Here is a 115,343-nt window from a genome sequence, read left to right on the forward strand (position 1 = left end):
CAACGTTGATAGGTCAGGTGTGGAAGCGTGGTAACACGTGGAGCTAACTGATACTAATAAGCCGTGCGGCTTATCCACTTCTTTTGATTAAATATAACTACTACTACCCTACTATTCAGTTATCGAACATTTTTGAATATTCGTCAGTATCTCTTAATTGATACGAACGTTCAGCAGCGCTCAATATTTTTACTAGCAGACCGGTTGGCTATACAACCAGGTATGCCGAGCGGGCTGATCGTCAAAAGATTGAGTGCTGATGAAGGTTCGCCGAATTTTTCGGCGGTCATAGCGAAGAGGCTCCACCCGTTCCCATTCCGAACACGGAAGTTAAGCTCTTCAGCGCCGATGGTACTGCATGGGAGACTGTGTGGGAGAGTAGGTCGCCGCCGATTCTTTATACAAAAGCTCCGATCAGATTATTTCTGGTCGGGGCTTTTTGTTTTTCATACACCCTTCTTCTAAGGTCCAACTTTACTATCCCCTCTCCTCTGTCTCTACACCGCCCAATAATTTTTTCGACAGTCATAGCGAAGAGTCTCTCCCCTTTCCCATCACAACTTCGAAGTCACACGAAGGTCGCTTATCTTACCGCCGATGGTACTGCATGGGAGATTATATAGGACCAGGTCGCCGCCGATTCGTTATGCAAAAGCCCCAATCAGATTATTTCTGATCGAGGCTTTTCACTTTTCCCACTTCCAACATCCAACATCCAACTTCAAACCCCAAAAATACTGTTTATCCCGCTGCGTCTTAACGACAATCGATCTCGATCCGTAAAAATTTCGGAACCAGCTCTCGAAGTCTCACTTCGTTCGCTTATCTCAGCGCCAGTGGCACTTATTGGAAACCCTGTGGCGAGACGATCGCATCTGTTTTTTTTATACTAAAATCCCATTCTGATAATTTCCAATCCAGATTTTTTATGACCATCGCTCCTTTACCCTGACATATTCGTTCCCTGTTGACAGAAAAACCTTTTAATTTTTGCTCGACTCAGAGAAATATGGTCATCTCAGCTAAGCCAAAAAAATTGCATGATTTTTTCTGAATAATCTATTACATACGCATATTGTTTCGAAATTTTATATATACAGATTTGATCCATTCAAGCGACGTCCGACCAGTCTCACATTGAGACATGGCCGCTTTATGGGCCTTAATGCCCGATATTTAACGCATCTTGAGGAGGATACATGGAATTCATCGCAGCTTTAGACGCACTCGTGGGGAAAGTTAACTCTTTCGCATGGGGCCCACCTATGCTTATTCTGCTTGTTGGTACAGGCTTTTGGCTAACATTTGCACTTCGTGGTCTGCAGTTCACCAAGCTTGGCCACGCCCTATGGCTGGCACTTATCAAACGCAAAGAAGATACTGATGAACCTGGAGATATCACCCACTTTCAGGCCCTGATGACAGCCCTTTCCGCTACTGTCGGTACCGGTAATATTGCCGGTGTTGCAACTGCGATCGCTATTGGTGGACCAGGCGCCCTCTTCTGGATGTGGATCACCGGCCTCGTAGGTATGGCAACCAAATATTCCGAGGCTATTCTTGCTGTTAAGTATCGTGTAAAAGATGAAAACGGCGAGATGGCCGGTGGACCGATGTATTACATCTCCAAAGGGTTGAACATGCCATGGCTTGGTGCGGTATTTGCCGTATTCGCCTCCGTGGCAGCTTTTGGTATCGGTAATATGGTTCAGTCCAACTCCGTTGCTGACGCAGTTCAGGCGACTTTCAACGTACCGCCTATGTATACTGGTATTGCTCTGATGATTTTAACTGCTGCAGTTGTTATTGGCGGTATTAAGTCTATCGGTCGCGTAACCTCTGTACTTGTTCCGATAATGATCGTATTTTACGTCATCGGTGCTATGTACATTATTCTGACCCACATCTCCGAAGTTCCAGGTGCACTGGTATTCATCGTACAGCAAGCCTTCAATCCAACTGCTGCTACTGGTGGTTTCGCTGGCGCTTCCATTATGCTCGCCATCCGTATGGGTGTTGCTCGTGGTGTCTTCTCAAATGAGTCCGGTCTCGGTTCCGCTCCTATCGCAGCTGCTGCCGCACAAACCAAATCTCCTGCAACACAGGCCTTGGTTTCAATGACCCAGACTTTTATCGATACCATCATTGTTTGTACCATGACCGGTCTGGTCCTCATCCTTACCGGCCTCTGGTCCAGTGGCGACACCGGTGCGGAACTTACCACCAAGGCTTTCGCTGCAGGTATGCCTGGTGGTGCGTATATAGTTACCCTCGGTATCATCCTGTTTGCGTATTCAACTATGCTTGGTTGGTGCTACTACGGTGAGAAATCCATCGAGTATCTGTTTGGTGTGAAATCTATCATGCCATACCGTATCGTATTCATTATCTTTATCGGTCTTGGCGCCATTGCCAAGCTGAGCTTCGTATGGAACCTCTCCGATACTCTTAATGGTTTGATGGCAGTTCCAAACCTTATAGGTTTGCTGCTACTTACTCCTGTCATTATCTCTGAAACAAAGAAATATTTCGGTAACGACAAGTAAGGGTTATCAGTAAATCTTGTAATTATTAAAGCCCCAGCAGAAATTGCCACAAACATTTTGGCAATTATTGCTGGGGCTTTTTTTCTATAACATAGGCAGCCATTATAACCTTGCATTTGCCACAGTAATTCATTATACAACCGTCAACACTATGTTATACTGCACTAACATCCGTTTCCTCGTCGGAAATTGATCGTTTTTTCATAATTGAGTTATTGATTCTCCAGAGGAGAAAAGTTTGAATTCTGTTGATTTGGTGACAGACACGACAGCCCTGACGGTTCGTGATCTACATAAAAGCTTTGGGAAAAATGAAGTATTGAAAGGCGTCTCTTTTACAGCCAATAAAGGAGACGTTATCGCTGTGCTTGGTTCAAGCGGTTCAGGAAAAAGCACTATGCTTCGTTGTGTTAACCTTCTTGAGACTCCAAACAGCGGGCTTATTACCGTATGCGGTGAACCTATTCGGATGACCACAAACCGCAGAGGTGAACCTGTTCCAGTTGACAGAAAACAAGTCGAGCGTCTGCGTTCTAAGCTGACCATGGTATTCCAGCAGTTCAATCTCTGGTCTCATATGACAATTCTGGAGAATGTCATTGAGGCACCCGTCCACGTTTTAAAGGTTCCAAAAAAAATAGCCATTGAGCGCGCCAAACACTACCTGGACAAGGTTGGTATTCACGACAAGATAGATGCCTACCCCGCCCATCTTTCCGGCGGCCAGCAGCAGCGCGCTGCTATAGCCCGGGCACTTGCCATGGAGCCTGAGGTGATGCTTTTTGACGAGCCCACTTCAGCACTTGATCCTGAGCTGGTCGGAGAGGTTCTTCAGGTTATGCGCAACCTGGCGGAAGAAGGGAGAACCATGGTTGTGGTAACTCACGAAATGGGATTTGCCCGTGAGGTTTCCACCGAGGTGATTTATCTTTCGGAAGGACTCATTGAAGAGCAGGGGCCGCCCTCAGAGGTTTTTGTTCGACCGAAATCTGAAAGGTTTTCTCAATTTTTAAATACTGTGCTGTAACTTGGCGCTAACAGTCAATTTATCCATAAACATTATCAGGAGGGAAGCATGAAGAGGATTTTAACTTTGGTAGCCATAGCTTTACTGCTCAGCACCGGAATTGCCCAGGCAAAAGAGTGGACAAAAGTACGTGTCGCAATTGAAGGCGCATACCCCCCATTCAGCCAGGTATCCCCCGAAGGTGAACTGGTTGGCTTTGATGTAGATATTGCCAAGGCACTTTGTGAGGCTATGGGAGCGGAAGCCGTGCTTGTTGCACAGGATTGGGATGGCATGATTCCTGGTCTCATGGCGCGTAAGTACGACACTATCATCGCTTCCATGTCCATTACCGAGGAACGTCTGAAGAAAGTTGACTTCACCAACAAGTATTACCAGACCCCAGCCAAGTTCATGGTAAAGAAAGGGCTCATCCCCGAGTTCTCCCCTGAGGCCCTGAAAGGTAAGGTGGTTGGTGTTCAGCGTGAGACTATTCACGATAAATATCTCACCGAAACCTACGGCAAGGATGTTGATATCAAGCGCTACGGTTCACTCGATGAGGCGTACCTGGATGTTGAAGCAGGACGTATTGATATCGTAATGGCTGACTCTGTTGCCCTGATGGAAGGTTTCCTTGATCAGGAAAAGGGTAAAGAGTACGAATTCGTTGGCCCTGACATGGTTGATCCGAAATTCTTCGGCCCAGGAATCGGCGCTGCAGTACGCAAGCAGGACAGTGACCTGAAAGACAAGCTGAACAAGGCTATCGAAACCATTCGTGCCAACGGTACCTACGAGAAAATCCAGAACAAGTACTTCAACTTCAACGTATACGGCGAATAAGCAGCTGTCTGCGTAATAATCTGTACCGCCGGGACATCTGATTATCTGGATGTCCCGGCTCTTTTTGTCTATAATTATGATCGACCTGCAAGGATACGGACCCAGCATTGCCCATGGCACCCTGCTGACCATCAATGTTTCCCTCACCTCGCTTGCCCTGGCAACGTTACTCGGGGTATTGGGTGCGCTTTCCAAACTCTCTAAATCTCGTTTACTGCGTTTTGTTGCGGATGTTTATACAACCGTAATTCGCGGCGTACCTGATCTTGTATTGATGCTGCTTGTCTTCTACGGAGGCCAGATGCTTGTTAATCAGGTTGCATACGTAGTCGGCTACGAGGGGTACGTCGATATCAATCCGTATATTGCAGGAGTGTTGACCATTGGCTTTATCTTCGGAGCTTATATGGCGGAAACGTTTCGCGGTGCCATCATGGCTGTTCCCGCCGGCCAGCTCGAAGCAGGAGCCGCCTACGGAATGAGCAGCATGCAAATCGTATTGCGAATTCTTCTGCCGCAAATGGTTCGTCACGCCATACCGGGCTACGGCAACAACTGGCTGGTTCTCACGAAAGCAACCGCCCTGGTATCAATTATCGGCCTTGATGACATGGTACGAAAGGCGTCGCTTGCCGCAGGTGCTACTCGTATGCCGTTTACCTTCTATGCCGTTGTTGCCATCAACTACCTGATCATAACCACAGTATCCATCTATCTTTTGCAGTGGCTGGAGAAAAAATACAGTTTGGGAGTGAGAAAAGACTGATATGAATTTCTCCGTAATCTTCGAAAATATTGATATCTACCTCGAGGGCCTCTGGGTCACCCTTGAGTTAGTCAGCTTATCCCTGCTGTTCGGGTTTCTCCTTGCTGTTCCACTTGCGGTGATTCTTACTGCGAGCAAGAATCCCGTTATAACCTTACCGGTCAGAGCCTTTATTTACTTCTTCCGGGGTACACCGCTTTTGATCCAGATGTTTCTGGTTTACTATGGTATGGGCCAGTTTGATGCGCTTAAAGAGACCTTTCTCTGGGATTACTTCAAGGAAGCACACTTTTGCGCCCTGTTCACTTTTGCCCTGAATACCGGTGCTTATACGGCCGAAATATTCCGAGGCGCAATAGCCAACACCCCTTCTGGTGAGATTGAAGCCGCCAAAGCTGCCGGTATGTCAAAACCGCTGATGTTCAGGAGAATAATTCTGCCGAGTGCGTTCAGGCGTGCCCTGCCCGCTTATGGTAATGAAATGATCTTCATGCTCCATGGCACTGCTCTTGCCAGCGTTATCACCATTGTCGATATAACTGGCGCCGCACGTATCATCAACTCTCGCTTTTACAGTCCCTACGAGGCGTTCATTACTGCAGCAGCCTTTTACATGGCAATAACTTTCACCCTGGTCTGGATACTAAAAAAAGTTGAATACAGATGCCTGGCCCATTTGCGTCGTGACGGTTAGAGAATTTGACCGAAATAGTCAAATTAGGATATTGTCGGCAGCGCTCAGGGGTTGCCGACTTATGACAGGATTAGGGAGCGGATTTGCCAGCTGACTAGCACGGATCAACTTGCTCTACAGCCGCAAATGCCCTGATAGGCGACCCATCACCGGCCGCAATGGATAGAGGTAATCCGGTAAAATTGCATAATGTGGCAGGAATCCTGATGAGATTTTTTAAATTTTCAAATATCAGTATATTCTGCTGTAACAGCGCAAAATGCACTACCAGTTCAGCTGCGTCGACCGGGTCTGCCGAAATAACATCAAGCCCGACCCCTTTGAGCTTGAATTGTTCCAGCCAGTGCACAGCCTCGAGAGATAATACTGGAAAGTTTCTAAAGTATTTGTCCTCCCCCCAATACCTGTCCCAGCCTGTAGCGATCAACAAAAAGTCGGCAGCCTTGAGTTCTGTATCTATTGTTCTTAAATGGTTTACTTCAATAGTTTTAGCATCAGATTTGTGAGTATATACTGCCGCTTTCCCCTGGAAAGAATCAATCGGAAAGTCATCAAGAGTCCTTCCGCCTTTGAACACATGAGCAGGAGCATCGACATGAGTACCGGTATGTGAATAGAATGAAATTTTCTTCTCACGGAAGCCATGCTGATCAATACTGTTTGCTTCGACTATATCCGGAGGCTCAGTACCCGGATAAACCGGCATAGTCTCTACAATTGAATGGGTCAGATCTATAAATTCCATGTCTGATCTCTGACTGACATTACTCGAAAAGGGCAGCAGTTCGATGCTGCCCTTTTCGAGTATTCGTTCCGAATTACTCTTCGACGAAATCTTCTTCGCCCTCGTCATCAACTATTGGGCCACCAACAGTATCAACAATGACAGTGTGGCAATCTATATCACACCACTCGTTGAAAAGTTCCATGGTGATATTTTTCGGCCACAAAGCAGGGTCTGCGTACCAATCTTCAAGTTCACATTCAAACACCTGCATGAAATTCAGAGCGAGCCACTCTTCAACGTGATCAGCCTCCGAATCATCAATAAGATAAACGGTTCTATCTTCATTGGCCTCTTCAAAGGTAATGGCCGAACGATTATCAAGAGGGTCTGCGTCATTTATCCACTGAATAAACGGTTCTTTCAAACGAACGATCAGGGCTGCGCGATTAATCATCTTAAGGGTGCTCCAAATTAAAGTGATCGTAACTGTTGTTACTACGATTCAGGAAATTCTTTCCAGCTTGTTGCCGATTGTTTTTTCGTTATTTCTGAAGGGTAATACTCTTTTGAACGTGTTCGAGCAAACCTTTTCTTTTATCTGTTGCGCTGTGGTCTGAATTGTTCTTTTGCCTTTGAAGGCGGGATGAGCGATGAACCGCTGATCGCCCCTCTTTTTCTGCATTGAGGATTAAAAGAATACGGTGTGGAATAACGCTCTGAATTCGACCAGACAAGCTCTTTCTCACCAGCCCAGGGAAGACATTTTTTTCAAGCCGTGCTCTACTTACTATATTGAGCTTTGGTCAGAAAACTGTGGCAGTTTGCCTTGCCGAGCTAGAGGATCATTGACCCTTTTCCATCTCTTGCAGCAATTCCCCAAACTCATTGTTGCTCATTGGCGGAGGAGCAACAAGCGTGTCACCTGTCATCAAAGTAAGCAATCAAAGCATTGCGTCTATAGAGAAAACCATTCGCACCATCGTTATTCACGTCAGGATGAGTTACCGATGCTTCTTGCATCGTCAGAGCACTCCATGAGTCCATATACCGCAAGACCAATCACTGTTTGCAATGGGCTTGAGGGGGGATGTGGCAAATGCTCACATTACTGTCGATGCCGGCGTAAATCGTCGCACCGTTGCTGATACTGAGCAAATTGATATCACGTTTCTCTCCTCGATGCAGGGTATCACCATTGCCGTCAGGTACAAACACCGGAAAGCCAAACTTCGCGCAGCTTTACCACGTTCACATTAAAAGCAAGCAACCATTCCAGAAACGGAAATACTGGAAAAGCGACATCTACCAGAATAGTCATAAAATCTTTACGATAGTCAAACAGATTTGCAGGATTCAGCAGACCGCTTTCCCCTAATAACGTACTCACCTGATTATATGTGTAATTCGAGCCTGGTACAAAAGGGACCACAGCGTCGATACACTTGCCCTGCAATACAGCAATTACTACCTTGGCCAACCCTCTGGTAATTGTGGTATTGAGTGGAAGGACATTTATATCATGCCTGCCTGATACTAAAATCCCCCGTACCAGTTCACCAAGACTGACAGACACCTCCGACAACAACCGGACTTTTGATCTAAATTATCAATGAGGTATACCGTAAAATCTTCTCGCTTACCCCATGCGGCGGATTAATCGATCTGCAGTGTACTATCTGCTATTTCGCTGAGTGCTGTATTCACCACATTTCGCATTTCAGCGGAAATCTTTGAAATCCAGCATGTTACGGCAACAGTCACTATCAATTATTTCATACGATGAGACATGATTCTCTCCTCGACACATACTACTAATATCCACTCCGATAGCGGTCTCACTTTTATTCTAACCTATCTCGAATCAATACCTACCCCTGCCTGACACCTTGCAGTCCCCAGTTATTACGCCCAATCACATCCCATCTATTTGTAGGTGAATTTCAACTGATTTTCCAGGCGCTTTGCTATTTTTACAATTGTTAATTATTATCAATTAGATAGTTTGCTTGGTTGCCTATTTCCTTACTGAGAGGGGGATCATCATGAAAGCTCAACTCCTGGGCATTTCCGGCAGTCCAATACCCAGTTCGAACGCTGACAGATTAATCGAAGTTGCATTGACCATTAGCGGCCTCAACACAGAAATTGTCAAACTCCCCAGCATAAAGGTCAAATCCTGCATAACCTGCCTGGGATGTACCAACAACATTATTTCTATGGTGATGCGATGAAATGCCAGGCATATCTACTGTTCAGATATATCAGCTACATTTTTGTTATTTTTATCGTTAGCTTAATGAGTTCCTGCAGCCTGCACCATACCAATGTGCCAGAATCTAATCTTCTCAGTTACGATGTTGATGGTGATAGTCTCCTGGCCCAAAATGCTCCCACCTTTGTCATTGAGCGACCAGGAGACGACTGGAACAGAATTGCCTCTCCTGTCATCCAGGAAAATCACCGGGAACGTAAAATCACCTTGGACAGCGATACGGCAACCATCTATGCCGAAACTCGCCGCTGGAAAGGTGCCAGAGACGTCTATACCAACCTGATCTACAGAGTACATTTCACCAAAATCCCCTTCAGGCTTATACCTTTCAATTTAACTGCAGGGAAAAATGTAGGGCTGATGGTAATTATCACCATCAATAGCCGAAAAGAGCCTGTACTGGTGACAACGGTTCATACTTGCGGTTGCTACCTCGCCTTTATTCCAACATCCCATCTGGATCAGCATAGCTGGCCTGAAAATTGGAAAAGTGAACGTCAGAGAATTTATGGTGAAATCCTGCCAGGGATGCTGACAATTGAGCAGGGATTTGAGGAATCTCCGCTCGTTCTGCTGTTGCGCGAGTCAACCCATAGGGTCAAAGATGTTCACCTGCATTCTGACTCTGAGCCCCAGCTGCACCTGCAGGCTCACCTGGCACCAATGCAAAGTCTCAGTGACATTGAGGATGGCGACCAAGGCATCACTCATTCCTTTTTCGAAACTGAAGGAAGCCGAAAAGACTACGTAATCGATTCTCATAAAATCTGGGAGAGATTGTTCATAAGCTGGTGGGCATTAGATTGGAGGGTTGGCGAGGACAAGAGGCTGGGGCAAGACACATCAGATGGAATCGTATTTTATACCAGCCTCAAGCCGTGGGCGCGCAGCGAATCAGATTTACGGGATTTTGCCAATTTTCTTCAATACTGGGGATGGAATCTCTAGGTTTGCATATATCCCGCGTATCCTCTGCTTGCACAGGCATTGCGCCACAACCTGTAAGCATTGGTCCAGGCGCAATATTCTCCTGAGCAAAGGAAAAACCATGATTAGCTTTTGCAAGCCAGCCCATATCCCTTTCGCATTTGCCGTTTAGTCAACCAGACACCCGCCCGTATCAATGCCCCACCCACGGCAATCTCAAGTTTACCTATTAATCGAATAAAGATTGAGTTACTTCGACCGCCAGGTCCGGCCTGCAGTGACTTTTCATATTCCCGAATATGTCGCAATCTCTCCGCCTCCTGCAACATATCCTGCCTCTTTTCCTTCAAGACTGTTTCAATAACATAATGATTCATAGCTGTTCTCCGCTGTCCGCGAACTATTCTAAGACCAGACTTCAAAAAGAATGAAAAAGGCCTAAACAACAGCCTGTCTCCATTACCTAAAAGCGTAAAACTACATTCTCACGACCAGAAACATCGAAGATGCCCCCGTCTGGACTGACGATAGTCACAGGTTAATTCAACAATTTCTGCATCCAGATGGTGTCAAATCTTCTGCCGTTCTTTTCTCCCACGGCATAAAATCGCCCACACTGCTGAAACCCGTGTTTTTCATGAAAGACAAGGCTACGATCATTGAGTGATGAGATACTGGCAAGTATATTGGTAATACCAGCCTTTTTTGCTTCACTCTCAAGTCGGGTGAGAATAGCACCCCCCATTCCAATTCCCAAATTCCCGGGATGTAGAAAACAGGTGAATTCAGCCGTGTGGGAAAATTCGACGATATCCTTATGGGCTGACAGAAATCCAAAGCCCATAACACTTTTATCTTCAGCCTGTGCCACATATGCCGGATATTTTTCCGTTAACTTTAAAAAGCGATCAAAAGCTTCCAGCGGCAACATCTCCTGCCTGTAGGCCGCCATCGAGTTTTCGATATAATAGTTAAAAATGTTCATCACAGCTTCGCGATGTTCAGATGTCATGATGTGTAAGGTGTATTTCATCATTCGCTCACTGATAATATGTCGTATAAATTTTCAGGAAATTTCACTGGAACCCACCCAAACCGCTCAGACCTGTTTCAAATGACGGTGACTGAATACATTCTTCTATTGTGTCGGCCAGTAACTCGATACCTTCCTTGATTTCATTTTCGTCTACCCAGGCTACTGAAATGCGAAGACAATTTACATAGCGCTGATCTATATCAAAGAGCGGCGCAGGCAGAAAGGAAACCCCCTTATCTATTGCCGACAACAGCAAGGCCACGCTGGAGTAGCCTTTGGGCAATTCAAGCAAAAGTGAAAAACCTCCAGCCGGCTGAGACCAGCGAACCCCATCCGGCATCATTCGTTTTAGAGATTGCAGCAATACCTCCATCCGATGCCGGTACACACCTCGCATCTTCAACACATGGTCATCAAATCTGCCAGAGCTGAGAATATGCAAACCCATCCCCTGGGTGATAGCCGGAGTCGAATGGTCCATAAGGCGTTTTAATTGTGTGAGCTCCTGAATTCTGCGAACTGAAGAAATGATCCAGCCCAGTCGCAAGCCCGGCATAACGGACTTGGAAAGTGAGCTGACTACAATTGCCCGCTCAGGCCCCAACTCTTTCAACAGGCTAGGCTGCTGATTCTCTTCAAAGCCTAACTCGCGGAATATCTCATCGGCGATAATGATGCTGTTGGTTCTTTTCGCCCATTCAACCAGCTCATCATATCTTTCGGCGCTCAGGTCGGTACCCATGGGGTTATGAACATATGGGCAGAGATAGAGCAGATGAGAATTATATTTACTAAACCGCTCAAGTTGAGACATCACAGGCCCCTCTTCATCACGCTGTACACTGTCCACCCAGTGCCCCATTGCTGTGAATGAGTTCGGCATACCCTGAAAACAGGGGGTCTCACATATGACATGGTTCCGTTCTTCCGTTGTCGCCTCAGCTACCAGCGTAATCGCCTGAGAAACACCGTTGGTGATAAGAACCATCTCCGGCGTTACCACTGAGCCATCCAGACTTGCCCGTCTGGCTATCTCTTTTCTCAGCTCATAATTTCCACCCGGATCAGTTGCCGCGGCATACTGCATGCCCCCGCCAGCTAGAATGCTGGTGCAGACATCTTCCATAAAATCGGCAGGTAACTGATTAATATCCGGCACTCCCCTGGTTAAAGCAATAATTCCCTCACGGTGAGCCAAGGGCATAATGTCGTAGAGGGCCTTACTTATCCCTGTTCGCAACATCCTCGCTGCACGCTCTTTGGGCCGAAAACCATGACCGGAGCTGCCTGACAGGCCCTCTTTGCCCTGATCACGAACGTTTTGACCATCTTCGCCCGTCTTTTCAGTGTCTTCAGGGTCACGAACAAATGTGCCTCTGCCGACATGGCAGGTGGTGTATCCAGCTGCCCCAAGATCTTTCAACGCTCTACGAATAGTCGCCTGGGTGACTCCTATCTCCTTGGCCAGAACCGTAACCGGCGGAAGCCGGTCCCCCTTTTTCAACTCACCCCGCAATATTGCCTGCTCAACAGAGTTACGAATCTGAATATAGAGCGGCTGGTCAAGATCTCGGTCAATTGTATACATATCACTCCCCATATTGAAACGGTATTAATACGGTATTGTTACACTTCGAATTTTTCTTAGTCAAGAGCTTTTTTTGTTAGATACATTTTTTATATCAAAGCTATTAATATGTATTTAATAGATATTTATAAATAGACTGAATCACATAAGGAGTAGAATCTCATACCCCAAAAGCTATACCATCTTCCAGCACTCTTTGAACGAACAGAACGCCGCCTGCTCCACACCCTATTTGACGATGAGTATAGATCGGTTCGGTAGAATTCCCACATTGAGACTCTTGATTCCACCACAACGTCATTCTATCTGGGATTTGCTCTGCAACCAGAATTGAACAGTGATTTTTACCAGACATTGCTCGAATCCACTCTTGCTATCCTCTGGCAGCTTAGTTGGCCAACCAGGGCATTTACCAATAGAACGCTCATGACAGAACCGTTGCTCTGCTGGCCCAGCAAATCCCTTTTAAAATTCAAGAGTTGAAAGATATGTGATCGGAACTATTGAAGTTGCCATAATGATTTCAACACTTGTGGAGCCACCCCGGTTACTCTTGAAAAGGGCAGATGCTCTGCTATATAAGGCAAAAGCAAAAGGCAGAAAATGTTTCGAATATTAAGCTCACTACACCGGAGTCTGGTTGAAATTACAATAATTTCAAGTAACAGCCGCTACCGTAATCCACCAGAAGATATCGCTGTTAACCATCTCTTCAACCTGCAATGCAGTTCAATGCCATTTGAGCTAACAGCTTCAAAACGATAGGCAGCATGCCCAGCAATCCGACAAAAAGGCCCGCCCTGTTGCCGGGTACGATATCCACATAGCCAACCCTGTTTCGAAAAAAGTGCTGCTTGAAGCAATTCACTCCCCAACCAGCCACCAGCCTGCCAATAAATTATCAGGAAAAGCTGACCTCTCGTCAATGATCTCAACTGCCAACTATTATGCCCAGTTCTATCTTTCTATATAGATAATCTCACGAAACAACAGATGATATTTTTGAGAGAATAATCCTAAAAATGCTTTTTATCATCTTTACTTACATTATCGGGAGAGTCTGAAAGAACACAAATAACCCAGCCACTACAGTTGAATTTTTCTAGCCGTCCACGCATACTTGCAAAGAGATAATAATCAGATTCGTCAACTGAATTTTCCTGCTCGGGAGAAATGCAACATGAAACGAGTCCTCATTGTTGATGACAGCGGGAATCACAGGAATCAATTGACGATTATCCTGAAAAAACATGGCTACGAGCTGATTGAAGCAGAAAATGGTGAACAAGCAATCGAAATTGCGCCTAAAATGCACGTCGATTTCATTCTGCTGGACGTGATCATGCCTGTTATAGATGGCTACCAGACCTGCGAGATACGTAAATACCAGGAACCAACCCAGGCCGTGCTTATCAATTTCCTTTCAGCCAAGAATGAAATATCTCATCGAACGTTTGGATAAATACTTTACCACCGTTTATGACCTGCTCAATACCAGGACTGGTGACCTGCGTTATGCGAACTCGGCACATCCAACACCTAGTCTTGATCCTTAAATCCGGCAATCTCGATCAACTCGAAGCCGGAGGGTCCCAGGCTACCGGTATGGGCAACATCGTTCCATTCGAGCCGGGAGAGACTGTGCCTGAACCCGATAACATGCTCTACCTCTATACCGATGGAATTATAGAATATGCATTCCAGTCATATTCTTGTCAGCAATTCCGCTTATACGGTAAAACGCGAACCTTAACCTCAAGGAGCAGCTATGCAAACAACGCGGAAACAGCCCTTACCGGCCGGTAAAAAATCGGTCACCGACGTTGCTGCCTTCAGAGAAAAAATATTGTATTACCTTAAGTTCACCTGCGGTAAATCACAACAGGAAGCGTCCAGCAAGGATCTCGCCCATGCCCTCTCGCTGGCAATTCGCGAAGATCTCATCAACGGTATGATCGATACCAGCGATCGATACCACCAGAAAAAAGCCAAACGGTTATACTATCTCTCCATGGAATTCCTGGTAGGCCGTTCACTCGGTAACAACCTGTTCAACCTTGAGGTATTCGACCTTGCCGAGAACGCCCTGAAGCAGATGGGGGTTGATCTCGAAGAAATCCGGGAACATGAAACGGACGCTGCCCTCGGCAATGGTGGCCTGGGCAGACTTGCAGCCTGTTTTCTCGACTCACTGGCCACAATGGACATGCCCGGTTACGGCTATGGCCTCAATTATGAGTTCGGACTTTTCAGGCAGGAAATAGCAAACGGCTACCAGCGCGAAAAACCTGGCAGGTGGGATGGGGAAAACAGCCCGTGGCTGATTACCAGATCCAGCGAGTTCTGTATGATACCGGTCTACGGCAAAATCGATCATAGTCTCCACACCGGAGAAGACTACAACCCGATGTGGCTCGATTGGCAATTGATAGTCGGTGTCCCCCACGACATGCCTATCGTCGGCTACGGTGGGAAAACCATAAACTACCTGCGACTCTTCTCCGCCAGAGCCTCAGATGAATTTGATATCCGGATCTTCAACGACGGGGACTACTTCCAGGCCGTCAGTCAGAAAATATCCAGTGAAACCGTCTCTAAAGTGCTCTACCCATCTGATTCGGTTATTCAGGGCAAGGAGTCGAGACTGGTACAGGAGTTTTTTCTGGTCGCCTGCTCTGTGCAGGATATCATCAGAAAGTTCCAGAAAGACCACAGGGATTTCAAAAAGCTACCAGAAAAGGTCGCCCTCCACATGAATGATACCCACCCTGCGCTGGCTGTGGCTGAGTTGATGCGTGTGCTGATTGACGAGCACTCCCTTGAATGGGAGACAGCTTGGGATATCACCCGAAAGACCTGTGCCTACACCAACCACACCCTGCTGCCCGAAGCTTTGGAGAAGTGGCCGGTATCGCTCTTTGAGCGGGTCCTCCCCAGGCATCTGCAGATAATTTATGAGATCAATCACCGCTTTCTTGAAGAAGTTAAGGTGAATTTTCCCCACGACGAAAATATCCCAACCCGCATGTCACTTATCGAAGAACAAAGTGGCAAGCAGGTAAACATGGCGCATCTGGCCATAGTTGGTAGCCATTCTATTAACGGTGTCGCCGCCCTGCATAGCAATCTGGTTAGAACCTCGCTGTTTCCTGATTTTGCGACAATGTGGCCCGATCGCTTCAACAACAAGACCAACGGTGTTACCCAGCGCCGCTGGCTGCTTAAAGCCAATCCGGCACTGTCGAACCTCATCACCGAAACCATTGGGGACGAATGGATTACCAACCTCAATGTTCTGAAACGTCTCGCCGATTTCGCAACTGACCCAAAATTTCAAAAGAAATTTATGGAGGTCAAGTCTGAGAACAAGAAGCAACTTGCCAAGATTATTCAGGACAAAGCCAGAGTCAAGGTCAAGCCTGAATCACTTTTTGATATCCAGATAAAGAGAATCCATGAGTATAAAAGGCAATTACTCAACGTCCTCTGCATTATCCACTCTTATCTCAACATCATAGAAGATAAGGCACCCCTAGAGGTACCGCGCACCCATATTTTTGCAGGCAAGGCTGCGCCCGGCTATGCCATGGCGAAGCTGATTATTAAGTTGATTAATAGTGTCGGCCAGGTAGTCAATAACGATAAGCGGGCGCAAAAATATCTTAAAGTTGTGATGCTGCCTGATTATTGTGTATCCCTTGCCGAGAAAATCATTCCGGCAGCGGATCTCAGTGAGCAAATCTCTATTGCCGGTATGGAAGCTTCCGGGACTGGCAACATGAAACTCACCCTGAATGGCGCTCTCACCATTGGCACCCTGGACGGTGCGAATATCGAAATCATGGAAGAAGTTGGCCGGGACAACATTTTTATTTTCGGCCTTGAGGTCGAAGACATAGAAAAAATGCGTAGTGAAAACAGCTACAATCCGTGGGACTACTATGCAAACAATCCGAATATCAGGCGGGTAATGGACGCATTGAGCAGTGATATGTTCAGCCAGGAGAGGCCAGGCCTGTTCAATGACATCTACAACTCGATTATGTATGGCGGTGACTTCTATTGCCACTTGGCCGACCTTCAAAGTTATATATTCACCCAGCAACAGGTGAGTGAACTCTACGCAAAGCCACAGCAATGGGCTGAAAAAGCCATTCTGAATGTGGCCAGGGTTGGTAAATTCTCATCAGATCGAACAGTTGAGGAATATGCCAGAGAAATCTGGAATCTCAAATCTATAACAAAATAGGCTATTACCATCTCAGGCAAGAGAGTACAGGAGGCGGCTTTTCCCGCTTCCTGTAATTTTCAATTTCTGGTTACCATATAAACTCAGCAAAAACTCGCCAAGAGTTAGGCTGCGGGCATATAGGCTGTGTACGCGGCTTGCAACCTCGAAAGCCGGCACATATTTCGTAATTCGCCACTTCTTTGCCTCTCCCCCAAAAACCTGCTCAAGAGATGGGAACTCATCGCTGTCGATCCTGCGAATTCAGTCACCAATCGTGCATGGTCGCTGTATTCCCGTACAAGTGATACCTCGTTCAAATTTCTCCATCAGTCCAGGCAGAGACTCTTCTTTAATACCACTGGTCATAATCTGATTGAGAATAGCCCCAATCCGTTTGATTTCTTCATCGCCTGACATGGAGCTTTGAACACGAATTACCAGACAGCCCCGGAACATGTACTGTTCTAAGCCTTTCACAAGATGAGGTTTTTTTAATACTCAGAAGAAAATTATAGTATTGGAACTACGGCTGGAGTCTTATGGAAAGGAACCACACTCATATAATATGCGTGTACTATCTTATACCAACGGCCCAGAGAGATATGTGAAAATCGCGAAACGTCCCTCAGGCTGGTGTGAGCAAGAGGATAGGAAAGATGCCTGAACAACAGCATCACTATTTAACGCCTGCTCTTATTTTTTTATGGTATTTCCTGCAAATTAAGCACGTTCACTTTTCCCAGATTGTCGCCAGCACGGCTACAATAATGAGGGCGGCACCCATATAACCAACAATTGAGAAGTACTCACCAAAGAAGATGAAGGCGGTCACTGCAGCGACTACAGGTTCCAAAGTGGCAACGATAGATGCCCTGCCCGCCTCCAGATAGCGAATGCCCTGGTAATAAAAAATATTTGCAATAAAGGTTGAAACAACAGCAAGACCAACCAGAGCCAACCATGCCTCAGTCGTCTTCGGGACAAATTCAACAAAAGGCAAAATCCCCATGGCTCCAATCGGCAGAAGATACATGAACAGATTGGCAGATGTATACTTACCAGAAAAGTGCTTACCGATGGTATAGTACAGCGAGTAGCAAAAGCCGGAAGCAAGACCAGAGATTAAGGCAACAAAACCGATAGAAACCGAACCTCCCCCGGTGCCGCCAGACTTGGAGATCAAAAATACTCCAGAGATTACCAGTGCCACAGCTGTAAGTTTGATCGTAGTCAGCTTTTCACGATAAAAGAAGTATGAACAGATCACTACCCAGGCTGGGGCTGTATAGAGCAACACCGATGCAAGCGCGACACCGCCCGTCTTAACCGCATACTGGTAAGAAATATAGAATAGTGAAATACCCAACAGGGCGAATATTGAAAGTAGCGGCAGATCTTTAGGGTCTATACGCATCTGCCGTAAGCAGAGAGCCTGAAAAGTAAAGCAGCCCCAGGCAATAACAGCGCGCCAAAAAGCCACTTCCATTGGCTGGATGCCCTGGGAAAACGCCAAACCCGAAAAAACACCAATCAGCCCCCAGCAAATGGCAGCTGCAATAATAAAAAAATATCCCGTAATCATCGCCACATCTTTACCACACAACGGACGGTCAGCAAGAAAAATCTTTCCTCTGCCTTTTTCAGGTTCTTTTCTCCCTTATTTAAATAACCAAGATGATTTTGTTACTAATTTTTAGTATCGATCAAAAACCGCAATCAAAGAAACCTTGTTTCCTCACCCTGCCTGAATTGAAAGCTTTTTCGGCCAATGTGCTTTCTGTAACATCCTGATTGTACGTCAGCAACAATCCGCCTGAAAATTTTCAGACCATTTCCCAACACTAGCACACGCATATTTTTTCATATTGAATCAGCACATTACAGAAATGTAATACTACTCAATTCATCTCTCATCACCCTTTTTTACCGTGTTTTACGTTTCACAAAACCGCAATACTCGAGCACGTTTCTTACATGTTAACGTGAACATTTTTATTGACCTTAACAAAGTCTTAAGGTAACAATGGGCTAATGTTCACGTGAACATTTTGAAACAACAGCCGCTTCCTACTTTCGGCCAGAAAAATAAACCTTGGTTTCAAAAATGCTCACAGATAAGAAGTAGTACCATTTAACCAAATTGAAGGACACTACAGTGAAAGGAATAATTACAGCAGGTTTCACATTTTGGGATGCTAATGGCGTACTTGATGCTGAGGCAACAAAGGCATACTGCGATTTTCAGGTAAAAGCCGGAGTAGACGGCCTTTTCATCATTGGCTCAACTGGTGAATTCGCGACTATGGATGTTGCAACCAGAAAACAGGCTGCCGAAATGTACAAGAAAGCGCTCGATAGTCGCCTGCCTCTTATAATACACACCGGTGCTCTCCTGCCTGAAGAGGCTTTTGAACTCACGGAGCACGCTGCTGCTCTCGGTGCTGATGCCGTTGCAGCAGTTCCCCCATTTTATTACCCATACGATCGGGATGCGCTTTTTGCATACTTCTCTCAGCTTGCGGTAAAAGCCGGTGACACTCCGGTTTATCTTTACAACTTCCCTGCTGCCGCAAAGAACGATCTGCCACCTGTGCTGGTTAAGCGCCTCATGGACGCCCACAGCAACATAGTCGGCGTAAAAGATACCTCTCAGGACTACACCAGATACGTTGACTACACTGACATTCTCGGCAAAAACGCTACGGTATTCATGGGTTCTGACGCCATGCTCCTTGCCGCTCTGGTAATGGGCGGAGCCGGTTGCGTTACTGCAACCGCGGCCTGCTTCCCTGAGGTAATGGTTGACATCAAGAAAGAGTATGAAGCAGGCAACCTCGAACGTGCCCGCGAACTCCAGTTGCTGGCAAGCCGGTTACGCCTGCTTTTCGGAAAAGCGCCCGGATTGCCGATCCGTAAAGCTGGTCTTGTAATGCGAGGTTTCAATTCTCCTCTCGTACACTTCCCTATGAGGCAGCTCAAGGGAAGCGAATTCGAACAGTTTGCCATCGCAGTCAGGGCTCTTGAGAAGGAATTTTCATACACTCTTACTGCCCCAATCAACGAGTAATCTACAGAAAAAACTGTCAATTGATCTTCATGGTGGCCCCACCCCCTTTGTTTTACATTCCCCCCTGGGTCACCATGAAGATTATTGTTGAGATAAACCCTGTTATTACCCGGAGTAAACACAATGGATTTTATATATAAAGACCCTAAATACCGCAGTGCCGCTGTCGTCAATGGTATCACCATGGGTGGTCCCAGAGCTCACCTTAAAGGCATGGGCGCAGATACTGACGATTTGGGCAAACCTTTCATTGGCATCGTAAATTCGTTCAATGAGATGCACCCCGGCCACATCCACTTCCGCCGTCTCGTAGACAGAATTCGAGACGGTGTCCACCAGGCCGGGGGCATCCCATTCGAATTTGGCTGTTTAGCCCTTTGTGATAGCTTTTCCCAGGGCAACGAAGGGATGTGTTATGTACTGCCAAGCCGTGAACATATCGCTGACTCCATAGAAATCACCGCCGAGGCTCAGCGACTTGACGGGCTTGTATTTGTTGCCGGTTGCGATAAAATCGTACCTGCAATGCTGATGGCCATGATGCGGCTGAACTTGCCAAGTGTTATGGTAACCGGTGGCCCAATGCTGCCTGGCCGTCACGACGGACGCCTCTGTGCTACCTACGAGTTGAAGGAAGCGGCGGGACGTCTGAAAAAAGGCGAAATCGACAAAGATGAGTTTCTGCTGAGGGAGGACCGTCTCTCTCCCGGTCCTGGCTCCTGTGCAATGATGGGCACCGCGAACTCCATGTCTGTTGCAGCGGAAGCCCTTGGCGTCACCCTGCCTGGCACCGCCACCGTTCATGCGGTAATGGGCCAGAAGCTCCGGGACGCAAAAACAAGCGGAAAGCTTGTTGTCAAACTGGTCGAAGAAGATACCAAACCCCTCGATTTCGTTACCAAGGAATCATTCGATAACTGTCTCAAAACCCTTCTTGCAGTTGGCGGGTCTACCAACCTGACCTTGCACATGCCTGCCATCGCCCATGAGGCCGGGATGAACCTGACTCTCGAAGAGATTGACAGAATCAGTAGCGAAACACCATACCTCGCCAAAGTCAAACCTTCAGGCTCACATACCCTGTTGGATCTCGACGATGCCGGAGGTATTCAGGCGGTGATGAAAGAGTTGGGAAGCAAACTCAATACCGGGGTCAAAGATGTTCTGGGCCAGACCCTGGCAGAGAGATTTGCCAAAGCAATCAACAGCAACAGTGAAGTAATTCGTTCTATTGATCGCGCGTACTCCCCACAAGGCAGCCTGGCAGTACTGAAAGGCAACCTGGCACCACTGGGTAGTGTTGTGAAGCAAAGCGGTGTAGCCGAGTCCATGATGGTGCACTCTGGCCCGGCCCGCTGTTTTACTTCAGAAGAGGAAACCATCGAAGCAATTCTATCAGGTCAGATCACCCCCGGCGATGTTATCGTTATCCGCTACGAGGGTCCGAAAGGCGGCCCTGGCATGCGCGAAATGCTTACCGCTACCGGTGCCCTGGTCGGCGTCGGCCTGAGTGATTCTGTCGCTCTTGTTACCGATGGTCGCTTTTCCGGAGCAACACGCGGCCCATGCATTGGACACATTTCACCAGAAGCTGCCGCAGATGGCCCCATTGCAGCAATTGTCGATGGTGACATGATTCACATAGATATTCCCAAACGCACCCTTAATGTTGACCTGACTCCTGAGCAGATTGAAGAACGTCTCAAGGCTTGTGTGGCTCCACCACTCAAGGTCCAAAATGCGGAAAAAGGTGTGTTGGGCAGATACGCCCGTAATGTAGGTTCTGCTCATCTTGGAGCTATCCTGCGCTAGAAGCCATTTCGAGGTAACTATTTTATTTCATTTTTTTTTGATGATTAGAGAAAATGGTTATTCTTCTAAAAACTCATTGTGTAAAGCTATTACAATCCAAAGAGGACAAAATGAAATTGAGTAAAAATCTTTTTTCCGCCCTCCTTGCAGTACTCCTGGTGGCCGTGTTCAGTACCGCTCACGCCTACCCTAAGCGCACCATCACCATGGTGGTTCCATTTGGCGCTGGCGGCGGCACTGACACTCTCGCCCGTGGTTTCGCCGAGCTCCTGAGCCAGGAACTCGACCAGACCATTATGATCAGAAACACCTCCGGTGCTTCCGGCACTGTTGGCACTGCCCAGGTTGCAAATGCCAGAAAAGACGGTTACACCATCGGCCTTATCCCGATCGGCCCGATGGCTACCCAGCCGCACTTGAACAAGCTTCCATACGGACTTGATTCCTGGGAGTACATCGCCAATATTTACCTCACCCCGCTGGTATTCCTGGTAGATGAAAAGGCACCTTGGAACTCCATCGCTGATATCGCCGAAGATGGTAAGAGCAACCCGAACAAGTATGTATACGGTTCCTCCGGACCAGGCACCACTCCACATATTGCCCAGGTTGCGACCATGCAGGCACTCGGGATTGAAGCTCGTCACATCCCTGACAGCGGTACCGGGCCAGCTATGAAATCTCTTGCTGGTGGCGTTATCCATTTTTTCAGCGACACCCCACCACTGCTTGAGCGTTACGCAGTAAAAGGCCTCGGTGTCTACTCTGACGAACGCCTTCAGGCGTATCCTGAACTCCCTACCATGAAAGAGCAGGGCGTTGATCTGAAGTTCCACGTCTGGGGTGGTCTCGTTGCTCCGAAGGGAACTCCGCAGGAAGTTGTCGATGTACTCGCAGCAGCTACCAAGAAAGTCAGCGAGAGCGCTGAGTTCCAGAAGTTCATGGACAATCTCAAAACAGATATCCGCTACATGGACTCCCAGGAGTTCAAGGCATTCGTCGAGAGCGAATCCGAGGTAATTGGCGGTATCCTCGAGTCTGCTGGCCTGAAGAAATAAAATTATGCCAGGCTGAGATCCTACGATGCATAACCCGGCCGCAAGCCGGGTTATGCATGTCAGCTGGGCATATATGAGGTGACAGATGAAACAACATAAACAAACTGCACTCGGGGTAGTTCTTCTTGTAATGGGAAGTTTCCTGCTCTGGCACACATATGATGCGCAGTATGCACTTGGACAGATAGATATTAAATACGGGATGATGTTTTACCCGAGGATTCTACTGGTCGGCTGGTGCCTGTTGTCCATCGGACTTATCGTCGAGGGTATCCTGCAAAGTCCTAAGAGAGAAAGCGATGAAGTCTTCAATACAAAAACTGTACTCGCTTTTGGCGGCTTAACAGCCGCAGGCATACTTATGCTGGATTACGCCGGTTTCGTTCTGACAGCGATCCCGTTCTTTTTGCTCACAAGTCTGCTCCTTGGATGGCGCAAACCTGTGTCACTCATGATAACAGGAATTCTTTTCCCGCTGGGAACCTGGTATGTGTTTGAAGGAATCATGCGCCTGCCACTTCCCCGCTCAATCTGGTTTACTTGGATCTAAGCATGGACTTCTCATTTATACAACAAGCTGCTGTAGAGGCTTTGAGCTGGCAAAATATGGCCGCTGTGCTCATGGGGTTGATGTGGGGAGTCGTGGTGGGCGCGCTGCCCGGTCTCGGCTCGGTACTGGCTATTACAATGCTGTTACCATTTACCTTCGCCATGGACCAGATCCCTGCGATCAGCATGCTACTCGCCACCTATGCGGGCTCCGTTTACGGTGGTTCCCTTTCAGCAATCATTATTAACACTCCAGGTACACCGCAATCCGCTGCTACCTGCCTTGACGGATATCCGATGGCTCGTCAGGGCAAAGCCGATCTCGCACTCGGCTGGGTCACCATGGCTTCGGTTATTGGCGGTCTTATTGCCTGTGTAATTCTTATTCTGGCAACGCCACAACTGGCAGCTTTTGCGATACGTTTTGGCCCAATTGAAACTTTTGCCCTGATCACTCTAGGACTTGCCTGCGTATCGAGTATTTCCCGAGGAAGCATGATCAAGGGTATGTTCGCTGCTATTCTCGGTCTTATGATTGCCACAGTCGGCCCGGACCCAATCGTTCCTGGCAGCAGATTCACCTTTGGGTTTTTCCAGATCGCCGGCGGCTTCGACCTTATTCCGATTGTTGTCGGTATCTTTGCCCTCTCCGAAGTATTCAACAGAATATACAAAATGGGCAAAGCTGGTGGTGGCGGCGTCGTCATGAACAAAGGCCTCCGCTATCCGAAATGGGCAGACATTAAAATTCGGCTGGGACTGATTGTGAAATCGGCCCTCATGGGGACCGGTATCGGAATTCTTCCCGGTACAGGGGCTGCAACCGCTGCATTTTTAAGTTATGCAGAAGCAAAGCGAAGCTCTCCCCGTAAAGAGAACATGGGGAAAGGTGAGCCTGATGGAATCGTAGCCGCTGAGTCATCAAACAACGCCGTGACCGGTGGTGCGCTTATACCGAGTCTTGCGCTTGGTATTCCAGGTGATGCAGTTACCGCAGTAATGCTGGCAACCCTTACTATTAAGGGAATCACTCCCGGTGTTCGGTTAATGGCCGAAAACCCGGTAACAGTATACTGTGCATTCATCGCCCTCATTATGGCAAATCTCATGCTGCCGCTCGCAGGTTGGGCGAGTGCGAAAGGCTTCTCCAGACTGTTACGAACTCCTGAAGCTCTCTTGCTCGCATGTGTTTCGCTGTTCTGCATTGTCGGTACCTATACCGTGAACTCAATGGTGATTGACCTCTGGGTAATGCTCGGAGCCGGCATTCTCGGATTTTTCATGAGAATCTTCGGTATTCCTGTTGCTGCCCTGGTCATCGGCCTTGTTCTCGGACCACAATTCGAGCTCAGTCTCCGACAGGGGTTGATCGTAACCAACGACAACTTCGCTACATTCTTCAGTTTCAATCATCCGATCGCCTTGTTCTTTTTTGGCCTCACAGCTCTCATGCTGTTCTGGCCGCTGATCAGAAAAGTACGAGAACAGAGAACAGCTTCAGACGCTTAATCGCCTGGAAGAATAACATCCCCCAGGCGGTCTGTCCCCACCATATAAACAGACCACCTATCTTCCAGCTCTCTGAGATCAAAAATAAAAAAGCCACCAATCAGAAATTTCTGATTGGTGGCTTTTTTATTTTCAAGACAGATCTGCGTTGAGAAACACTCATTGTCAGGTTCTAGCCCGAATTTCTCATCAAGAAAGTTTTTCGCAGATCAAGACACTAGCCGTGGAGCTGTAATAAGTTACCGCCCATGGCCTGTAACGAAGGCTCTGCGACTCTCTTGACCCACAGGGTGACCTTTTTTGACTTGAAACGAAAAGCACTCTGATTTTTAAACGATTCAAGCGATTCAGTGTTGCCAACCATTTGAGCTTCAATTTTAAAAGGTCATGGGAAAGGTGGGTTAATCAGGCACTCCCGCCATCTATGATGGTAAAACCCACATCCTCATGCACAGCTACAGGTTTACGGCCAATCTGGGTCATCAGTAACTCGGCGGCACGTTTTCCCATATAGCCAAATCGTGCTTCTACCGTAGTGAGTTTCGGATAAATTGCCTTGGCGATTTCAAGTCCACCAAAACCACTGACACCGATATCATCACCAAATATCAATCCCCTGGATTGGATTTCCATCATGGCGCCAACTGCGAGTATATCGCTGGCTGCGTAAATGATATCGACCTTGTCGCCTTTAGCCAGTGCCTGCTCGGCGAGCGCCCTTCCTACTGCATAGCTTGTTCTTTCCTGTCCACCGGAAATGAGTACAGGTTCGCCTACCCCCATCTCTTTTACAGCTTTCTGCATCCCTTCCAGACGCATCCGCGCCCGGAGATCATGTTCCAGCCTGGTTCCGGCAAAGGCAAACTTTCTGTAACCTTTTTTGATAAGATGACAGGCGAGCTCATAGCCCGCCTGTCTATGATCGCAATCTACTGCGATATTGATAGGCTTATCCTGCTGACCGATGACCTGAGCCACAGGAATATTAGCACTCGTCAGCCATTCCCTTGCCTGTTCCGACAAGCTCGCTCCGGCGAGGATCATACCGGCTGGGGACCAGCCGAGAAAGGTATGAATCAGCTTGTCCTCCTGATCCTGGCTGTAAAATGTACTCCCCAGAAGTACCTGATAACCGTTTGCGCCAAGTGTATCAGTAATTTCGTGAATAAGATCGCTGAAAACAGCATTGCCAAGTTGCGGCATTATCACCGGCACAATTGGCGTATACGATGAAACCAGTGCACCGGCTATGATATTCGGTTGATAATCAAGCGCACGCATCGCGGCATGTACCCGTTCCGTAAGTGTATTAGACACTTTATTGGGGCTCCGGATGACCCTTGATACAGTGGTATGGCTTACACCAGCCTTCTTCGCCACATCTAGAATAGTGGCACGATTTAACTTTGTTGTCACAATCTCAACTCAAGTTGAATAATACGATCTCTAGTTTTGAATTACCTTGCTCTGCAACCTGATCACAGCTCCCGGCCAGCACCAAAGAGCACATTGTGCGTCTTTTGTCGTATGGGGTTTACTCTGATTTATGCAGAAAATCAACTTATCGGAAATATAGGACATTTTACAGGCTCGAAAAACTTGCCCCTGTAGGAGAGACTTAACCTCTGCAACCGCCGGTGGAACGATGTGCACCCATACAACTGCTTTCATCAGGTATTGATGAACTCTTTTTTTCACCGCGCTCAATCTGGCGAATGATGGATGATGCCAGATAGCCTGCACCAAAGCCATTGTCGATGTTTACGACACCTATACCGCTGGCACAACTGTTCAACATGGCAAGCAACGACGCCAACCCATCAAAATGGGCACCATAGCCGATTGAGGTTGGCACGGCGATAACAGGACAATCGACAAGACCGCCAACCACACTTGGCAAGGCCCCTTCCATTCCGGCCACCGCAATTATTACACTTGCCTCATCAAGCAAGGTTCGTCTGGCAAGTAGACGGTGTATACCGGCTACTCCCACGTCATACAGGCGAATTACCTGGCAACCGAGAACTTCCGCTGTGAGCGCAGCCTCTTCGGCAACGGGCACATCAGAGGTGCCGCCTGTGGCAATCAGCAATTTTGACTTTGACTTTTGATAAGGTTGCTGTCTGTAGATGAGTACTCTGGCTGATTCACTGTAAATTACATCATCATGAAGAGAGGCTGTCGCCTCATACATTTCACTGGTTACCCTGGTTGCGAGAACATTTACGCCTTTTGACAAAAGCACTTTTACAATAGCCTCGAACTGTTCAATCGTTTTCCCCTGGCCATAAATCACCTCAGGATAGCCCGTACGTAAATGCCGATGATGATCTATGTTGGCGAACCCAAGATCTTCGTAAGGAAGATGTTTAAGTTCCCCCATAGCGGCATCAATCTCTATAGTGCCGTTCTGAACTTTTTTAAGAATATCCTGAATTGTTTTTTCGTACATATCGTGGGTAATTCCCCTCTTTTTCACCGACAAACCTTTGCCAGATATATCAAACCTGAGAAGTGTAAGGGTGGCGTAATCATACTCGTCAACCAGGAAGCTCGGAAAAAACTTTTCTAACCTGGAACGTCCCGTTACCGGAAAACAAAATCTCCCCAGAGTGTAATCATTATCTTAGGGAAATGGGCTGTTTTTTTCATATATTACCCCGATCCTTGTTGTTGCAAACGAAAAAATCCCGACAGAAGCGATATTCTTCTGCCGGGATTAAAAACTCTAGTGAAATCATTTGAATCAACCGCCGCCAATCGCAGGCATGAACGTTACCCTGTCACCATCAGCTAACTCCTGCTCAAAGGTGCTACTTCGCCTATTCACATATATACCTTCAACTTCATGATCCTTAATTTCAATCAGCGCCAGTAGCGATTGAATATTAGCCGGCTCCTCCAATGAAAGAGTCTTCTCATGAAACCGATTGTTCTGCAGAATGGAAATCAGACAAACGTCAACTTGTATCACAGCTACCTCCTGTGTACCGATAAAGACCCGATTACTTCATAAAACAAGGTAATTGCTTCAATAGTATTGAGCGCATTATGCATTACTCAAAAGGAGCAGCTCAATCTGCATTAAATTGCGACTCTTATTGAGAGGAATTCTTTTACTCATTTGCCCGAAGTAAGAAATAATACAACCGAATACTCCAACTGAACAGAATGACAATATACTCAATTGATCTGCTATATGGCAATAGATTATCGCCAGGATTATTCTATATTTTTATCAATTTAATATCGTGGGAACCGTGTCGTTAAAGGGATTCGAGATGATTTGAAAACAAGAAGAAAATCGGGATAAGTTAAAACACTTTCAGCCGACCCGTCAAGAACAGACGGACCGGCTGAAAGAAGAGAGGTGTAAGCGTAATACTATCTCTACTTATGCAGACTCGTAGAGCTTGGTCATGATGAACTCACGATGACCCAGAGCCTCGGCAGCGGTCAGACGACCGTTTGCGGTGCGAACCATCATGTCGAGAAGCTTGTCGCCGGCCTCGTCCATGTTCATCTCGCGGCGAACAATGCCGGATACGTCCACATCAAAGTGCTCTTCCATGGTTCTGAGGGTACGTGGGTTGGAGCACAGCTTGATTACAGGAATCAGCGGGTTACCAATGATGTTACCCTGACCGGTAGGGAAGAAGTGTACTACGAAACCGGAAGCAGCACAGAGGGTTACCATCTCTGCTGCTGCAGAAGAGGAATCCTGGAACCAGAGACCTGGGCCGGTAGGAGCTTCTGCTTTGTCGAGACAACCAACTACTGGAGCCTTGGTACCGATCTTCTGGATGTTACCGAGCGCCTTCTCCTCGATGGTGGTGAGACCACCCTCGATGTTACCCTTGGTAGGCTGAGAGTCGGACAGATCGGAGGTCTTGTTGTCATCGACCACCTTCTGGTACTTGTCGAACATTGCCATGAAGTCTGCACGTACTTCGTCGTTTATACAACGTGCAGCTACCAGGTGCTCGCCACCGGTAAGCTCAGTGGTTTCACCGAAGAGAAGAGTGTTGCCCATCTCGTACAGTTTATCGTAAGCGTTACCAACGGTTGGGTTGGTTGCGATACCGGAGGTGGTATCGGACTCACCACATTTGGTGGATATCCAGAGCTCACTGATGTCACACTCTTCACGCTGAATCTCAGAAGCTGCCTGGAGGAAGTTCTTCGCTTCACGGGAAGCTGCACAAATGGTATTCAGGTCGCCGTTCTTCTCAATTGCAAAACCTGCAACCGGTTTACCGGTCTTGGCAATACCATCTACCACCAGATTCGTCCACTCTGGCTCGATACCGATAACGATTACAGCAGCAACGTTCGGGTTGGAACCTGCACCGATCAGGGTACGGAAATGAAGCTCGAGATCTTTACCGAACTGAAGACGACCGTATGCATGAGGAATTGCAAGGGTGCCCTTTACATTGTTTTCTACTGCTTTTGATGCTGCGTTGGAGAGATCATCCAAAGGGAGGATGATTACGTGGTTACGAACACCAACACGACCATTTTCACGACGATATCCTAAAAATTTAGTTTCCATTTTCTACCACCTCTTGGTTTTAACGTTGTGAACGTGTGTGTGCTCGCCTTTCTTGATTGGAGCTACAACCTTGCCGATATCGGTGTTGTACTTGATTACGGTATCGCCTACTTCCATATCTTTCATAGCGACTTTGTGTCCGATCGGAATATCGCTCAGAATCTTAATGGTGACGGTCTCATCTTCCTTCATGACCCAACCAGTGATCTCCTGGCCAGCCTTCAGACCCTCAACAACTACGACACCTACCACGTCAGCGGCTTCGTGTACTAAAAAATCGATAGCCATGTTAGTCTCCTACAATGGTTTATTTACGAATCGTCTGTTGCGGCTATACCAGCCACAACAATTTCAACCATAATCGGTTTCGATTCACCTCAAGAAAAGTGCTGTCTGGAATAGAATATTCTCAGGATCAGCGATAATTTCATCATCGGCTCAAACATCTGCCGAATGATTCTATTGTGATGCTATCAGTAAGATCTTGACCTGTGTGTGTGATAGCCAATCGGCCTGCCACAGCTCACTGATCGTAGAAGTAGAGAGTATTGGCATCCAGTATTACCCCCACTTTCGGAGTACCTGGAAAACCATCCACCCACTCCTGTATTACCCCGGTCGGAGCAGCAGCGCGTAAATGACACTTCTGCAATATGGCCGGATCTAACTCACTGGTAATCGCTACATCAAACTGATTCAATGTACGCCCGAACACATATGCCGTATGAGCGCCCATGTTTCTTCCCTGCATTTTGAAAGCGGCAAGAATTTCTTCGGGAGTAGTATCCTGGGAGACATAATCAAAAAAGATATCATCTCCAATTCCCTGGGAGGACTTAGCTAACAACAGGATATTACCGCCCTCTTTTACTGCTCTTGACGCCAGGTTTAAGCCTTTCTGGGCCTGGCAGAGACAAATATCGCGCGGATACCCTCCGCAACTTGCAATAACGATATCGAACTTGTCTTTTATGCCGACCCCATAGACTTCCGCACAAACCTTGGCGCCAGCCTTAAGTGTCTTATCCGGTTCTCCGGCAAGAACAGTTACCACCTCACGCTCCGGCGAGAGAATAAAGTTGACAGCTAAGTCAATCCCTACCATCTCCCCTGCTTCTGCGAGATCTTCATGCACCGGGTTTCCATCAAGCACACCTACGTTGACCTGCTCATCAAACATCAGGCTATGATTGTGTGCCCTGGTTGCCTCGCCTCCACAGCCGATCACAGCGCCTTTTGCAGCTCCGGTAAATCCGACAAACTGGTGGGGATCGATCTGTCCGACCACGATCTTATAATCCGCAGATGCAAATAACGCGTTGATATGAACCGGAGTTCCCCGTTTAGTGTAACCGTAGCTCACTATCGGGCTGCTTGTTGCGTCATGGGTAATAACCCTGCAACCACATGCCATCTCGACCGAGATCAATTGTTCAGGAGTTTCACTTCCCTGAAGCGGTTGAACTCCGCCTATTACTATGATCACCTGTTCTGGGTTAAGATCAGGTGCTTTTGCAAACAACCATTTCAGCAATTGAGGCAGCACCGTCTTTAAAGGCAACGGTCTCGCCTCGTCAGGTACTGCGATTGCTACGGTTCGACTTTTTTCAAGGCCACTGAAAAATTCTGCATCACCCTTTTCTGGCTCAAGAAGAGCGTGTTTCAGTGAATCTGTTACAGATTGAACCGGCGCTATTTTTTTTGGCTCTAAAACGTGTATCTCTGCAGTATCCGGAATCCGTACTTCTACGAACCCCTCACCGTACTTCAATTCAAGCTTCATCGATCACCTCTTGCGTCATGCGTAATACATAAAGCAAACAGCGGGCCACTTTACAAAAAAACCACATTCACCTGTTTTTACGTCATATTTCAAAAAACACATACATTGCCGACACGATTCCCCTGCCCAATACCTGGCACCTCGCCCAATTATGGGCGCCGGATTTTCGGCACCCCACATTGTAGCATTCGAGTTTTCCATAGAGAACTGGTTACTTACGCCTGCCAACTTCCTGGATCTGCGCCCGTGCCCGAAGGTCGGATTGCACATAAAAATCGTGTCAGTCTCGGTCAGCACCCATTTCCTGAAACTCAGTTTTCTATTTTTATTTGCTTTTTCGAAATCTTATCTTGTTGCGTCTTCAACGATCTGCCACTGAAAAAGCCCCCTCCCATATTTCATGGGAGGGGGCTTTTTCAGTTATCTTCTAAAAAGGTGCTACTAAATGAAATTTGGATCATTTATCTTAACCAGAGACAAGCCACCCTGTACGTTAAAGGTATTCTCTATGCCTTTAGACCTCAGGACTATCTGCCCTTCGTATGAACGGGTACCGGTATCACAAACAATGAATACTTTCTTGTCCTGCGGAACTTCACCAAAGCGCATGCCCAATTCGGACTGTGGAATGTGCAGCCAACGCTCACCATATTTTTCAAGGTATGGTTCAGCCTGAACAGCATCACGTACATCAAGGATCATTGAATCCGGGTTACCGTTCCATTCTTCAAGGAACTGAACAGGTTCGGTTACAATGTTACGACCATCGAGAATATTGTCGAGAACGTTACCAACATTATTCACAACATCCATAGCAGATGCGTACGGAGGCGCGTAACCACCCTCGATCTTAGAAATATCATCGACATCTACACCAAAGCGAAGAACTGAAGCAACAGCATCAACGCGGGCCTTCACAGCGTCACCCATGGCACCAACACACTCGATACCGAGTACCTGGCGGGAGTTACGATCTGCGATCAATGCTGCGTACATCGCCTTGGATGTCGGGTAGAAGTGAGCTCTGTCAGCCTGAGTAATTAAAGACATGGCAGGATTGAAACCAGCAGCCTTTGCCTGGTTGAAGGTGAGGCCTGATGTGGCAACACCCATATCGAATACTTTGATGCAGAACGTTCCTACAGTACCTCTGAACAAGGCATGACCGCCGTTAATGTTATCGGCGATAACCCGGCCTTGACGATTCGCAAGAGACCCGAGGGGCATCATCTGGTTATTACCGCTCAACAGGTTACGTACCTCGACGCAGTCGCCGCCTGCATAGATGTTTGGATCGTTGGTTCTGAGGCGCCTGTCGACAATCAGGCCGCCAAACTGGCCAATAGCCAGACCAGCTTCAGAAGCAAACTGGGTATTGGGCCGAATGCCGGTTGAGAGAACGACCATGTCGCATTCAATCTCTTCGTTGCCAAGCACAACAACTGTGGTACCGTTTTCCTTGTTCTCCTTGATCTCTGTAACCCGCTCGGAAACTAATACACGTACGCCGTGCTCCTCCATCTGTTTCTGGACAACCGCAGCCATATTCCTGCCAAGAGCAGCAGGCAGAACCTGATCAGCCATCTCCACCAGGGTAGTCTCAATTCCCCAAAGGTCGGTCATGGCCTCAGCCATTTCGATACCAATTGCACCAGCACCGATAACTACAGCTTTACCGACCTGGCCTTTGGTCATACGACCCTTGATCTCTTCAGCGTGGTGCAGGTTTGAAACGATGTTTACGGTTGGCAGATCGATACCGGGGATTGGCGGCTTGATTGGTGTTGCACCGGTCGCAATTACCAGTTTGTCGTAATCCAGTACCTTTTCTACACCAGTGTCAAGATTCTTCACTGTGAGTTTCTTGCCGCGACGGTCAATCTCAGTTGCCTCTACACGGGTTAGGACATCAACACCCTTAACTGCTTTGAAAAAATGAGCGTCACGAATTGTGTGTGACTGAGTAGACTGTAGCCCCTCGATATCGTTTACGTCACCACCAATATAATAAGGGATACCACAACCACCATACGAAATATGGCTGTCCCTGTCGATTACGGTAATTTTCACATCCGGATTAATACGTCTGAGACGGCATGCGACTTTAGGACCAAGAGCTACGGCTCCAATAATAATTACATGTTTATCCACTTCTTACATCCTCAACAAATAATTGAAAAATAGCATCCGCCCTCCCACTTCGGGCATGCGGATACAAAACAGTCACCCTCCTGTTAAGCAAGGACGAGATATCTTATTCCCGTAAACAGACGGTGCTGTGTTACGGAATAATACAATTTTCTTTTATTTTTAATATAGCCTGAGAAGAGTACTGCTTTTGAATTCTACGATTTGCAGAAAGGTTGAATACTATAGAGATGCTTTCAAAATCAACGTGAGTATAAATCACCAACTAATCTTTATTCTTTATAGAGCCGAGCCGACTACTTATATACTAGACATAAAAAAAATTAACAATAAAAACCCGTCAACCAAGGAGATATTGAGTTTGTTTTTAGAAAGCTTGTTCCAAAAAAGAATACATGACTATGCCCACAGCAACAATCAAACACTCATAGCTCTGATTTTATTATATATAATCCTGTCAACGAAATCCGCAAGCCAGTCTGTGAAATTCAACTACCAAGGTTATATTCGTTATTTCGATTAGTTACTAAAACACTCAATAAAATATAACTTCCTAAACAGTAAGTGTTATTTTACACACTTACGTTTTACTTCATTTCGGTAATATATTGCTATTTACGTTTAGTATCATTTCCTTACCCGATTGGCCATTGACCAGTCGAATTTTCATTATTTATTTTTATTGTGAAGAAACTTCAGAAACCTGTGTATCCAAATAAATAAACCTAACAAAAAGCCTGTGCGGCATTCCGCACAGGCTTTTTAAAATAACAGCATAACTCTTGTCTGACTCGATTTGCAGCTACTGATTTTAAATCAGACCATAGCCGAGGAATCTAGGCAGCCAGGTACTGAGTGCCGGCACGAAGAGCAGCAGCAGTACGCAAAGAGTAATCGCGATAATATATGGAAATACATTGATCGAAAGTCTTTCCAAAGAAACGCCGGATAGTTTCGATGCCACGAATAGATTTACACCGAGCGGCGGCGTCAGGAAGGCAATTTCGTTGGTTACAACAAAGATTACACCGAAGTGGATCGGATCGATTCCCAGTGAGACAACCACCGGAAGCAGAATCGGTGTAAGGATAATGATAGTTGAAAGTGTCTCCATGAACATTCCCAGAACATAGAAAACGCCGACCAGGAGCAGCATGACCACGAATTTATTTTCTGAAATGGAAGTGATGAGACTTGCCAACTTGACCGGAACCTGCTCGAGAGTCAATAACTGACCGAACATGGTGGAGGTACCTACGATTACAAGCACAGTACCACCGATCATTACACCATCAACGAGTGCGGTCATAATTTTCGGACCACTCAGTTCACGGTAAATGAGGCCGCCAACCAAAAGACCCCAGAAAACTGCCACTACGGAAGCCTCTACCGGGGTAAAGATGCCGGAATAGATACCACCAAGAATAACCAGGGGTGTTGCCAGAGACCATTTTGCATCCCAGCACTCTTTTCCAAACACTTTCCACTCGAAGGTACCAGCTTCACCTTTGAAACCCTTTTTACGGGCGATATACCAGGCGACGAGACACTGGGAGACGCCGATGATCAAACCAGGGATCATACCGGCCATAAACATGCCGGTTACAGAAACGTTGGCGATAACCGCGTAAATGATCATCGGGTTACTGGGTGGAATGAGAATTCCCAGCGAACCGCCTGAAGATGATACAGCGCCAGCGTATTCTTTACTATAACCCTGCTTGATCATAGCAGGAATCAACAGTGAGCCAACCGCGGCAACAGTACCGGGCCCGGAACCGGAAATAGCGGAAAAGAACATGCAGGCGAGAATAGTCGCGATACCAAGTCCGCCATACAAATTCGCAGCAGGACGCTTCACCACATTAATAATGTGACGGGTGATACCACCATGCTCCATCAGTGAGCCAGCCACGATAAAACATGGAATCGCCAATAGCGGGAAATTATCGACACCACTGTACAGAGTCTGTGGAATCATTGATAATGGAAAACCGGAAACCATCAGCGAGCCAAAAGTGGCAATTGCCAATGACATGAAAATCGGCATTCCCAAAACAAGGCTGGCAATAAGAGTCACCAGCAAAAGCGTAAGTGTATTCATGATCAGTGTCCTCCCAGCTGCACTACTTCATGCAGGGCTTTGCGTTTAATGAGCTTGATATAGTTCTCAACTATACGCCAGCTCATCAGGAGAAAACCAAAAGGAATGATCATGTAGATGTAGGCTGCAACCCATTCAAGAGTTGGAGTTCTTTCAACAAATTGAAAGGAATTCTGTACCATCTGAATGCCCAACCAGGCAAAGATCATGTTGAACACAAGCCAGCAAACATCAACGAGAATCCACATTACCAACCGAACTTGCTTCGGCATGATAAGATACAAAGCGGTAACCCTTACATGCTGCATACGTTTCGCAGCAAGAGCGATACCGACATAAATCGTCCAAATAAAACAGATACGGCTCAACTCTTCACTCCATGAGAGTGAAGTATGAAACACATAGCGAAGAAACACCTGAACTCCAAGGCAGAGTATCAAGGTTGCCATCAGGCTCGCCGAAAAATACTCTTCAAAGTTGTCATACAGATGTTTGACAAATCCTTTCATTACGCCCCCTAAACACCATCGTAAATCTAATTGTCAGCAAGGCCCGCTACGTTAAGCGGCGGGCCTTTTGATACTGCGACTTAGTTGTTCATGATAGAGAGTGCCTGGTCGACATACTCTTTACCACCAACTTTGTCATAAAACTGAGGCCAGATGGATTTAGCCTTTTCGATCCAAAGCTCTTCATCTTCAAGCTTTGCGAATTCCATTCCCATCTCCTGGCATTTTGCCAGTGCGCCAGCTTCTTTGTCAGCAACCCACTGCCACTGATACTCAGCCGCATCCTGTGCAGCTTTTTTCACGAGTTCCTGCTTGTCGGCGGGAAGTTTCTTGTACCAAACCTCGCTCACGATGATTGGACCAGTCCAGAGCATGTAGTGAAGGTCAGTGATATACTTCTGAACTTCCCAGAATTTCTGGTCGACATTTACGAGGTGCGGGTTGTCCTGGCCGTCGATAACGCCCTGCTGCAAGCCGTTGAATACCTCAGTCCAAGCCATTGGGTGTCCTTCAATACCCCATGATTTGTAGGCCGCAAGCATGGTCTGAACTTTAGGTACACGTACCTTTACACCCTGGAGATCTTCGATCTTGGTGATAGACTGCTTGGAGTTGGTAAGTACGCGGTAACCGCCTACAAGCCATGCCATTGGACGAACGTTACCTTCTTTGGCGATATCATCAGCCATTTCATCCATGAAGTCTGAACGAAACAGGGTGTATGCATCTTCGATATCAGGGAAGATGTATGGCAGGGTCAGAAGACCTACCTTCGGGCTAAAAGGGGAAACATTACCAGAGGCCATAACCGCAACCTGAAGAAGGCCGGAACCAACCTGTTTAACGTTCTCCTGCTCGGAACCCATCTGACCACCAAGGTACAGTTGAACAGTCATCTCTCCATTTGACCGCTCTTCAATGAGTTCCTTGAATTTTTCCAGTCCTGCCGCGTGCAGGCTACCTGGGGGATTTGCTGTTGCTGCACGAATAACGGTTTTTGCCATTACCGCACTGCTGGACATAAGTAACGATACTACAAGCACTGCTATAAAACGCTTCATTCTGATTCCCTCCTTAGAAACCGCAACCCTGACCGGGGTTGCGGCTCATTTGACAGTTTCAGTCGCTCTATGAACTGCTATGCGACCCAAACATTTCGGCTGTTTGGATACTACGTTACAACGTGAAATGTTTGATTAGATTGCCTTGTACACTGCGTTACAGTCTTCCTTACCATGACCTTCGGCAGAAGCCTTCTTAAGCATCTCAAGAGAAGCTTCCATTGCTTTCAGATTGAGATCCCAGGCACGTGCCATCTCGCAACCGAGACGAACATCTTTGAGGGCCAGATCAAGACCAAAACGGTTTTCGAAGTCCCCTTCAGCAATCCATGGACCACGAACATCCATCTGGAAGCTTCTTGCACCGGTATCCTGCAACAGCTCGATAAGCAATTTTTTATCGATGCCGGCTTTCTCTCCAGCGCGAACACCTTCTGCTAAGACAACGAGGTTGGACATACCGACCATGTTGCTGATCAATTTGATCGCACAGCTCGCTTCCACACCACCCATGTAGTATGCAGGAGCACCGATGATCGGCCACAGATCCTCAAGCTTTTCGAATAACTCCTTATCACCTCCAATGAACATTGGTTCTTCAGCTTTTTCAGTGTGGGCAGGGGTTTTGCCAAGAGTACACTGCAAGAAGCCGATGTTTTTCTCTTTCGCAGCATCTCTCAATTGAACAGAGGACTGCGGATCGATGGTGCTGAGTTCGATGTGAATAGCGCCTTCTTTCATCTTGGCGAGGAGACCGTCCTCACCAAGCATTACGCCTTGAACATGCTGAGGCAGCGGCAAACTGGTAAATACGATGTCACAATCTGCGAGATCCTCAACGGACTTGGCAGCTTTTCCGGTAGTTCCTGCTGCAATAGTTCTGTTGATAGCTTCTTCACTCAGGTCAAAAACCAGAACTTCCTTTCCTGCGCGGATAAGGTTACGGCAAAGTGGTCCACCCATGAGGCCTGCGCCAATGAATCCGATAGACATAGGTATTCTCCTATTTATGCTTTGGTATTGATTGGCGGCACACAGATTCAGCATACCGCCGTGTGATATACATACTCAATGATGGGAAACCGGCTGATACCGGTTTCCCGAGTGGGGTAGAACTATTTTTATTCAGCTTCCGGCAACCAGAAGAGACCAAGCTCTGCAAGCTTACCTCTGGTCGGACGACCTTCTTTGTCCCAACCGGACATCTCGTAGTAGAGCTGAATGCACTCAGCAAACGAGTCTCTATCGAAGGCAACATCCTTGAGCGGACCAGCAGGCATCTTCTCATACCATCTTTCGATGAGCTTGTCGTCTGCGGGGGTGAATCCGCATCTGTTGTTGAAAATACGGGCCATAACGTTACCACGCTCAACAGCAGTGACAATCTCGAAAAGACTGCTCTCCCAGCCGGTGATTGCCTCAACCGCTTCAACAAGACGCGGAAAAGTCATTGCATGGATCGGCACAGAACAGAAGTTGCAAAGACCAAGGAGGTTATTGATACCCCATGCTTTCTGACCGATATAAAAGAAACGCACCTTAGCAGCATCAGTCTTCAGCGGCTCAACCGGATCGAGTAAACCGAGCGGGAAGAGCTTTGCCACACCGTCGCCCATAAATGCGTGATCATGCGGAGTCTCGATATGATCTGCACCGGTAGGAGAAAGTGCGAAGCCCATAGCCATACCGGACTTACCACGACCATCGTGGAAGGCAGGCTCCTGACCCTTGACATGCATTGCATACTTCTCCGCACCATTACCAATCTTCTCGGCAGCACGCTTAACACCAAGGCTCAAGGTCTCACCGATCCCCTCACGGGCAGCGATTTTTTCGATCAGCCAGAGCATACCGTCTGCATCACCAAAACCGATTGAGCGTCCCTCGAAATCCTCAGCGGTGAGGATGCCGTTTTCAAAACACTCCATGGCGAAGGCAACAACAGCACCGGTGGAAACAACGTCGAGACCGAGAAGGTTACAGAGCTGGTGACCACGTGCAACCGCAGCGATGTCGGCAATAGCGCACATGGAACCGAGGGCTCCGATCGACTCAAACTCAGGACCACCGAATTTTTTATTCAGCGGGTAAGGACTATCGGCCTCTACGCGACGCTTACAGGCAACTGAACACATCCAGCAGGTACCGCGACCGGCAAAGATGGTCTCGTGGTAGTGCTCTGCTGCAAGGGTCTTCCAACCCTCGAACTGACCTTCTTTCCAGTTACGGGTCGGCAGGAAACCTCCGGCGTTAACGCCCTCAGTCAATCCTGGAGTGCCGTACTTGGTAAGGCCGACGTTGGGCGGATGTACCTTAACCTTCTCGCGGTGCCACTGGGCGATCTCTTTTACTTTGTCCGGATTTGCGAATTCGAGTTTTCCGGTACCACGTACGGCGATGGCTTTGAGCTTCTTGGAGCCCATAACCGCACCCATACCGGTACGTCCATTGAAGTGCTCGATATCATTCTGCAGAGCTGCATAGGATACAAGATTCTCACCGGCTGGACCGATACCGCATACACGTACCTTCTTGTCGGTCGCTTCCTCGAGAGCAGTCAGAGTCTCTGCGTTATCCATGCCCCAGAGATCTGCAGCATCACGGATCTCCACCTCACCATCGTTAATCCAGAGGTAAACGGGTGCATCTGCAGCACCTTTAATGATTACTGCGTCAAAACCTGCAAACTTCAGTTCAGGTCCGAAGTAACCGGCCGCCTCAGATTCGGCAAAACCACCGGTAAGGGGCGACTTCGCACCTACAGAAAAACGGTTGAACCCGGAAATCGGTGCACCGGTTACAACGCTGGTAGTGAATACCATTACGTTTTCAGGCCCGAGAGGATCAATATCCGGTTTAATTTCTTTTAATAAAGTCTCACCGATGATTCCGGTACCACCCATATAGGTTCTGTACCACTTCTCACCAGGCTCTTTAATTTCAATTTTTTTATGGGTCAAATCCACATAAAGGATCTTTCCGTTATAACCAAATGGCATTTTTATCCTCCACAAACATGCAAAAGCTTGTGCATTTACAGTCGTCCAAATTTTCTTACGAAAAATTGGCCATACATCTCATCTGCACTGGTATTAAATTCCGTTGCTTTCCAAACTAAAATTCAACAGAAAATCACTATGCATCCTTCCCTTCCAACCGCTTTTCGCCAGACATCCAGACCGTTCCCTCAGGGAAACCCGGTTTTTTGTCTTGCCGGCAACTTTTCCTGCATTTTCAGTTTATTATGAAAATCTCATGGTCAAATAGAAGATTCAGCAATAGATATCTGTTTGAAATTACCTTTCGAATCTTTTTTACCAAAATACGTACTATACCTACCGCCCAACCCCACCTGCTGACTGGGTGCCTGCAGGCGGGTGCGGTGTAAGCGTAATACTACTTATGCTTATGCAGATTCGTAGAGCTTGGTCATGATGAACTCACGATGACCCAGAGCCTCGGCAGCGGTCAGACGACCGTTTGCGGTGCGAACCATCATGTCGAGAAGCTTGTCGCCGGCCTCGTCCATGTTCATCTCGCGGCGAACAATGCCGGATACGTCCACATCAAAGTGCTCTTCCATGGTTCTGAGGGTACGTGGGTTGGAGCACAGCTTGATTACAGGAATCAGCGGGTTACCAATGATGTTACCCTGACCGGTAGGGAAGAAGTGTACTACGAAACCGGAAGCAGCACAGAGGGTTACCATCTCTGCTGCTGCAGAAGAGGAATCCTGGAACCAGAGACCTGGGCCGGTAGGAGCTTCTGCTTTGTCGAGACAACCAACTACTGGAGCCTTGGTACCGATCTTCTGGATGTTACCGAGCGCCTTCTCCTCGATGGTGGTGAGACCACCCTCGATGTTACCCTTGGTAGGCTGAGAGTCGGACAGATCGGAGGTCTTGTTGTCATCGACCACCTTCTGGTACTTGTCGAACATTGCCATGAAGTCTGCACGTACTTCGTCGTTTATACAACGTGCAGCTACCAGGTGCTCGCCACCGGTAAGCTCAGTGGTTTCACCGAAGAGAAGAGTATTGCCCATCTCGTACAGTTTATCGTAAGCGTTACCAACGGTTGGGTTGGTTGCGATACCGGAGGTGGTATCGGACTCACCACACTTGGTGGATATCCAGAGCTCGCTGATGTCACACTCTTCACGCTGAATCTCAGAAGCTGCCTGGAGGAAGTTCTTCGCTTCACGGGAAGCTGCACAAATGGTATTCAGGTCGCCGTTCTTTTCAATTGCAAAACCTGCAACCGGTTTACCGGTCTTGGCAATACCATCTACCACCAGGTTCGTCCACTCTGGCTCGATACCGATAACGATTACAGCAGCAACGTTCGGGTTGGAACCTGCACCGATCAGGGTGCGGAAATGAAGCTCGAGATCTTTACCGAACTGAAGACGACCGTATGCATGAGGAATTGCAAGGGTGCCCTTTACATTGTTTTCTACTGCTTTTGATGCTGCGTTGGAAAGATCATCCAAAGGGAGGATGATTACGTGGTTACGAACACCAACACGACCATTTTCACGACGATATCCTAAAAATTTAGTTTCCATTTTCTACCACCTCTTGGTTTTAACGTTGTGAACGTGTGTGTGCTCGCCTTTCTTGATTGGAGCTACAACCTTGCCGATATCGGTGTTGTACTTGATTACGGTATCGCCTACTTCCATATCTTTCATAGCGACTTTGTGTCCGATCGGAATATCGCTCAGAATCTTAATGGTGACGGTCTCATCTTCCTTCATGACCCAACCAGTGATCTCCTGGCCAGCCTTCAGACCCTCAACAACTACGACACCTACCACGTCAGCGGCTTCGTGTACTAAAAAATCGATTGCCATGTTAGTCTCCTGCAATGGTTTCTGTGTGAATCGAGAGAGTTGGTGGGTTAACCCTCTTCTGTTTTTCGGTTTACCGGTTTTCGATTCACTTCTATTTTAGGCCGCCCCTCTATGTTGCTGGCGGCGTACTTATAATCCAGGTTTCAAACGCTTCAGCTACGAGCTCAACAAGCACCCCTGAAATTCAGCGGGTCATTGAAAGGGGCTCTACTTCTCTTTCTCGTAGTAGTACATGGTATTTGCATTCATGATTATGCCAATACGGGGAGTTCCCTCGAATCCGTCCAGCCACTCGCTTAGAGCCTCTTCCGGACGTGCTGCACGCAGCTGGCACTGCTTCAGAATGGCCGGATCGAGTTCGGATGTAACCGCTACATCAAACTGATCGAGAGTACGGCCAAAAAGAAATGCTTTGTGGGCGCCCATCTTGAAACCTTTCGCCCTAAAATCGCTTACAACTTGCTGTGGGGTTTCAAACTTGGAAACGTAATTGAGGTATACATCGTCGCCTACTCCCTGGGGAGAAGCTGCAAGCAGCAGGATCTTACCGCCTGGCTTAACCGCCTGTGATGCGAGGTTCAAACCCTTTTGTGCCTGATAAAGACAGATGTCTTTCGGGTAACCACCACAACTGGCGATGACAATGTCAAACTTTTCATCAATACCTACGCCGTAGAGAGCGGCACAGCTTTTGGTACCCTCAGACAAGGTATCGAGGGGCTTACCGACCATAATCTTGATAACGTCTTTGTTCGGTGCCATTACCATATTCACGGCGAGGTTAACGCCGACCAGCTCACCAGCCTCATTGAGATCCTGACGAACCGGGTTCTCTTCGAGCACACCCACACGTGCCTGCTCATTGAACATGAGGCCGTGGTTATGCTCGATGGTTTTTTCGCTGCCGCAACCGATAATCACACCTTTCGCACCACCGGTAAATCCTACGAACTGGTGGGGATCGATCTGACCGATCACTATTTTATAATCAGCCTCACCATAGACCGCGTTCACCTGTACAGGGGAACCACTGCTGGTGGTACCGAAATCTTTTATTGGGCTATTGACCGCATCATGGGAAATTCGTGCACAGCCTGGCGCCACCTCGGCTGGAACCAACCTGTCGAGATCATCCTGCTCCAGCGGCGGATGAAGCCCACCCCCGACAATGACGGTCACATTCTCCGGCTTCAGTGCAGGCGCATGTTCATACAGCCATTTCAAAACGATTGGCAGCACCTTCTTGACAGGCAAAGGTCTGGTTTCATCAGGCACTGCGATGGCAACCTTCTGCCCTTCTTTCAAATCAGGCAGCAGACTCGCATCTTTTTCTCCGGCATTTACCAGAGCCTCGATTAGCGCCTGCTCAACTGATGGCACCGCTGCAATCTTGTTTGGCTCCAACACTGTTACATCGGCTGAATCCGGAACTTCAACTTCAATAGTTCCTTCACCATATTTTAATTCAAACTTCATATTTCACCTCTTTAAATAACATACTGAGTGTTATGCAAAAGACGGGCCACAGCCTTTTTTTAAATACATTTTTGTCGATATTCAGCAGGAACTAGCTACATACCGATCGAAACGCTACTCCAGCCCATTGAAAAGTAGCAGTGATTGCTTACGAAATCATGCCCAATATCCGGCATCGCGACGAATATTGGGCTTGTTTTTTCGGCACTCTTTAGTATTATTGGGCACTCAACACATAATCGTTATCCTCTATTGGTGCCCAATGAAGTGGAATACAGATACCCGATATAAACTGTTGCTCGACATTAACAACGCCATTGCTACAGAGAAAAACAGTGAGAGTTTGTTCCAGGCCCTATCCAAGGAACTTCATAAACATTTTGAACATGACCGGCTGGCAATCATTCTCTATGATCAGGAGAATGGGTCGATCAACTACTTCGCCGCCGCAGACGGTGTACAACCCGGTGGAGTTGTTGCCAATAATTCCCGGCCACTGGCCAATGGCGCAATTGCTAAAATCGCCATCCGCTCAGGCCAGCCCGCAGTTTTCGACGATCTCAGTCAATACAAGGATCTTAGTTCGGTAGGTGACCTGATCAAGGCAGGCCTTACCTCAACCATGGTTTTCCCGATGATCGTCCGGGACAAAACCATCGGAACAATCAACTTCAGCTACCGACAAAAGCCAAATTATATCAGTGAGCTTACAGAACTCCTGAAATCGGTAACCCAACAGATAGCTATCGCCGTCGACAACATGCTGGCCTACAGTTCGCTTGAGCATAAAAATAAACACCTCAAAGAGAAAAACAAATACCTGCTCTCAAACACCCAGGATTATAAAGCTGACGGCTTTTTCTATGCATCCGATTGCATGAGAGAGGTAATAGAGCTCCTCGACAAAGTCGCCAGAACTGATGAAACAATCCTGCTCACCGGCGAGACCGGAACAGGAAAAGATTTTCTGGCCCGGCTCATTCACGAGCGCAGCCATCGCAGCAATCATCTTTTTGTAAAGACGAATTGCCCCGGTCTTACCTCATCGCTCTTTGAGAGTGAACTTTTCGGCCACTCCAAAGGTGCTTTTACAGGTGCTGACAATAACCGACTGGGCCGATTTGAACTGGCGAACAAGGGCACCATCTTCCTCGACGAGATTGGTGAATTGCCTATTGCCATGCAATCCAAACTGCTCCAGGTCCTGCAGGAAAAACAGTTCGAACGCGTGGGTGAAAGTTCTTCCACTCCGGTTGATGTTCGTATTATTGCAGCCACCAATGTCGATCTGCTCGAGAATGTGCAAAACGGTGAATTCCGGCAGGATCTCTACTATCGCCTGGAAACTGTCACCATCGAAGTACCTCCTCTCAGGAAACGGCCCGAGGATATTCCTCTCCTTATCACCAACATCAACGCCAGCGAATCTGAGCGTATGAACCGGCCGGCGCCGATATACACCGAACAGGTACTGGACACACTCTCCGGGTATACCTGGCCCGGTAATATCCGTGAACTCCGCAATCTGGTCCGGCGCCTGATCATTCTTCACCCTGGTGAGAGAATCGGCTCTGACGAAATTGAAAAAACCTTTTCACTGAAAGCTACAACCCAGGAAAAACCTGATAATTTCCAGACTCTTCAGCAGGCGGAACGTGATCACATCATCGATGCGCTCAGCTCCTGCAAAGGAATTATCGGTGGTAAAAAAGGCGCCGCCCATCTGCTCGGTATTCCCCGTTCTACCTTGCAGTATCGCATTAAAAAGCTTGGCATTAACCCTGCCGAAATCTAGCCATCATCGAGGTCTGGTCAATTGGCCCTGCCCAGGCCTCATCAACTTAATGTATCGGCAAACTACACCTGGGGTTTTCCGCCAGGGATATTTGCTGAAGTCGATAAAGCTTAACAGTTCAACTCACGGCTAACCGTTAAAGATCCAATCAATTTACCCTATACTTCAGCTGTCGATTCCATCATGGATATTGATGCCACGCACATCCTGCTTGAAAGTTTTGAAGTAAAAAAGGCTATGGCTTCAGAGTATCCAGTCATCCGAAATAGCTGTCAATTATGACTAATATGCTTAAAGTCTATTGCTGAGAAAATCGCCTACACCATTAACAACAGTATTTCGACACCCCACAGTAAGGATGGTACCATTCCGATGACAGACCACGATAAACTCACCGACCTGAAAGCATATTTTGAAAAGCTCGGCACCATAGCCGTGGCATTCTCCGGTGGTGTGGACAGCACCTTTGTAGCCTGCCTTGCCGAACGTGTACTTGGTGACAAGGCAATCGCAATTACAGTCGATTCCCCCTATATACCCCGCTGGGAGATTGACGAGGCCAAAGAACTTGCCGCTTCTATAGGTATTCGTCACGAACTGGTCACAGTAGAAATCCCCGAAGAAATAGCCAGCAATCCCTTCAACCGCTGTTACCTATGCAAAACAGCCCTGTTTACACTTATTCAGGAGAAAGCCAGAGATTTGGGGTTTACCAACGTGGCAGATGGCTCCAACTTCGATGACACCAAAGATTATCGGCCCGGCCTGAAAGCACTGTCTGAACTCCGGGTGAAAAGTCCGCTGATGGAAAACCAGTGGACCAAAGACGAGATACGCGCTGCCTCAAAAGAGCTGGGCCTCGCAACCCATGACAAACCTGCCTACGCCTGTCTGCTGACCAGAATTCCCTATGACACCCGGATCAGTCTCTCTGATCTGGTGAAAATTGAAAGGTCCGAAACCTACTTGATGTCACTTGGCTTCCGTGCAGTACGGGTTCGCTGCCATGGCGATCTGGCACGTATCGAAGTTAACCGCAACGACCGAAGCAAACTCTTTAACGAAGAGCTGCTTGATTCGATATCCGAACGACTCAAAAGTTATGGATTCAAATATGTCGCCATAGAAGCTGCCGGTTATTCAATGGGCAGTCTCAACAAGGCGATTCCCGCCCCATAAACCCATTGTTTTTTCACCAATAACATCCCGGGTAATCATTCTTTTCTTATTCATTTCCTGGATTGCAAGGATTGCAACATTCGGCTAGGATTCAACCTGTCTATATCTGCCCGAATATTTCATCAACATCATGAAACCTTCGGGTCAACCTGCTGCACATTCATTTGAAGTTGAACGAAGTCACCTTCCACTCTTTTCTTTTTCAGTAAAGGAGATGAATATGCGAGAGTTTACCCTGTATGATCTGTTCGTTCGTAATGCCAGAAACAATCACGACAGTACAGCGCTGATCTCAGAGATCGCCGGCCATGAAAACCTCAGTTTCGGCCAGCTCCTGAGCCGGTGCGATCGACTCGCAGCAAGCCTGCATAACCAGGGAATTAAAAGCGGTGATCGCATTGCTCTTTTGTCGATGAATCATCCAGGCTTTTATATCCTGGTTGGCGCCCTCGCCAAGATAGGCGCTATCCTCGTTCCATTGAACTGGCGGCTGGCTAATGATGAACTGTCCTATATCCTTGCTGACTGCAGGCCGATTCAATTTTTTGCAGATGACACCCAGCTGGGTAAGGCACGCGAATTGGCAGAACCTGCCAATATCCCGGTGGTAAAGATTGAACAGGCCCTGACGGCTTCAGATACAACTCCACTCCCCGCGATATCCCTTGAACCAGATCATCCCGCCTGCATCATCTACACCGCTGCCGTTGAGGGCAAGCCACGGGGAGCCACCCTGAGCCATAACAATCTGTTGAGTGCAAACCTGCAGGTTATAACATCCATGGGCCTGAACTCAGACGACGTAAACCTTGCCATGCTGCCGCTGTTCCACATTACCGGGATGAATCTCGCCCTGGCAGTCATGCAGATGGGCGGCAAAAACGTTGTTATGGAAAAGTTTGATCTAGAACGGACAATTGCAATCACTGGCCGTGAACAGGTAACTATCATGGGCAGTTTTCCACCGATCCTTGCCCGGATAACCGACGCCATGACAGAAACGGGCACGTCACTTCCCAGCCTCAAATATGTTGTGGGCTTAGACGGGCCGGATAACATAAAACGGTTTGAAGATGTTTCGGCAGCCAAATTCTGGATACTTTACGGCCAGGCTGAAACCTCTGGTTTCGTTACTTTTTCACAGGCTTCAGATAAACCTGGTACTGCCGGCAAGCAGGGACTTCTCAGTAACTTCATGTTGGTAGATGAAAACGACGTGCCTGTCAAGCAAGGGGAAACGGGTGAAATAGTCGTCCGCGGTCCGCTGGTATTCAATGGGTACTGGAAACAGCCTGAGGCAAACGACTTCACTTTCCGTAACGGTTGGCACCATACTGGAGATCTCGGCGCATTGGACGAAGGCGGATACCTTCTCTACAAAGGAAGAAAACCCGAAAAAGAGTTGATTAAACCCGGTGGGGAAAATGTCTATCCCGCAGAAGTTGAGGCGGTAATACTGCAGCATCAAGAGGTGGAAGCCGTTAGTGTAATCGGCGTGCCAGACTCCAGGTTTGGCGAAGGCGTCAAAGCTGTCTGCGTTACCACTCATGGCAGCACCTTAGATGCTAAGAGTCTCATCGAGTTTGTCGGGGCCAGAATCGCCCGCTACAAAAAGCCGGGCTATGTGCAGTTTGTCGAGAGTCTTCCCACACTAGGTGAGGATGGGCCAATTGACAGGAATAAGGTGAAGGAGCTTTACGGATAACCTGAAGTTTTCATAAAAACATCCGAGCAGAGTTGTTACCCCTTTGACCTATTGGGACTTTGCCTGAAATAAATGCGCCTTATCGCAAGACACAGTTCTCACCAATTTTCGGGCGCTGGCGAAATTCGTACAAAAAGGCCGTATGCTACCGAATTATGTAGCATACAGCCTTCTCATTTCACGACCGGGCCGATTTCAATCGGCTTACAGACCTCAGCAGGTTGAGTGAAACAACCCACCTACCGGGACTTTCTTCTCAGCATATTCGTTATAGAGCTTCACGCCTTTCTTGGTTGAGGTCACTATCACCTCAACATCGTTATCTTCAATGAAATTAAGAGTTCTATCGGGAACTTTCAGGCGCATCAATACTCCGCGGGTCAGGATAACCACTTTTGCACCATGGGATAGTATCTCCTTGACATCGTCAATCTGGATACCTCTGGCGTGACCGGTACCATTTTCAGCCCAGTCCCACTCTCTGCCTCCACCCGGCCAGAGCTTGAAGTCCCTGCCGCTGCCGAGCTGCTCAACTTCTATCTTTCCCCATTGGCTTGACAAAATCCTTGGTGATCCATTCCCGTCTTTGTGCATTTATCCACCCCTTTCATCTATTAAAGCGTGAACCTACCCTGCCGCTGCCCCAGCCCCCTTTGAATACCTGCTCAATATAAAAATGGAGTGAAATACTCCAGAGCTTGACTGCTCTCATATAACAAGGAAGAATTACACCAATTATACAAAAAAAACCAGAATATCATGTTACATTTTAGTAGCAACCCAATGGGCCGTAGCGATTCAGGGTTTCAACCTTATTCCTTCTACAGCCCTGGTACAATGTATCAGCCTCTACAATAACGAGCCAGGAAACTGCGTAGTAACAAGACGCTCTACATTTTCACAGTGAGTTCTGCCATGATGATCTCTGAGCAATTACAGGCAATATTTTTTGATTTCGATGGTGTACTGGTCGACTCCACTGAATTGAAAACTCAGGCTTTTTACACTCTCTTCAAGGAATATCCACTTCAAGCCGTTGAGGAAGTCGTTGCCTATCATCGACAACATGGTGGTGTAAGCCGGGTACTGAAGATCCGCTACGCATTTGAGTCCATCCTCAAACTGCCGCTTAAAGAGGCTCATTTGAGAGAGCTGGCAAAGCGATATGAGGATCTGGTAATACAGCAGGTTATCTCAGCTCCCTGGATTTCCGGGGCCAGAGAAACCCTCGGAACGCTTACTGGTAAATACCCTCTTTTCCTTATATCAGGCACGCCGCAACCTGAACTGCGACATATTATCGACAACCGAAACATGTCTCATTACTTCAGAGAAGTGTTGGGTTCCCCCACAACTAAGATAGAACATTTACGAAGATTACTTTCTGAATATTCCCTGGAGCCACAGAGATGCATCTTTGTGGGTGATGCCCATACCGATATGTGTGCTGCTGAGACGCACACTATTCCCTTCATTGGCATCAGAAGTGAATATCAGTTCCCTGACGGGATAACTACGCTGCCGGATTGCCGGAAACTTCCAGAACTTCTGGAGCAAATTGGTGGACACTCAGCGATTGAGAAATAATCGGCAATTAACGAAAAGCCGGTCAGCGCCATTGAATGAGGGCGCGACCGGCTTTTGTATCTTTCAGCCAGAGTGCGTTCGGGTCAATAGCGGATATTCAGCTCGAACTCACGTAGACGTTTATGAATTGAGCGAAGCTCAGTAATGGTGGTCCAGTTAGCAATAAAGATAGAAAAGGACTCACGTACCTTACTGAATGCATTCGAGACCTGGACGAGAACGCCCAGCGTAATAAGGCCGGTGAAAAGTCCTGGGCCCATAATAATGTAGGGCACTATGACCATCAACTGCTCGAAAAAATTGATCCAGACATCGAAATACCCATAGTGCATGAACAGCCTGTTATAGTTGAACCTCAGGCCAGTGAAGAGTTCGACCAATGTTGCAGTCTGCCCATAGTTGACCTTGTCGTCCTCGGCGTAGACCAATTCTTTACGAAAGGCAGCTTCAACTTTCTGGTTATTATATTCAAGCCCCGGCAGCTTTATACCCACAAACCAGGAAATCACCAGTCCACCGACTGATACCAGCAAAGCCACCCAGACAAGGCTGCCATTGAAATCCCGGATAATCGGCAGGTCCACACCACTGCTGAGGCCCCAGAGAATAGGGAGGAAGGCCACAAGCGTCATGATAGCCCGCACAACCTGTAACCCGAGGCTCTCGATGATTTTGGCAAAACGGTAGATATCCTCCTGAATACGCTGACTTGATCCTTCAACCTCTTCCTCAACCTTCTGCCATTTCTCAACATAAGAAAATGTCATGGCTTCCCGCCACTTAAAGGCATAAATTCTGGCAAAATAGGAGGTAACTGTCGCAATAAAAACATATGGCAGAGCGATATACATAAAATCCAGCAAACCTGCCCAGAACTCGTCCACAGAATGTTCTGTAGCTTTCTGGAGCATATTGTAAAACGCGCCGTACCATTTGTTGATTTTTACAGTTAATTGTACCTGGCAATAGAGGGAGAAAAGAAGTACCGCCATCCCCCCCCAAGCCCAGACAAACCACTCCCTGCTTTTAAAAAATGCACGAAACATACAGACGTACCAACGTTATTTGAGTAAGAAATTGCGCCCATTAAGAGCGCACGTATATGCCTTTGAATATGAAATTAAAGGAAAATCACTCTAGCATGTTCTGAGCAGTGTCGCCAGAAAGAACAGGAGGAGAGACTGGCAGCTGGTAACAGCTCCAGACCAGTTACGCAGGAAGTGACGATTCAAGGCCCCATGGTTGGAACTCTTATCGCTTCATGACTCTTTTTTTCTAGGCTCATCAAATGATTTCAGATCCAGGACAAACCTTTTCAAAGCCCCTTCAACTCTCGCATTGATTGACTTAAAAGGATATGAGCCGCTCGGCAGGCGATTGCCGGCCGGTATCCCGGTCAGCACTTCTATGGCATCATCGACACTTTCTACTGACCAGATAGTAAACGTACCGTCTTCGATTGCCTGAACAACTTCGTCTTTCAGCATAAGATGGGCCGTATTGGAAGCGGGAATTATTACTCCCTGATCGCCGGTCAGCCCACGGCTAAGACAGAGGTCAAAAAAACCTTCTACCTTCTCGTTGACCCCACCAATAGCCTGCACCTCGCCCTGCTGACTGACTGAACCGGTAATCGCCACGCCCTGCCTGATTGGCGCTTCGGCCAGTGATGAAAGCAGCGCACAGAGTTCTGCACATGAGGCACTATCGCCCTCGACTCCGCCATAGGATTGCTCAAACACCAGGCTTGCCCGCAAGCCTATCGGCATCTTACGCAAATACCGCGAACGCAGAAATGATTCGAGGATAAGTACCCCTTTGGAGTGGATCGGACCACCCAATTCAACCTGCTTTTCAATATCTATCACTTCATTGTCAGAGCCTGGCCTGGTAAGAGCTGTAATTCTGGTTGGCAAGCCAAAATAGGTCGTTCCTAAGCCTATCACTGAAAGGCCGTTGATCTGCCCTATCTTCTCACCATCTGTTTCAATATGGCGAATACCCTTTTCTATCGCCTCGAACATCCTGTCCCGGATACGACCGGAACGACGCTGGGCCGCATCAAGTGCTGCCTGCACATCATCACGTACGATTACATCCCCTTGGCGCTTTCGCGCCAGATGATCCGCTTCCTGAATTATTGCCAGCAACTCTTCAAGATACAGACTCAGCTTTTCTCCATCACCCGACAAACGGCTGCTATGTTCAATTACCCGCGCCATGCCACCTCTATCCATCGGCAGCAACTCTTCATTCTCGAGCATGCCTGCAACCAGGGCGATGTACTGCTCGATATTTAACTCGCTACGATCCATGGCGTGCTCGAAATCCACCTGTACCTTAAAGAGCGAATCAAACTCCGGATCATAATATTTCAATAAATAGTAGAGGTACATTTCTCCGATCAGCAGCACCTTGGCCCGCAATGGAATCGGCTGCGGCTCCAGGCTCACGGTATTGATCAGTCCAAGTAGTCGCTCCAGGGACTCAATCCTGATCTGACCTGAGCGCAGGGTACGCTTCAGCCCCTCGTAGGCATATGGCTGCATCAGGAGACGCCGGGCATCAATGATGATATACCCGCCATTGGCCATATGCAGCGAACCGGGTTTGATGAGAGTAAAGTGAGTGGTGAGCATACCCATCCTGGCCCAGTTCTCAATTCTGCCGTGGAGGTTCTGGTAGGTTGGCAAATCTTCATAAACCACCGGCGCCGAGTTGCTATCGTTACCCACCAGGACATTCACTTCATACCGGTCAAACGATGGCGTCCCTGCCATCATGACCATAAAATGCTCCCTGGCATCTTCTGCATGCTGCAAAAAATCATCGGAATGTTCAACTATATCATTCTCGACTTCCTGCAAATAGTTCCCCAGATCTTCCCGATCCCTATATTTAGTCTTCAAAGTACTGATAAGGCTGGACACCGCCTGACCGGCAGTTCTGCGCTTGAAGTTCAGTTTCAAGGCTTCCGCCTCGCGCTTGAGCTGAGTTATTCGCTGCATGCCTTCCTGCAACTCGACCTGATACTTTTCAATAAGCTCATCAATTCTCTGCCGTGTTGCCGCCGGCAGCTTTAAGAATTGTTCTGTATCCAGGATGTTGCCTTCTCCATCCATGGGCGCGACCATTATACCCTGATCACTCTTGACCACAGCAATAGATTCCCTTTTGGCATTCTCCTCTATCTCGCGATATATCCTGTCGACTTTGCGCTTAAGATCCTCCTGGACCGCCTTCATCTGCGCCTTTACTGCTTCACTCTCAAAAACGGTGCTGAGCGTCACCTTCATCATACTGATCAGGTCGCTCATCTCTTTTTTGAAGATCGCAGCCTTTCCGTTTTGAAACTCAAGCGCCAGAGGCTTGTGCGGTAACTTGAAATTATGGACATAGCACCAGTCGCTGGGGGCTGCTATGGTGAGCGCTTTCTGATCAATAAACGAACGAATAACCGTGTGCCGCCCGGTCCCTTGTGGGCCTACGACAAATAAATTAAACCCCTTATGTTCAATGCCTATTCCAAACTCAACCGCCTCCAGAGCTCTCTCCTGCCCTACAATCTGCAGGGTGTCCTTGAGCTCACTGGTACGCTCAAATGGCAGAGAAGCAGGATCACATCTCACAACAGCCTTTGAAGCCGGCACTGGTCGAATGGTCATTCTTCACCTCATTTTGGTCGATACAATATACTTTTGGCTGAAGGTTACGCTTCACTAATATGATAGCATGCACCGACAATTCACGACAATTGAGGTGAGAGTTTATTCTGGAAAAAACGGAGATTTTTGCTCACTCATCTCCGACCTCCTTGCGATTTCAGCACAAATCAGCGATAAATGATCTTTGGCTGATTGCGTGGTGGGATACGCTTATAGGTAAACTTTGGTACCCCAACCATAGCTACACCATGAAGAATATGATCTTCAGGCAGACCTATGAACTCTTTCAACGGTTCCCACTGGCTAGCGGCAAACATTACATAGCCGGCCCAACAACTGCCAGCGCCAAGCGAAGGGAGAATCAATTCCATATAAGCGAGCGCAGTGTGACAGTCTACGGTAGCTATACCAAACTCTTTTGAAGCATGTGTGATAACCAGATGTGGCGCATCCCTGCAGATTCGGTCAATCCCCTCGTCCCAGTCAGCAATAATCCGCTCCATATTGTAGGAAGCTGCAACCTCTGGATTATGCTTAGAAACGACCCGCATCCAATCAATTACCTGAGCCGCTATGGTCTTCACATCTTCCCTGTCAAAAATCACCAACCACTCAACCGGCTGCTTGTTACTGCCTGTCGGCGCCTTACTGGCGATAGAGATAGCCTTGTCAAGAATTTCACGGTCCATTGGTTGCCGGCGATACGTTCTGATTGAACGACGCGAACTGAGAAACAATTCTGCCTGCCCTTCATCGGGAAGCAAAGTGCTTTCGATCTCGCGACAACTCTCAGGGGTAATTCCGTCAATCGAAATAGCCGCTTCGGGGCAGATAGCGACACAGTGGCCGCAGCGAATGCACAGCTCCTCACCACCTTCAACCAGTATCGGTCCCGCGTCTTCGAGTTTTAATATGCGTGCAGGACATTCAAGAATACAGAGTGAGTCGCGCAAACATTTTTCGTTATCAACAGTCAGGAACATTTTTCCTCCTTTAAATTATTTAATTACCCCTGAAGCTCGGTGAAAACTGGTCATAAGTCAGGCGTAAGGTGGGTGGCCGGCGTACAGGCAGATTAGATTAAGTTAACGTGCTCAATAACATATTTGACAGAGACTACATCCCGAAAAAGTGTAATAGAAAACCGGCTGTGGTACAATTTCACACCTCGTCCCCTCACAAATCTCTATATCGATTTCCCATTACCACGACACAGAAGTGCGGTTTCGGAAAAAGCCGCCAGTCAGTTTTTGTGGGGCATCCAACGCCAGCCAAATAATGGTATCGGCCCCCTCCTCCGCTGAATTAGGTGCATTTTCACCGCCCAGTTCGGTTCTCACCCAACCGGGGTCGGCTGCATTGACAGCAATTCCGTCATCTGCCAGATCCGCTGCCAGACTTATGGTCAGCATATTCAGGCCGTTTTTTGACAAACTGTAGGCGGGAGTTTCTCCAGTTAGATTTTCGATGGAACCTGCCCCGCTGGAGACGTTTATAATACGACTATTCTCTCTAGCCTTCAGCAACGGGATAAAATTATTACACATCCTCCACGGCCCAAGGAGGTTGACATCCATGGTGTATTCCACTTCTGCCATGGCTACTTTAGACACCCGCTGCCAGTTGTCATAATTCACCGCCGCGTTATTGATCAGAATGTCGAGATATCCATACTTCGTTGTCACATAGTGGACCAATGTCTCGACACTTTGGTTCTCACTCAGTTCCAGGGGGTGAAAGTCAAGCAGTCTTGCATGGGTAGCCATCTCCATCATCGCCAACTGCCCATCATGGGGGTTACGACAAGTAAAAAGTGTTCGGACACCACGCTCACACAAGCCTCTGACCACCGCATTGCCGATACCCCTGTTGCCACCAGTAACCAATGCCAATTTCTGATTATCCATTCAACGCCTCTTTACTCATTCTTTCTCCACCTTGCTGGCTATGGAGTACTTTAGGCTATCTGGTACATACAGTCTGACGATTTCCCCCGAACTGTTCGGCCCAGGTCAACCAAAACAATAGCACAGGATAACTGAGAAGAGAGTATTTTTCTATTATCTGAAAAAAGTTGTCCAGGCCTGCGGCAGATACAGGCCTAGACAGAGGAGAGAATAGTGAGGTCTCACTTTGAAGAAGGTGCTATGGGATTTGTGCATGGTGCTTCAGGAGATCATTCATTTCACCCTGCGATTCGACCAAAGGCTTGTCATTTCCGCACATCGTTTATTCTGCACGCCTCTATTTCGTTTCACAATTGAACGTACCCCTTGTACAACCGCATTAGACACAACCTATGTGAGAGAACCGGCAGAAATTGATTAGCTTTAAGTTATAATAATTCTGTGTTTTGCCGAAAACATAACAACAGGTGTACATCATGTTTGCCTGACACAATCATTTTCCATCAGCCAGAAGAATCAGCTTGCCTTTTGAACGACAAGTGACTAAAAAAATCATCTGTGTCTTCAGCTTTTACACCGCATACTGCACGGTTTTTATTAATTTCTTCAAACGCTTCTCATGGCACCTTGCTCGAAGCAACCACGGCAGCACGCGTAATTATTGTTCATCAACACCAAGGAACATAATGGTTCATACTGTCAAAAATACTACTATTCTTCCCCATGGCTATCTCGACCTGCTCTCGCAGATGGAAGCTCACCGCTTACTGACTGCCAGTCAGGGGAAAATCCATGAACTTTTCCGTAACTGCTCACTCGCAGTTCTCAATTGCGGCGATGATCTCGACGATAGCAGAAAATTGTACGAGCGCTACCCCGACTTTGATATCGCTGTCATTCGTGAGAATGGTGGTATCGCCCTGGAACTGCAAAACGCTCCCGCCAGCGCCTTTGTAGGCGATAAAGTTATTCAGGGTATCCGTGAACATCTTTTTGCAGTTCTCCGGGATATTGTTTTCGCCGAGGATACCTTATACTTAAACCCGGCCCTCAATCTCACCACCAGCCGGGGTATCACCAATGCGGTATACCATCTGCTTCGCAATGCCGGGGTGCTCAACCCCAATTTGGAATCAGGCTTGATAGTCTGCTGGGGTGGGCATTCCATTTCACGGGAAGAGTACGATTACACCAAGGAAGTTGGCTATCAACTTGGCCTGCGTAGCCTCAACATATGCACCGGCTGCGGAGCAGGAGCCATGAAAGGACCAATGAAAGGTGCCACCATAGGTCATTTCAAGCAGCGTTTTACCGAAGGACAGTACCTGGGTATCACCGAACCGGGCATTATCGCCTCCGAATCCCCAAACCCCATCGTCAACGATCTGGTCATCATGCCCGATATTGAAAAGAGGCTTGAGACCTTTGTTCGCCTGGGCCACGGGGTTGTTGTCTTTCCTGGTGGCGTCGGAACAGCCGAGGAGATTCTCTACCTGCTCTCCATCCTGTTAGATCCAGCCAATCAGGACATCCCCTTTCCATTTGTTCTCTCAGGCCCCTCTTCAGCCAGGAACTATTTTGCTGAGATAGACCAATTTATCGGCCTTACCCTCGGAGAGGAAGCTCGCAGCAAATATGACATTATTATTGATGATCCTGAGCGAGTAGCCCAGGTTATGGAAAGAGGTGTACAGAAAGTCAGTGAATACCGTATGCAGAGCGATGACACAATGTTCTTCAACTGGTCATTGAACATCGATTACGATTCACAGATTCCATTCGAACCAACCCACGAGAACATGCTCACTCTTGACCTGAGCCTTGACCGTCCAGCCAGAGAACTTGCTGTGGATCTGCGTCGGGCATTTTCCGGAATCGTGGCAGGCAACGTAAAGCCAGCTGGCATTCAAGCGATTGAAGACCATGGTCTGTTCCAGCTTCGAGGCCAAAGCGAGATAATGGACTCGCTTGACAGTATGCTCAAGGGGTTTATCTCCCAAAATCGCATGAAAATCCCCAGCGATCAGGAGTACCTCCCCTGCTACTCCATCGTCCAGGATGAGGCATTGGCCGAACTCAAAAACTAGGAGTCTGATATAGCCCAACGGACCGACCTTCTACGCCCCGTGTGCCAGGGTATTTTCCATCGTGAATATCCTGGCCCTCTCGTATCAGTATGCTAGTACATTTTTTATTGAAATTACCGTCAAATTCCGTATTCTAGATCATTCGACTTCACTGTATCGGAGTCGTTATTTCTACTATTGAAATAACAGCGAAGAAAAGAGGCTACCCGGCTACATTTTGGCCGACAATTGGCTTGCTCAATCACCACTGCTGACCCGGATCATTGTGAAATAAACAAAGGGTTCATGAATATACGGTCTAATCTCAGGAATGTATTAAAAAATCAAGGAGTAAAGAAATGAGCACAGATATAAAGTCTATCGAAATGCCTGACAAAAATGGCTGGTTCGGCGAGTATGGAGGCAGCTTTATTCCACCACAACTTGAAAAGATTTTAGGTGAAATCAATGAGGCATATCTTGAAATCACCCAAGACCCTGCGTTTCATGAAGAACTGAACATGCTCTACCGCGACTTCGTCGGTCGGCCAAGCCCTATTTTTCATCTGAAAAATCTTTCCACCAAAGTAGGTGGCGCCCAGATATATCTCAAACGCGAAGACCTCAACCACACTGGGGCCCATAAGATTAATCACTGTCTTGGCGAGGCCCTGCTGTGCAAGAAAATGGGCAAAAAGAAAATTATCGCAGAAACCGGTGCGGGCCAACATGGCGTCGCGCTTGCCACCGCTGCAGTCCTGGTCGGGCTTGAGTGCGACATCTATATGGGTGTAATTGATATAGCTAAAGAGCACCCCAATGTCGTGCGTATGAAGATCCTTGGTGCCAATGTCATCCCGGTTGATCGCGGAACACAAACTTTGAAAGATGCCGTCGATGCTGCATTTGAAGCGTATCTTGAAGACCCGGTCAACCAACTCTACGCCATCGGCTCGGTAGTAGGTCCACACCCGTTTCCGATGATGGTTCGCGACTTTCAGGCCGTGGTGGGCAATGAAGCAAGAGTACAGTTTCAGGACAAATATGATAAACTGCCAGACAATCTCGTCGCGTGTGTAGGTGGCGGCTCAAACGCCATGGGACTTTTCAGCGCCTTTCTTGATGACAAAGATGTAAAGATCTGGGGTGTCGAACCATCAGGCCGAGGTTTCAAGGATGGAGATCATGCCGCAACGTTGACCAAAGGCAGCCCCGGAGTACTGCACGGTTTTAAATCATATGTACTCCAGGACGACAAAGGCGAACCGCTACCCGTCTACTCAGTTGCCAGTGGTCTCGACTATCCCGGTGTCGGACCACAACATAGCCTCTTGAAAGATATCGGTCGTGCGCAGTATGTTACAGCCAGCGACTCAGAAGCAATCGATGCGCTTTTCGAGCTTTCCAGAACCGAAGGCATCATTCCCGCAATCGAAAGTGCCCACGCAGTCGCTTTTGCAATTAAGCTCGCCAAGGATCTGAAGGAAGACGAAACCATATTGGTGAATCTTTCCGGCCGCGGCGACAAGGATATCGACTTCGTCGTCGAGAATTATGGTAAAAACTACGGCGTATAAACCACCACCGCCCTCTCCTCTATTTAGGAGTGAGAATAGGCCTTATGCTTGGTCATTGCGTCGGAAAGTAAGAGTGGGCATGCCACTCTTACAGGAGACAGACAGGATTATGTTGGAAATAACTGAAGAAGCGATGAAATTTTTCCCGGATCTCCGTCAGGAGGGAGATCACCGTCCAGCCATACGTATCGCCGTGATGGGAACCGGCGGCACAGACACCGGCCTTGGTCTGGTACCCGATGAAATTCTTGAAAACGATCTTGCTACCCAGCATGGCGAATTCACTGTGGTGATTGACAAAAAACTCATGGAATACTGCCAATCAATTACCATCGACTTCAGCCACGGTGAACCGAACCGTTGCGCTTCACTTTCCAAACGAGGATTTGCTATTAAGGCAAAAAACCCTGTAAAGCTCTGATTGGAACTATCTAAACTATTCAACCAAAACGGGGCTTCTCACCAGTTGGTGAAGCCTCGTTTTTTTTTAGCGACGTTTCAAATGGATTTGAGAATTGAACCTGCCTGGCTCACAATCAGATACATCATGGCAGCGAACGATTCGTTGTTTCGATACCTCTTGAACAATTTCCAGCAGCTTAAAACAAACTATTAAGTCCCTCAAGGCAAGCATTTATGTACATGGAGATCCATCGTTGAATAACCTGCTCAGCATGGCGTGATTTCTCAGAGTCGTGAGAGCAACTAATAACGCTGGAAGTATATTTATTGCCCTCGAGTAGCAAGGTCACTTTCACAATGAAAACCTTGATGCGTTGCCATGCCTGTTCAATGCTCCCACCATTTTGAATCCATGCCGGAGACTCTTTGATCCGCCTTGCAGACGCTGTTCCAGTTTCCTTGTGTCCTCACACCGGATTGACAAATCTCTGAACAATATGAAACCAGTCAATCGAGATTTTGTTTACGCAAATGTTCTATAAGATTGCTGGATGAACTACCTTCAAATTCAAGTAAGAAACTGATTATATGAACGTTTTTCATTCCTCTCCCAGAGGCTACGAAGAGAACACGTTCAGAGGACTTAACCATATCAGTAAAAAATGGTTACATAAATGCGACCACGTTTGCCGCCAGTTTCATCAAGCCAAACTGAGCATAGTTCTGAAAATCGAAGTCCGCAGAAAAACAATTTAGGACAAACTCAACCTTGATAAACTTGATCTTTAACGAAACCTCCTCATATACTTCATGGTAGGAAGTTGTTTCCCTGAAGCCACATGTTTTCAACGGTTTTTGCTCATACCTCAACGTAATATCGATGAATTATATCTTATTATCTGTTTTAACTTCGGAACATCTTCCCCGGAGAAAGTTTTCTTGCAGCTATTCATCTGTAATGAGACGGGATTTTTGTTACAGGCAGGTATTGTATACCACCCCTGTGGGCTAGGACATAAAAATTGTTCATTAAGTAGTTTGTGTGTTGTCCCAATTTCCTATTCAAACTGTATGCGGAGGTAACCATGAAGATAAAAAGGAGGGACTTTCTGAAACTGACTGCAATGGCTGGTGCTGCCGTGGCGGTTAATGGGTACGCTCAGTCTGAGCCGGAAATGAACAGTCTTGCTCCATTGGGGGCAGACAGGACATCAAGCCCAGAAATAGGTGAATGGAAACCAACCACCTGTCAGGGATGCACCACCTGGTGTCCCGCTGAGGTATTTGTCCAGGAAGGCCGGGCGGTAAAAGTTCGCGGTAATAGGTATTCCAAGCAAAATGATGGTACTGTCTGCCCGCGTGGTCATCTTTCCCTGCAACAGGTATACGACCCTGACAGGATCAAGCAACCCATGAAACGGACGAACCCTGAAAAAGGAAGAGGGGTCGACCCGAAGTTCGTGCCTATCAGCTGGGATGAGGCGTTGAACACTATAGCGGATAAGATGATGGCGTTGCGCGAGGCTGAAGAACCGGAAAAATTCTGCCTTATGAGGGGACGCTATACCTATCTGCGCGACATTATCTATGATGTGATGCCCAAAGTATTTGGTTCACCAAATAACATTTCCCACAGTTCAACCTGTGCCGAAGCGGAAAAATTTGGGGCATTTTATACGGAAGGATACTGGGACTACCGCGACTATGACATATCGAATTCAAAATATATTCTTATCTGGGGCTGTGATCCTGTAGCCAGTAATAGAATGGTGCCCGCCACGATCAGGCGGCTTGGTGATGCTCTTGACAGGGCGACCGTTGCCACGGTTGACCCTCGTCTCACCACAAGTGCTGCGAAGGCAAACGAATGGCTCCCGCTACAGCCAGGTACCGATGGTGCACTGGCACTCGGCATTGCCCATGTCCTTCTCAGCAGTGGGGCCTGGAATAAGGAATTTGTCGGTGATTTCGCAGACGGTACGAACCTCTTTAAGGTGGGCGCAACTGTTGATGAGGCCTCCTTTATCGAAAAGGAAACCAACGGAGTCGTCAGGTGGTGGAATCTTGCGGTAAAAGACATGACCGCTGCAAAAGCTGCTGAGATCTGCGGAATCCCGGAAGATCAGATCGTCAGGGTGGCAAAAGGGCTGGGCGAGGCTGCACCAAATGTGGCCGTATGGATGGGGCCGGGAGCAGCCATGCAGGCCCGGGGTGCCTATTCGGCCATGGCTGTCCATGCGCTGGGCGGCCTACTCGGCAGTATCGATAATGAAGGCGGGTCGCTACAGACTGCCAAAATCCCTGTCAACAAACTCAACGCAGATCTTCTCGGCAAACATCAGGATGAACTGGCCAAAAAGCATTCAAAGCTTGAAAAGATCGATCAACGCGGTCGTCTGGAGTTGCCGGTTATCGCCAAGGGTAAATCCGGTGGTGGGGTTTCGACCAATAATGCTGCAAAGGGCATTCTTAACAAAGACCCAAATGAAATCAAAGTGCTGGTAGGGTATATGAACAACTTCCCGTTCTCCTGCAACGGCACGGATCTCTGGGAGGAGGCGCTTTCGTCGGTTCCATTCACCGTGCATCTGACCACCAATGCCTCTGAGTTTACCGTATTTGCAGATATCGTGCTGCCGTGCACGGTGAATATGTATGAGCGATACGGGTTTGTAAAAACCAAGGCGAACCGTTACGCCACCTGCACCCTGCTGCAGCCGGTGGTCAAGCCATTTTGGGATGTCATTGACGACGAATCCGCCTTCCCGTTCCTGATTTCCGAAAAACTCAAAGATCGTGGTTTCTCAAATCTCTACGACTGCCTGGTGGAGATGTACTCAGACCCGGAAACCGGAGCAAAAGCCACTACCCCGGAAGAGTTTACTCTGTTCGCCTTGAAATACTACACCCACCCCCTGTGGGACGGCAAAAAGGACACCCACGGTGACAAGATCAACGGCTGGTCCGAGATGCTTGAAAAGGGTATGTGGAACTCGGGAGCATATAAATATAAGTCGCATTGGGGTGGCAAGTTCGCCACCACCACCAAGAAATTTGAATTCTACAGCGAGACCTTGAAAAAGGCACTTGCAGGCCATGCGGAAAAGCACAATGTCGATGTGGACACGGTTATGGAGAAGAGCAATTATACCGCCAGGGGCGAGCTTGCCTTTGTACCGCACTACGAGCCGCCATTGCGCCATGGCAGTGAGCAGGAATATCCTTTTGTCTTTATAGATTACAAATCACGCCTCAATCGCGAAGGTCGCAGCCAGAATAGCCCATGGTACTACGAGTTCAAACATGTTGACCCGGGCGATGTGGGACACCAGGATAGCCTGCGCATCCACCCCACGGATGCCAAAAAACTGGGAATCAGTAACGGCGACAAGGTGAAAATCACCTCCATGGGAGGCAGCGGCGAATGCGTTGCCCGGGTCTGGGAAGGCGTGCGGCCCGGTACAGTCAGTAAAGCCTACGGCCAGGGCCATTGGGCATACGGCCGGACCGCGACGGATGATTTTATGAAGAGCGCAACCAAAGGCGTGAACAACAACACCATCATTCCATGGGAGCTCGAACGCCTCTCCGGCTCGAACGCCCGTAACGGTGGTCATGCTGCAGTTCGTATCGAGAAGATCTAGCAAAGAGGAGGACATAAGCAATGACACAATATGGAATGATAATAGACCTCAGAAAATGTGTTGGCTGCGGAGCCTGCGCACTCGCATGCAAGACCGAGAATAACACTGCGCTCAGGAATAATGGTCAAACCCATAACTGGGCAGATTTCATCCATGAGACAACCGGAACATTCCCTAACACCAAATTCCGTACCATCCCGGTACTCTGCAATCACTGCAGCGATGCCCCATGTGTCGAGGAGTGCCCGGTTGAGCCAAAAGCTATGTATAAAACCGCTGATGGCATCACCATGCATAATGATGAGCGCTGTATCGGTTGCCGGGCCTGTCAGGGCGCCTGCCCCTATAGCATGGACCATGTTGAGAAAGACAGTGCTTCAGGCGAATACAGCGTTATCAGTTACAATGAGGAGGGTGAGTCGACTCAACCGTTTTATACAGACAACACCCAAGTCATCAAAGACTGTTCAACCTCTGCGGCGGAGATCGCTTCATTGGCAGGGGCTACCCCGCCGTATAGAACAGATTACCAGCACTCTGAGTACGAAAATGTCCGTCGTGACAACATCGTCGAGAAATGCATTTTTTGTGATCACAGGGTAAAAAACGGCAAGCAGCCTGCCTGTGTGGAGGCATGTCCTTCAAACGCCAGAGTTTTTGGCGATCTTGAGGACAGCAACAGCGAGGCGGCGAAACTGCTCGCCGATAACAAGGGGTTTGTCCTGCTGGAGGATGAAGGTACTTCGCCAAATGTCCATTATATACGCGACTATTCAGCACGCTAATCTCAACTCAAGATACAGCACCGTCAAATTGAGGCGGTGCTGTTTTCTATTACAGCGAGACACTATCACCTACTATGAGCAATCCAGAAACCATCATACACCGCAGTAACTGTTTCAAACTACTCGCTGCCTGCTTTTATGAGCCGGATAAAAAGATGTTTCTCGAAGAGAAGGTGACCGAAAATCTCAGCGGCCTGTTGATAACACTCGATCCGGAAATGGCTCCGAATGCGCAGCAGTTGACTGAAACGTTTGAATCTTCTTTAGAGGAACAGCTCAAGGTTGATTATGCATCTCTTTTTGTCGGCCCTTTTGCGTTGCTGGCTGCTCCATATGGCTCTGTCTACCTGGAGGCTGGAGGGCGGGTGCAAGGCGAGTCAACTGTTGCCGTGCAAAGGTGTTATGACGAGGCAGGACTCTCACTTGATATTCAGGAGCCGGCTGATCATATCGCTATTGAACTTGAGTATATGAGCTATCTGTCGTTGCGTGAGGGGGAGGCAGTTTCTGCCGGCAGGAATGCTGATGCCCGGAAATTATGGGAGATGCAGGCGCGTTTTTTAGGTCAGTTCATGTCCTGGGTTCCCTATTTTTGCCAGCGAATTGAACAAGGTGCAATGACAGATTTCTACAAAAAACTGGCACAATGTTTAGCGTCATTTTTTCAGCATTGTAAAAATGAATACATTGTTGAGCCAATCACTCTGTGAGCGCTGCCATCTCATTTGTCATGATTTCAACCTTAACCCAAAAGCTGATGCAATCGCCCCAGATAGTCCTGGAAGAAAAGCGCTGTCTGCGAAACCGATTACGAGGCTTCTCATGCCGTAGCTGTGTTGATGGGTGCAGATCAGAGGCGCTAGCGGATAATGACGGGAAAGTGAGTTTAATCCCGCATAAATGCACCAACTGCGGAGCCTGTGTCGCCTTATGCCCAGGTGACGCTTTTTCATTTGACCGATTCAACCTCAACCAGCTGCTGGAAGAGAATGTACAAGGAAAAAGCCTTGTCATCTCATGCTATGGAAGCACCTACAGATCTGAAAATGAGCTCAGGCTTCCTTGCGTTGGGGTGATGATTCCTGAGTCTCTTCTCTTTTTGGGACTCAGACAGCGGGGGGATGTAAGGTTTAATCTCTCGGAATGCACGAAATGCTCAAACCGCCTTACAGCTGATGCCTTTATGCAGCTTTTTCAGCATGTACAGAGACAAGCCGCGCATCTCTTTCGTTCTCGCCTTACGCTGATTCGCACCGCAGATGAACTGCCAGCTGGTGATGATCAGGATCGTAGGAAGTTTCTGTTCAGCCTGGGCTCCACTGTGGTTAATGCTGTCCAGGGGAAGTTTGCTCCAGAGACGATAAAGAAAAAGAGACCGACGGGGACCAGGCAAGTGATGTCCAGGACTCAGTTGCTCATAAGAATTCTTAAGCATGAGAAGGTTATTTGCGATGAGTTGATCCAACTGTGTACCCCTGAGGCCCAGGTCTCGCTATCATGCACCCTATGCCCACGCTGTACAGGAATGTGCCATACTGGAGCTTTGAAAATCAGGAAAAGTGGAAAGCACAAGGTGCTGTCATATGACCGCACCTTGTGCATAGCATGTGGGCTTTGTGTAGAGTTCTGTAAAGAAGAAGCCATCTCCATACGAGAACCAGGTCTTGTTTCGTCAAAACGAATTTCTTGCGGGAGTCCTGTTTTCTATCAATGATTGGTAGTTGCCCATCTAGAGTACAAGTCTTGCAGCAGGCTGACCGGCTCCTTCGCGCGAGAGCTGGAAAATCTGTAGCATCCCATCCCTTTTCGTGTTTTGCTCTCTTAATCCACACAAAACGGCGAGGAACCCACTTATTGTACTAATCGAGGCACACTCCTTAATATTAACAACACAGCTAAGAAATGCCCTACGTTGAAATCATAAGCAGCCATTATAAAGAAGTATATGCGCAAGTTGATGAGCACGCTATCACATTTCTATCCAACGAAACTGATAATGTTAAAGGTTCTGTGAAGCTTTCAGACATAGAAGATGTACAAATATTAAAAGTTAACAATCCCTCGGACTTTTGCAGCACGATGGACTATGGAATGACCAACCCCACTTTCCTGCTGCCAACCAATGTGATAATCCGTATTATTCAATTCTTTCAAAAGAAAAAGAAACTGGTAGTATTCCAGATTAGCCTTAAAGATAAACGTACAATTATAGCAAAAGGAGAAGAGAAACATTTTCTTACCTTGAAGTCTGGAATACGCGCATAAAAAGCAAACCTGTTGACTCCCGCAATAAGACAAAATTATAATCATTCAGGGGTATGAGGGAGAGCCTATGCCGTGCGGCCCTCTGATTCAAACCCTCTTCGTAATATGGCAATGATATGAAAATCTGGGTAGATGCTGACGCCTGTCCTGTAGTGATAAAAGAAATACTCTATAAAGCAGCCAAGAGAGAACATGTACAATTGATCTTGGTGGCCAATCAGTACTTTCGCATTCCGCAATCCTCATTAATTACATTCCTGCGTGCCCCTAAAGGCATGGATGCTGCTGACAATGAGATAGCCAACAAACTGGAATCCGGTGACCTTGTTATCACTGCCGATATCCCATTAGCCGCCAGAGTCGTAGAGAAGGGAGGGCTTGCTCTCAACCCCCGTGGGGAAATTTACTCGGAAGAAAACATAAAAGAACGGCTCAGTACCAGGGACTTCTTTGACGATCTCCGCGCCAACGGAATTGAAACTGGTGGACCATCTGGAATGAGCGCGCGTGATAAACAAGCCTTTGCCAACAGCTTGGATCAATTACTGAGGAAATATAAAAACAGGGCATAACACCCACTGCAAAAAGCAATAACTGATAATTCAGCTGTGGCGTCAATCAGCTTAAAAAGTATTCCCAGCAACTTGATACAGTGAATCGATTCCAGGAGGGCTAATTACCAATCTGCACCCCTCACTCCTCTCTTTTCACCTTTTAAAGCCTTGATTATAATCCCGCCTGTTCTTCAGAAGAGTACTGCGCCCTCAAAATGGACCTACTACCCAGATCCTTGACAAAACACGTGACGGTGCAATAATTCCCATCGTGCATATAATATAATTATTCGTTATAGTGAGGTAAATAATTATATTACGCTGTTTCTCCCTTAGCTGACGAATAAAATGAACAACTCAGACATCCGATACGCACCACTGCCTCGAAGGATCAAAGCTGGATTACTCGACACGTTAATTTTCTTATCTTTGCTTATTGTTGTTCCAGCTATCATTATTGATATATTCCCAGATCAATCCAGGTACGCGACCATTCTTATGCTGTTCACCTTGTTCTTGCTTGAACCGCTGTTGATCAGGTATCTGGGTTCGACATTAGGCCAATACGCACTTGGTGTTGAAGTAATAAGCACGAACAAAGAAAAACGCTGCCCACTGCTATTATCTGTATTGAGGTATGTTGCCAAGGTTACCTTGGGGAGTTTTTCTCTTATTTTTATGCTTTTTAGCAAAAAACATCAGGCTATACATGACCACATTGCCAACACCTTGGTCATATTATCCAGAAAGAAAATTGTGCGAGATCCTGACTTTGCTGCTGTTGGGGTATATGAACAGGATGATTGCAAACATATTTATCCGTCTGCAATGAGAAGATTTTTCGTGTTCATATTCTGGTATGCACTTGTCTTAATAATCGCTTCATCGCTTATCAATATTGCCACGATAGTGTTGGTCTCAAACAATATGCTCGCAAAAGAACAATACGTAATAATTTATGAAATAATTACCAGGATTATTTTCTTCACAATCTTCTTAGTTACAGCAATCCTGGCCTCTAAAAGCTCTTTATATGGCGCCCGTAAAAAAGCAGTTGAGACAATATCCGTGTCAGCCAAAATTTAGGCGTATTCTTACTTAATTACTCCTAATCTTCAGCTTGAAAGAGTGAGGTGAGAGACGTGAGGTCTGACCGATTGGCAAATGACCAATCCCCGGAATCATTATCCAATCAGCCTGTGGAGAGGAGGTTTTTAGCTTTAAGCAGTTGCCCCAACCACCTCACTTCTCACCCCTTGAAGCTGAGCTTTAGTGGTTACCAGCTTATTCCCTTGTCACTAAAATGAGTACATCAAAGCACCCCTCACCCTGCTATTACCTGCACTCTTCGTAATCTATCTGATTCATGGCTGACAGTGCCGCTATTTTCAGCGCCTCGGAATAGGTCGGGTAATTGAATATATTCTCTATGAACAGGTCGATCTTTGCGTTATGGAAGAGCGCTATCAGGGCGATATGTATGATCTCGGTGGCACCGCCGCCGAAGATGTGTACGCCTAAAATTTCCCGGGTATCCTTGTGGACGATCATCTTGAGCATCCCCTCAGACTCGCCGGAGATCTGCCCTCTCGGCAGTTCCTCGTAATAACATCGTCCCACTACATATTTAAAATCACGTTCTTTCACTTCCTCTTCGGTCATGCCCACATAGGATATCTCGGGGATTGTGTAGATGCCCACCGGGAAAATGGTAGGGAATCCTTCCGAGCGCCTTTGCATGGCGTTCAGGGCAGCGATCCTGCCCTGAATAATCGAGGTTGCTGCAAGACTCGGCCAGCCGACCACATCGCCCACTGCAAAAATGTGATCCACCGATGTCTGGTACAGGTCGTTCACGGTGATATACAAGTTCTTGTTGAGAACCACGTCGGTATTTTCCAATCCCAGGCCTTTGACATTCGCTTCCCTGCCCAGAGCAAAAAACAGTGTATCCGCCCTATAGACTGTGCCATCATCGAGCCGTATTTTTGCCTTATTTCCTTCGGTTGCGATCTCAAAATCGCCCACGTTGTGAATACATTCAACATAGCCGTTGGGGAAGTGCTGCTGAAGCTGGTCGGTGATCTCCTGATCGATAAACTTCAACAGGCGCGTACCCTTATCCAGCAGGATAACTCTTACCCCCAGTGCAGCAAAGATCGTTGCATATTCAGAACCGATCACCCCGCCACCCAGAATAATCATGGAAGATGGTACGGTGCTGATATCAAGAATGGAGCGTGAATCGACTATTAATTCGCCATCGAAGGGTATCTCCGGCGGATTACGTGGACGCGAGCCAGTGGCGATAAGAATTATCTCTCCCCGGACCAGAAGCGGTCTGTCCCCACCGACCTGGTGCAAAGCCACCGTGCTATTGTCGATGAACGTCGCTGTGCCGCGTATCAGACTAATATTGTTTCGCTCCAGCTGACTGTCGATAATGGCATGCTCTTTCAGTCGGACATACTGGAGCCTCGTTTTCAGGCGATCCATAGAAATTTCAGAACTACCCAGAGAGCAGAATTCTTCACCGAATATCTGCTTCTTCAGATGGCCGGTCAGGTGCAGCACCGCCTCCCTCAGGGTCTTACTCGGAAAAGTACCGGTATTGACACAGACTCCACCAAGGGAGTCTTCTTTTTCCACCACAAGTACACGCTTGCGACATTTCGCCGCCGTCATCGCGGCGCTCATCCCCGCCGGTCCGGTTCCAATTATTATGAAATCATACTGTTCAGGATTCATATCCATCCTTGCATTTGATATTTTAAACGGAACAAAAACCTCCCCCGATACTGTGCACTACTTCAATAACTATAGCATAATGAACAAAAGATACTGCGCTTCCCCATACTGCATTACAGCTATCATATGTACTATCCTGCCAACGCACAATGTGGCTCTATTATTTGATTTTCAACGCAATTCTTTTGCAACGCAAGATTTGCAGGGCAATGATGCTCATAGCAAAATGTCATTGTTATTCAAGTTAGGCTGTATTAAGAATTACTATCGTCATATTTTGCATCTCAGGTAAGCACTTCATTCAAGGTGAGAAAGACATGCCCACCAGAGCAGAAAAGAAAAAACAGCAGGATGCCCGGAGATGGGCTGAAAGACAGTACATCAAGCATCGCAGGCATAACATGGTCTATGCCGAACCGGGTGTTCATGACTTTGTAATCGTGCTCGACAACCTGAAACCATCATTCAACATTGGTAAAATATTTCGCAGTGGTGATGCTTTCGGTGCGAAAGCCATTCACCTGATCGGCACTGAATATTTCGATGTCAAATCAGCAAAGGGCTCGTTCAAATGGTTGCCTGCCCATTTTCATCCCACCTTTGAAAAATGTTATGAACAGCTGATAGCCGAAGGATATACATTTTTCGTTCTGGAACCTGATGCGCCACACTCCCTACACAGGATGGAGATTCCTGCCAAAAGCGCCTTTGTTTTTGGCCATGAAGAGCACGGCATCAGTTTTGACAAAAACGCCTATAAGGGAGTTGCGTCTATTAAAGTTCCCCAGGTCGGCAAGGTGGAGAGTTTGAATGTGAGTATCGCCGCCTCAATCGTTATGTACGAATATGCACGACAACATGGGGAATAGCATGCAAACAGAGACGGCAGGCAAAGAACTCCCTTTTTCCACCTCCATGTTTGCCGTTTTCCTCTGTATGCTCTTCGGGGCCAACCCGGTAGCGGTCAAAACCACCCTGACCGGAATCGGCATTTTCACGTCAGCCGGAATACGTTTCGGAATAGCTGCTGCAGTTCTTTGTTGCTGGGCTAAAGTCGCAGGAATCTCACTTTATCTCAGCACCAGACAAGTGTTGCAGATGGCAGGGCTCGGACTCATCTTTTTCATACAAATCTCCCTCTTCTACTCTGGCATGAGTCGCACGACCGCCTCCCATGGTGCTCTTATAGCGAATACCGTCCCCTTTGTGGTGATGATACTCGCTCACTTCCTGCTGCCCGACGATAAAATCAACCCCAAGAAAATTAACGGTCTGCTTCTGGGCTTTGCCGGTGTTTTCCTGCTCATCAGGGACTCACTCGACCTGACCGCTGAGGCCTTCTCGGGCGATTGCCTGCTTTTTCTGGCTGTTCTTTTCTGGGGTTGCAACGTCATCTACGTTAAAAAAATCATTGCCGATTTCAACCCGATACAGATCACCGTGTTCCCTATGATCTTCACAGTCCCCTTTTATCTGCTGGCAGGTTATCTACTCGACGGTGGAATGGTGCGGGAAGTTACCCCAATGGTCATCCAGGCCGTACTTTATCAGTCTCTGGTCACCGCATCTTTTGGCTTTGTCATGTGGAATTCGCTCATTCAGAAATATGGTGCCACCACCCTGCACTGCTTTCTATTTCTCATGCCCGTATCCGGAGTGTTGCTCGGTGTGCTGGTGCTCGGTGACCCTATCTCTTATAGCCTGGCGGCATCGATAATACTGGTGGCAAGTGGTTTGATAGTGATAAATTGGAAGAGCGACACTGCTACGGTCTGAAACTCTGCTTCCCCTGCCCCAGCGACACCTTGACAAAAAATGCAGCCAAACGTGTTGCAATATCAAAAATTTGCTGATATATCGAACTATTCACAACCCACAATTTCATATTAGTTTCTGGATATCCTGCCTCTACGAACACCTGGAGCATCCTGAGTATTACTTTTCACTTCAAACATCACAAGGAGAACTCGCCGCAATGGTACTGTTACGCACAACAATAGCAACACTCTTTCTTGGCATCTGCTTCACCACCCTTACCGCCTGCGCCCCGGAAGTCGGAAGCGACAAATGGTGCAACCAGATGAAAGAAAAACCTAAAGGTGAATGGACATCCAATGAAGCAGCAGACTTTGCCAAGCACTGTATTTTCAAATAAAATCCCATATAACACCTGGCAAAGCGTATTCTCTTCCAGATTTCTCTCTTCCTGTCAGTGGCCCTAGAGGTTAGGAAGAGTGAGCATTTCGCTTTTCTCTGACCTACCTTAACTGAACAGGTACAACCAATGTTTATAACTCCTGAGTTTCTTGTTACCTCTCTGGTCGTTGTACTCATGCCGGGGACGGGTGTCATATATACCGTTTCCAACGGTCTTTTTCTCGGCTGGCGCGCTGCAACTGCCGCAGCCGTTGGTTGCACATTCGGAATCGTCCCCCATCTGCTTGCCTCGGTCTTCGGGCTGTCCGCAATCCTGCACATGAGCTCCCTGGCTTTTCAATGCATCAAGTACGCCGGAGCAATCTATCTGCTATACCTTGCCTGGTGCATGTGGAGGGAGACCGGTGGCATCAATTTCAAGAAGCCCGAGAAGGCCAACGGCCTCTGTCAGATTGCGGTTCGCGGCACACTGATCAATATCCTGAACCCGAAACTTTCGATTTTCTTTCTTGCTTTTCTGCCGCTCTTTATCTCATCGGGGTCTGCAAACCCAACTCTGCATATGCTACTGCTCAGCGCAATCTTTATGCTGATGACCTTCGTTGTGTTTATTCTGTATGGTTTTTGCGCCCACGGTTTAAGAAGATATGTAACCGGCTCCGATCGCCTGTTGACTCTCATTCAGCGCTCTTTTGCAGCCACCTTTGCCGCTCTTGGTATCAAACTGGCCTTTACTGAGAGATAGTTTTTACTTGAATACAAAAAAGCACAGTGTGTCCCCACACTGTGCTTTATCATCTATGGTTGAAGCGTATCTTATTAATTAATTACTGCTTCTTCCTCAATCGCAGACCAGAAAGACCAGCCAAGCCAGTGCCGAATAGAAGCATCGTCACTGGTTCGGGGATCGGTTCACCGCCTCCTTCATAATAACCGGCGGCAAAGCCGCTATCCGACCGCCTATAATCTGCAGTAAGGCTCTGCAGGTGTGCACCAAGCTGGAATGTACCAAGCCAATCATCATTACTCTCGGACTCTTTAGCATTCAGGAACAGATCCACATTCCAGAATCCTGATAATAAGGTTGCCTCGAAAGTAAGATCCTGACTATTAGTTACGTTAATTGCAGGATTAGAAGAATCCGCCTCAAAGTCAAAATCGGCACCACCGGAGCCAGCAGCATTTGTTGCCGGGCTGGTCACCGACCAGGTTGACGGAACGAAATTGCTGAAACTCACATCGCTAGCGTCAAGATTAAGATTAAAGTAAAATGCGTCAAGCTTCACATCCGGATGCATCGGTGAATTGATGTCTACAGTCCAGTAAGTCGTAGCTGAAGTGGTATCACCAGTTATGGATACATCCACGATAAGATTATCCGGATTGTTCGGACGTGGATCGCCTATCAGTTGTGACGTTATGGTAAAGGGGTCTGCCACACTTTGTGTAGCGAACAGCATTGCACCCGTGATAAAAACTGCGCAGGTTAATGTTTTCGAGAAATTCATTCTCATGGTAACCTCCATCACCTTTGAGTTTGGACGTAGTTTACACAATGGTTGGTAACCCGATTACGTAAAATATTAGCTAAAATGAACTGCGACAGCGTTACACACTTCCATAGAATACGGAAACAGGAAGTGAATTTAACTCACCCTGCAGCTGCTATGGCGAATGCCATATCAGAATCATATAGGTACTATAGCGTTGCGGTCAAGTTAGTGGCACCAAACAGTGCTTTATTTTTCGCACCTTCGGCAAATCTAAAACACATAATGAATTGCACATTTTTTCAATATATATTCAATATTTAACATTTTTAACAAACACTAAACCCTAACAAACCCACCCATCCTATCCTTATAAAAACAGAGAGTGTTTGGTCCCCTCCCACTCACCCTTCCATAGATTTTTTTCTGACAAATAAAGCCGTTGTGTCTATGGGAGCAGTTGAATGAATATTAGATTCGTATTAATGGAGAAGGCCGGAACAAAATTTGTGAAAAAAACGTAAGGACGGACATCAACAGTCGGGGCGCTATCATGTCAGGCCCGTTTCTGTATCAACAGTTTTTCTGGAAGGAGTCGGGTTCGGTGTCCATGACAGATTGGCGCCTGTAACTCACCGGCCAACAGGAGCAAGACCGATCTACAGGCTGGCGATGCTCACTGCCAACCGGAAGAAGCAAGTGCAATCAGGCGCCCTGGGAGGGCAAAACCAAGTAGATACTTTGTGCAAAAGATTTTTTGCTTTTTTGATGAATACGCGATGAACAGAATTTTATGATTTCACATGGGAAATCTCTTACGATAGGCCTGAAGTGATTCACCATCCAATTGATGGGTGGTTACTGCCTGATCCCTGCCACACTCATGCAATACTTCTCCCTCCGGATCAACCAGCACTGATCCACCGGCGTAGCAGAGCCTGTTCCCATCCCTGCCTATCCTGTTCACACCCGCTACATAAATTTGGTTTTCAATCGCCCTGGCCAACAGCAATGAAAACCAGTGATTCTGCCTGGAGTCCGGCCAGTTAGCAACATATATACCCAGATCATATGTACCTTTTCTCCTGCTACTCCACTCAGGAAAACGAAGATCGAAGCAGATAAATGGGCGAATGCGCCACCCCTTGAGATGTACCGTGAGGAGTGCTTCCCCCCCCGAATATACAGAATCTTCCCCGGCAAAGCTGAACAAATTATTTTTATCGTAATGATAAAGCTCACCATCTGGCGTCGCCCAGAGAAGACGGTTATACAACTTACCATCATCACGAATGATACAGCTTCCTGTTATTGCGGCACCTGTGACGGAGGCCATTTTCGTCAGCCAGTGAGCTGTGGTTCCCTCACTGGTGTTATCCATCACCTCCGCTAATTGCTCACCGGCAAGGGTAAAACCGGTGGTAAACATCTCAGGCAGGATAATCAGGTCTGTCTGACCAGCCAACTGAGTCAATTGTGGCGTCAAAACTTCTCTATTTGCGGTCGGATTTTCCCAGATAATATCTGATTGAACCAGTGTCACTCGCAGATCTTGCATATTACACTCCACAAAATTATGCCGAACTATTCGGATTCGCTCAGAATAAGTGTTACCCAGTCGACATCCGGCCTGTGCTGGGCGATAACGAAGAGATGATCATTAGGATACACTTCAAGGTTTTCTCCTGGATTCATGACGATAGAACCATCTTCGTCACGTTTTATACCCACCAGCAGGGCATGGGCGTCTGTGGAACGCAGCATTTGCCGTACGTAAGGAACCGGGATGCTTTTATCAAGCCCTGGCCAGGCCTTAATCGAGAAGAAGGTATCACCAGACGAACTATCGATCAGTAGCCGCATCACCTCAGATAGATCCGGATTCGATATCTCCCTGGCCAGCATCAGGTCATTAAGGCGGGTAATGACTTTAATACGATTATATTGTTTGCCATCGATCAGGCGATGGGCAATCCTTGCCTTGTTGATCCTGTCTATATGACGGATATTGGCACGGTCCCGAATATAGACCGTGGTAAATGCCTGCCTGTTCAACTCATCCACGGCAAGGGTCGTTAAAATCGTCTCCTCGTCGGTATACCCGTAGATGATGACGAAATCGGCATCTGCAATACAGGCTCTGGTCATCACATCTTCACTGCCTATACTGCCTCGTACATACTCTACCTCATCACCGAAAGGGTTCTCCTCATAGACGTCTGTGCAGACAACCAGATCAGTACGACAATAAAACGGATCGTTGCGAATCTCCTTGATCAAAGTGGTAACTTTTTGTATTGCGCCACCGCCAAGGATAACAATGTGATTCTTCAAATTCAGCTGTTTGAGTCCTCGCACGCGTATTTTCCTCCGTTCTATAAGCTTATCTGCACCGGCGCCAATAGCTGTAGCCATCAGCCCAATACCGAAAATCATATCGAAAATTGCAATGATCTGACCTGGCACACTCTGGGGTACCACATCACCATAGCCCACTGTGGTAGCGGTCACAAAAAACCACCAGGTACCTTTCCAGAGGGTTTTGGCAAGGGTCTCCTGGGCGAAAGTCTGATAATCAAATACAAGCAACAGACCCGCCGACATCGTATGCATAAATAGCAGCACGATGATTATGGTGAACCAGTCATATTTCTTGTAAAGATGACGGATTTTCTTAATCACCAACAGATACATAGAGTTACCGTGTACTTGAGAGTTGCATTATGCTGCGACTAACAGCAACCAACTGCCTGAATTCATCAAAATTTTGTAAAGGCTGCTATTTTAACGAATTTTTGGATATTGGTCTTGGAAATTTTTTGATATTTTCGGGTTGTTGAGTGAGGGGTGGTTTTGCTCGCAGGGGGGGCAGGTAGAAACAGCTTAGACAGCTCTACATCTACACATGGTCAGGCACGTGTAGGGAAAAGAGGATAGTAACAACCTGCCACAGTCTCTTCCGGTGAGCGACTGCGGCAGGTTAGGTTGTTTTTTTAGTATTGCTCACTTGAATGAAACGACAATTTCATCTCTGGTCTTACGCCATTTAGCCGGATGGAGTTCAAGGCCCGGCTTTTTGTAGCCCACAGCGAGCAGCATTGGAACCCAGAAATTATCGGGAATGTTAAACTCCTTACGAACAGCTTCATGGTCAAATCCATCCATAGGATGAGATTCCAATCCCAGGCTGGTTGCAGCATACATAAGACTCATTCCGAAAAAGCCTGCGTTTTTGGCTGCAAACGCCAGATTGGCGTCTGAATTCCAGTTATAAAGAGATTTAGCGGCATTCAGAAACCAGTCTCGTTGCTCAGGTTGCATGGAGCCTGAGTCAAGCATCTGCTGCCAGTTTTTTTCAACTGTCGGATGCCCTTCCTGCCAGCCATTCTTATCTGCCAGCAAAATAAGGTTCACAGGAGCCTCCACAACTTTGGGCTGATCCCACGCGAGTGCTTTCAAGGCCTCTTTCTCGGCATGTTCCCGTACCACAATCAGATTCCATGGTTGCAGATTGAAACTGGATGGCGACTTAGCTGCCAACTCTATCATCTCATCAAGCACTTCACCTGATACATCTCTATCTGGATCAAAAAAATTGATTGCGCGTCTCTGTTCAACGATATCTCGAAAGCTCATATTGTCTCCTGTCCATATGATTGCATGCCAGTTTGGCTTTTAAAAGATTACAACAGCTTCTCACTTTCCCGCTATCAGGTTGAGCGAGAAAGGATTCGTTCAACTCCTAAATGGTTTAATATCAAACTATATCACATCTAATCAGTGTCAATGGGTTCAAGGTCATTATTTGATAATTATTCCCAGCTACATAAATACCTTTACGACCTATGCCCTTCAAGTATCGCAGACTTCATCTCTTCATAAAAGGATATTACATTGTGAAATATTTTAAAGATGAACAGAAGGACCTCTACCCCTTTACTTTAACTGGTAAATTGACCAGGCCCTGAGTATAGTAAGCGCAGGCTCATTATTTTTTCTCTTGTACTTCACCCGGGTTTGCTGTGGAACTTTTACATAATCATATTTTCCTTCTGCTGCTGATAACTATTATCGGTACGGCATTCGGCAAGCTTCGCCTGAAATCCTTTTCTCTTGGCTCTTCAGGAATTATCTTTATAGCTCTTTTTTTCGGTCATTTCGGTTACACGCTGCCCACCGATTTTCAAACCCTCGGTCTCGTCCTGTTTATCTATTCCATCGGTCTTCAGGCCGGCCCTGGCTTTATCACCACCCTTCGAAGCAGGGGGCTGCATCTTTCCCTTGGTGCTTTCGCAATCATTGGCATCGGCTTTGCCACTACCCTGGTCATGGCATGGGTCTATGGTTTTGGTCCCGATATCAGCGCCGGCATCTTTGCCGGTGCGCTCACTTCCACCCCCGGTCTGGCAGTTGCTGTTGAAATGGCAGGTGATACCAGCGCTGCAGCCAGCTATGGCCTGACATATTTCTTCGGTGTCACCGGTGTTATCCTTTTTGTGCAGCTTATTCCCAGGATTCTGAAGGTTGACGTTGAAAAAGAAGAGATTTACCTGAATGAAGAGGTGGCCAGTTCCCGGGAGCCGCTGAAAATGCAACATGTCGAGCTCACCAACCCCAACATTTTAAACCAGAAGGTTAAGGATTTACGGTTGGGGAGCCTGGCGCCCGTGGTCATTACCCGTCTGCTGCGGCTTGGTGCAGATCAACCCATTCTGGTCAGCGGCGAGACAGTGCTGCATGAAGGTGACCATATCCGCATTGTTGGCCGTCCCGCCGACCTGAAAAAGATACTCCCCCTGCTGGGCTGCCTGATAGACAAAGAAATCCAGTTCGACAGGGCACTCAGCAAAAAGTCGATCATCGTTTCAAGAAAAGAAGTGGCAGGCATGACCTTAAACCAGCTTAACTGCCGGGAGGTTTTCAATGTGCAGACCACAGGAGTCACCCGGAACGGATTTGACCTGCCCGCGACCCCGAATCTCCGCCTGCAGATGGGAGACATCGTCCACGCGGTTGGTCAACGGAGCGCGCTCAGGAATATCATCAAGATTTTTGGTAACAACACCAAGGAACTCTACAGCATAAACCTGCTGCCGATCTTTATCGGCCTGCTCATTGGCTTTCTTATCGGCCAGCTTCCTCTGTATCTGCCCTATGCTGGTACTTTTACCCTCGGCACCACAGGTGGCGTGCTGGTCTCTGGAATAATTCTCAGCAATATCTATAAGACAGGTCCATTTGTCTGGGAAATTCCCAGCACTGCCAACAGCTTCATCAGAGCCCTGGGTTTGACCCTGTTTATGGCCACAGTTGGCACCAGAACAGGTGAATCTATTGTTGCGACTGTAAGTGAACAGGGAATAGACCTCTTTATAGCCGGTGCAGTTGTTACCCTCGTGCCTCTTATCTCTTCAATCTTTATCTGCAAGTATTTGCTGAAGATTCCCTTTCTGCGGATGCTCGGTGTAATAACAGGCTCCATGACCAGTACCCCTGGCCTTGCCGCTGTGAGCGAATTATCAAAGACCCACTATGCCTCTTCCGCCTACGCCACCGTCTATCCTGTCGCCTTGATCGCTATGATTTTGTTTACCAAACTGCTGGTCTTGATCTTGAGTTAGTGACAAGAACCTGCTTAAAGCCAATCAGTTCTTAAGCAACTTCTTCTCACTGAATTATCATAGTTTGTTATATCTCCCGCACATTTGTTACCATCTCAAAAAAGAGCGCAAATTGAAATTCGTAGAGGCGGGGTTCAAATCGGTAGGTGCTAAAATAGCAACAGGAACTACCGAACTCTGCTATTAGCAGGTTCACTATGACGACTCAATAATTTTAGATATCTCTTACGGTGGGCCACCACAAGTGTACACCTAAGCCATCAACAGTGCCGCAACAACGGAACTTGAGGGCGCTGGCAAATAGTGAAGTCATCAACTACCCTGAAAGAAAGTTCAGCCTTTAATCTCAACTATCGGGGTAACAATATGGCTGCCAAAAGTTCATTCCGTCGCACTCATCTCGGTAAAAGAAAGCTCTCTCCGACAACCCAGATGACCGCTTATGGTTACAATCCTCTCTTTTCGGAAGGATCAGTAAAACCGCCCGTTTTTCTTACCTCAACCTTTACCTTTCAATCAGCTGAAGAAGGCGCCGAGTTTTTTGATGAGGTAGCAGGCAGAAAACCAGTCGATCAGGACCGCGGTGCAGGTGGACTGGTCTACAGTCGCTTTAATCACCCGAACTGTGAAATAGTTGAAGACAGGTTGGCTATTCTTGATGGAACTGAATCTGCGCTCATCACTTCTTCTGGTATGGCGGCAATAAGCAGTCTCTTTCTCACCTTTGCCAGACCGGGTGACAGCATCGTTCATTACAGCCCTCTTTACGGTGGCACAGAGACTTTACTCTCCAATTATTTCAATAGTTGGGGGGTAACTCCCATGGCCTTTTTCGACGGCCTTGCTGATGCTCCGCTGACAGAATCCCTCACCAAAGCATATGCAAAGGGACCGGTAAAAATTGTTTATCTCGAAACACCTGCAAATCCGACCAATAGTATGATCGACCTCGCCATGTGCCGACAGGTCGTGGACAAATGGAGCCAATCACGCGGAATCGCATCCCCTCTTATTGTTTGCGACAACACCCTGCTTGGACCAGTCTTTCAAAAACCTCATGACTTCGGCATAGATCTCTGTATCTATTCATTAACCAAATATATCGGTGGTCACAGCGACCTTATCGCAGGTGCAATTACCGGCAAAAAAGCGTTATTGCACAAACTGCGCTTAACCAGAAGCAGCTTTGGTTTTCAGCTTGACCCACACTCCTCATGGATGCTGACACGATCTCTGGAGACCGTCTTTTTGCGAATGGAGCGTGCTGCGAAATCAGGAGTTAAGGTTGCGGAATGGCTGGCCGGCAACAAGCTTCTGCCGTGCAAACTGCTACACCCGCATTTTCTCGATGACCAGACCAAAAACGTATACGAACGCCAGTGCACAGGACCCGGCTCCACCTTCTCGTTCGTGGTTGAAGAAAATCGCCAGCTTGCTTTTAAAATTCTCAATGAGCTACAACTGTTTCAACTGGCGGTAAGCCTTGGCGGTACCGAGTCGCTGGTTTGTCACCCGGCCTCGACCACCCATTCAGGTGTACCAGTCGATATCAGGGAAAAAGTTGGGATAAGTGAGGGGATGATCAGGCTCTCGGTGGGGTTGGAAGATCCGGACGACCTTATTGAAGACCTTCGGCAGGCATTCGCTCAAGCCAGGAAATGATAGCATTATCTGCGCACCGTGGTTGTACCCCATAGACTACTGGAATTTCCTACCCAAACCTTCGAATCTGACAGTTCTGAATTTTTTTTTCGTGTTTTCTGAACAATTTAATTCTTCAGAGTACAGAAAGATAATGCCCTGCAGTCGACCAGACTGCCTAACACATTCACAACCATGCTTTAAAGTATTCCAGCCTAAAATAAACAGAATAGGTTTATCAATAGTTGCGCTCTGGCAGTCCTTGAATTCACAACAAAACATGCTGCAATTATTGATAAACCTTGAGAACTGAACTGCGGGGGAGTTGTGGCCGGAAACGTTATGCTATGGGGATTAATTGCGGTTCCTGATTACTGTTTATCGGTCGTGGTGCAATATTGAGAAGCGGGTCTTTCGAGCATAGCCGGCGAAACTGGTCTTTGATGACGCTGGCTATGCGACAAAATGTATATTTTTTCATGGCACCCACGTATTTGCTCGCAATTTTCACCTGTGCAAGACGCAGCTATCCTGTTGAATCCAACATCGGTATATCTGGAAATTAGATAAATCCTGATACAGAAACCTGATCAGGAGCTATCATCATAAGCCAGGTCGGTAATCGGCCTGAGATAGACCAGCTTTCCCTTGCCGCACTGCGGGCAGCAGCAGATGTCGATGCCGGTCAAGCGCAGCATCATCTCCTGAACGGTCTCCACTGTTTTCTGTGTATATTTGACGTCTGAACCGATCAGGGTGCGGATTAAAGCGATGCAGGTTTTCTTGTTAGCATGAGCCAGGAAGCCGTAATAGCGGATTTTGGTAAAGCCGCTCGGCAGCACGTGCAGGAGAAATCGCCTGATAAATTCTTCAGCACTGAGGGTAAGTTCTTTTTCCTTATTGTCGTCGCTGCGGTCCCGATACCTGAAGCTAACCTTGCCATCATCGATAGCAATGATCCGGTTGTTGGTTATTGCCACCCGGTGGGTATAGCGACCGAGATATTCGAGTACCTGTTCCGGTCCACCAAAGGGCTGTTTGGCATAAGTGATCCACTGCTTGCCACGCAACGTTTCTATGAACGTCAGGAACTGTTTTTTCTCTTGCAGCCCTGCAACCTTGCCAGGGAAAGAAAGGAGGTTTTTCTTATGTGCCCTTTCTAGCTTGTCCAGATAGCGTTTTTTGAACTCCTTCGCCAATGACTGAACCCGGAATAAATATTTTCTTCTGGTGCCGGTCCAGCTTGTACGATCAAATGAAAGAACTCCTGCCGGGATGATGCAGTGCAGGTGGTAGTGGTCCATGAGTTTCTGATTCCATGTGTGAAGCACGGAAATGAAGCCGAGTTGGCCCCCAAGGCGCCACTGCGGATCACGGGCGAAGACCTGCAATGTTTCTTTGACTGCGGTAAACAGCAGAGTCAGCATAATGTGTTTATTGCCCATAACCAGGGGATTAAGCTCATGCGGCAAAGTGAAAACGTTGTGAAAATAGGGGCAAGGCAGCAGTTCTGTCCTTCTGTCACTGAGCCATTTCTCCTTGACCATGGTCTGGCATTTCGGACAGTGTCTGTCCCGGCAGGAGTTATATGCGTTGCGGCTATAACCGCAATGATTACAGGCTTCGACATGGCCTCCAAGGGCAGCGGTCCGACATATTTCGATGCGTCTCATGACCTTATATTGCTGCGATCCCACCACATGCATATCCCGGTATTTCTTACCATATCTGCGAAAGATATCGGCAATCTCCGGTGTGTTGCCATTATCTTTCATCTGCTCCCTCCTTCGTCTCGTCCAGCAGATCAAGCGGACTCTTGAGTTGGACATACCTGGCTGGAACCAGATGCAGATAGATCGTCGTTGTTTCTATGTTGCTGTGGCCGAGCAGTTGGCTGATGGTATAAAGGTCGTAGCCTTTATAGAGGAGGTGGGTGGCAAAGCTGTGTCTGAGAGTATGGAGACTGCATTCCCTGGTTAAGCCGATTTTTTTTTAGCTGCGTAGAGCATCATCGAGACGGAAGCACTTCTGATATGGGTTCCGGGCTTCTGGCCGGGAAACAACCACAGCTTGGGCTTGTACTCCTGCCAATAGGCCCGCAGTTCAGGGAGCAACTGTCTGGACAGAACCGTATAGCGATCCTTGCGTCCCTTGCCCTGTTGGACCCTGATTACCATCCTGGACGGATCGCTTTCAATATGCTCCGGCTTGAGGCGAATAGCTTCCCCGACTCTAAGCCCTGCGCTGTAGATGGTCTTGAGCAGAACCCGGTGTTTAAGGTTATCAATGCAGCCCAGAAGACGGCCTACCTCTTCCATTGACAGTACGGCCGGTAGTTTCTTGCTCCGTGGTTTCGGCGGCAGGCCAAAGCGGTCATCAACCTCCCGGTCGCAAATATGACGGTAGAAATAGGTGATGCCTGAGAGATAGGTCTTGCATGAACTCCATGCCAGTTTTTTCTCCAGCAGCAGATGGCGGAAATAGCCCCGCACCTGGTCATTGCTCAGCTTCTCCGGGGACTGATTGTAGTACTTTGCCAGGCATCTGACCCCACTGATGTACCCACGCTGGGTCTCATGGGTGAGACCGTGAAAATTCATGTGTTCGACGAACTCGTCTCGGATCGGACTACTCATGACGCACCTCCTTGGTTGAGTTGATAAGGACGCTACTACAGTATCTTATCAATCAAGGAAGTAATGGTAGAAATGAATTTCTTGCTGGAAGAGGTGGAATAAAAGGGAGGCTGGTTGGTCGGTTTTTCCGCGTAGCGGTTCAGTTCACAGCGAGTATCTCAAGCTGAGAACCTGTTACAGCCTGAAAAGGTTTCGTCTGGCAATCTCAACCTAAGCCTCCTGAAGCGTTCGGCAGAAAATCGATACTTCCATGATTTTTTCTCATTTAATTTTGAGAACTATTCTTGTGCGAGGAATTCACCAGAGGCCCTACAAACACAATACTCTCTTGATATTTTAATCGAGATTTCAATCGAATGGACATACCTAACCCCATTGTCAACGTTCAATTGTGCCTTAGCATATCAAACAATAAGGTCCAATTACGTAGCGTCTTAGTAATTGAACTTTTTACCCGTATTAACCCAGAGGGGGAATAGATATGAAAAAATCACTGACGATTGCTGCTATTGTATTTGGAATGGCAGCATTTGGAACAACAGCATATGCATTACCAGCATTACAGTTAGGACCTGGAACAGGTGATTGGACTTATATTGGCGGAGGAGACGACACCTGGTATACAAGTGATGATCCATATAACCTGCAAGCGTTGGCCAATGCCACTCAGGCGGACGGGGGAGATGGAGATTACGCATGGGATACAGATGGGGCAATTATGCAATACGCTTATTTGGTTTTTTCCGCAGTCCCGAACGCTGATTCCGCTACAGATCTCTTTGATATAGATATTTTCAACGATGGTGGTGTAACCCTTGTGGATTCAGGTTTTGGGACACCTCCGCCGGAAGACCTGAATAGCCTTTCGCCTCATAGTGTTTTCCCAACATATTATGAAGTTTATGAGTTTAGATTTGATGATGTCCTTGAAGACATTTGGAATACAGAGGAAGGAGAGTCTGGGTCGGGTAAGGGCTACATTGAAGATTTTGTAGTAGACGTATTGTACTATGACCCTGGAGTTGAAGGTATCCACATGGATCTTTTAACGATCTTTGGAGATGGAAAATATAATCCTGGTGATTTTGAGAATCAATTTTTAGTCAAGGCGAATGCCCCATACTCCCATGATGCTCAGTACGCTTCACCAGAGCCAATTCCAGAACCAGCAACAATGCTCCTCTTCGGAGCTGGTCTTGCCGGACTTGCCGGAATGAGCAGGAGAAAGAAAAAGTAAGCTCACCGTCATATGGGGATAAAAAGGCAGGTCCTAAAATAGATCTGCCTTTTTATTCACGTCATAACATCGTATCCAGCATTGTAGTAGAAACTATATGTACAATCATGCAACGGTATTCATTTGTTCACCGTGGTAAATTTCATAGCTCTATCCCGCAATCTCAGTTCACAGATTATCATTAACACTATCAAACGATTGCAACCTTTCTGTCGCGAAGGTTTTTCCTGTAAATGTTCAAGCTCAACACTATCGTAAGCTGTTCCATTTTCAGCCAATACAGTGATGGACTATACTTTCAAATAGGCTCACACAGACTAGATTCTGGTTATCAGATTTGATTGCAACGCCAAATCCAGATTTATCAATGTTCCAGCAAGTTAAGAACTTTCTCGCATTGCTCTTTGGCCCGCAGCGTGAGTTGTTCAGCTTCTGCCAAAGTAGCTTGGCGATACTCCTCGTCCTTTATCCCTGCCATATTGATCAGCACGTTCTGATATGCTCCCCAGATACCGGTCTCCAGAGAGCGGGCGCCAACCTGAGTGTCTGATTTTGAAGCTGGATTACCATATGCAGCCACCAGATTGAGCGCATCCCAGGCGGAATCGGCCAAGCGCATGGTGGTGAGCGGCACCTGAATCGCAGTCTTCAACCCTGCCTGCATCTTCGCGGTCCGGGCCTTTTTTTCGGCCTCACTATTTTTGGGCATACGCAAGCCTTCCATATACTCATTGAAGGCCGAGGTATCAGCATCTATCATTGGTATCAACTTTTGGGTCACTTCATGAAGCACCGGAATGGCTTCCATCATCTTCGGCTGCACACCCTCAAATTTACGTACCCCCCAGGTGAGCTTGGCTACCATGGAACCCAGCCCCGACCCGATTGCCGCCACCGCTGCCGAAGCAGAGCCACCGCCTGGTGCCGAGCTTCTGGCAGCGATCTCTTCGATAAACTCCCGCACGCTCATACCGGCAAGAGGTTCATCGGGCTCTTCTGCCACAATATATTCAATTATCTTTTCTTCCGGCTTGAACGGCGCCACCGAATTCAGACCCATCCGTTCCACTGCCAGCCTGATTTTCTGATCTTCCTGATAGATGAATAGCTCTTCTTTTTCTATGTAATAATCCGCTGCCATCAACATCGCCTCCAGCGGCACTACACCCACAATTTCAGAACCTGTTACGGCAAGATTCAATGCCGCAGCCTCTTTTTTAGCCTCCTCGTACATCACATGGATAGGTGTGACCTGATAGTCGTTGAGGTTTACCGTGACCTGAGCCAGGTTATACTCATCAACAAACCAGCCCATCCCCTTAACTTCTTTCAAGCTACCGGGGCTGTCTTCACCGCGGCCGGCTTCCCGCAAGTTGAGGGCAATCCTGTGGGCCTGGTTGGAAGTACCGAGGATATTGACATTGTAGGCAATCAGGAACTTTCTGGCCCCGGTGGCGGTGATGCCCCATTCCGGTACAAAGTCGGTTGGACCGAAATCCGGCTTCCACCTGGGGTCCTGCAGTTTTTCGGCAAGTCCCTCATATTCTCCGGCGCGCACATCTGGCAATTTGCGCCGATAGTCATGTTCTGCCGCCTCTTCGTAGAGGTACAAAGGAATTTTCAACTCCTGGGCAGCCCGTGCTGCGAACTTTTTGGCGATTTCAACACATTCAGCCATGGTAACACCTGCCACCGGTACAAACGGGCAGACATCCATGGCTCCGAACCTGGGATGTTCACCACCATGCTTTCGCATGTCGATCCGCTCCCGCGCCACCCTTGCTGCCGCCAACGCACCTTCAATGATGCTCTCCGGCCCGCCCACGAAAGTATAGACTGTTCTATTGGTGGAACGCCCCGGATCAACATCAATCAGGGAACAGCCTTTCACATTTCTGATCGCCTCCGCGATCGCTTCTATGATCTCCGGATCTCTTCCTTCAGAAAAGTTCGGAACGCATTCTATTATCTTCTTCATGGCATCCAGTACCCTGATTTTCTATTATCATTCTTTACCGAGCATCGATTCAGAGGATGTTTACTCCTAACCCCTGTCACCTCACGCCTCACAATGCTCTTCTAACTTCACGCACCCAGGTTTTTCAAATCCCCCATCCAACATCCAACGTCCAACCTGCGGTTAACGTCGTCAAACCACCCGAACCCCTTTCTTATACACTTCTTGAACCGGCGATACTCCGGCATGATATGCAAGAATTGCCGGTGAGTCCCCATCAAGGGTCAGAAAATCAGCCTGCTTGCCAACATCAAGGCTGCCCACTTTATCTGCCATACCGATGGAATAGGCTGCATTCAAGGTGGCGGCAACCAGAGCTTCCGCCGGTGTCATATTCATATTGAGCACTGCAAGTCCGATAACGAATGGCATCGACTCTGTATAACTGGAACCGGGGTTACAATCAGTGGCCAGCGCCACAGGCAGGTTATTGTCGATCATAAACCTGGCCCGGGCATAGGGTTTCCTCAGGCTATAGGCCGTGGCTGGCAACAGATTAGCCACAACGCCATGAGCCGCCATTGTCCTGATATTTTCGTCAGAAGCAGCAAGCAGATGATCCGCAGAGCACGCCATGAGTTCTGCAGCCAAGCCCGCCCCACCGAGATCATGCACCTCATCGGCATGAATCTTCACCTTCATGCCCTGTGCTTGGGCTGCTTTAAGCAAGCGCCGCCCCTGTTCAATGGTAAACACCCCCACTTCGCAGAAAATGTCGCATTGAGCAGCGATACCTTGCTCTACTACCGCGGGCAACATCTCATCTATCACCAGGGTAATGAATTCATCGGGGTTGTGTTTAAATTCCAGCGGAATGGCGTGGGCACCGAGAAAAGTTGCCACCACATCCTGCACACCTTCTCTGGCGAGTTTACCAATAGCCCGTAATTGCTTGAGTTCACTCTCTGTATTGAGCCCATAGCCACTCTTGATTTCCAAGGTGGTGGTACCGCTTTTCAAAGCGGACAGTGCATGCTTTCTGGTTACTTCATATAATTCGGACTCGGTGGCTTCAGCCACCGCCCGAACCGAGGAGAGGATTCCCCCACCCTTTTTCAGGATTTCCAGATACGGTGTTCCGGCAAGCCGCAACTCAAACTCTGCCTCGCGACGTGTGGCAAAGCACATATGGGTATGCGGGTCGACAAAACCTGGGATCAGGCATTTGCCCTGCATATCCATCGTCTTGACCTTGCTGAGCGTTGATGCCTCTTTGGTAACCTCGTGCTCTTCACCAATCGCGACAATTCTGCCATCACCTGCAACAAGCAGCGCGCCATCTGGAAACGATGCCAACTCGCCCTGACTGTTACCACCGCATGGTACGCCTCGATCGACTGGGGTGAATATCCTACAGTTTTTAAACAATATGTACATAATGCCAGCCTCTCTATTTCTGCAACCGGGTAAAGAGATCCACTACCGCACTTTCAACCGCCTCTTCGTCGCTCACATAGGGAATGGTGATCTGGTCTCCATTGCTGTTGTCGCGATTATAGGCCATGGCCACATCCATTGCGTTAGGATTGCGCGCCCAGTTGCGGCGTGCGACCCCACCCATAACATCCCAGCTCATGGCTGAACGCAGGATTTCATCCACCCGGTCGCTGCCATCGAGCACCATGCCGAAGCCACCGTTGATAGCTTTGCCAATACCGGTGCCACCGCCGTTATGCAGTGCCACCAGCGACATACCGCGCGCTGCATTACCCGCAAAACAATGCGTGGCCATATCAGCGCAGACATTGGAACCGTCGTAAATATTCGCAGTCTCACGAAATGGGGAGTCGGTACCGCCCGGGTCGTGATGGTCGCGACCAAGCATAATCGTTCCCACTTCCCCATTTCGCACCATCTCATTAAACTTGAGAGCAATAGCAGCCCGGCCGCCGGCATCTGAATAGAGGATTCGCGCCTGACTACCTACGACCAGCTTGTTTTGCTCCGCATCGCGTATCCAGATATAATTATCACGATCTTCCGCCCTGCGCTCCGGATCGATGCAGCTCATCGCCGCGGCATCGGTTTTTTTGAGATCATCATGTTTTCCGCTCAGGCATACCCAGCGGAACGGGCCATATCCGTAATCAAAGATCGGCCCCATGATATCCTCGAAATAAGAGGGATAAATGAAACCATCCCGTGCATCCACACCGTTTTTGGCAACTTCCGTGACCCCTGCATCGAAAACGGCTTTCAAAAAGGCGTTGCCGTAATCGAAGAAATAGGTGCCCTGTTCTTTCAGCCTCTGCACTGCTGCGATATGTCGTCTCAGGCTTGTATCGACCAGTTTTTTGAATCGCTCCCGGTCAGTTGCCAGTAAACGGGTGCGTTCCTCAAAGCTGATACCGGCAGGACAATAGCCACCATCGTATACCACATGACAGGAGGTCTGGTCGGATAGCAACTCCACCTCAAACTCCCGGTCCGCGATGTACTCGAGCAGGTCCACCACATTGCCATGATAGGCGATGGAGAGATTTTCTTTCGCAACTCTGGCTTCTCCAGCCAGACGCAGTACTTCCTCCATATCACTTGAAACCACATCTACCCAGCCTTGCTGATGGCGGGTAGTAATACGGGAAATATCCACCTCGGCGGTGATTGATACCGCACCTGAAATTTTCGCAGCTTTCGGCTGTGCACCGCTCATTCCGCCCAGGCCCGACGAGACAAACAGCAGACCACGCAGATCACCTTCAGCGGGTACTCCACACATCTTACGACCGGCATTGAGCAGGGTGTTGTAAGTGCCATGCACGATTCCCTGGGGGCCGATATACATCCAGCCCCCGGCGGTCATCTGACCGTAGGAGGAGACACCCATCTGGGTAGCGATCTCCCAGTCATCCGGGTTGTCATAGAGGCCCACCATCAAGCCGTTGGTAATGATCACCCTGGGTTGATCGGGACTCGACTTGAAAAGGCCAAGCGGATGGCCTGACTGCATAACCAGAGTTTGATGGTCGGTAAGCGCTTCCAGATATTTCCGGATCAATCGGTACTGCATCCAGTTTTGACAGACCGCTCCGGTCTCGCCGTAGGTGACCAGCTCATAGGGGTAAAGGGCGACATCAAAGTCGAGATTATTATCGATCATTACCTGAAAGGCTTTTCCCTCAAGGCAATTGCTGGTGTATTCGTCAATCGGTTTAGCGTAGAGTCTTCCCTCGGGCCGGAAACGGTAACCGTATATACGGCCTCTGGTGCGTAACTCCTCCAGGAACTCCGGGATTAACTCGTGGTGGTGTTGCTCTGGAATATAGCGAAGCGCATTTTTCAGCGCGGTCATGGTCTGTGACTGGGTGAGCCGAAATCCACGATCAGGAGCACGGCGTATACCTTCCAAAAATTCCTTCTGCCGTGGTAGCTCGTCATCTAGTCGTATGGTCATAGCCTTTGCGGCCGTTACATTGGTTTGCATTGCAACCTCTTTTTTGGTTGGTCTTTGTCTGATATCGCTGCAATTTAACTCGTATTCAGCATGACATTGAGATTTACCCGCACGCTCATGGGATAAAACCTCTCTTGAATTCATATCAGATAATATGCTAAACGCTCCAGCTTGTATATACAAGTGAATATTTCAATCAACTTCAACAATTCGGCTATTTACCTACATCTAACCTCAATAGCTTGAATTTTCATCTTGAACGAGATTAAATTTGTATATACATTGTCAGCACATTCGACTGACACTCCATCTGATTTCACAGATGCAACACATTCTAATCGGGGTTCAACTCTGTGAAGCCCGTTACTTCATTCTGACGAACTATGCGCACATTTGAAATAGAACCAGGAAAAATTTCCCTCGAAGAGCTCCGCTCCGTCTCCAGAGAGGCTACCCGGATCAGTCTCAACCCAGCCTGTCGTAATGCCATCGATGATTCCGTTGCAACGGTACGCAAGCTTATAGATGAGGGCCGCGTCATCTACGGTATCAATACCGGTTTTGGCCTGCTGGCCCATACTGTGATACCAAGAGATGAACTTGAGCATTTGCAGGAATCAATCGTTCTTTCCCACGCAGCCGGAGTCGGCAACCTGATGAGCGAATCCACCACCAGGCTGCTGATGGTACTGAAAATCAACAGTCTGGCTCGCGGTTATTCCGGCATTCGCTATGAGGTAATCGATGCTCTGGTGCAGCTGGTGAATCATGAGGTTTACCCCTGCATACCGGTGAAGGGTTCCGTGGGAGCATCCGGTGACCTTGCCCCGCTCGCACACATGAGCACCGTGTTGCTGGGCGAAGGCGAAGTGATGCATAAGGGAAAGCGATTGACCGGCAAAGAAGGTCTGACAATCGCCGGTCTCTCCCCTTTTACCCTGCACCCCAAAGAGGGACTAGCCCTGCTCAACGGTACCCAGGCCTCCACCGCGCTGGCTCTTAAAGGACTTTTTGCGGCTGAGGATCTCTTTGCCGCCGCAGTGGTAACAGGTTCCCTTTCTGTTGAGGCGGCCATGGGCAGTCGCAGACCTTTCGATCCTTTGATCCATGAGGTGCGGGGCCACCAGGCACAGATTGATGCAGCCAGGATGTATCGTGACCTGCTGCAGCATAGCGAGATTGAAGTTTCCCATCTCGACTGCGAAGCTGTGCAGGACCCCTACTCACTCAGATGCCAGCCCCAGGTGATGGGCGCCTGCCTGACCCAGATACGAAACGCGGCCGATACGCTTTTAATCGAAGCCAACGCTGTCTCTGACAACCCACTGGTATTTGCGGAAGTGAATGATATTTTCTCTGGCGGCAATTTCCATGCCGAACCGGTCGCAATGGCAGCAGATAACCTGGCACTGGCAATAGCCGAAATCGGCTCACTCTCTGAACGCAGGATGGCCCTGCTTATCGACTCGAACATGAGTAAACTGCCGCCATTTCTGGTTGAGAAAGGCGGGCTGAACTCTGGTTTTATGATCGCCCAGGTAACCTCTGCCGCACTTGCCAGTGAAAATAAATCCCTGGCCCACCCTGCTTCCGTCGATAGTCTGCCCACCTCGGCCAACCAGGAAGACCATGTTTCCATGGCAACCTTTGCCGCAAGACGGCTCACCGATATGGCAGAAAATAGTGCCAACGTGCTCGCCATTGAATTACTCGCCGCCTGTCAGGGCTTGGACTTCCGGGCACCACTCAAGAGCAGCGAGCTGCTTGAATCCGCCAAGGATCAGGTGAGAAATCGAGTGCCTTTCTATGACAAGGACAGATATTTTTCCCCTGATATTGCAAAAATCTGCGAGCTCATCCAACAGGGTGAGTTAAATCATCTGGTCGATTCCTCACTGATACCAAGTTTCAAATAACAGGCATAATCATGAGCAGCTCAAAACCAGCATCGCTTTCAACCGGAGAAAATGCTCCACCACTCTATCAGCAGGTTAAAGAGTATATACTCAGGAAAATACATTCCGGCGAATGGCATGCCGATATGAAAATTGACTCTGAAGCGGAGCTGGTTGCTGCCACCGGAGTATCCAGAATGACGGTCAACCGTGCTTTAAGAGAATTGAGCGCAGAAGGACGTCTCATCCGCAGGCAGGGGCTCGGAACTTTTGTCGCTGAAAAGAAACCGCAGGCAGCGTTACTTGAGATCAACTCCATAGCCAGAGAGATCGAAGCGCGGGGAGGTAAATACTCCTGTACTGTGCATCTGTTACAAGAAGAAAAAGCACAGCCCGGGGTTGCCGCCAGGATGGAGTTGCAACCGTACTCAAGTGTCTTTCATTCTGTCATCGTCCATCGGGACAACCTTATACCAATTCAGCTCTCCAGCAGGTATATCAATCCAGCCTTCGCACCGGAATATCTCAAACAGGATTTCACCTCTGTCACTCCCAACGAATACCTGCTGAGTCTTGCGCCGATAACAGCTGTTGAACATGTGGTTGAAGCGCTTATCCCCGACCCATGGGTCCGGGAGTTGCTTGAAATCAATTCCGCCGAGCCCTGCCTTGCCCTCTACCGCACGACATGGGTCGGTAATCTTATCGCCACCTATTCTGTCTTCTATTCACCAGGCTCACGCTATACGCTGGGGTCGAGATTCGTGCCCCCGAGTGGTGGGGTAATTGAGGTGAGTTAGGCGTTGGGCGATGGACGTTGAACGTTGGAAGGATAGCATATCTGTTATTTTTTCCAGTCAATCACTAAGAAAAAGGCCCGGCTGGTTACTCTACCTGCCGGGCCTTTTCCTGCTCTGTACACAATTCGTATCAACCTCCAGCAATAGTCGGAAATAAAACGATGTAATCACCTTCAGCCAGAACCGTTTCGAGATCGCATGTTGCCTCGTTAATCAGGATCATTCTCACCTTCTCCACGGGAACAGCGAGATCGCGCGCCAGATCTGCGACCGTCGTGCCGACAGGAACGGTAACATAACAGGTAGGGCCATCGTCACATGGCTTGTATTTTGCCAATGAGGCAAAGAGCTTCAATGAAACTGTTATTTTCATAATTGGTTGATTCAACCTCGGACCAGGCATGTCGATCAGCGGCAGACCGACATACCCTGGGAGAAAGGGATTGAAATTTTCAGGCTATATCTGAATACCCAATGCTTCAAGAGTCTCGGATTTGGGCACGCCATTGTCATCCCAGCCTCGCAACTCATAATAACGATCGAGAGCTTCATCCATATTATGCGGCACCTTACCAGCCCGGCTGCCGTTTTCGCTGGCCTTGTAGACCACTGCAGGTAGCTTGTCATCCTTACGGTCTATGCCATACTTTACATTGACCATACGCTGCAGGGTATAGATGCGCTCCGCGGCTTTCAAAAGATCGTCCATGCTCCATTCCCAACCGGTGATAGCATTGATGGAATCGAGCATTACGGTCATGCTATAACCGCCGAAAAGCATGAACTTGCAGTGGCAGGCTGCCTGGGTAAGTGTTCCGTAATCCTGGTATTTTGCTGCAACAAATTCTGAATTTTCCATCTGGAAACGATCCACTTCCTGATCGACTCCGGCCTCGGGCAACAGAAAACCTGCGGTGGCAACCTGCGGATTACCACGCTCATGGTGCGGCCCCACATTACCTGTTGCATAGTTGACCGCCAGGGAGAAAAACGCGCGAGGATCGTGGGCAGGCAGATCAAGACCTTTGACATGCGGTGCCAGCTCTACAGCTTCCTCACCGAGTTTTTCTGCAGCAGGCAGCAAGCCATCAGCAAACAACTCACCAAACCCGGATTTACGGTTGCCGAGGTTGTGAATCAACTCAATCATGGTGTCCGCATCGCCCCATTTCAGCTCAACACCGCCGATATCATCAGCAGTCATCAAACCTTTTTCCTGGCAATCCATGGTGTAACCAAGAAATGAGCCCATTGAAATACAATCCAGACCGTATCTGTTGCAGAGATCATTCATCAGCGAAAGGGCTTTTACATCATCCATCAGGCAGTTGTTACCAAGCATACCCAGCGCCTCATATTCGGGTCCTGGTCCTTTCATTGCATATTTTTCGGGTTCTGCGACCTCTACCTCTCTGTGACAACCAACAACGCAGGAACTACAGGCATGGGGCTTGGCACCAAGCACATCTGTGTAGTTCGGCACACCGAGTTTTTCTGCTCCTTCCGGCCAGGAAGCTTCGCTCCAGTTTTTGGTGGGTGTGTCACCGTCGGCATCACAGCCGATCTCAACAAATGGGGTACCGTGCAGACGAAGCCAGTCCTTGGTGTTTTCGTGAACTGTTTTGCCGATACTCTTATTGATCTCAGCCAGTTTTTCCGGCTTATTAACAGCGACTTTTCTGGTGCCATTCACAACCACAGCCTTGAGGTTCTTCGACCCCATCACCGCGCCAAGACCGCAACGACCTGCAAAACTATGTTTATCAACCACGATACAGGCTATGGCGACCTTCTTCTCACCAGCCTGGCCAATTGAACAGATGGAAGATTTTTCCAAACCTGTATCAGCGACAATCGCATCGGACGCCTCAAAGGCATCCTTCCCCCAGAATTGTGCCGCCTCGCAAATCTCAACCAGGTCTTCATCTATCTTCAGGTAACATGGAGACTCCGATTTACCCTGTATGATCAGGGCATCGTAACCGGCATTTTTCAGGGCCATTCCCCAGCCTGCACCGGCAGCGCTTTCACCATAGATTCCGGTAACCGGAGATTTTGAGACAACAGTGAACTTCGCCGCTCCCGTCTGCCTGGCTGCCTGCAATGGCCCGGTGGCAAAAACCAACCTGTTTTCTGCGTCATATGGCCCAACTTCAGAACCAACTTCATCAGACAACACCTTGGCACCAAAACCGCCACCACCGAGGTAGAGTTTCCAAACCCTCTCTCCTACCTCCTCGATAGTCGTCTTTTTGGTCGTTAAATCAATTCTCAGAACCTTGCCCCAATATCCGTTCCCCATAACCAACTCCTTTATTTCGTGCTTTACCTCAATACCTGTTTCGCCTTCGCCCTCCAGTTTCTAAGGTCTTCAGCTCTTCAATATCCGGAGTTATAGTCTTGGCAATGATGCGGAACAATGGGGGGAACACCCCATTTCTCCCTACAGGATAACTGTATCTTTTAGGCAGCTACCTGCATGAAAGAGCAAAGACACAAGGCATGACCCCATCTCGACAACCTGTCATTTATAGTAAACTTCGGTTGTTCTTTTCCTCTTTCCATTATACTTTTGCAGTACGTTGCGATAAGAATTGCCATTTTACTCATGTACTTCGAATAATTTTTATGACCAATACACCTATCCGCATTGTTATTGCTGAAGACCACCTGCTTGTCCGCGAAGGTATGAAGGCCCTTATCTCCTCTCGAAAAGGCTTTGAGGTTGTCGGTGAAGCGGATAATGGACTGGATGTATTGAAAATCTGCCAAAAGGCCCGTCCGGATCTGCTCCTGCTTGATCTCTCCATGCCTAAAATGAGCGGTCTTTCCACCCTGCGGCAGATTAAATGCGAGATACCTGAAACACGTATTCTGGTCATAACCATGCATGCGTCCAGGGAGTATGTCTTGCCGACTCTTAAGGAAGGAGCAGACGGCTACCTGCTGAAAGGAGACGACCCCGAAGAACTCTTCGTAGCCATGAAGTCCGTTATTAAAGGCAACGCCTATCTGAGCGGGGTGCTCTCCCGCCAGCTTATCAATAATTACATCATAGATAGTGACGCCGGAAGTATCACTGCCGATGACCCTCTCTCACCTCTCACCAAGAGGGAACGTGAGATCTTTCAGCTTGTGGCAGAAGGGTTTACCAACCAGAAGATCGGAGAAATGCTCTTCATCTCACCCAAAACCGTTGACCGGCACAGGTCGAACATGATGAAAAAAATGAAAGTACACAGCGCGCGGGAAATTATCGAGCTTGCCCGCCAAAGCGGCATCATCCAACCATGATCATGCCTTCCTGTTCTCCCCCTTGGTACTAATGGAAGCTCAACCTCTCCCCGCTATTGAAGAGACCATGGAAAATCTGCCGGTTCCCTGTCAGGTCTTCACCCTGGATGCCGGCGACGCGCTTATTTTCAACAAGGCTAACAGCGCGGCCGATCGCTTATTGCGTATCACCCACGATAATCTCAAGGGCATGCGGCTCGAGCAGGCTTTTCCACAATTGGCTGACTCGGTTGTCCCCGAGCGCTATAAACATATTCTGGCAACGGGCAGCAACTGGGGCTATCACGGAGTATACTATGATGAATCAGGGAATTTCATCGGACTGTTCCATATACATGCCTTTCGCTTGACCGACAAAAAACTCGCCTGCTTTTTAACGCCGGATGCAGACACCGACACAGAAGTCATTATCCATAAAAGCCCGCTTACTTTAAGTAACCACTCTATCGATTATGGGTCTGCCGCAGAAAGGGAAAACCGATCCCCAAAGCCTGCAACCCAGGCAACAGGTGCTACTGAGTTCACACGTGACCGCGTGGCAGATACGGATATGGACAATATTTTGTTCACCGACCTCTTCACCATTGTCGAACTTGAGGCAATCCAGAAAGCTTTCTGTGATGTCACCGGTGTTGCTTCAATCATCACCATGCCCGATGGAACGCCAATCACCCGCCAGGAAAACTTCTGCACCTTCTGCCGCCAGGTAATTCGCTCCACTCAACAGGGCCTGGCCAATTGCATTTACTCCGACTCCATCATAGGCAAACCCAATCATCAGGGCCCTACTATCCGTCCCTGCCTAAGTGGTGGCCTGTGGGATGGCGGGGCCAGTATTATTGTAGGGGGCAAGCACGTCGCCAACTGGCTCATCGGACAGGTACGTCTTTCAAACTCTGTTGATGAAAATCGACTGCGGGAATACGCCAGGGAAATCGGTACCGATGAAAGCACCTTTATGGCAGCCTATCATGAAGTACCTATCATGAACTCCAAACAGTTTTACCGTACCTGCAATTCACTCTATCTTTTTGCCAACCTGTTGTCTGAGATGGCATATCAGAACCTGCGCCTTGCAAGGGCTAACGCTGCCCAGAAAGAGATTACCCTGGCTCTTCGCCACTCCAAGTCACGACTGCATCGCCTTTCCTCCAAACTGATACTCAGCCAGGAAGATGAACGAAAGAGACTGGCCCTCGAACTTCATGATGGTATTGGCCAATCACTTACGGCGGTAAACTATTCCGTCCACGCTATTCTGGCTAATCTACAAAAGCCTGAGGTGGACCTGCGTAACTGCATAGACACCTCCTCCCGAATTATAGCAAGCGCCATAGCAGAAGTACGCAAGATGCAGGTTGAATTACGCCCACGCATACTCGACGAACTTGGCGCCATTGCCGCCATTCAATGGCTTTGCCGTGAATATCTTGATGTTTACAAACAATTCACCATCGACCTGAATATCAATATTCAAGAAGAACTGATACCTGCACCACTCAAAGCGGTTCTATTCAGAATTGCCCAGGAGGCAATGAATAATGCTGCGAAATACAGTGAAGGGGACACCCTGTTCTTCTCACTGCTCAAAATTGACGATGAAATCCACCTTACAATCAGAGACAACGGGAAAGGGTTTGATCTTGAGAAAATCATTGAATCGGATGATTTCAATCGTGGGCTTGGCCTTGAAGGTATGAAAGAGCGCGCAGAGTTGTGCGATGGTACTTTGACAATCAACTCTGCAGCCGGCAAGGGGACCCGGGTGACAGCCTGTTGGCCGATATCTAACATTTCAAGACAGTAGCGGAGCGTTGGAAGACAGGGAAAATTGCGTCCTGTAATTCAGCCGAGGAGGCACTACGCTCACATCGATATTCCTGATCAAAACCAAAGAGATACAATTAGTAAAAGTAATTGAAGGACTATCTGTATTTACCGGGGTTTCCGAGGTCTATTCTGTCAACGGCACATTCGATCTGGTAGTTATAGCGAAATTGAACAGTGGTGAAGAACCGGTATCTCTTGTAACTGACGAGATGGGGTCTGTTGCCGGTATTGCCAGACCATGGTCGCATTTGATTGTTACAGTCGTGGCGATCTGAAATCAGTATATGCCATGAAAATGTAGCAGTTGCATTTTACGTTCATTAAAAAATAGCCGCTACAGAGGCTCTGCCCTGTCTTTCTCCATTCTTGACTGCAAGGATTGGACATGAACTGATGGAAACAAGTCGCTCAATGGTGCTGCCACCGAATATCTCAATAAAAGCCTGCTCAGTTCTTACACCAAGCACAATAAGATCCATGTGCCGTGCTTTGGCATAGTTTGCCAGACAATGCTCCGGGATATTGTAATCCATGCTGTTGATAACAGATATACCACGCAACTCAGCCCTTGAGGAAAATGCCTCCAGAGCCGCTGTGGCCTTTTCTTCAGCCTCTCTTGCAACACCATACCGTAATGAGCGCTCAGCCGGAATATCTACTGAATAGAGCCCATGAACCTGGCTGCCATAGCTTTCGGCAATATCGAATGCCCGTATTTCTCCAATGATACCTTGTTCAGATTCAGCCACATCCACAAGTATATTAGAAAACCTGATTTCCGAACCCTCCGGTATAACCAGGACGTCACAGCTACTGTTGGTGACTATTTCCGCCAGGATTCGCCCGAGTAACATTCTTTCAAACTGGAGTTTCCGTTTACCTCCCAATACAATAAGCGAAACAGACTCCTCCAGGGCTACCTCTAGAATCTCATCGCTGGGCTTTCCTTTCCGATGGACTGTCTTCAGACTCAAGCCTAGCGAATTCGCATAATCAAATGCCTCTTTCAAAATCTTCTGAAAAGGCTCATCAAATTTTTTCTGAGCATCCTCGATACAGAATCGATTCATATTTCCTTCATAATTAGGTGTCACAGCAACAATGACCACCCTGGCCCGAAGAGTTGAAGCAAGCACCAGCGTTTCTTTGAATACTGATCGGCTCGCCTCTGAATTATCAATGGCTGCAAGTATCGTTTTAGTGGAATGTTTCATGGTCTGATTTGCATGTTTAACAATCGGAATTTTAGTGGCCAATCCTTTTGGTCGCAACCTTCATAGCACCTGCGCCTCGCTTCCTGCCCTCCCCTTGACGGATTGGAATTTTCCCTGTTTTCGAATTTTTTTCAAACACGAAAAAAATAAGACCATCGAGAAACAGTTGCTGGACATAATAGAATACGCAAACAGTCAACAGGGGCAATATTGCATACAAACCGCCCGCTGACCAGCACTGCACAATCGCCTTTGAATTGGTGAAAAACAGCCAGTATAAGACTATGGCCAACAGGCCGTAACAAATCATTTTGACATATTCGCCGACTACCTTCTTATCCTCTATCTCCAGATCATCAATGTTCAGTGTGTTCCGTTTTTGCCTTCGAAGTACCCGCGCAGCCACCCCGCCATCACCACCGATACTGAAAACCGGTACCGAAGCTCCCTGTTCGGCATCATCAATTCGCACACCTTCATCAACTACCACAAAAGAAACTTTGCGGACCAGCAAACAGAGACGGTGAACAACCTTACGAATCCTGCCGGATTCTTTGACATGGCTGACGGTTATCCCAGTTGCGCAAGCCCTGCTGGTCAACTCTGTAAAACTTTTCTCCACGGCAGAGTTAAAACGCCTGATTCTCCGCCCTCCATCCCATAACCGCGGCATGGTATTGATATATGCCACCAAAACCGCACATTGCAGCCTCCCAGCGACCTCCAGGGCATAATTCATCAGTTTTTCGGACAAGTGACCATTCCGTGTCACAATCAGTATAACTGAAGAACGCTGTATGAGTCCCTGTTGAATATCCTCATACCCATTAAAACTAGAATCCGGCATCGGGTCCAATAGCTCCATCCTGTCGAGAAAGCTGTTGAAGGTTCATAATTATTGTTCATTGCCGCATTACACACTGCAGATTTCATGCCCGATGATGCAGTCCATTTATCTTGTTGAATCTACTGTAATTGATATATTTTCTTTCAAGGATGGATCAGAAACCGTTTCACATTGCAACAATCTTCAGAGAGCACTTTCCACATCCAGCAATAATTCTCTTGTCCAAACATCTCCCACTGCACTTCATATTTTTTGTTTTAATCATCAAAATATTGATATTATTTGGTTTTCAGGAGGATTCTTCCCTTACGCCAAGTTCATTTATCTCTCCATGGATTCCCATTATACGACTTGAAGACTGTTGCATATTGAAACAATCAGCCTGAAGCCTACCCCTTCCAATCTATCTCAATAATAATAGAAACTTACATTAACATTGGCTTTTTCTGACGTTGCATATTGCAACACTAGCTTCAAAAACTATAAAAGGTCTTATGTTATTGTTTTTATTGCTTTTATTTTAAATAGCGAGCTTGGCATCTAAGTTGCAAATCATAGGTACAGAAAAGAAAGCAATCACTCTACCTGGACACAGAACATTACATAGCCGCAATACCACGGGGGTCAAAAGCACATGCAGGTATTGCCGATAACTTGAAAATACAAGCCAAAGGAGATGAACAGCAAATGAACCAAATCACTCAACCGCAAACTCAGCTCGCCGTAAATAGCGGCAAAGCCAACGTTTCCAAGGCTGAAAGAAAAGAGAGCAAAGTGGCAACCACCGTTGCTACTCAAACACCCTACAAACCGAAGAAGCCGGTTGGTCAAATGGTCCTCTTCGGGGCAATGTCTCTCTCTGCTTACCTGTTTCTCTTCTCCAACGAAGGTCTCGTCACCAAAACCTTCACTCTTGGCGGGTGGCACGCCGCATTTCCGGTAATGACAGCATTTGCTTTTTCATTTATCCACGGAGCATTTGCCAGCAACCTGCTGAGTGTTCTTGGACTTGAGGCGAAAAAATAACAGAAGGTCCACCAATAGCAGGAGCAACCAACCATGAAAAAAATCCTTTTTATACTTTTAACGGTACTCATATCGGCTTTCGTGACTCAAAACGCCTTCGCAGCTGGACCACCACCGAAGAATGTAATGAAAGGTGTATTCGTTCAGGTCGATGGAAATGCAGGAACAGCAACAATCAAGCTTGATGGACACGATGACCTCAAGGTGCTTACCCTGGGCGAGGGAATGGCGATCGAAGACGTGGCGTTGAATAAGAAGGTACTGGTCAGCCTCGACACCCATACGGGCCCCAACGTCATTAAAGATATTTCCGTCATGTTCATGGACATGACAGTGAATAAGATCGTAGCTTTTTTGCTGATCGGACTGATCGGCGGTCTTCTCTCCGGCTTTATCGGCTCCGGTGGAGCTTTTGTGCTGACCCCCGCCATGATGTCACTCGGAGCGCCTGGCGCAGTAGCCGTAGCCAGCAATATGTGCCACAAATTTCCCAAGGCCATGGTAGGTGCCTACAAACGCTGGAAGTACGGTCAGGCTGATATCAAACTCGGACTGGTCATTGCCGTCAGCTCTATCGTAGGCGTACAGATCGGTATCAAGATTCAGAAATTCATCCTCAACAGCTGGGGAAATGCAGGTTCCAACCTCTACGTAAGCGTAGTCTTCGTCTGCGTTCTGGTTCTGGTAGGCGGCTATGTGTTTATCGATGCGTATAAACTTGCCAAAGGCAAGAGTGAAGCCACAACATCCGACCTGGCAATAAGACTTCAAAAAATTAACATCTGGCCCATGATGGAATTCAAGGTAGCCAAGCTGCGCATCTCTGCCTGGGTAACCATCCCCGTTGGCCTGTTCACCGGCATGTTGGCCGCCACCATCGCCGTCGGCGGATTTATAGGTGTTCCTGGCATGATCTACGTGGTCGGCGCTTCAGCCCTGGTTGCCAGTGCAACGGAACTTATCGTCGCTTTCATTATGGGAGCCTGGGGTTCCATACAGTGGGGTCTTTCGGGACTTATCGACATCCGTATGACTCTGCTTATCCTGGCAGGGTCTCTTATCGGCGTCCAGCTCGGCGCCCTTGGTACCACTTACGTAAAAGATTACATGATAAAGCTCGTCATGGCCGCCGTCATGTTAATCGTAGCGGTCTCCAGGGGAGCAAAGATTCCCGGTTATCTCGCTGACCTCAATCTGATCCCCCAGCTTCAGGAAAGCCTGGTAACAAATCTTAACAGTCTGAGCTTCTGGGCTCTCATGGCCGCTCTGGCTGTCGCTGGAATTATCATTTCTGTGGCCATGATCAAGGGAATGATTCAGGCACGTGCGGAAGAAAAAGCCCAACTATTGGAAGAAGCTGCCAACCCGAGCTGACGTCATGCCCAGTTGAACGATAAATTTCAGAAACTGGAACAACCGAAAACTCAGTGATTCGAGAGGAAAGAGCACCCGGTGCTCTTCTCCTCTCGGCAGAGGAGAGAGCTCATGGAGTCAGGATTGCTTTTCTCAACTATGGTACTGGCCGTTGGAGCATTGCAACTCATAGACAGGGTAGTCCATTTCTTTAACAAAAGGTTCATGTCCGGGAGCAAAGCTTCATCAGTGAATGCAACACGTGATGACTGGTATATGTTTTTCAACCGCTCCGACCTGACAGGCAAACCAAAGACCAAACCGGTCAAGCCCAACAGGAAAAACTCGGCACCGAAAAGCAGGATCGTTGAAAAACGTCGCCCCAGCCGGATGCGTGCGGCGCTGTAAACGTTACCTTTCTGTTCAACCCTGCATCTAAGCTCTATCATAATAAATTAAAACTACTTTCCAGCTGATACTGGTATACTGCAGTACGAGCTGTCAGTCGCCCCGGGGACTTCGATCTACGGATTCAGTCCCGACGCACAAAACCTGCAACAACAAGGAGTTCGCAGAGATCATGTTCTTTAAAAAGAAGAACAAATCAGAAGACCAACCGCAAACAGTGCAATCCGTCGAGGAATCTCCACTTACCTTATTACGTAAACGGGTCTCAGAGGCCGATTTGCCGCAGGCAGCCCGGGATGCGGTCAGCAGGGAACTGGAAAAACTCGAAAAATCAGATCCGGGCATCGCTGAATATTCCGTAGGCCTGAATTACATAGAACTTGCACTCGCCCTCCCCTGGAATTCCTCGACCATAGGTAATCTCGAACTCAGTCGAGCCCGCAAAGTTCTTGACAATCGACATTGCGGCCTCGACCAGGTCAAACAGAGAATTCTCGAATTCCTTGCCGCCAAGACCCTGAGGGAATCCATCAGCCAGACTATTCTGCTCGTTGATGATGAAGAAATTGCCAGGATCAACATGAATCATGTATTGAGCAAGGAAGGTTATACCTGCCTCTGTGCATCCAATGGTATCGAGGCATTGAAATTTCTCAGCGAGGAAAATGTCGATCTCATTGTCAGCGATCTGAAGATGGATAAGATGGACGGTCTCGAACTGCTGGCGGAAGTTAACCGATCCTACCCTGAAATACCGGTGATCATGGTTACCGGCTTCGCAACAGTAGATTCTGCTGTTAAGGCCCTGAAAAGCGGTGCCGCCCATTATCTCGGCAAACCGATCAACCTGAATGAGCTCAAAAAGACAGTTGCGGAGGTACTCAGCCAGAAGCACACCAGTGAGATCGGCAAAGGACCGATTCTCTGTTTTTCCGGCCCACCGGGAACTGGCAAGACCTCAGTAGGTCGCGCCATCGCAGAGGCATTACAGTTGCAGTTCGTCAGGACCTCCATGGCCGGCCTGCGCGATGAAGCGGAACTCCGTGGCCACCGGAGAACCTATGTTGGCGCCATGCCAGGGCGCATTATTACCGAGCTCAAGAGAACCGGTGTCAACAACCCGGTTTTCATGCTGGATGAAATTGACAAGATTGGCCAGGATTTCAGAGGAGACCCCGCCTCCGTCATGTTGGAAGTACTCGATCCCGAGCAAAACGTCCGTTTCATGGACCATTACCTGGATATCCCGTTCAACCTTTCCAGAATCATGTTCATAGCCACTGCCAACGATATCTCACAGCTTCCCGGGCCGTTACTGGACCGCATGGAGATTGTCGAATTTTCCGGCTATACGGAAAAGGAAAAAGCCGAGATAGCCAGCCGGTTCATTATCCCGAGACAACTGAAAGCAGCAGGACTCGGCAGGGAACCGATCACTTTCGAGCCCGATGCAATCAACAAAGTCATTGTCGAATACACCAAGGAGTCAGGGCTGCGTAACCTTGAAAGGGAGATATCCACCATTTGCAGGAAACTGGCCCTAACCAAACTCAGCACCCAAGAAGAGCAGTTGAACAAGGTTATCGATTGCGAGGCTGTTACCACTCTGCTTGGCCCCAGGAAATTTTTACGGGACGAGGCCAGTCAATGGCTGCCAAAAGTCGGAATTACTACAGGCCTTGTATGGTCGGCAACCGGCGGAGAGATCATCAGCGTCGAAACAGCCGCTATGCAGGGCAGTGGCAACCTGATGCTGACCGGCTCCCTCGGCGAAGTACTGCAGGAATCGGCTAAAACGGCGCTCAGCCTTATCAGGAGCAGATCTGCTGAATTCGGTATAGCCAATGACCACTTTTTCAAGGAAATAGACATCCACATTCATTTCCCTGCAGGTTCGATTTCTAAAGACGGACCATCTGCGGGTGTCACAATTTTCGCCGCTCTGCTATCGCTGCTGACCCGTAGACCTGCGCGCAGGGATATTGCAATGACCGGAGAGATGACCCTGAGTGGACGAGTTCTTCCGGTGAGCGGTATCAGGGAAAAACTCCTCGCCGCTCAGCGATCAGGAATTACAAGGGTTTTCCTGCCAAAAGCCAACAAGGAAGAGTATGATGCCTTGTCTGTTGATGTTACCGAAGGGGTGCAGGTGGAACTGATCGACGATATCGATGAAATCATCTCTCATGTCCTGTTTCACCCGGAACACAATCAAGTTAAACAAGACAACAAAGAAGAGAGAACACCAGTGGAGAATACCGCTGATGCTCAGTCAGGGTTGTCCAGCCCGTAACGTTTGATCTTACGCCAAAGTGACACCCGATCGATCTTGAGGATTTTGGCAGCTTTCGATTTATTCCCTTCGACCTCGTCGAGAACTTCCAGAATATAATTTTTTTCGTGTTCCTCAAGGGAGGGCCAGCTATTTCCAGTGTCCCGCAGCTGGCTGCTGCCCGTCGTGGGAAGATCACGGTCAAAAGCTGAACCGTTGATGAGATCGCCGTCACTATGCAGCAGCAACCGCTGGGAAATATTCTCCAGTTCACGGATATTCCCTGGATATTCGTAAGCAAGGAGCGTTTCAATCACCCGGGAAGACACTTTGGGAATCTCAGCGGAATTCGGCGAATGCTTTGCCAGAAAATGGTTCACCAGAAGAGGGATATCTTCTTTACGTTTCGCCAGCGGCGGCACCTGGATAGTCAGCACATCCAGTCGATAGAAGAGGTCGACCCTGAAAGTGCCCTCCTCCGACTCTTTTTTCAGGTCCTTGTTAGTGGCTGCCAAAATCCGCACATCCACTGAAATTTCCTTAGTGCCTCCGACCCGCATAAATGTGCGTTCCTGAAGAAATCTCAGCAGCTTGACCTGCATGGCAAGCGATAATTCACCCACCTCATCAAAAAAGACCGTGCCTCCATCGGCCATTTCCAGAAGCCCTCTTTTAACCTGCCCGGCCCCTGTAAAAGCCCCTTTTTCGTAGCCGAACAGCTCACTGGTTATCAGCTCCTCGGTAAAGGCACCACAATTGAAAGCCACAAATTTCTTATCAGCCCTGGCACTCAATTCGTGTATGACCCTGGCAACCAATTCCTTGCCGGTCCCGGTTTCCCCTTGAATCAACACATTACAGTCAAGCTGAGCAACCTGCTCGATGCTCTCCTTGAGCAACTGTGTCGTAGGACTGTGACCGATTATCTTGACCGTCCCGGCATGAGAAGCAACCTGTTTACGAAGTTTCGAAATTTCCGCCTTGAGCGCCCTTTTCTCGAGCGCTTTTTGAACAAGGGCGAAAAGTTCATCCATGTTCACCGGTTTGGCAAGATAATGGTAGGCGCCCTTTTGCATGGCTTCGACTGCCGTACTTATGGTTGCATAACCGGTAATTATAATGACCTCACAGTCGGGCCAACATTTTTTCACCGCTGAGAGTACAGCTATCCCGTCATGACCTTTCATGCGTAAATCGGTTAGGACGAGATCGAACTCCTGACTTTGCACGAGCTTGATCGCTTCCCCTCCGTCAGCAGCCGAAAATATTTCGTATTTGCTGTCCTTTTCCAGCATATAGACAACATTTTCGCGAGCTATTTCTTCGTCATCAACGACCAGTATTCTGGGTATCATCCTGTGCCCTTGCTCTCCCTTTCACCGTCGGATCTTAGTGGCAGGGAAATAAGAAAAGTGGTGCCTTTACCAGGTTCGCTATCAACCGAAATGTTCCCCTCATGCTTCTGGATAATTCCATATGTTATTGACAGCCCCAAGCCCGTTCCCTGCCCCTCCTCTTTGGTGGAGAAAAAAGGATCAAACAGGCGCCCCTGGATATCTGCAGGAATGCCGCAACCGGTATCGTGAACCGAAATGAGGACTGTATCCGAATCAGTAGACTCCCGAGCGGATATGGTAATCCGGCCTGCACCATTTATCGCATGGGAAGCGTTGATGATCAGGTTCAGAAAAACCTCCTGCATCCCCTGGAAGTCCATGGGCATATTCAAGGATGAAGGAATATCCACTACCACCTCAATAGACGAAGGTACTTGACTGTGAACCAGGTTGGCAGCACGATTGACAACTTCCTTCAGGTTGGCATATCTCAGCGCAAACTCCTTTTCCCTGGAGAATTCCAAAAGCCCCTGAACCACATCCCTGGCACGAGCTGTTTCCTTGTTGATATTGTTCAGCATCTTCAGGATGAAATCGCGTTCACCCGTCTCAAAGTCACTGATAGCGATCTGGCATGATGTTGATATGTTGTTCAGCGGGTTGTTGAGCTGGTGGGCTATGCCCGCACTCAAGGTACCGATGGATGAAAGCTTTTGAGATTGAACCAGCTGATCCTGTCGACGTTGCAACTCGGAGACCATGGTATTGAAGGCATCTATCATCTGCTCCATTTCATCCCGGGTATCCACAACTTCAATGGGACTGAATCTGCCGTGGGCGATATCCTCCGTAGCCTTCTTGATAATATTCAACGGTTTGAATACTTTAAGAAACATGATCAGGGGAACGATTATCCCCACCATAATCGCTATGAATGACCACACCACCAAACGAAAAATCAGCTCTTCCAGAATGATCCTGATCTGCTTATGCTCAAACGCAACCAGCTCCTCTGAGAGTTCGTTCATTTTCTGCCCTTCAATACGAACGCCATCCGATAAAATGTTCGGTGCGTTCCCATCTGTACCCCGCGGAAGATTAGCAAGGATTTCCATCTGTTCTTTATATGCGAGCAGGGTATTTCGAAGCTCGGCAAGCAGAGGGCGAACCTTGAATTTCATCGCAAGCACATCAATTTCTGCCATCGTTTCAAGGGCAAGTTCTATCTGCTTCCGATTATTCTCAAGAGCACCCTCCGTTCGGTACAGGAGGAAATTTTTTTCATACCGCCGTACTTCAAGCACCATTGTGTCAAGTTTATATGCCAGCTCGAGGGTTTCCAGTTTCTCCTTTGCCGTAAGCAGATCATTCTGCGCGACAAAAAACATAACCAGAATGCCGATTATATAACTGGCCAGCACCACAATCATTTTAAATCGAATATCTAGAGCAGGCATAATTTTCTTGATGATCTCAGAGGATTCTCACTAGTCCGGATGACCCAATGTAACAGAGTGCAAGTTAAAACGATACCGTAAACTACCACAATTCTGGTTGATATTTCAGCTGAACACCATGAATCAAGCACTGGTATTCGCTGCATAGAAACCTGCAGTGAAAATTTCTATTTCCTGTGCATGACTTGGAAAATTCCCGGATTTAACTGAAGAAGGGAGGGGGGAGGAACGATAAAAAACGGGAAGTTCTTTATAAAAAGAATTTCCCGTTTTTTCAGATGTTACGTTGCATTTTCTCGACTAAATGCTCAGGTCTTCAGAGGTCATGTCTATGGTGATCATAAAACCTGTAGTCCCTTTGAATTCGAAAGCCTTGTCACCGACTTTCCAGGTTTCAATTTCATTGGGCATCATTTTGAAACCACTATTTCTTGGCGCCCCAAAATACGCAATATTATTCAACATGGCTGAATGATCTTCCATTCCCTGCCAACTATTCAGGATGATGTGAGCATTCTCACCGCCAGCGAGCTTTGCCTCTGCACGCTGCTCCGATGCCACCCATTCTATGGTAGTATCAGCCATCACCTCGAATGATTGCCATTTCACAGGGAAAACGTTCCCCAGAATGACTTTTATCGCCTCTTTCTGGTCATCTGTAGTTCCTATCTGAAAAGTGAGTATTGCCCAATCGGTCTCACCGTCTTTCCAGGTCTCACCAAGATCACCAGCAACCCAGAATTTTACGCCGGCAAGATCAGTCTCACCATAGTGGCCCTTGTTGACCTTATAAGCCATATTAAATTTGCAGAAGTGTTTTGCACCATCTTCGGTTTGATGCAACGCTGGCTCGGTGTTGAAATAACATTGGCAGAACATCGGGCAACTGCACGCCTCAATAACTGTGCCGTTAAAATGCCAATTTTCAGCCTCAGCACCTGATGACTGTAAGGGCCCTAGAAGAATAAATGCTGCGGCTAATATGCCGATAAACAAGGAATAATTGTTTGTTTTCATTGTGCGATCCTCCCCGTTTGGAATTCTTGTTATCCGAACGTCTATACGGAGGACCCAATGAGATGTTTGGTCTGATCCAGATCACTGCTCACTGCATACAAGTTCAAGCACCCTTGACGCTCCTCACAAGTAAAGACGTCTGGGACGTAAATGAAAAATATGGATTGTGCGTGGTATGTCAAATCAATCTGGAAAGCGTGAACTATATAGTTCAGTAGTAATTACAAAACATTCCAACTATTCAGTGAACTTCATAGAAAGTTACCTGTAACGTTAGACTGTAAACGAAAACAGATCAGACCATCAGAGTCAATGGCAAGACAGTGAAGCTGAGCTAAATATCAATTTCATAATTGTCGATTATGTAAGCCATAATCTCATCCATCTTCTTTTCAGAAATGATTTGTAAAAAAACATGTGAATCAAGATAGGCCAAAAGGAAATTGACAGAGTAGTTTAAGGTATCATCAGGTTCAATTTCAAAGTCTTTAATCCTTTCCTCTATAGCATATGCTGTGACTTCCTCACCAAGGACGGCATCAGTTACCCCTCTGTTTTTCAGGCAAAGCCAAGGTCCATATTGGTAAACATTCTCTAAGCTATCCCTTGAAAGATCAGGATCTCGAGTCACTACCATCTCAACTGCCATGTTTAACGAGTCCATTACTTCCTTGGCCCAATCTTTATTTTTCTTTGGCGGTTTCATAATGTCTTTGAGCAAAGCGTGAAGTTGACCAGAGGATTTCAGCGAGTCCGCGTTGAGAGATCGTATATTCCCTTAACATGCTTCAGATACGTGAACTCAACTTCAGATGACCAATTATGATTGAGATAGATATTTCTCCTTTTTTTAAGTAGAGGCACCGTAACTGCAAAAATACGCAAATTGCACATATTATGAATGAACACTGCAATGCTCCTCCACGACTTTGAAAGGAACATACCCCAACATAACAAAGTATTACCGTAGCAAGACTGGGCCAAATAGTTGCAATTGTCAATACATATATTACCTATATAAGGGATATAAAGTTAAATAATCAAGAATATCATGTAATTGATGGAAACCTTACAAACTCTCATCAATATTCCAATAACGCTATTCGATATAATCAGAGGATATCCCTCCTCGCTCCTTGTATGTTGCGCCCATACTCCTACATAGTTTACTAAGTAACATATTTCGCTACATGACCGTAACAGATCGACCACTCCTTGGGACAATTAAACTACGAGCCCGTGTGTGAGCGCTGGTCGTTATGGTCCTTTCTGCTTAACCCGAACAGTTGCCGGGGCCTTACTAAGAGCCCGCATTTCACAAGGCTGGGAAACGGAAATCTAACATGGATCAACAGATATTTATTGGAATTGATGTATCAAAAACTAAGCTGGACATCGCCGTTCGGCCAACCAAGGAAAAATGGAGTACAGCCAATGCTCCAACGGAAATTTCCGCTCTGGTAAAACGCTTTGAGGAATTACAGCCTACATTGATTGTTCTTGAATCAACGGGCGGCCTTGAGATTCCCCTCGTAAGTGAACTTGCCAAGAAATTCCTACCCATTGTCGTAGTAAACCCCAGACAGGTGAGGGACTTTGCTAAAGCTACTGGCAAGTTGGCAAAAACAGATTCTATCGATTCTGAAATAATCGCTCGATTTGGTGAAGCTATTCGACCAGAACCTCGACCGATCAAAGACGAGCAAGCTCGAGAATTGGATGCTGTTCTAGTGCGCCGCAGGCAAATTGTGGACATGTTAACTATGGAAAAAAATCGCCTTAGATGCTCTACAAAACATGTTCGCAAAGATCTTGAAGCACATATCAAATGGCTGGAAAAACGTTTGCAAAACGTTGATGGGGATCTCCAAAAGCTCATCCAGCAATCAGATGTCTGGCGAGTAAACGATAAAATATTACAAAGCGTGCCAGGTGTAGGACCAGTATTGTCGCTTGCACTCCTAGCAGGCTTGCCTGAGTTGGGCCAACTCAACAGAAAAGAGGTGGCAGCACTGGCCGGAGTAGCTCCACTCAATCGAGATAGCGGCTTTTTTCGCGGTTCCCGAAGAATATGGGGAGGGAGAGCCCAGATAAGATCTGTCTTGTACATGGGGGCTTTGACAGCCGCACGCTGCAACCCTGTCATCAGGACTTTCCACGAGCAATTAATTGCTCGTGGAAAAAAGCCTAAGGTTGCTCTGACGGCATGCATGCGGAAACTCTTAACCATCCTAAATGTCATGGTGAGAAATCAAACCACTTGGTCGCCTACTTATGCTGAACAAAGATGATGAAATTTAAAACCCTTACCTCTGAGTCAGTTGCAGATTTCATCTGTACGATTAGGTTTGACTTTGAACACAGTTGCTCACACCTAACTCCTCACTGCTGAAATAAACTCATTGACACAACCCTGATTCCGCAGCACAATAGCCTCTCTCTCCCCACACATTCATAAGGATTTTCAATGCGGTACCTTACCTACGTTTCACTGGTTTTCACAATGCTGCTCTGGGGCGGCACTTTCATTGCCGGGCGCTCCCTCGCCGGTTCAGTAAGCCCTGCTGCGGCAGCATTTTTTCGCTTTACCATTGCCACTATCGCACTGGCTGTTCTGGTTAGATTAATTGATGGGCGGATCATTATTCCCCCACGTAAGCTCTGGTTCAGACTGCTGCTTTTGGGGGCAACCGGCATCTTCAGTTACAACATCTGCTTTTTTACCGGCCTGCAATACCTTGAAGCTGGTCGGGCTTCATTGATTATCGCCCTGAATCCGCTCGCCATAGTTCTTGGTGCCACCCTTATTTTAGGAGAATTGCTCACTTTTAAGCAGGTTTGCGGGATTCTTATTTCGCTTGTCGGAGCTTTTCTGGTTATCACAAATGGGCATCCCGGCATGGTGCTTGAGGGGGGATTCGGAACTGGTGAGTTGGCTATTCTCGGTTGTGTCGCAAGCTGGGCCGCCTATTCAATAATCGGCAGAACTGTCCTCAGCTCTCTTACCCCGCTTTCAGCAGTCTTCTATTCTTCGCTCTGCGGGACTTTATTGCTTCTGCCCTATGCACTTGCGGATGGTTCCGTTTTGAAGGCGTTTTCCTACTCTTCAAGTGACTGGTTGAGCCTTGGCTTCTTGGGCCTACTTGGCACAGCTGTTGGTTTTTCCCTTTACTACCGGGCCATTCAGGCTATTGGAGCCAGCAGGGCAAGTGTGTTCATCAACCTTGTTCCCTTTTTCGCCATCATTCTTTCCTGGTTTTTCCTCGATGAGTCAATCGGTCTTGCCGCCCTTTCTGGTGGACTGCTGCTGCTTGCCGGAGTAACCTTGACCAACCGAGGTGCAGCTGTAAAGGTGAACAAGACACAATGATTGACGATAAGACAAATTCTCCGGGCCAGGTCATGCCTTTCAACTATCAGGCCTTGCTTGAGCTTGCCGAGACGAAAATGCCATTTGGCAAATATAGCGGCAGGCTATTGATAGATCTGCCCGAGCGATATGTGGTCTGGTTTGCCGGTGAAGGATTCCCGCCGGGAAAACTTGGCGTAATGTTGCGGACTGTTTATGAAATTAAAGTCAACGGACTGGAATATTTATTTGACCCCATAAGAAAGACGCCCAGAAAGCAGGCGTAAATGCATTCAGACCAACTGTTTTCCAATAATCAGCTATAGACAAGGAACCCATATGACTATTGACACACCGGAGAAGGACAGCTTTTTGCAGGAATTGCATCGCACTTCAGGTGGGGAAGCCAGGACACATGTCTCGATGTATAAGCTGGGTGAGAGTTTGGGACTGACACGATCTGAAGCATCAGCCTTGAGCGAAGACCTCATTATTGACGGCTATGTGGAGTTACAAAATCTTTCCGGTGCTATATCCATAACCCAGGAAGGCCTGGCCGCTATTGGAATTACTGCCGAAGTATCACCACCCCAGAATCTTCCGCAATTAAGCGGAGAAAAGATCATCACCGACAACGACAGCCAGCTGCTGAACCGTGCTATAGACAAAGTACGAAAGTGTACATTCAACACCGATACCGATCTGGCCCAACTTGAAGAGTTACTGATCGATCTGAAAACACTCGAGATCCAACTCCTGTCCAGCAGACCCAAAACAACCGTTGTCCACGCTATACTAACCTCTATAAAAGAGGAAATTAGGCAACATGCTGCCAGTGACGCCCTCTCAAACCTCGAAGCCGAGTTGGAGAGTCTGGTCAACCTTAATAATTAGCGTGTCGGCAGAACCACATGAGATATTCGGCTTACAACGGAGAGGAGTTCTTCAGCCGATGAATTATTACGAAAGCAAGCGCCGCCAGTTCATTGCGGCTCAATTCTGATTCCAGCTTCTGTAATCGGGCCTGTATGCGTTCCGAAGACCCGGGGTCTTCCTCCGCTAGCCTGTGGGCTTCTGCCATCTGCTGTTCGTTGATACAATGTACTGACTTGCCGCCCAAAAGCGGGATCGGGTCATGAACCACAGCTCACTCCTTTTTTATTCAGGGTAGGGAAACCAGCCAACTCAAAACTCGCACCGCAGCCACACGACGAGCTATTTGAACCGTTGGTGAAACGGAAGCCGGCGGAAATCAGATCGTCAGAATAGTCGATATCGAGTCCGTCCAGAAATAGGGTTGACTCCTGGTCCGACACCACAACGATACCGTCTTCGTTTTGCACCACCGATTCCCCCTGCCGCTTTTCTGTGTCTATCTCTGCGTCGTAGGTCATACCGGCACAACCACCCCTTTTCACAGTTATACGTACAAACCGGTCACTTCCCTGCAGCTCTTTTGCCAGCATCCCTTTAGCCTTTTCACTGAATGTTATCATCTCCAGTCTCACCTTCATCAAATTGTAAGCAGATAAGAATTTGTTGTACTCATTCATAGTACAGCGTTCTTCCGCCCCAGACACCATAGGGTCGTTCGACAAAAGATGAAGAGTAAATTTATTCTCATATACACATTACGAAATAAGAGAACGGTTAACCGATTGCTCGAATGGACTTACATGGAATGATACCCCCATTACGGGAGCAAAAGTCACTGACTATATCAGGATTATCGACAAAAAAAGGCCCGTCGGATAATCCGACGGGCCTTCATATGCAGTGGCTTAAACTACAGCTTTAACGCTTACCAACCAAGGGTCAGATAATCGTGCATGGAGTTGGCGGCAGCACGACCTGCGCCCATGGCCAGGATAACGGTTGCAGCACCGGTCACAATATCACCACCAGCCCAGACACCTCTCATGGTAGTCTTGCCGTTGGCCTCGTCCGCATCGATGTTGCCCCATCTGTTCAGCTTGATATCAGGAGTTTCCGCAGTGAGCAGCGGGTTCGCACCGGAACCTACAGCCACGATACAGAGATCGGTTTCCAGGTGGAACTCGGAACCCTCGATGGCTACAGGGCGGCGACGTCCGGAAGCATCCGGCTCGCCAAGTTCCATCTTCAGGCATTCCATACCGGTCAGACGACCATTCTCGTCACCAATGTACTTAGTGGGGTTGGTGAGCAGAAACAGCTCGATACCCTCTTCTTCCGCATGATGAATCTCCGCGGCACGGGCAGGCATCTCTTCGCGGGAGCGGCGGTAAACAACACGAACCTTCTCCGCACCAAGACGCATTGCGGTACGGGCCGCATCCATGGCCACATTACCTGCTCCAAGTACGGTGACGTTTTTGCCCTTTGGAATTGGGGTATCCACTTTCGGGTACTCATAGGCCTTCATAAGATTGGCCCGGGTCAGGTATTCGTTGGCAGAGAGGATGCCGACCAGGTTCTCACCAGGGATATTCATAAAACGTGGCAGACCAGCGCCAACGCCAATGTAGACGGCATCGAAACCTTCATCCAGGAGTTCCTGAATAGAAACAGTCTTGCCTACCACGGCATTACACTCGACTTTTACGCCAAGACGCTCCAGAAAATTGACCTCCTGAGCCACGATAGCCTTGGGTAGACGGAACTCCGGGATTCCGTAGACCAGAACGCCGCCCGGCTTGTGAAAAGCTTCAAAAATGGTGACGTCATGACCTTTGACAATGAGATCGCCGGCAACGGTAAGACCGGAAGGACCGGAACCAACCACGGCAACTTTCTTGCCGGTAGGCTCAGCTTTTGGTGGCAACTCGCCGGTACCGTTTTCACGCTCGTAGTCGGCGCAAAAACGCTCAAGGTTACCAATAGCCACCGGCTCGCCTTTCCGGCCAACGATACATAAACCTTCACACTGGGACTCCTGCGGGCAGACACGGCCACAGACCGCAGGCAGGGCATTTTTGCTCCAGAGATTACGAATAGCGCCAGTCATATCACCCTGGCTCAACAGATCGATGAAACCTGGGATATCAACACCTACCGGGCAGCCCTGAACACAGGCCGGCTTTTTACACTGCAGGCAGCGGGCAGCTTCTTCCTGGGCCATTTTCACAGTATAGCCGGTGGGTACTTCAAGAAAATTGCGCGCCCTTACCTTCGGCTCCTGCTCAGGCATGGCAATTCTTGGATTTTTGGTATTCTTCGCAGCTTTCTCAGCCATTGTTTCCTCCATATATAGAAACGATCAGACCATTACGTCTCAATCGTCACTTATCTATTTATGCTCCGGCTTTTCCGGAGACCAGATCACCTGAAACCAAGATTTTAGTTCGCGTCACGAATGGTGCAGTACTCGTCGTGGCATTTCTTTTCTTCTTCCTGGTAGGCACGGAGACGGAGCATAAGCTCATCGTAGTCGACTTTGTGACCGTCAAATTCTGGGCCGTCTACACAGGCAAATTTGGTCTCACCGCCAATTGTGACACGGCAACCGCCGCACATGCCGGTGCCATCAACCATAATGGGGTTCAAGCTGACCATGGTTGGAACATCATAGTCTTTGGTTATATTGGAAACAGCTTTCATCATCGGCACAGGGCCAATAGCGACTACCAGCTTCACATCTCCACCTTCCAGCACCTCTTTCATAACCTCTGTTACGAAGCCGTGATGACCGTAAGAGCCGTCATCGGTGCAGACACGCAGATCGTTACTGGCATCTTTCATCTGCTCTTCCATGATGAGCAGGCCTTTGTTTCTGGCACCTATAATACACGTAACATCGTTGCCAATCTCTTTGAGAGCACGGGTGATCGGATGAAGGACCGCTACACCGGTACCACCGCCAACGCAGATCACTTTGCCAACTTTTTCGATATGGGTTGCTTTACCCAGGGGACCGATGACATCCTGGTACCCATCGCCGACCTTCAGATCTCTGAAAATCGCAGTTGATTTGCCAACGACCATGTAGATTATGGTGATGGTTCCTTTTTCCGGATCGGTATCAGCCATGGTGAGAGGAATGCGTTCACCTTCCTCATTGGCTTTCAG

96 protein-coding genes, 2 rRNA genes and 3 pseudogenes (2 of these 101 only partly in view) are annotated in these 115,343 nt (G+C 47.9%); 51 read left to right on the plus strand and 50 right to left on the minus strand.

All coding sequences use genetic code 11. The features are described from left to right. The 7 genes from FCL45_RS16800 to FCL45_RS16830 all read left to right on the plus strand — a co-directional run. Window positions 1-78, plus strand: a 23S ribosomal RNA gene (locus tag FCL45_RS16800) (it extends 2,835 nt beyond the left edge of the window). A 200-nt stretch (window positions 79-278) separates the two neighbouring features. Beyond that, window positions 279-395, plus strand: a 5S ribosomal RNA gene (gene rrf, locus FCL45_RS16805). Between the two features lie 804 nt (window positions 396-1,199). After that, on the plus strand, window positions 1,200-2,546 hold the full coding sequence (locus FCL45_RS16810; protein WP_136799801.1) for an alanine/glycine:cation symporter family protein: 1,347 nt from the start codon (window positions 1,200-1,202) through the stop codon (window positions 2,544-2,546). 256 nt (window positions 2,547-2,802) lie between these two features. Then, complete coding sequence (locus tag FCL45_RS16815; protein WP_136799805.1) at window positions 2,803-3,573, plus strand: ABC transporter ATP-binding protein; 771 nt, start codon at window positions 2,803-2,805, stop codon at window positions 3,571-3,573. 48 nt (window positions 3,574-3,621) lie between these two features. Then, the gene (locus FCL45_RS16820) at window positions 3,622-4,398 is read left to right on the plus strand and encodes an ABC transporter substrate-binding protein (RefSeq protein WP_136799800.1); all 777 of its coding nucleotides are present in this window, start codon (window positions 3,622-3,624) and stop codon (window positions 4,396-4,398) included. A gap of 76 nt (window positions 4,399-4,474) precedes the next feature. Continuing rightward, window positions 4,475-5,164 (plus strand): ABC transporter permease, encoded by a 690-nt coding sequence (locus FCL45_RS16825; RefSeq protein ID WP_136799804.1) that lies wholly within the window; start codon window positions 4,475-4,477, stop codon window positions 5,162-5,164. A 1-nt stretch (window position 5,165) separates the two neighbouring features. After that, entirely contained in the window at window positions 5,166-5,858 is a 693-nt protein-coding gene (locus FCL45_RS16830; RefSeq protein ID WP_136799799.1) for an ABC transporter permease, read from the plus strand. Window positions 5,859-5,952: 94 nt separating this feature from the next. On the opposite strand, the gene FCL45_RS16835 is transcribed toward FCL45_RS16830, so the two are convergent. The 3 genes from FCL45_RS16835 to FCL45_RS16845 form a co-directional block, all read right to left on the minus strand. After that, window positions 5,953-6,603, minus strand: a complete 651-nt coding sequence (locus tag FCL45_RS16835) for a cyclase family protein (RefSeq protein ID WP_167495924.1) — start codon at window positions 6,601-6,603, stop codon at window positions 5,953-5,955. Window positions 6,604-6,676: 73 nt separating this feature from the next. Then, complete coding sequence (locus FCL45_RS16840) at window positions 6,677-7,039, minus strand: PH domain-containing protein (RefSeq protein WP_136799797.1); 363 nt, start codon at window positions 7,037-7,039, stop codon at window positions 6,677-6,679. A 747-nt stretch (window positions 7,040-7,786) separates the two neighbouring features. Continuing rightward, window positions 7,787-8,158 (minus strand): hypothetical protein, encoded by a 372-nt coding sequence (locus tag FCL45_RS16845; protein WP_136799796.1) that lies wholly within the window; start codon window positions 8,156-8,158, stop codon window positions 7,787-7,789. Between the two features lie 753 nt (window positions 8,159-8,911). On the opposite strand from FCL45_RS16845, the gene FCL45_RS16850 reads away from it, so the two are divergent. Further along, window positions 8,912-9,805, plus strand: coding sequence for a hypothetical protein (locus FCL45_RS16850; protein WP_136799795.1), 894 nt, complete (start codon window positions 8,912-8,914; stop codon window positions 9,803-9,805). A 104-nt stretch (window positions 9,806-9,909) separates the two neighbouring features. On the opposite strand, the gene FCL45_RS16855 is transcribed toward FCL45_RS16850, so the two are convergent. The 3 genes from FCL45_RS16855 to FCL45_RS16865 form a co-directional block, all read right to left on the minus strand. Continuing rightward, window positions 9,910-10,161 (minus strand): hypothetical protein, encoded by a 252-nt coding sequence (locus FCL45_RS16855; RefSeq protein WP_136799794.1) that lies wholly within the window; start codon window positions 10,159-10,161, stop codon window positions 9,910-9,912. A 161-nt stretch (window positions 10,162-10,322) separates the two neighbouring features. Continuing rightward, window positions 10,323-10,820, minus strand: a complete 498-nt coding sequence (locus tag FCL45_RS16860) for a GNAT family N-acetyltransferase (protein WP_217907596.1) — start codon at window positions 10,818-10,820, stop codon at window positions 10,323-10,325. Between the two features lie 40 nt (window positions 10,821-10,860). Beyond that, window positions 10,861-12,408 carry an aminotransferase-like domain-containing protein gene (locus FCL45_RS16865; protein ID WP_167495923.1) on the minus strand — a complete coding sequence of 516 codons (1,548 nt, stop codon included), beginning with the start codon at window positions 12,406-12,408 and terminating at the stop codon, window positions 10,861-10,863. Between the two features lie 1,180 nt (window positions 12,409-13,588). On the opposite strand from FCL45_RS16865, the gene FCL45_RS16870 reads away from it, so the two are divergent. From FCL45_RS16870 to FCL45_RS16880, 3 genes are read left to right on the plus strand one after another with little or no spacing between them, the layout of a single operon-like run. Then, on the plus strand, window positions 13,589-13,870 hold the full coding sequence (locus FCL45_RS16870) for a response regulator (protein ID WP_136799792.1): 282 nt from the start codon (window positions 13,589-13,591) through the stop codon (window positions 13,868-13,870). Between the two features lie 53 nt (window positions 13,871-13,923). After that, window positions 13,924-14,214: a SpoIIE family protein phosphatase gene (locus FCL45_RS16875; RefSeq protein ID WP_167495922.1), complete on the plus strand. Its 291-nt coding sequence runs from the start codon at window positions 13,924-13,926 to the stop codon at window positions 14,212-14,214. Next, window positions 14,177-16,657: a glycogen/starch/alpha-glucan phosphorylase gene (locus tag FCL45_RS16880; protein ID WP_136799790.1), complete on the plus strand. Its 2,481-nt coding sequence runs from the start codon at window positions 14,177-14,179 to the stop codon at window positions 16,655-16,657. The genes FCL45_RS16875 and FCL45_RS16880 overlap by 38 nt, the downstream gene beginning before the upstream one ends. A 712-nt stretch (window positions 16,658-17,369) precedes the next feature. On the opposite strand, the gene FCL45_RS16885 is transcribed toward FCL45_RS16880, so the two are convergent. Then, complete coding sequence (locus FCL45_RS16885; protein ID WP_136799789.1) at window positions 17,370-18,221, minus strand: DMT family transporter; 852 nt, start codon at window positions 18,219-18,221, stop codon at window positions 17,370-17,372. 573 nt (window positions 18,222-18,794) lie between these two features. Here FCL45_RS16885 and FCL45_RS16890 point away from each other — a divergent pair. The 5 genes from FCL45_RS16890 (at window position 18,795) to FCL45_RS16910 (ending at window position 24,634) form a co-directional block, all read left to right on the plus strand. Continuing rightward, window positions 18,795-19,706 carry a dihydrodipicolinate synthase family protein gene (locus tag FCL45_RS16890; RefSeq protein WP_167495921.1) on the plus strand — a complete coding sequence of 304 codons (912 nt, stop codon included), beginning with the start codon at window positions 18,795-18,797 and terminating at the stop codon, window positions 19,704-19,706. A 123-nt stretch (window positions 19,707-19,829) separates the two neighbouring features. Continuing rightward, complete coding sequence (ilvD, locus tag FCL45_RS16895) at window positions 19,830-21,518, plus strand: dihydroxy-acid dehydratase (RefSeq protein ID WP_136799787.1); 1,689 nt, start codon at window positions 19,830-19,832, stop codon at window positions 21,516-21,518. 110 nt (window positions 21,519-21,628) lie between these two features. Then, window positions 21,629-22,576 (plus strand): Bug family tripartite tricarboxylate transporter substrate binding protein, encoded by a 948-nt coding sequence (locus FCL45_RS16900; protein WP_167495920.1) that lies wholly within the window; start codon window positions 21,629-21,631, stop codon window positions 22,574-22,576. Window positions 22,577-22,661: 85 nt separating this feature from the next. Continuing rightward, window positions 22,662-23,126, plus strand: a complete 465-nt coding sequence (locus tag FCL45_RS16905) for a tripartite tricarboxylate transporter TctB family protein (RefSeq protein WP_136799785.1) — start codon at window positions 22,662-22,664, stop codon at window positions 23,124-23,126. A 2-nt stretch (window positions 23,127-23,128) separates the two neighbouring features. After that, a complete protein-coding gene (locus FCL45_RS16910) occupies window positions 23,129-24,634 on the plus strand; it encodes a tripartite tricarboxylate transporter permease (RefSeq protein ID WP_176360057.1) in 1,506 nt (501 codons plus the stop codon). 405 nt (window positions 24,635-25,039) lie between these two features. Here FCL45_RS16910 and FCL45_RS16915 read toward each other — a convergent pair whose 3' ends face one another. The 15 genes from FCL45_RS16915 to larAH5 (FCL45_RS16985) form a co-directional block, all read right to left on the minus strand. Further along, on the minus strand, window positions 25,040-26,050 hold the full coding sequence (locus tag FCL45_RS16915) for a LacI family DNA-binding transcriptional regulator (protein ID WP_136799784.1): 1,011 nt from the start codon (window positions 26,048-26,050) through the stop codon (window positions 25,040-25,042). A gap of 202 nt (window positions 26,051-26,252) precedes the next feature. Next, window positions 26,253-27,086, minus strand: coding sequence for a nickel pincer cofactor biosynthesis protein LarB (gene larB / locus FCL45_RS16920; RefSeq protein WP_136799783.1), 834 nt, complete (start codon window positions 27,084-27,086; stop codon window positions 26,253-26,255). 294 nt (window positions 27,087-27,380) lie between these two features. Then, complete coding sequence (locus tag FCL45_RS16925; RefSeq protein ID WP_167495919.1) at window positions 27,381-27,608, minus strand: MoaD/ThiS family protein; 228 nt, start codon at window positions 27,606-27,608, stop codon at window positions 27,381-27,383. A 420-nt stretch (window positions 27,609-28,028) separates the two neighbouring features. Then, the gene (locus FCL45_RS16930; protein ID WP_176360058.1) at window positions 28,029-29,189 is read right to left on the minus strand and encodes a UxaA family hydrolase; all 1,161 of its coding nucleotides are present in this window, start codon (window positions 29,187-29,189) and stop codon (window positions 28,029-28,031) included. Window positions 29,190-29,192: 3 nt separating this feature from the next. After that, window positions 29,193-29,477: a UxaA family hydrolase gene (locus FCL45_RS16935; RefSeq protein WP_136799649.1), complete on the minus strand. Its 285-nt coding sequence runs from the start codon at window positions 29,475-29,477 to the stop codon at window positions 29,193-29,195. Between the two features lie 235 nt (window positions 29,478-29,712). Next, window positions 29,713-30,972: a nickel-dependent malate racemase, LarAH5 family gene (larAH5, locus tag FCL45_RS16940; protein WP_136799935.1), complete on the minus strand. Its 1,260-nt coding sequence runs from the start codon at window positions 30,970-30,972 to the stop codon at window positions 29,713-29,715. A 441-nt stretch (window positions 30,973-31,413) separates the two neighbouring features. After that, on the minus strand, window positions 31,414-33,123 hold the full coding sequence (locus FCL45_RS16945; protein ID WP_136799936.1) for an FAD-dependent oxidoreductase: 1,710 nt from the start codon (window positions 33,121-33,123) through the stop codon (window positions 31,414-31,416). Window positions 33,124-33,931: 808 nt separating this feature from the next. Beyond that, the gene (locus FCL45_RS16950) at window positions 33,932-35,224 is read right to left on the minus strand and encodes a TRAP transporter large permease (protein WP_136799937.1); all 1,293 of its coding nucleotides are present in this window, start codon (window positions 35,222-35,224) and stop codon (window positions 33,932-33,934) included. 2 nt (window positions 35,225-35,226) lie between these two features. Further along, window positions 35,227-35,733 carry a TRAP transporter small permease gene (locus FCL45_RS16955; protein WP_136799938.1) on the minus strand — a complete coding sequence of 169 codons (507 nt, stop codon included), beginning with the start codon at window positions 35,731-35,733 and terminating at the stop codon, window positions 35,227-35,229. Window positions 35,734-35,813: 80 nt separating this feature from the next. Continuing rightward, on the minus strand, window positions 35,814-36,794 hold the full coding sequence (locus tag FCL45_RS16960; protein WP_136799939.1) for a TRAP transporter substrate-binding protein: 981 nt from the start codon (window positions 36,792-36,794) through the stop codon (window positions 35,814-35,816). Window positions 36,795-36,929: 135 nt separating this feature from the next. Further along, window positions 36,930-37,787: an NAD(P)-dependent oxidoreductase gene (locus FCL45_RS16965; RefSeq protein ID WP_136799940.1), complete on the minus strand. Its 858-nt coding sequence runs from the start codon at window positions 37,785-37,787 to the stop codon at window positions 36,930-36,932. Window positions 37,788-37,915: 128 nt separating this feature from the next. Beyond that, window positions 37,916-39,793: an aldehyde ferredoxin oxidoreductase family protein gene (locus tag FCL45_RS16970; RefSeq protein WP_136799941.1), complete on the minus strand. Its 1,878-nt coding sequence runs from the start codon at window positions 39,791-39,793 to the stop codon at window positions 37,916-37,918. 407 nt (window positions 39,794-40,200) lie between these two features. Beyond that, window positions 40,201-41,361, minus strand: coding sequence for a UxaA family hydrolase (locus FCL45_RS16975; RefSeq protein ID WP_176360058.1), 1,161 nt, complete (start codon window positions 41,359-41,361; stop codon window positions 40,201-40,203). A 3-nt stretch (window positions 41,362-41,364) separates the two neighbouring features. Next, the gene (locus FCL45_RS16980) at window positions 41,365-41,649 is read right to left on the minus strand and encodes a UxaA family hydrolase (protein ID WP_136799649.1); all 285 of its coding nucleotides are present in this window, start codon (window positions 41,647-41,649) and stop codon (window positions 41,365-41,367) included. Window positions 41,650-41,856: 207 nt separating this feature from the next. Next, window positions 41,857-43,125, minus strand: a complete 1,269-nt coding sequence (gene larAH5 / locus FCL45_RS16985; protein ID WP_136799648.1) for a nickel-dependent malate racemase, LarAH5 family — start codon at window positions 43,123-43,125, stop codon at window positions 41,857-41,859. A gap of 262 nt (window positions 43,126-43,387) precedes the next feature. On the opposite strand from larAH5 (FCL45_RS16985), the gene FCL45_RS16990 reads away from it, so the two are divergent. The 3 genes from FCL45_RS16990 to FCL45_RS17000 all read left to right on the plus strand — a co-directional run bounded on the left by FCL45_RS16990 (window position 43,388) and on the right by FCL45_RS17000 (window position 47,804). Next, on the plus strand, window positions 43,388-44,920 hold the full coding sequence (locus FCL45_RS16990; protein ID WP_136799647.1) for a sigma-54 interaction domain-containing protein: 1,533 nt from the start codon (window positions 43,388-43,390) through the stop codon (window positions 44,918-44,920). A gap of 372 nt (window positions 44,921-45,292) precedes the next feature. Further along, window positions 45,293-46,099, plus strand: coding sequence for an ATP-dependent sacrificial sulfur transferase LarE (gene larE / locus FCL45_RS16995; protein WP_136799646.1), 807 nt, complete (start codon window positions 45,293-45,295; stop codon window positions 46,097-46,099). Between the two features lie 220 nt (window positions 46,100-46,319). Then, window positions 46,320-47,804 (plus strand): AMP-binding protein, encoded by a 1,485-nt coding sequence (locus FCL45_RS17000; RefSeq protein WP_136799645.1) that lies wholly within the window; start codon window positions 46,320-46,322, stop codon window positions 47,802-47,804. Between the two features lie 213 nt (window positions 47,805-48,017). On the opposite strand, the gene FCL45_RS17005 is transcribed toward FCL45_RS17000, so the two are convergent. Then, window positions 48,018-48,398: an MTH938/NDUFAF3 family protein gene (locus tag FCL45_RS17005; protein ID WP_136799644.1), complete on the minus strand. Its 381-nt coding sequence runs from the start codon at window positions 48,396-48,398 to the stop codon at window positions 48,018-48,020. 321 nt (window positions 48,399-48,719) lie between these two features. Between FCL45_RS17005 and FCL45_RS17010 the strand changes: the two genes are divergently transcribed. Then, the gene (locus FCL45_RS17010) at window positions 48,720-49,391 is read left to right on the plus strand and encodes an HAD family hydrolase (RefSeq protein WP_136799643.1); all 672 of its coding nucleotides are present in this window, start codon (window positions 48,720-48,722) and stop codon (window positions 49,389-49,391) included. An 83-nt stretch (window positions 49,392-49,474) separates the two neighbouring features. Here the strand turns inward: FCL45_RS17010 and FCL45_RS17015 are convergent, their stop codons facing one another. The 4 genes from FCL45_RS17015 to FCL45_RS17030 all read right to left on the minus strand — a co-directional run bounded on the left by FCL45_RS17015 (window position 49,475) and on the right by FCL45_RS17030 (window position 54,963). After that, entirely contained in the window at window positions 49,475-50,437 is a 963-nt protein-coding gene (locus tag FCL45_RS17015; RefSeq protein ID WP_136799642.1) for a putative transporter, read from the minus strand. Window positions 50,438-50,650: 213 nt separating this feature from the next. Continuing rightward, on the minus strand, window positions 50,651-53,056 hold the full coding sequence (locus FCL45_RS17020; protein WP_136799641.1) for a Lon protease family protein: 2,406 nt from the start codon (window positions 53,054-53,056) through the stop codon (window positions 50,651-50,653). Between the two features lie 167 nt (window positions 53,057-53,223). Next, the gene (locus FCL45_RS17025) at window positions 53,224-54,039 is read right to left on the minus strand and encodes a nitroreductase family protein (RefSeq protein ID WP_136799640.1); all 816 of its coding nucleotides are present in this window, start codon (window positions 54,037-54,039) and stop codon (window positions 53,224-53,226) included. Between the two features lie 219 nt (window positions 54,040-54,258). Beyond that, entirely contained in the window at window positions 54,259-54,963 is a 705-nt protein-coding gene (locus FCL45_RS17030; protein WP_136799639.1) for an SDR family NAD(P)-dependent oxidoreductase, read from the minus strand. Between the two features lie 686 nt (window positions 54,964-55,649). Between FCL45_RS17030 and ppnN the strand changes: the two genes are divergently transcribed. The 7 genes and pseudogenes from ppnN to FCL45_RS25355 all read left to right on the plus strand — a co-directional run. Next, window positions 55,650-57,050, plus strand: coding sequence for a nucleotide 5'-monophosphate nucleosidase PpnN (ppnN, locus tag FCL45_RS17035; RefSeq protein ID WP_136799638.1), 1,401 nt, complete (start codon window positions 55,650-55,652; stop codon window positions 57,048-57,050). 338 nt (window positions 57,051-57,388) lie between these two features. Next, window positions 57,389-58,606 carry a tryptophan synthase subunit beta gene (gene trpB / locus FCL45_RS17040; protein WP_136799637.1) on the plus strand — a complete coding sequence of 406 codons (1,218 nt, stop codon included), beginning with the start codon at window positions 57,389-57,391 and terminating at the stop codon, window positions 58,604-58,606. Window positions 58,607-58,715: 109 nt separating this feature from the next. Next, entirely contained in the window at window positions 58,716-59,027 is a 312-nt protein-coding gene (locus FCL45_RS17045; protein WP_136799636.1) for a hypothetical protein, read from the plus strand. A 1,066-nt stretch (window positions 59,028-60,093) separates the two neighbouring features. Further along, window positions 60,094-62,652 carry a molybdopterin-dependent oxidoreductase gene (locus tag FCL45_RS17050; RefSeq protein WP_136799635.1) on the plus strand — a complete coding sequence of 853 codons (2,559 nt, stop codon included), beginning with the start codon at window positions 60,094-60,096 and terminating at the stop codon, window positions 62,650-62,652. Between the two features lie 20 nt (window positions 62,653-62,672). Continuing rightward, the gene (locus FCL45_RS17055; RefSeq protein ID WP_136799634.1) at window positions 62,673-63,437 is read left to right on the plus strand and encodes a 4Fe-4S dicluster domain-containing protein; all 765 of its coding nucleotides are present in this window, start codon (window positions 62,673-62,675) and stop codon (window positions 63,435-63,437) included. Between the two features lie 74 nt (window positions 63,438-63,511). Continuing rightward, window positions 63,512-64,147, plus strand: a complete 636-nt coding sequence (locus FCL45_RS17060; protein ID WP_136799633.1) for a TorD/DmsD family molecular chaperone — start codon at window positions 63,512-63,514, stop codon at window positions 64,145-64,147. A gap of 47 nt (window positions 64,148-64,194) precedes the next feature. Further along, window positions 64,195-64,383, plus strand: a pseudogene (locus tag FCL45_RS25355) (4Fe-4S dicluster domain-containing protein); the annotation flags it as partial. Window positions 64,384-64,593: 210 nt separating this feature from the next. On the opposite strand, the gene FCL45_RS24705 reads toward FCL45_RS25355, so the two are convergent. After that, window positions 64,594-64,902, minus strand: coding sequence for a hypothetical protein (locus FCL45_RS24705; RefSeq protein ID WP_228721352.1), 309 nt, complete (start codon window positions 64,900-64,902; stop codon window positions 64,594-64,596). Between the two features lie 123 nt (window positions 64,903-65,025). Here FCL45_RS24705 and FCL45_RS25360 point away from each other — a divergent pair. The 4 genes and pseudogenes from FCL45_RS25360 to FCL45_RS17080 all read left to right on the plus strand — a co-directional run. Next, window positions 65,026-65,151, plus strand: a pseudogene (locus FCL45_RS25360) (4Fe-4S binding protein); the annotation flags it as partial. A gap of 188 nt (window positions 65,152-65,339) precedes the next feature. Then, a complete protein-coding gene (locus tag FCL45_RS17070; RefSeq protein WP_136799631.1) occupies window positions 65,340-65,702 on the plus strand; it encodes a hypothetical protein in 363 nt (120 codons plus the stop codon). Window positions 65,703-65,818: 116 nt separating this feature from the next. Beyond that, window positions 65,819-66,274: a YaiI/YqxD family protein gene (locus FCL45_RS17075; RefSeq protein ID WP_136799630.1), complete on the plus strand. Its 456-nt coding sequence runs from the start codon at window positions 65,819-65,821 to the stop codon at window positions 66,272-66,274. 330 nt (window positions 66,275-66,604) lie between these two features. Next, window positions 66,605-67,342 carry an RDD family protein gene (locus tag FCL45_RS17080; protein WP_136799629.1) on the plus strand — a complete coding sequence of 246 codons (738 nt, stop codon included), beginning with the start codon at window positions 66,605-66,607 and terminating at the stop codon, window positions 67,340-67,342. A 249-nt stretch (window positions 67,343-67,591) separates the two neighbouring features. Here FCL45_RS17080 and sthA read toward each other — a convergent pair whose 3' ends face one another. After that, window positions 67,592-69,004: a Si-specific NAD(P)(+) transhydrogenase gene (gene sthA, locus FCL45_RS17085; RefSeq protein ID WP_167495906.1), complete on the minus strand. Its 1,413-nt coding sequence runs from the start codon at window positions 69,002-69,004 to the stop codon at window positions 67,592-67,594. Window positions 69,005-69,321: 317 nt separating this feature from the next. On the opposite strand from sthA, the gene FCL45_RS17090 reads away from it, so the two are divergent. The 4 genes from FCL45_RS17090 (at window position 69,322) to FCL45_RS17105 (ending at window position 71,906) form a co-directional block, all read left to right on the plus strand. Further along, entirely contained in the window at window positions 69,322-69,873 is a 552-nt protein-coding gene (locus FCL45_RS17090) for a TrmH family RNA methyltransferase (RefSeq protein ID WP_136799627.1), read from the plus strand. Between the two features lies 1 nt (window position 69,874). Then, window positions 69,875-70,780 (plus strand): DMT family transporter, encoded by a 906-nt coding sequence (locus FCL45_RS17095; protein WP_228721353.1) that lies wholly within the window; start codon window positions 69,875-69,877, stop codon window positions 70,778-70,780. A gap of 199 nt (window positions 70,781-70,979) precedes the next feature. Then, the gene (locus FCL45_RS17100; RefSeq protein ID WP_136799626.1) at window positions 70,980-71,159 is read left to right on the plus strand and encodes a DUF3012 domain-containing protein; all 180 of its coding nucleotides are present in this window, start codon (window positions 70,980-70,982) and stop codon (window positions 71,157-71,159) included. A gap of 129 nt (window positions 71,160-71,288) precedes the next feature. Then, complete coding sequence (locus FCL45_RS17105; protein WP_136799625.1) at window positions 71,289-71,906, plus strand: LysE family translocator; 618 nt, start codon at window positions 71,289-71,291, stop codon at window positions 71,904-71,906. An 82-nt stretch (window positions 71,907-71,988) separates the two neighbouring features. Here the strand turns inward: FCL45_RS17105 and FCL45_RS17110 are convergent, their stop codons facing one another. The 4 genes from FCL45_RS17110 to FCL45_RS17125 form a co-directional block, all read right to left on the minus strand. Beyond that, a complete protein-coding gene (locus FCL45_RS17110; protein WP_167495905.1) occupies window positions 71,989-72,675 on the minus strand; it encodes a PEP-CTERM sorting domain-containing protein in 687 nt (228 codons plus the stop codon). Window positions 72,676-73,450: 775 nt separating this feature from the next. Then, window positions 73,451-74,209 (minus strand): nitrilase-related carbon-nitrogen hydrolase, encoded by a 759-nt coding sequence (locus tag FCL45_RS17115; RefSeq protein WP_136799623.1) that lies wholly within the window; start codon window positions 74,207-74,209, stop codon window positions 73,451-73,453. Between the two features lie 26 nt (window positions 74,210-74,235). After that, window positions 74,236-75,345 carry an ion channel gene (locus FCL45_RS17120; protein WP_136799622.1) on the minus strand — a complete coding sequence of 370 codons (1,110 nt, stop codon included), beginning with the start codon at window positions 75,343-75,345 and terminating at the stop codon, window positions 74,236-74,238. Between the two features lie 309 nt (window positions 75,346-75,654). Further along, window positions 75,655-76,287, minus strand: a complete 633-nt coding sequence (locus tag FCL45_RS17125) for a nitroreductase family protein (protein ID WP_136799621.1) — start codon at window positions 76,285-76,287, stop codon at window positions 75,655-75,657. A gap of 386 nt (window positions 76,288-76,673) precedes the next feature. Between FCL45_RS17125 and FCL45_RS17130 the strand changes: the two genes are divergently transcribed. Then, window positions 76,674-78,272, plus strand: coding sequence for an aspartate:alanine exchanger family transporter (locus FCL45_RS17130; RefSeq protein ID WP_136799620.1), 1,599 nt, complete (start codon window positions 76,674-76,676; stop codon window positions 78,270-78,272). Between the two features lie 366 nt (window positions 78,273-78,638). Next, a complete protein-coding gene (locus FCL45_RS17135; RefSeq protein WP_136799650.1) occupies window positions 78,639-79,934 on the plus strand; it encodes a cystathionine gamma-synthase family protein in 1,296 nt (431 codons plus the stop codon). Between the two features lie 569 nt (window positions 79,935-80,503). Here FCL45_RS17135 and FCL45_RS17140 read toward each other — a convergent pair. Continuing rightward, on the minus strand, window positions 80,504-81,688 hold the full coding sequence (locus FCL45_RS17140; RefSeq protein WP_176360060.1) for an IS91 family transposase: 1,185 nt from the start codon (window positions 81,686-81,688) through the stop codon (window positions 80,504-80,506). After that, window positions 81,678-82,549, minus strand: a pseudogene (locus FCL45_RS17150) (tyrosine-type recombinase/integrase). The gene FCL45_RS17140 and the pseudogene FCL45_RS17150 overlap by 11 nt, the downstream one beginning before the upstream one ends. Window positions 82,550-83,030: 481 nt before the next feature. On the opposite strand from FCL45_RS17150, the gene FCL45_RS24710 reads away from it, so the two are divergent. Further along, the gene (locus FCL45_RS24710; RefSeq protein WP_136799845.1) at window positions 83,031-83,786 is read left to right on the plus strand and encodes a choice-of-anchor N protein; all 756 of its coding nucleotides are present in this window, start codon (window positions 83,031-83,033) and stop codon (window positions 83,784-83,786) included. Window positions 83,787-84,150: 364 nt separating this feature from the next. Here the strand turns inward: FCL45_RS24710 and ftcD are convergent, their stop codons facing one another. The 3 genes from ftcD to FCL45_RS17170 all read right to left on the minus strand — a co-directional run bounded on the left by ftcD (window position 84,151) and on the right by FCL45_RS17170 (window position 89,227). Then, window positions 84,151-85,764 (minus strand): glutamate formimidoyltransferase, encoded by a 1,614-nt coding sequence (gene ftcD, locus FCL45_RS17160; protein WP_136799844.1) that lies wholly within the window; start codon window positions 85,762-85,764, stop codon window positions 84,151-84,153. A 171-nt stretch (window positions 85,765-85,935) separates the two neighbouring features. Continuing rightward, window positions 85,936-87,180 (minus strand): imidazolonepropionase, encoded by a 1,245-nt coding sequence (gene hutI, locus FCL45_RS17165; protein WP_136799843.1) that lies wholly within the window; start codon window positions 87,178-87,180, stop codon window positions 85,936-85,938. A 13-nt stretch (window positions 87,181-87,193) separates the two neighbouring features. Further along, entirely contained in the window at window positions 87,194-89,227 is a 2,034-nt protein-coding gene (locus tag FCL45_RS17170; RefSeq protein ID WP_136799842.1) for a urocanate hydratase, read from the minus strand. Between the two features lie 353 nt (window positions 89,228-89,580). Between FCL45_RS17170 and hutH the strand changes: the two genes are divergently transcribed. Both hutH and hutC read left to right on the plus strand, forming a co-directional pair. Further along, a complete protein-coding gene (gene hutH / locus FCL45_RS17175) occupies window positions 89,581-91,113 on the plus strand; it encodes a histidine ammonia-lyase (RefSeq protein WP_136799841.1) in 1,533 nt (510 codons plus the stop codon). Window positions 91,114-91,124: 11 nt separating this feature from the next. After that, the gene (hutC, locus tag FCL45_RS17180) at window positions 91,125-91,892 is read left to right on the plus strand and encodes a histidine utilization repressor (protein ID WP_136799840.1); all 768 of its coding nucleotides are present in this window, start codon (window positions 91,125-91,127) and stop codon (window positions 91,890-91,892) included. 130 nt (window positions 91,893-92,022) lie between these two features. On the opposite strand, the gene FCL45_RS17185 is transcribed toward hutC, so the two are convergent. After that, window positions 92,023-92,265: a MoaD/ThiS family protein gene (locus tag FCL45_RS17185; protein WP_167495926.1), complete on the minus strand. Its 243-nt coding sequence runs from the start codon at window positions 92,263-92,265 to the stop codon at window positions 92,023-92,025. Between the two features lie 84 nt (window positions 92,266-92,349). After that, window positions 92,350-94,194 carry an aldehyde ferredoxin oxidoreductase family protein gene (locus FCL45_RS17190; RefSeq protein ID WP_136799838.1) on the minus strand — a complete coding sequence of 615 codons (1,845 nt, stop codon included), beginning with the start codon at window positions 94,192-94,194 and terminating at the stop codon, window positions 92,350-92,352. A gap of 326 nt (window positions 94,195-94,520) precedes the next feature. Here FCL45_RS17190 and FCL45_RS17195 point away from each other — a divergent pair, with 326 nt between their 5' ends. From FCL45_RS17195 to FCL45_RS25365, 3 genes are all read left to right on the plus strand, one after another. After that, on the plus strand, window positions 94,521-95,186 hold the full coding sequence (locus FCL45_RS17195; protein ID WP_136799837.1) for a response regulator: 666 nt from the start codon (window positions 94,521-94,523) through the stop codon (window positions 95,184-95,186). Window positions 95,187-95,217: 31 nt separating this feature from the next. Beyond that, a complete protein-coding gene (locus FCL45_RS17200) occupies window positions 95,218-96,993 on the plus strand; it encodes a PocR ligand-binding domain-containing protein (RefSeq protein ID WP_136799836.1) in 1,776 nt (591 codons plus the stop codon). A gap of 76 nt (window positions 96,994-97,069) precedes the next feature. Then, entirely contained in the window at window positions 97,070-97,291 is a 222-nt protein-coding gene (locus FCL45_RS25365) for an Lrp/AsnC ligand binding domain-containing protein (RefSeq protein WP_420811238.1), read from the plus strand. Window positions 97,292-97,336: 45 nt separating this feature from the next. Here FCL45_RS25365 and FCL45_RS17205 read toward each other — a convergent pair whose 3' ends face one another. Both FCL45_RS17205 and FCL45_RS17210 read right to left on the minus strand, forming a co-directional pair. Beyond that, window positions 97,337-98,230, minus strand: a complete 894-nt coding sequence (locus FCL45_RS17205; RefSeq protein WP_136799835.1) for a universal stress protein — start codon at window positions 98,228-98,230, stop codon at window positions 97,337-97,339. A gap of 31 nt (window positions 98,231-98,261) precedes the next feature. Beyond that, complete coding sequence (locus FCL45_RS17210; RefSeq protein WP_136799834.1) at window positions 98,262-98,984, minus strand: hypothetical protein; 723 nt, start codon at window positions 98,982-98,984, stop codon at window positions 98,262-98,264. 780 nt (window positions 98,985-99,764) lie between these two features. Here FCL45_RS17210 and FCL45_RS17215 point away from each other — a divergent pair. The 4 genes from FCL45_RS17215 (at window position 99,765) to FCL45_RS17230 (ending at window position 104,157) form a co-directional block, all read left to right on the plus strand. Then, window positions 99,765-100,103, plus strand: coding sequence for a hypothetical protein (locus tag FCL45_RS17215; protein ID WP_136799833.1), 339 nt, complete (start codon window positions 99,765-99,767; stop codon window positions 100,101-100,103). A 315-nt stretch (window positions 100,104-100,418) separates the two neighbouring features. Next, window positions 100,419-101,477, plus strand: a complete 1,059-nt coding sequence (locus tag FCL45_RS17220; RefSeq protein ID WP_136799846.1) for a sulfite exporter TauE/SafE family protein — start codon at window positions 100,419-100,421, stop codon at window positions 101,475-101,477. Window positions 101,478-101,588: 111 nt separating this feature from the next. Next, window positions 101,589-101,864, plus strand: coding sequence for a hypothetical protein (locus FCL45_RS17225; protein WP_136799832.1), 276 nt, complete (start codon window positions 101,589-101,591; stop codon window positions 101,862-101,864). Window positions 101,865-102,036: 172 nt separating this feature from the next. Continuing rightward, window positions 102,037-104,157, plus strand: coding sequence for a S16 family serine protease (locus FCL45_RS17230; RefSeq protein WP_136799831.1), 2,121 nt, complete (start codon window positions 102,037-102,039; stop codon window positions 104,155-104,157). Here FCL45_RS17230 and FCL45_RS17235 read toward each other — a convergent pair. From FCL45_RS17235 to FCL45_RS17250, 4 genes are all read right to left on the minus strand, one after another. Beyond that, complete coding sequence (locus FCL45_RS17235; protein ID WP_136799830.1) at window positions 104,133-105,491, minus strand: sigma-54-dependent transcriptional regulator; 1,359 nt, start codon at window positions 105,489-105,491, stop codon at window positions 104,133-104,135. The two genes, FCL45_RS17230 and FCL45_RS17235, sit on opposite strands and share 25 nt — an antisense overlap. Beyond that, window positions 105,488-106,930, minus strand: a complete 1,443-nt coding sequence (locus FCL45_RS17240; RefSeq protein WP_136799829.1) for a sensor histidine kinase — start codon at window positions 106,928-106,930, stop codon at window positions 105,488-105,490. The genes FCL45_RS17235 and FCL45_RS17240 overlap by 4 nt, the downstream gene beginning before the upstream one ends. A 300-nt stretch (window positions 106,931-107,230) precedes the next feature. Then, a complete protein-coding gene (locus FCL45_RS17245; RefSeq protein ID WP_136799828.1) occupies window positions 107,231-107,947 on the minus strand; it encodes a DUF1326 domain-containing protein in 717 nt (238 codons plus the stop codon). A 334-nt stretch (window positions 107,948-108,281) separates the two neighbouring features. Next, the gene (locus FCL45_RS17250; RefSeq protein ID WP_136799827.1) at window positions 108,282-108,653 is read right to left on the minus strand and encodes a hypothetical protein; all 372 of its coding nucleotides are present in this window, start codon (window positions 108,651-108,653) and stop codon (window positions 108,282-108,284) included. Between the two features lie 637 nt (window positions 108,654-109,290). Between FCL45_RS17250 and FCL45_RS17255 the strand changes: the two genes are divergently transcribed. From FCL45_RS17255 to FCL45_RS17270, 4 genes are all read left to right on the plus strand, one after another. Next, window positions 109,291-110,238 carry an IS110 family RNA-guided transposase gene (locus tag FCL45_RS17255; protein ID WP_136800054.1) on the plus strand — a complete coding sequence of 316 codons (948 nt, stop codon included), beginning with the start codon at window positions 109,291-109,293 and terminating at the stop codon, window positions 110,236-110,238. Between the two features lie 176 nt (window positions 110,239-110,414). Next, complete coding sequence (locus FCL45_RS17260) at window positions 110,415-111,317, plus strand: DMT family transporter (protein WP_136799066.1); 903 nt, start codon at window positions 110,415-110,417, stop codon at window positions 111,315-111,317. Then, window positions 111,314-111,583: a DUF3820 family protein gene (locus tag FCL45_RS17265; RefSeq protein WP_228721355.1), complete on the plus strand. Its 270-nt coding sequence runs from the start codon at window positions 111,314-111,316 to the stop codon at window positions 111,581-111,583. The genes FCL45_RS17260 and FCL45_RS17265 overlap by 4 nt, the downstream gene beginning before the upstream one ends. Before the next feature lie 52 nt (window positions 111,584-111,635). Continuing rightward, window positions 111,636-112,190 (plus strand): hypothetical protein, encoded by a 555-nt coding sequence (locus tag FCL45_RS17270; protein WP_136799065.1) that lies wholly within the window; start codon window positions 111,636-111,638, stop codon window positions 112,188-112,190. A gap of 31 nt (window positions 112,191-112,221) precedes the next feature. Here the strand turns inward: FCL45_RS17270 and FCL45_RS17275 are convergent, their stop codons facing one another. The 4 genes from FCL45_RS17275 to FCL45_RS17290 form a co-directional block, all read right to left on the minus strand. Continuing rightward, window positions 112,222-112,440 carry a hypothetical protein gene (locus FCL45_RS17275; RefSeq protein ID WP_136799064.1) on the minus strand — a complete coding sequence of 73 codons (219 nt, stop codon included), beginning with the start codon at window positions 112,438-112,440 and terminating at the stop codon, window positions 112,222-112,224. Then, window positions 112,430-112,792: a HesB/IscA family protein gene (locus FCL45_RS17280; protein WP_167495864.1), complete on the minus strand. Its 363-nt coding sequence runs from the start codon at window positions 112,790-112,792 to the stop codon at window positions 112,430-112,432. Before FCL45_RS17280 ends, FCL45_RS17275 begins: the two co-directional genes overlap by 11 nt. Before the next feature lie 305 nt (window positions 112,793-113,097). Next, entirely contained in the window at window positions 113,098-114,510 is a 1,413-nt protein-coding gene (gene gltA, locus FCL45_RS17285) for an NADPH-dependent glutamate synthase (protein ID WP_136799062.1), read from the minus strand. Window positions 114,511-114,614: 104 nt separating this feature from the next. After that, on the minus strand, window positions 114,615-115,343 hold the 3' portion of the coding sequence (locus tag FCL45_RS17290) for a sulfide/dihydroorotate dehydrogenase-like FAD/NAD-binding protein (protein ID WP_136799061.1). The gene runs 108 nt beyond the window's last position; only the last 729 of its 837 coding nucleotides appear in the window; its start codon lies beyond the right edge, outside the window; its stop codon occupies window positions 114,615-114,617.

The organism is Desulfosediminicola ganghwensis, from assembly GCF_005116675.2.
GTDB lineage: Bacteria > Desulfobacterota > Desulfobulbia > Desulfobulbales > Desulfocapsaceae > Desulfopila > Desulfopila ganghwensis.

Bases quoted from the DNA above. Each gene is read 5' to 3' on its own strand.
- FCL45_RS16810 (WP_136799801.1), top strand. From the start codon at position 1,200: ATGGAATTCATCGCAGCTTTAGACGCACTCGTGGGGAAAGTTAACTCT.
- FCL45_RS16820 (WP_136799800.1), top strand. From the start codon at position 3,622: ATGAAGAGGATTTTAACTTTGGTAGCCATAGCTTTACTGCTCAGCACC.
- FCL45_RS16825 (WP_136799804.1), top strand. From the start codon at position 4,475: ATGATCGACCTGCAAGGATACGGACCCAGCATTGCCCATGGCACCCTG.
- FCL45_RS16830 (WP_136799799.1), top strand. From the start codon at position 5,166: ATGAATTTCTCCGTAATCTTCGAAAATATTGATATCTACCTCGAGGGC.
- FCL45_RS16835 (WP_167495924.1), bottom strand. From the start codon at position 6,603: ATGGAATTTATAGATCTGACCCATTCAATTGTAGAGACTATGCCGGTT.
- FCL45_RS16840 (WP_136799797.1), bottom strand. From the start codon at position 7,039: ATGATTAATCGCGCAGCCCTGATCGTTCGTTTGAAAGAACCGTTTATT.
- FCL45_RS16855 (WP_136799794.1), bottom strand. From the start codon at position 10,161: ATGAATCATTATGTTATTGAAACAGTCTTGAAGGAAAAGAGGCAGGAT.
- FCL45_RS16860 (WP_217907596.1), bottom strand. From the start codon at position 10,820: ATGATGAAATACACCTTACACATCATGACATCTGAACATCGCGAAGCT.
- FCL45_RS16865 (WP_167495923.1), bottom strand. From the start codon at position 12,408: ATGTATACAATTGACCGAGATCTTGACCAGCCGCTCTATATTCAGATT.
- FCL45_RS16870 (WP_136799792.1), top strand. From the start codon at position 13,589: ATGAAACGAGTCCTCATTGTTGATGACAGCGGGAATCACAGGAATCAA.
- FCL45_RS16875 (WP_167495922.1), top strand. From the start codon at position 13,924: ATGCGAACTCGGCACATCCAACACCTAGTCTTGATCCTTAAATCCGGC.
- FCL45_RS16880 (WP_136799790.1), top strand. From the start codon at position 14,177: ATGCAAACAACGCGGAAACAGCCCTTACCGGCCGGTAAAAAATCGGTC.
- FCL45_RS16885 (WP_136799789.1), bottom strand. From the start codon at position 18,221: ATGATTACGGGATATTTTTTTATTATTGCAGCTGCCATTTGCTGGGGG.
- ilvD (WP_136799787.1), top strand. From the start codon at position 19,830: ATGGATTTTATATATAAAGACCCTAAATACCGCAGTGCCGCTGTCGTC.
- FCL45_RS16900 (WP_167495920.1), top strand. From the start codon at position 21,629: ATGAAATTGAGTAAAAATCTTTTTTCCGCCCTCCTTGCAGTACTCCTG.
- FCL45_RS16905 (WP_136799785.1), top strand. From the start codon at position 22,662: ATGAAACAACATAAACAAACTGCACTCGGGGTAGTTCTTCTTGTAATG.
- FCL45_RS16910 (WP_176360057.1), top strand. From the start codon at position 23,129: ATGGACTTCTCATTTATACAACAAGCTGCTGTAGAGGCTTTGAGCTGG.
- larB (WP_136799783.1), bottom strand. From the start codon at position 27,086: ATGTACGAAAAAACAATTCAGGATATTCTTAAAAAAGTTCAGAACGGC.
- FCL45_RS16930 (WP_176360058.1), bottom strand. From the start codon at position 29,189: ATGGAAACTAAATTTTTAGGATATCGTCGTGAAAATGGTCGTGTTGGT.
- FCL45_RS16935 (WP_136799649.1), bottom strand. From the start codon at position 29,477: ATGGCTATCGATTTTTTAGTACACGAAGCCGCTGACGTGGTAGGTGTC.
- larAH5 (WP_136799935.1), bottom strand. From the start codon at position 30,972: ATGAAGCTTGAATTGAAGTACGGTGAGGGGTTCGTAGAAGTACGGATT.
- FCL45_RS16950 (WP_136799937.1), bottom strand. From the start codon at position 35,224: ATGAATACACTTACGCTTTTGCTGGTGACTCTTATTGCCAGCCTTGTT.
- FCL45_RS16955 (WP_136799938.1), bottom strand. From the start codon at position 35,733: ATGAAAGGATTTGTCAAACATCTGTATGACAACTTTGAAGAGTATTTT.
- FCL45_RS16960 (WP_136799939.1), bottom strand. From the start codon at position 36,794: ATGAAGCGTTTTATAGCAGTGCTTGTAGTATCGTTACTTATGTCCAGC.
- FCL45_RS16965 (WP_136799940.1), bottom strand. From the start codon at position 37,787: ATGTCTATCGGATTCATTGGCGCAGGCCTCATGGGTGGACCACTTTGC.
- FCL45_RS16970 (WP_136799941.1), bottom strand. From the start codon at position 39,793: ATGCCATTTGGTTATAACGGAAAGATCCTTTATGTGGATTTGACCCAT.
- FCL45_RS16975 (WP_176360058.1), bottom strand. From the start codon at position 41,361: ATGGAAACTAAATTTTTAGGATATCGTCGTGAAAATGGTCGTGTTGGT.
- FCL45_RS16980 (WP_136799649.1), bottom strand. From the start codon at position 41,649: ATGGCAATCGATTTTTTAGTACACGAAGCCGCTGACGTGGTAGGTGTC.
- larAH5 (WP_136799648.1), bottom strand. From the start codon at position 43,125: ATGAAGTTTGAATTAAAATATGGTGAAGGAACTATTGAAGTTGAAGTT.
- FCL45_RS16990 (WP_136799647.1), top strand. From the start codon at position 43,388: ATGAAGTGGAATACAGATACCCGATATAAACTGTTGCTCGACATTAAC.
- larE (WP_136799646.1), top strand. From the start codon at position 45,293: ATGACAGACCACGATAAACTCACCGACCTGAAAGCATATTTTGAAAAG.
- FCL45_RS17000 (WP_136799645.1), top strand. From the start codon at position 46,320: ATGCGAGAGTTTACCCTGTATGATCTGTTCGTTCGTAATGCCAGAAAC.
- FCL45_RS17005 (WP_136799644.1), bottom strand. From the start codon at position 48,398: ATGCACAAAGACGGGAATGGATCACCAAGGATTTTGTCAAGCCAATGG.
- FCL45_RS17010 (WP_136799643.1), top strand. From the start codon at position 48,720: ATGATGATCTCTGAGCAATTACAGGCAATATTTTTTGATTTCGATGGT.
- FCL45_RS17015 (WP_136799642.1), bottom strand. From the start codon at position 50,437: ATGTTTCGTGCATTTTTTAAAAGCAGGGAGTGGTTTGTCTGGGCTTGG.
- FCL45_RS17020 (WP_136799641.1), bottom strand. From the start codon at position 53,056: ATGACCATTCGACCAGTGCCGGCTTCAAAGGCTGTTGTGAGATGTGAT.
- FCL45_RS17025 (WP_136799640.1), bottom strand. From the start codon at position 54,039: ATGTTCCTGACTGTTGATAACGAAAAATGTTTGCGCGACTCACTCTGT.
- FCL45_RS17030 (WP_136799639.1), bottom strand. From the start codon at position 54,963: ATGGATAATCAGAAATTGGCATTGGTTACTGGTGGCAACAGGGGTATC.
- ppnN (WP_136799638.1), top strand. From the start codon at position 55,650: ATGGTTCATACTGTCAAAAATACTACTATTCTTCCCCATGGCTATCTC.
- trpB (WP_136799637.1), top strand. From the start codon at position 57,389: ATGAGCACAGATATAAAGTCTATCGAAATGCCTGACAAAAATGGCTGG.
- FCL45_RS17045 (WP_136799636.1), top strand. From the start codon at position 58,716: ATGTTGGAAATAACTGAAGAAGCGATGAAATTTTTCCCGGATCTCCGT.
- FCL45_RS17050 (WP_136799635.1), top strand. From the start codon at position 60,094: ATGAAGATAAAAAGGAGGGACTTTCTGAAACTGACTGCAATGGCTGGT.
- FCL45_RS17055 (WP_136799634.1), top strand. From the start codon at position 62,673: ATGACACAATATGGAATGATAATAGACCTCAGAAAATGTGTTGGCTGC.
- FCL45_RS17060 (WP_136799633.1), top strand. From the start codon at position 63,512: ATGAGCAATCCAGAAACCATCATACACCGCAGTAACTGTTTCAAACTA.
- FCL45_RS17070 (WP_136799631.1), top strand. From the start codon at position 65,340: ATGCCCTACGTTGAAATCATAAGCAGCCATTATAAAGAAGTATATGCG.
- FCL45_RS17075 (WP_136799630.1), top strand. From the start codon at position 65,819: ATGAAAATCTGGGTAGATGCTGACGCCTGTCCTGTAGTGATAAAAGAA.
- FCL45_RS17080 (WP_136799629.1), top strand. From the start codon at position 66,605: ATGAACAACTCAGACATCCGATACGCACCACTGCCTCGAAGGATCAAA.
- sthA (WP_167495906.1), bottom strand. From the start codon at position 69,004: ATGAATCCTGAACAGTATGATTTCATAATAATTGGAACCGGACCGGCG.
- FCL45_RS17090 (WP_136799627.1), top strand. From the start codon at position 69,322: ATGCCCACCAGAGCAGAAAAGAAAAAACAGCAGGATGCCCGGAGATGG.
- FCL45_RS17095 (WP_228721353.1), top strand. From the start codon at position 69,875: ATGCAAACAGAGACGGCAGGCAAAGAACTCCCTTTTTCCACCTCCATG.
- FCL45_RS17100 (WP_136799626.1), top strand. From the start codon at position 70,980: ATGGTACTGTTACGCACAACAATAGCAACACTCTTTCTTGGCATCTGC.
- FCL45_RS17105 (WP_136799625.1), top strand. From the start codon at position 71,289: ATGTTTATAACTCCTGAGTTTCTTGTTACCTCTCTGGTCGTTGTACTC.
- FCL45_RS17110 (WP_167495905.1), bottom strand. From the start codon at position 72,675: ATGAGAATGAATTTCTCGAAAACATTAACCTGCGCAGTTTTTATCACG.
- FCL45_RS17115 (WP_136799623.1), bottom strand. From the start codon at position 74,209: ATGCAAGATCTGCGAGTGACACTGGTTCAATCAGATATTATCTGGGAA.
- FCL45_RS17120 (WP_136799622.1), bottom strand. From the start codon at position 75,345: ATGTATCTGTTGGTGATTAAGAAAATCCGTCATCTTTACAAGAAATAT.
- FCL45_RS17125 (WP_136799621.1), bottom strand. From the start codon at position 76,287: ATGAGCTTTCGAGATATCGTTGAACAGAGACGCGCAATCAATTTTTTT.
- FCL45_RS17135 (WP_136799650.1), top strand. From the start codon at position 78,639: ATGGCTGCCAAAAGTTCATTCCGTCGCACTCATCTCGGTAAAAGAAAG.
- FCL45_RS17140 (WP_176360060.1), bottom strand. From the start codon at position 81,688: ATGAAAGATAATGGCAACACACCGGAGATTGCCGATATCTTTCGCAGA.
- FCL45_RS24710 (WP_136799845.1), top strand. From the start codon at position 83,031: ATGAAAAAATCACTGACGATTGCTGCTATTGTATTTGGAATGGCAGCA.
- ftcD (WP_136799844.1), bottom strand. From the start codon at position 85,764: ATGAAGAAGATAATAGAATGCGTTCCGAACTTTTCTGAAGGAAGAGAT.
- hutI (WP_136799843.1), bottom strand. From the start codon at position 87,180: ATGTACATATTGTTTAAAAACTGTAGGATATTCACCCCAGTCGATCGA.
- FCL45_RS17170 (WP_136799842.1), bottom strand. From the start codon at position 89,227: ATGCAAACCAATGTAACGGCCGCAAAGGCTATGACCATACGACTAGAT.
- hutH (WP_136799841.1), top strand. From the start codon at position 89,581: ATGCGCACATTTGAAATAGAACCAGGAAAAATTTCCCTCGAAGAGCTC.
- hutC (WP_136799840.1), top strand. From the start codon at position 91,125: ATGAGCAGCTCAAAACCAGCATCGCTTTCAACCGGAGAAAATGCTCCA.
- FCL45_RS17185 (WP_167495926.1), bottom strand. From the start codon at position 92,265: ATGAAAATAACAGTTTCATTGAAGCTCTTTGCCTCATTGGCAAAATAC.
- FCL45_RS17190 (WP_136799838.1), bottom strand. From the start codon at position 94,194: ATGGGGAACGGATATTGGGGCAAGGTTCTGAGAATTGATTTAACGACC.
- FCL45_RS17195 (WP_136799837.1), top strand. From the start codon at position 94,521: ATGACCAATACACCTATCCGCATTGTTATTGCTGAAGACCACCTGCTT.
- FCL45_RS17200 (WP_136799836.1), top strand. From the start codon at position 95,218: ATGGAAGCTCAACCTCTCCCCGCTATTGAAGAGACCATGGAAAATCTG.
- FCL45_RS17205 (WP_136799835.1), bottom strand. From the start codon at position 98,230: ATGAAACATTCCACTAAAACGATACTTGCAGCCATTGATAATTCAGAG.
- FCL45_RS17215 (WP_136799833.1), top strand. From the start codon at position 99,765: ATGAACCAAATCACTCAACCGCAAACTCAGCTCGCCGTAAATAGCGGC.
- FCL45_RS17220 (WP_136799846.1), top strand. From the start codon at position 100,419: ATGTTCATGGACATGACAGTGAATAAGATCGTAGCTTTTTTGCTGATC.
- FCL45_RS17225 (WP_136799832.1), top strand. From the start codon at position 101,589: ATGGAGTCAGGATTGCTTTTCTCAACTATGGTACTGGCCGTTGGAGCA.
- FCL45_RS17230 (WP_136799831.1), top strand. From the start codon at position 102,037: ATGTTCTTTAAAAAGAAGAACAAATCAGAAGACCAACCGCAAACAGTG.
- FCL45_RS17235 (WP_136799830.1), bottom strand. From the start codon at position 105,491: ATGATACCCAGAATACTGGTCGTTGATGACGAAGAAATAGCTCGCGAA.
- FCL45_RS17240 (WP_136799829.1), bottom strand. From the start codon at position 106,930: ATGCCTGCTCTAGATATTCGATTTAAAATGATTGTGGTGCTGGCCAGT.
- FCL45_RS17245 (WP_136799828.1), bottom strand. From the start codon at position 107,947: ATGAAAACAAACAATTATTCCTTGTTTATCGGCATATTAGCCGCAGCA.
- FCL45_RS17250 (WP_136799827.1), bottom strand. From the start codon at position 108,653: ATGAAACCGCCAAAGAAAAATAAAGATTGGGCCAAGGAAGTAATGGAC.
- FCL45_RS17255 (WP_136800054.1), top strand. From the start codon at position 109,291: ATGGATCAACAGATATTTATTGGAATTGATGTATCAAAAACTAAGCTG.
- FCL45_RS17260 (WP_136799066.1), top strand. From the start codon at position 110,415: ATGCGGTACCTTACCTACGTTTCACTGGTTTTCACAATGCTGCTCTGG.
- FCL45_RS17265 (WP_228721355.1), top strand. From the start codon at position 111,314: ATGATTGACGATAAGACAAATTCTCCGGGCCAGGTCATGCCTTTCAAC.
- FCL45_RS17270 (WP_136799065.1), top strand. From the start codon at position 111,636: ATGACTATTGACACACCGGAGAAGGACAGCTTTTTGCAGGAATTGCAT.
- FCL45_RS17280 (WP_167495864.1), bottom strand. From the start codon at position 112,792: ATGATAACATTCAGTGAAAAGGCTAAAGGGATGCTGGCAAAAGAGCTG.
- gltA (WP_136799062.1), bottom strand. From the start codon at position 114,510: ATGGCTGAGAAAGCTGCGAAGAATACCAAAAATCCAAGAATTGCCATG.